At 42.8% G+C, this 115,343-nt stretch carries 93 protein-coding genes and 9 pseudogenes (2 of these 102 running past the window's edge); 74 read left to right on the forward strand and 28 right to left on the reverse strand.

The window, feature by feature from the left end:
- From CDO33_RS03635 to CDO33_RS03700, 14 genes are all read left to right on the forward strand, one after another.
- Positions 1-1,155, forward strand: the 3' portion of a protein-coding gene (locus tag CDO33_RS03635; RefSeq protein WP_103080823.1) for an acyltransferase domain-containing protein. The gene continues 54 nt to the left of window position 1, outside the view; 1,155 of the gene's 1,209 nt are visible here — the last part of the coding sequence; its start codon lies beyond the left edge, outside the window; it ends in the stop codon at positions 1,153-1,155.
- 86 nt (positions 1,156-1,241) lie between these two features.
- Positions 1,242-2,633, forward strand: coding sequence for an MFS transporter (locus CDO33_RS03640; protein WP_103080824.1), 1,392 nt, complete (start codon positions 1,242-1,244; stop codon positions 2,631-2,633).
- A 35-nt stretch (positions 2,634-2,668) separates the two neighbouring features.
- Positions 2,669-3,343 (forward strand): beta/alpha barrel domain-containing protein, encoded by a 675-nt coding sequence (locus CDO33_RS03645; protein WP_103080825.1) that lies wholly within the window; start codon positions 2,669-2,671, stop codon positions 3,341-3,343.
- A gap of 313 nt (positions 3,344-3,656) precedes the next feature.
- Positions 3,657-4,574, forward strand: a complete 918-nt coding sequence (locus CDO33_RS03650) for an AraC family transcriptional regulator (RefSeq protein ID WP_103080826.1) — start codon at positions 3,657-3,659, stop codon at positions 4,572-4,574.
- Between the two features lie 437 nt (positions 4,575-5,011).
- Entirely contained in the window at positions 5,012-6,826 is a 1,815-nt protein-coding gene (locus CDO33_RS03655) for a glycoside hydrolase family 66 protein (RefSeq protein ID WP_161496683.1), read from the forward strand.
- A 70-nt stretch (positions 6,827-6,896) separates the two neighbouring features.
- Positions 6,897-8,408: an ABC transporter substrate-binding protein gene (locus tag CDO33_RS03660; RefSeq protein ID WP_161496457.1), complete on the forward strand. Its 1,512-nt coding sequence runs from the start codon at positions 6,897-6,899 to the stop codon at positions 8,406-8,408.
- A gap of 145 nt (positions 8,409-8,553) precedes the next feature.
- Positions 8,554-11,478: an extracellular solute-binding protein gene (locus tag CDO33_RS03665; RefSeq protein ID WP_103080829.1), complete on the forward strand. Its 2,925-nt coding sequence runs from the start codon at positions 8,554-8,556 to the stop codon at positions 11,476-11,478.
- On the forward strand, positions 11,471-12,367 hold the full coding sequence (locus tag CDO33_RS03670; RefSeq protein WP_242973529.1) for a carbohydrate ABC transporter permease: 897 nt from the start codon (positions 11,471-11,473) through the stop codon (positions 12,365-12,367). Before CDO33_RS03665 ends, CDO33_RS03670 begins: the two co-directional genes overlap by 8 nt.
- A gap of 20 nt (positions 12,368-12,387) precedes the next feature.
- The gene (locus CDO33_RS03675; RefSeq protein ID WP_103080831.1) at positions 12,388-13,290 is read left to right on the forward strand and encodes a carbohydrate ABC transporter permease; all 903 of its coding nucleotides are present in this window, start codon (positions 12,388-12,390) and stop codon (positions 13,288-13,290) included.
- Between the two features lie 13 nt (positions 13,291-13,303).
- Positions 13,304-15,364: a YIP1 family protein gene (locus CDO33_RS03680; RefSeq protein WP_103080832.1), complete on the forward strand. Its 2,061-nt coding sequence runs from the start codon at positions 13,304-13,306 to the stop codon at positions 15,362-15,364.
- The gene (locus CDO33_RS03685) at positions 15,351-17,615 is read left to right on the forward strand and encodes a DUF5696 domain-containing protein (RefSeq protein ID WP_103080833.1); all 2,265 of its coding nucleotides are present in this window, start codon (positions 15,351-15,353) and stop codon (positions 17,613-17,615) included. Before CDO33_RS03680 ends, CDO33_RS03685 begins: the two co-directional genes overlap by 14 nt.
- A 3-nt stretch (positions 17,616-17,618) precedes the next feature.
- The gene (locus CDO33_RS03690; protein WP_103080834.1) at positions 17,619-18,500 is read left to right on the forward strand and encodes a carbohydrate ABC transporter permease; all 882 of its coding nucleotides are present in this window, start codon (positions 17,619-17,621) and stop codon (positions 18,498-18,500) included.
- Positions 18,497-19,441, forward strand: coding sequence for a carbohydrate ABC transporter permease (locus tag CDO33_RS03695; RefSeq protein WP_242973530.1), 945 nt, complete (start codon positions 18,497-18,499; stop codon positions 19,439-19,441). Before CDO33_RS03690 ends, CDO33_RS03695 begins: the two co-directional genes overlap by 4 nt.
- An 84-nt stretch (positions 19,442-19,525) precedes the next feature.
- Entirely contained in the window at positions 19,526-21,211 is a 1,686-nt protein-coding gene (locus CDO33_RS03700) for a glycoside hydrolase family 13 protein (RefSeq protein WP_103080835.1), read from the forward strand.
- A gap of 327 nt (positions 21,212-21,538) precedes the next feature.
- On the opposite strand, the gene CDO33_RS03705 is transcribed toward CDO33_RS03700, so the two are convergent.
- Positions 21,539-22,558: a hypothetical protein gene (locus CDO33_RS03705; RefSeq protein ID WP_103080836.1), complete on the reverse strand. Its 1,020-nt coding sequence runs from the start codon at positions 22,556-22,558 to the stop codon at positions 21,539-21,541.
- Between the two features lie 380 nt (positions 22,559-22,938).
- Here CDO33_RS03705 and CDO33_RS03710 point away from each other — a divergent pair, with 380 nt between their 5' ends.
- The 5 genes from CDO33_RS03710 to CDO33_RS03730 all read left to right on the forward strand — a co-directional run bounded on the left by CDO33_RS03710 (position 22,939) and on the right by CDO33_RS03730 (position 29,678).
- Positions 22,939-23,808 carry a radical SAM/SPASM domain-containing protein gene (locus CDO33_RS03710; protein WP_103080837.1) on the forward strand — a complete coding sequence of 290 codons (870 nt, stop codon included), beginning with the start codon at positions 22,939-22,941 and terminating at the stop codon, positions 23,806-23,808.
- A gap of 165 nt (positions 23,809-23,973) precedes the next feature.
- Complete coding sequence (locus CDO33_RS03715) at positions 23,974-24,693, forward strand: SIMPL domain-containing protein (RefSeq protein WP_103080838.1); 720 nt, start codon at positions 23,974-23,976, stop codon at positions 24,691-24,693.
- 296 nt (positions 24,694-24,989) lie between these two features.
- Entirely contained in the window at positions 24,990-26,840 is a 1,851-nt protein-coding gene (locus CDO33_RS03720) for a hypothetical protein (RefSeq protein WP_103080839.1), read from the forward strand.
- 238 nt (positions 26,841-27,078) lie between these two features.
- Positions 27,079-27,423 carry a hypothetical protein gene (locus tag CDO33_RS03725; RefSeq protein ID WP_192875000.1) on the forward strand — a complete coding sequence of 115 codons (345 nt, stop codon included), beginning with the start codon at positions 27,079-27,081 and terminating at the stop codon, positions 27,421-27,423.
- Between the two features lie 113 nt (positions 27,424-27,536).
- Positions 27,537-29,678, forward strand: a complete 2,142-nt coding sequence (locus CDO33_RS03730) for a family 78 glycoside hydrolase catalytic domain (RefSeq protein WP_103080840.1) — start codon at positions 27,537-27,539, stop codon at positions 29,676-29,678.
- A gap of 149 nt (positions 29,679-29,827) precedes the next feature.
- Here the strand turns inward: CDO33_RS03730 and CDO33_RS03735 are convergent, their stop codons facing one another.
- Both CDO33_RS03735 and CDO33_RS03740 read right to left on the reverse strand, forming a co-directional pair.
- On the reverse strand, positions 29,828-31,393 hold the full coding sequence (locus tag CDO33_RS03735) for a class I adenylate-forming enzyme family protein (protein ID WP_103080841.1): 1,566 nt from the start codon (positions 31,391-31,393) through the stop codon (positions 29,828-29,830).
- Between the two features lie 263 nt (positions 31,394-31,656).
- A pseudogene (locus CDO33_RS03740) lies at positions 31,657-32,367 on the reverse strand (DEAD/DEAH box helicase); the annotation flags it as partial.
- Positions 32,368-32,369: 2 nt separating this feature from the next.
- On the opposite strand from CDO33_RS03740, the gene CDO33_RS21735 reads away from it, so the two are divergent.
- The gene (locus tag CDO33_RS21735; protein WP_103080842.1) at positions 32,370-32,756 is read left to right on the forward strand and encodes a hypothetical protein; all 387 of its coding nucleotides are present in this window, start codon (positions 32,370-32,372) and stop codon (positions 32,754-32,756) included.
- Between the two features lie 896 nt (positions 32,757-33,652).
- Here the strand turns inward: CDO33_RS21735 and CDO33_RS03750 are convergent.
- Positions 33,653-34,903: pseudogene (locus tag CDO33_RS03750) on the reverse strand (IS110 family transposase).
- 391 nt (positions 34,904-35,294) lie between these two features.
- Between CDO33_RS03750 and CDO33_RS20740 the strand changes: the two are divergent.
- Complete coding sequence (locus tag CDO33_RS20740; RefSeq protein WP_161496458.1) at positions 35,295-35,471, forward strand: hypothetical protein; 177 nt, start codon at positions 35,295-35,297, stop codon at positions 35,469-35,471.
- Between the two features lie 202 nt (positions 35,472-35,673).
- On the opposite strand, the pseudogene CDO33_RS03755 reads toward CDO33_RS20740, so the two are convergent.
- Positions 35,674-35,787: pseudogene (locus CDO33_RS03755) on the reverse strand (IS3 family transposase); the annotation flags it as partial.
- A 113-nt stretch (positions 35,788-35,900) separates the two neighbouring features.
- Between CDO33_RS03755 and istA (CDO33_RS03760) the strand changes: the two are divergent.
- Positions 35,901-36,798 (forward strand): annotated as a pseudogene (istA, locus tag CDO33_RS03760) (IS21 family transposase); the annotation flags it as partial.
- A pseudogene (locus tag CDO33_RS03765) lies at positions 36,795-37,045 on the forward strand (ATP-binding protein); the annotation flags it as partial. The pseudogenes istA (CDO33_RS03760) and CDO33_RS03765, both read left to right, overlap by 4 nt.
- A gap of 125 nt (positions 37,046-37,170) precedes the next feature.
- Here CDO33_RS03765 and CDO33_RS03770 read toward each other — a convergent pair.
- Both CDO33_RS03770 and CDO33_RS21195 read right to left on the reverse strand, forming a co-directional pair.
- Positions 37,171-37,500 (reverse strand): annotated as a pseudogene (locus tag CDO33_RS03770) (transposase); the annotation flags it as partial.
- Positions 37,458-37,604: a helix-turn-helix domain-containing protein gene (locus CDO33_RS21195; RefSeq protein ID WP_242973862.1), complete on the reverse strand. Its 147-nt coding sequence runs from the start codon at positions 37,602-37,604 to the stop codon at positions 37,458-37,460. The gene CDO33_RS21195 and the pseudogene CDO33_RS03770, both read right to left, overlap by 43 nt.
- 405 nt (positions 37,605-38,009) lie before the next feature.
- Here CDO33_RS21195 and CDO33_RS03780 point away from each other — a divergent pair.
- Positions 38,010-39,204 (forward strand): annotated as a pseudogene (locus CDO33_RS03780) (IS256 family transposase).
- Between the two features lie 342 nt (positions 39,205-39,546).
- Here the strand turns inward: CDO33_RS03780 and istB are convergent.
- The 4 genes from istB to CDO33_RS03800 all read right to left on the reverse strand — a co-directional run bounded on the left by istB (position 39,547) and on the right by CDO33_RS03800 (position 44,415).
- Entirely contained in the window at positions 39,547-40,272 is a 726-nt protein-coding gene (istB, locus tag CDO33_RS03785) for an IS21-like element helper ATPase IstB (protein WP_103083303.1), read from the reverse strand.
- Positions 40,265-41,770 carry an IS21 family transposase gene (istA, locus tag CDO33_RS03790; protein ID WP_103083304.1) on the reverse strand — a complete coding sequence of 502 codons (1,506 nt, stop codon included), beginning with the start codon at positions 41,768-41,770 and terminating at the stop codon, positions 40,265-40,267. The genes istB and istA (CDO33_RS03790) overlap by 8 nt, the downstream gene beginning before the upstream one ends.
- A 223-nt stretch (positions 41,771-41,993) precedes the next feature.
- A complete protein-coding gene (locus CDO33_RS03795; RefSeq protein ID WP_103082522.1) occupies positions 41,994-42,752 on the reverse strand; it encodes a hypothetical protein in 759 nt (252 codons plus the stop codon).
- A 457-nt stretch (positions 42,753-43,209) separates the two neighbouring features.
- The gene (locus CDO33_RS03800; RefSeq protein WP_103082521.1) at positions 43,210-44,415 is read right to left on the reverse strand and encodes an ISL3 family transposase; all 1,206 of its coding nucleotides are present in this window, start codon (positions 44,413-44,415) and stop codon (positions 43,210-43,212) included.
- A gap of 857 nt (positions 44,416-45,272) precedes the next feature.
- Between CDO33_RS03800 and tnpA the strand changes: the two genes are divergently transcribed.
- The 7 genes and pseudogenes from tnpA (at position 45,273) to CDO33_RS03825 (ending at position 49,958) form a co-directional block, all read left to right on the forward strand.
- The gene (tnpA, locus tag CDO33_RS03805; RefSeq protein ID WP_103082520.1) at positions 45,273-45,626 is read left to right on the forward strand and encodes an IS66 family insertion sequence element accessory protein TnpA; all 354 of its coding nucleotides are present in this window, start codon (positions 45,273-45,275) and stop codon (positions 45,624-45,626) included.
- Entirely contained in the window at positions 45,623-45,976 is a 354-nt protein-coding gene (gene tnpB / locus CDO33_RS03810; RefSeq protein WP_103082519.1) for an IS66 family insertion sequence element accessory protein TnpB, read from the forward strand. The genes tnpA and tnpB overlap by 4 nt, the downstream gene beginning before the upstream one ends.
- Positions 45,977-46,040: 64 nt before the next feature.
- The gene (locus CDO33_RS21200) at positions 46,041-46,655 is read left to right on the forward strand and encodes an IS66 family transposase zinc-finger binding domain-containing protein (RefSeq protein ID WP_242974841.1); all 615 of its coding nucleotides are present in this window, start codon (positions 46,041-46,043) and stop codon (positions 46,653-46,655) included.
- 27 nt (positions 46,656-46,682) lie between these two features.
- Positions 46,683-47,440, forward strand: a pseudogene (gene tnpC / locus CDO33_RS21205) (IS66 family transposase); the annotation flags it as partial.
- Entirely contained in the window at positions 47,426-47,641 is a 216-nt protein-coding gene (locus CDO33_RS21210) for a transposase domain-containing protein (protein ID WP_242973943.1), read from the forward strand. The pseudogene tnpC and the gene CDO33_RS21210, both read left to right, overlap by 15 nt.
- Entirely contained in the window at positions 47,641-47,925 is a 285-nt protein-coding gene (locus CDO33_RS03820) for a hypothetical protein (protein WP_103082518.1), read from the forward strand. The genes CDO33_RS21210 and CDO33_RS03820 overlap by 1 nt, the downstream gene beginning before the upstream one ends.
- Positions 47,926-48,595: 670 nt before the next feature.
- Positions 48,596-49,958, forward strand: a pseudogene (locus CDO33_RS03825) (IS1182 family transposase).
- A 56-nt stretch (positions 49,959-50,014) separates the two neighbouring features.
- Here the strand turns inward: CDO33_RS03825 and CDO33_RS03830 are convergent.
- Positions 50,015-51,655, reverse strand: coding sequence for a DEAD/DEAH box helicase (locus tag CDO33_RS03830; protein ID WP_103082517.1), 1,641 nt, complete (start codon positions 51,653-51,655; stop codon positions 50,015-50,017).
- Between the two features lie 349 nt (positions 51,656-52,004).
- Between CDO33_RS03830 and CDO33_RS03835 the strand changes: the two genes are divergently transcribed.
- The 7 genes from CDO33_RS03835 (at position 52,005) to CDO33_RS03865 (ending at position 61,275) form a co-directional block, all read left to right on the forward strand.
- Positions 52,005-53,123 (forward strand): sensor histidine kinase, encoded by a 1,119-nt coding sequence (locus CDO33_RS03835; RefSeq protein WP_161496577.1) that lies wholly within the window; start codon positions 52,005-52,007, stop codon positions 53,121-53,123.
- Positions 53,113-53,748, forward strand: coding sequence for a response regulator (locus tag CDO33_RS03840; protein WP_103082515.1), 636 nt, complete (start codon positions 53,113-53,115; stop codon positions 53,746-53,748). Before CDO33_RS03835 ends, CDO33_RS03840 begins: the two co-directional genes overlap by 11 nt.
- 305 nt (positions 53,749-54,053) lie before the next feature.
- Positions 54,054-54,992 carry an ABC transporter ATP-binding protein gene (locus tag CDO33_RS03845; protein ID WP_103082514.1) on the forward strand — a complete coding sequence of 313 codons (939 nt, stop codon included), beginning with the start codon at positions 54,054-54,056 and terminating at the stop codon, positions 54,990-54,992.
- A 67-nt stretch (positions 54,993-55,059) separates the two neighbouring features.
- On the forward strand, positions 55,060-56,190 hold the full coding sequence (locus tag CDO33_RS03850; protein ID WP_242973399.1) for an ABC transporter permease: 1,131 nt from the start codon (positions 55,060-55,062) through the stop codon (positions 56,188-56,190).
- Position 56,191: 1 nt separating this feature from the next.
- A complete protein-coding gene (locus tag CDO33_RS03855; protein WP_103082513.1) occupies positions 56,192-57,337 on the forward strand; it encodes an ABC transporter permease in 1,146 nt (381 codons plus the stop codon).
- A gap of 368 nt (positions 57,338-57,705) precedes the next feature.
- Positions 57,706-59,538 (forward strand): AMP-dependent synthetase/ligase, encoded by a 1,833-nt coding sequence (locus tag CDO33_RS03860; protein ID WP_103082512.1) that lies wholly within the window; start codon positions 57,706-57,708, stop codon positions 59,536-59,538.
- 99 nt (positions 59,539-59,637) lie between these two features.
- A complete protein-coding gene (locus CDO33_RS03865) occupies positions 59,638-61,275 on the forward strand; it encodes a putative polysaccharide biosynthesis protein (RefSeq protein WP_103082511.1) in 1,638 nt (545 codons plus the stop codon).
- A gap of 17 nt (positions 61,276-61,292) precedes the next feature.
- Here CDO33_RS03865 and CDO33_RS03870 read toward each other — a convergent pair whose 3' ends face one another.
- Both CDO33_RS03870 and CDO33_RS03875 read right to left on the reverse strand, forming a co-directional pair.
- On the reverse strand, positions 61,293-61,835 hold the full coding sequence (locus tag CDO33_RS03870) for a hypothetical protein (protein ID WP_103082510.1): 543 nt from the start codon (positions 61,833-61,835) through the stop codon (positions 61,293-61,295).
- Positions 61,836-61,939: 104 nt separating this feature from the next.
- Positions 61,940-62,701 carry an SDR family NAD(P)-dependent oxidoreductase gene (locus CDO33_RS03875; protein ID WP_103082509.1) on the reverse strand — a complete coding sequence of 254 codons (762 nt, stop codon included), beginning with the start codon at positions 62,699-62,701 and terminating at the stop codon, positions 61,940-61,942.
- A gap of 282 nt (positions 62,702-62,983) precedes the next feature.
- Between CDO33_RS03875 and CDO33_RS03880 the strand changes: the two genes are divergently transcribed.
- On the forward strand, positions 62,984-63,970 hold the full coding sequence (locus CDO33_RS03880) for a Gfo/Idh/MocA family protein (RefSeq protein ID WP_103082508.1): 987 nt from the start codon (positions 62,984-62,986) through the stop codon (positions 63,968-63,970).
- A gap of 57 nt (positions 63,971-64,027) precedes the next feature.
- Here CDO33_RS03880 and queG read toward each other — a convergent pair whose 3' ends face one another.
- Positions 64,028-64,984, reverse strand: coding sequence for a tRNA epoxyqueuosine(34) reductase QueG (gene queG, locus CDO33_RS03885; protein ID WP_103082507.1), 957 nt, complete (start codon positions 64,982-64,984; stop codon positions 64,028-64,030).
- Positions 64,985-65,142: 158 nt separating this feature from the next.
- Here queG and CDO33_RS03890 point away from each other — a divergent pair, with 158 nt between their 5' ends.
- The 3 genes from CDO33_RS03890 (at position 65,143) to CDO33_RS03900 (ending at position 69,698) form a co-directional block, all read left to right on the forward strand.
- Positions 65,143-66,282, forward strand: a complete 1,140-nt coding sequence (locus CDO33_RS03890; protein ID WP_103082506.1) for an SPFH domain-containing protein — start codon at positions 65,143-65,145, stop codon at positions 66,280-66,282.
- Between the two features lie 12 nt (positions 66,283-66,294).
- Positions 66,295-67,413, forward strand: a complete 1,119-nt coding sequence (locus tag CDO33_RS03895; protein ID WP_103082505.1) for a TFIIB-type zinc ribbon-containing protein — start codon at positions 66,295-66,297, stop codon at positions 67,411-67,413.
- A gap of 113 nt (positions 67,414-67,526) precedes the next feature.
- On the forward strand, positions 67,527-69,698 hold the full coding sequence (locus tag CDO33_RS03900; protein ID WP_103082504.1) for a DNA topoisomerase III: 2,172 nt from the start codon (positions 67,527-67,529) through the stop codon (positions 69,696-69,698).
- Positions 69,699-69,780: 82 nt separating this feature from the next.
- On the opposite strand, the gene CDO33_RS03905 is transcribed toward CDO33_RS03900, so the two are convergent.
- A complete protein-coding gene (locus CDO33_RS03905) occupies positions 69,781-70,377 on the reverse strand; it encodes a DNA-3-methyladenine glycosylase (protein ID WP_202849526.1) in 597 nt (198 codons plus the stop codon).
- Between the two features lie 612 nt (positions 70,378-70,989).
- Between CDO33_RS03905 and CDO33_RS03910 the strand changes: the two genes are divergently transcribed.
- From CDO33_RS03910 to CDO33_RS03925, 4 genes are all read left to right on the forward strand, one after another.
- Complete coding sequence (locus tag CDO33_RS03910) at positions 70,990-72,027, forward strand: energy-coupling factor ABC transporter permease (RefSeq protein ID WP_103082502.1); 1,038 nt, start codon at positions 70,990-70,992, stop codon at positions 72,025-72,027.
- Positions 72,028-72,092: 65 nt separating this feature from the next.
- Positions 72,093-72,902: a cobalt ECF transporter T component CbiQ gene (cbiQ, locus tag CDO33_RS03915; protein ID WP_103082501.1), complete on the forward strand. Its 810-nt coding sequence runs from the start codon at positions 72,093-72,095 to the stop codon at positions 72,900-72,902.
- A 24-nt stretch (positions 72,903-72,926) separates the two neighbouring features.
- Positions 72,927-73,691 (forward strand): energy-coupling factor ABC transporter ATP-binding protein, encoded by a 765-nt coding sequence (locus CDO33_RS03920; RefSeq protein ID WP_103082500.1) that lies wholly within the window; start codon positions 72,927-72,929, stop codon positions 73,689-73,691.
- Between the two features lie 150 nt (positions 73,692-73,841).
- Complete coding sequence (locus tag CDO33_RS03925; RefSeq protein ID WP_161496576.1) at positions 73,842-74,714, forward strand: aldose 1-epimerase family protein; 873 nt, start codon at positions 73,842-73,844, stop codon at positions 74,712-74,714.
- Between the two features lie 305 nt (positions 74,715-75,019).
- Here CDO33_RS03925 and CDO33_RS20745 read toward each other — a convergent pair whose 3' ends face one another.
- On the reverse strand, positions 75,020-75,169 hold the full coding sequence (locus CDO33_RS20745) for a hypothetical protein (protein WP_161496677.1): 150 nt from the start codon (positions 75,167-75,169) through the stop codon (positions 75,020-75,022).
- Between the two features lie 15 nt (positions 75,170-75,184).
- Positions 75,185-76,474, reverse strand: coding sequence for an IS110 family RNA-guided transposase (locus CDO33_RS03930; protein ID WP_027621409.1), 1,290 nt, complete (start codon positions 76,472-76,474; stop codon positions 75,185-75,187).
- Between the two features lie 414 nt (positions 76,475-76,888).
- Here CDO33_RS03930 and CDO33_RS03935 point away from each other — a divergent pair, with 414 nt between their 5' ends.
- Positions 76,889-79,300 (forward strand): beta-mannosidase, encoded by a 2,412-nt coding sequence (locus tag CDO33_RS03935; protein ID WP_103080003.1) that lies wholly within the window; start codon positions 76,889-76,891, stop codon positions 79,298-79,300.
- A gap of 378 nt (positions 79,301-79,678) precedes the next feature.
- Here CDO33_RS03935 and coaW read toward each other — a convergent pair whose 3' ends face one another.
- Both coaW and CDO33_RS03945 read right to left on the reverse strand, forming a co-directional pair.
- Positions 79,679-80,527: a type II pantothenate kinase gene (gene coaW / locus CDO33_RS03940; protein ID WP_103080002.1), complete on the reverse strand. Its 849-nt coding sequence runs from the start codon at positions 80,525-80,527 to the stop codon at positions 79,679-79,681.
- Positions 80,528-80,532: 5 nt separating this feature from the next.
- Positions 80,533-80,787 carry a hypothetical protein gene (locus CDO33_RS03945; protein WP_242973810.1) on the reverse strand — a complete coding sequence of 85 codons (255 nt, stop codon included), beginning with the start codon at positions 80,785-80,787 and terminating at the stop codon, positions 80,533-80,535.
- A 311-nt stretch (positions 80,788-81,098) separates the two neighbouring features.
- On the opposite strand from CDO33_RS03945, the gene CDO33_RS03950 reads away from it, so the two are divergent.
- Complete coding sequence (locus CDO33_RS03950) at positions 81,099-82,061, forward strand: 1,4-dihydroxy-2-naphthoate polyprenyltransferase (RefSeq protein ID WP_103080001.1); 963 nt, start codon at positions 81,099-81,101, stop codon at positions 82,059-82,061.
- Between the two features lie 691 nt (positions 82,062-82,752).
- Complete coding sequence (locus CDO33_RS03955) at positions 82,753-83,130, forward strand: PH domain-containing protein (protein WP_103080000.1); 378 nt, start codon at positions 82,753-82,755, stop codon at positions 83,128-83,130.
- Between the two features lie 184 nt (positions 83,131-83,314).
- On the opposite strand, the gene CDO33_RS03960 is transcribed toward CDO33_RS03955, so the two are convergent.
- A complete protein-coding gene (locus CDO33_RS03960) occupies positions 83,315-83,623 on the reverse strand; it encodes a hypothetical protein (protein WP_103079999.1) in 309 nt (102 codons plus the stop codon).
- 176 nt (positions 83,624-83,799) lie between these two features.
- On the opposite strand from CDO33_RS03960, the gene CDO33_RS03965 reads away from it, so the two are divergent.
- Complete coding sequence (locus CDO33_RS03965; protein WP_202849465.1) at positions 83,800-85,077, forward strand: nickel-dependent putative hexonate epimerase; 1,278 nt, start codon at positions 83,800-83,802, stop codon at positions 85,075-85,077.
- An 80-nt stretch (positions 85,078-85,157) separates the two neighbouring features.
- On the opposite strand, the gene CDO33_RS03970 is transcribed toward CDO33_RS03965, so the two are convergent.
- Positions 85,158-86,240, reverse strand: coding sequence for a glycoside hydrolase family 172 protein (locus CDO33_RS03970; protein ID WP_103079998.1), 1,083 nt, complete (start codon positions 86,238-86,240; stop codon positions 85,158-85,160).
- Between the two features lie 255 nt (positions 86,241-86,495).
- Here CDO33_RS03970 and CDO33_RS03975 point away from each other — a divergent pair, with 255 nt between their 5' ends.
- From CDO33_RS03975 to CDO33_RS04010, 8 genes are all read left to right on the forward strand, one after another.
- Entirely contained in the window at positions 86,496-87,389 is an 894-nt protein-coding gene (locus CDO33_RS03975; protein ID WP_202972411.1) for an AraC family transcriptional regulator, read from the forward strand.
- A 214-nt stretch (positions 87,390-87,603) separates the two neighbouring features.
- The gene (locus tag CDO33_RS03980) at positions 87,604-88,239 is read left to right on the forward strand and encodes a hypothetical protein (RefSeq protein WP_103079997.1); all 636 of its coding nucleotides are present in this window, start codon (positions 87,604-87,606) and stop codon (positions 88,237-88,239) included.
- Between the two features lie 293 nt (positions 88,240-88,532).
- Positions 88,533-88,985 carry a methylglyoxal synthase gene (locus tag CDO33_RS03985; RefSeq protein WP_103079996.1) on the forward strand — a complete coding sequence of 151 codons (453 nt, stop codon included), beginning with the start codon at positions 88,533-88,535 and terminating at the stop codon, positions 88,983-88,985.
- Positions 88,986-89,238: 253 nt separating this feature from the next.
- Entirely contained in the window at positions 89,239-90,063 is an 825-nt protein-coding gene (locus CDO33_RS03990) for a sugar phosphate isomerase/epimerase family protein (protein WP_103079995.1), read from the forward strand.
- Between the two features lie 191 nt (positions 90,064-90,254).
- Entirely contained in the window at positions 90,255-91,175 is a 921-nt protein-coding gene (locus tag CDO33_RS03995) for an ROK family protein (protein WP_161496421.1), read from the forward strand.
- Positions 91,176-91,355: 180 nt separating this feature from the next.
- Entirely contained in the window at positions 91,356-92,072 is a 717-nt protein-coding gene (locus CDO33_RS04000) for an N-acetylmannosamine-6-phosphate 2-epimerase (protein WP_103079993.1), read from the forward strand.
- Positions 92,073-92,409: 337 nt separating this feature from the next.
- Positions 92,410-93,207, forward strand: a complete 798-nt coding sequence (locus CDO33_RS04005) for an amidohydrolase family protein (RefSeq protein WP_103079992.1) — start codon at positions 92,410-92,412, stop codon at positions 93,205-93,207.
- A gap of 192 nt (positions 93,208-93,399) precedes the next feature.
- Positions 93,400-93,921 carry a glycosyl-4,4'-diaponeurosporenoate acyltransferase CrtO family protein gene (locus CDO33_RS04010; RefSeq protein ID WP_103079991.1) on the forward strand — a complete coding sequence of 174 codons (522 nt, stop codon included), beginning with the start codon at positions 93,400-93,402 and terminating at the stop codon, positions 93,919-93,921.
- A gap of 106 nt (positions 93,922-94,027) precedes the next feature.
- On the opposite strand, the gene CDO33_RS04015 is transcribed toward CDO33_RS04010, so the two are convergent.
- Complete coding sequence (locus CDO33_RS04015) at positions 94,028-94,849, reverse strand: hypothetical protein (RefSeq protein WP_103079990.1); 822 nt, start codon at positions 94,847-94,849, stop codon at positions 94,028-94,030.
- Positions 94,850-95,196: 347 nt separating this feature from the next.
- On the opposite strand from CDO33_RS04015, the gene CDO33_RS04020 reads away from it, so the two are divergent.
- Complete coding sequence (locus CDO33_RS04020) at positions 95,197-96,171, forward strand: diaminopimelate dehydrogenase (protein ID WP_103079989.1); 975 nt, start codon at positions 95,197-95,199, stop codon at positions 96,169-96,171.
- Positions 96,172-96,270: 99 nt separating this feature from the next.
- On the opposite strand, the gene spoVB is transcribed toward CDO33_RS04020, so the two are convergent.
- Positions 96,271-97,782, reverse strand: a complete 1,512-nt coding sequence (gene spoVB, locus CDO33_RS04025; RefSeq protein ID WP_103079988.1) for a stage V sporulation protein B — start codon at positions 97,780-97,782, stop codon at positions 96,271-96,273.
- Between the two features lie 257 nt (positions 97,783-98,039).
- Between spoVB and CDO33_RS04030 the strand changes: the two genes are divergently transcribed.
- The 12 genes from CDO33_RS04030 to CDO33_RS04085 all read left to right on the forward strand — a co-directional run bounded on the left by CDO33_RS04030 (position 98,040) and on the right by CDO33_RS04085 (position 109,065).
- Positions 98,040-98,606: a C40 family peptidase gene (locus CDO33_RS04030; RefSeq protein ID WP_161496420.1), complete on the forward strand. Its 567-nt coding sequence runs from the start codon at positions 98,040-98,042 to the stop codon at positions 98,604-98,606.
- Between the two features lie 191 nt (positions 98,607-98,797).
- Entirely contained in the window at positions 98,798-99,124 is a 327-nt protein-coding gene (locus CDO33_RS20570) for a hypothetical protein (protein WP_103079986.1), read from the forward strand.
- Positions 99,111-101,078, forward strand: a complete 1,968-nt coding sequence (locus tag CDO33_RS04035) for a V-type ATP synthase subunit I (RefSeq protein WP_103079985.1) — start codon at positions 99,111-99,113, stop codon at positions 101,076-101,078. Before CDO33_RS20570 ends, CDO33_RS04035 begins: the two co-directional genes overlap by 14 nt.
- A gap of 4 nt (positions 101,079-101,082) precedes the next feature.
- Entirely contained in the window at positions 101,083-101,550 is a 468-nt protein-coding gene (locus CDO33_RS04040; protein WP_103079984.1) for a V-type ATP synthase subunit K, read from the forward strand.
- A 25-nt stretch (positions 101,551-101,575) separates the two neighbouring features.
- Positions 101,576-102,178, forward strand: a complete 603-nt coding sequence (locus CDO33_RS04045) for a V-type ATP synthase subunit E (RefSeq protein ID WP_103079983.1) — start codon at positions 101,576-101,578, stop codon at positions 102,176-102,178.
- A 45-nt stretch (positions 102,179-102,223) separates the two neighbouring features.
- The gene (locus tag CDO33_RS04050; RefSeq protein ID WP_103079982.1) at positions 102,224-103,234 is read left to right on the forward strand and encodes a V-type ATP synthase subunit C; all 1,011 of its coding nucleotides are present in this window, start codon (positions 102,224-102,226) and stop codon (positions 103,232-103,234) included.
- The gene (locus CDO33_RS04055; protein ID WP_103079981.1) at positions 103,227-103,547 is read left to right on the forward strand and encodes a V-type ATP synthase subunit F; all 321 of its coding nucleotides are present in this window, start codon (positions 103,227-103,229) and stop codon (positions 103,545-103,547) included. The genes CDO33_RS04050 and CDO33_RS04055 overlap by 8 nt, the downstream gene beginning before the upstream one ends.
- 31 nt (positions 103,548-103,578) lie before the next feature.
- Positions 103,579-105,351: a V-type ATP synthase subunit A gene (locus tag CDO33_RS04060; RefSeq protein ID WP_103079980.1), complete on the forward strand. Its 1,773-nt coding sequence runs from the start codon at positions 103,579-103,581 to the stop codon at positions 105,349-105,351.
- Position 105,352: 1 nt separating this feature from the next.
- Positions 105,353-106,732 (forward strand): V-type ATP synthase subunit B, encoded by a 1,380-nt coding sequence (locus tag CDO33_RS04065; protein ID WP_103079979.1) that lies wholly within the window; start codon positions 105,353-105,355, stop codon positions 106,730-106,732.
- 27 nt (positions 106,733-106,759) lie between these two features.
- Positions 106,760-107,428: a V-type ATP synthase subunit D gene (locus CDO33_RS04070; RefSeq protein WP_103079978.1), complete on the forward strand. Its 669-nt coding sequence runs from the start codon at positions 106,760-106,762 to the stop codon at positions 107,426-107,428.
- A gap of 868 nt (positions 107,429-108,296) precedes the next feature.
- Positions 108,297-108,410 (forward strand): S-layer homology domain-containing protein, encoded by a 114-nt coding sequence (locus CDO33_RS04080; RefSeq protein WP_103079977.1) that lies wholly within the window; start codon positions 108,297-108,299, stop codon positions 108,408-108,410.
- Between the two features lie 184 nt (positions 108,411-108,594).
- Positions 108,595-109,065 carry a hypothetical protein gene (locus tag CDO33_RS04085; RefSeq protein ID WP_103079976.1) on the forward strand — a complete coding sequence of 157 codons (471 nt, stop codon included), beginning with the start codon at positions 108,595-108,597 and terminating at the stop codon, positions 109,063-109,065.
- A gap of 36 nt (positions 109,066-109,101) precedes the next feature.
- Here the strand turns inward: CDO33_RS04085 and CDO33_RS04090 are convergent, their stop codons facing one another.
- The 4 genes from CDO33_RS04090 to CDO33_RS04105 all read right to left on the reverse strand — a co-directional run bounded on the left by CDO33_RS04090 (position 109,102) and on the right by CDO33_RS04105 (position 111,175).
- On the reverse strand, positions 109,102-110,175 hold the full coding sequence (locus tag CDO33_RS04090; RefSeq protein ID WP_103079975.1) for an FAD-dependent oxidoreductase: 1,074 nt from the start codon (positions 110,173-110,175) through the stop codon (positions 109,102-109,104).
- Between the two features lie 97 nt (positions 110,176-110,272).
- Positions 110,273-110,716: a hypothetical protein gene (locus CDO33_RS04095; RefSeq protein WP_103079974.1), complete on the reverse strand. Its 444-nt coding sequence runs from the start codon at positions 110,714-110,716 to the stop codon at positions 110,273-110,275.
- 8 nt (positions 110,717-110,724) lie between these two features.
- Positions 110,725-110,952, reverse strand: a complete 228-nt coding sequence (locus CDO33_RS04100) for a ferritin-like domain-containing protein (RefSeq protein ID WP_103079973.1) — start codon at positions 110,950-110,952, stop codon at positions 110,725-110,727.
- A 7-nt stretch (positions 110,953-110,959) separates the two neighbouring features.
- On the reverse strand, positions 110,960-111,175 hold the full coding sequence (locus CDO33_RS04105; protein WP_103079972.1) for a hypothetical protein: 216 nt from the start codon (positions 111,173-111,175) through the stop codon (positions 110,960-110,962).
- A gap of 242 nt (positions 111,176-111,417) precedes the next feature.
- Between CDO33_RS04105 and CDO33_RS04110 the strand changes: the two genes are divergently transcribed.
- From CDO33_RS04110 to CDO33_RS04120, 3 genes are all read left to right on the forward strand, one after another.
- Positions 111,418-112,491: an NAD(P)/FAD-dependent oxidoreductase gene (locus tag CDO33_RS04110; RefSeq protein WP_103079971.1), complete on the forward strand. Its 1,074-nt coding sequence runs from the start codon at positions 111,418-111,420 to the stop codon at positions 112,489-112,491.
- A gap of 299 nt (positions 112,492-112,790) precedes the next feature.
- Complete coding sequence (locus CDO33_RS04115) at positions 112,791-113,741, forward strand: L-lactate dehydrogenase (RefSeq protein ID WP_103079970.1); 951 nt, start codon at positions 112,791-112,793, stop codon at positions 113,739-113,741.
- Between the two features lie 251 nt (positions 113,742-113,992).
- Positions 113,993-115,343, forward strand: partial view of a polysaccharide biosynthesis tyrosine autokinase gene (locus CDO33_RS04120; RefSeq protein ID WP_161496419.1) — the 5' portion only. Its footprint extends 500 nt past the window's final position; only the first 1,351 of its 1,851 coding nucleotides appear in the window; the start codon lies at positions 113,993-113,995; the stop codon falls past the right edge of the window.

The raw sequence follows: 115,343 nt of genomic DNA on the forward strand, positions 1-115,343 counted from the left end.
CTTATGCCTGAAGGCGCTACTGAAATATTGGTGGAAATTGCCCGGAAAATAAACGGCGATGAGAAGCTCTTTGAGATATACAAAGATTTTTATTCGAGCTACATAGACAGCGGATACTGGACGACAGTGTGGGAAAATTTAGCGATTCATCCTTATGTGGAAACAGTTTTTGGGAATCATGCATCGCTTTTCTATCTGCATGCCGCCCTTGAAAAATTACCCTTTACGGAGAAGCGGTATGCCGAGCTGGGCATAGGTGACGACATTTTTGTTGATACTTTGAGGGACATCGGAGTATGGGTTCAGAACGCATATAACCTGGTGGGACATTATTGCATCAGAAATTTCAGTTGGATATGGAGACATCTGGAAGCGAAGCTGTTCAGGCTGGGTAGGTTGCAGTATATGGCCGTGCCCTTTAAAGGAGAAGTGAAAGCCTTTTACAATCAAGAGAAAAACATGATTCTCCTTTTGTGCAACAGCGGCATGGAACTCAGGGCAAATGGAGACATGCAAGGTGTTTGCGGTAAGGAAAAGACGGACGACGGATTCGTTACGGAATACCGGGAAACGGAGGAGTCTTATGAGGGAACTCCGGTAACTCCCTACGGAAAGGGTTTACGCCAGCCGGTCAGGCTTAAAAAAAGCGAGTGGAAAAAGGTGCTGGATGAGGGCGACATCATGCTGGAAATCCATATACCGAGGGACAAAAGCTTCAGGCCGGAGGATACAAGGGAATCTTACCTGATGGCAAAGGAATTTTATAAGAAGCATTTTCCGGAGGTAAACTATAAAGGCATGTGCTGTCATACATGGCTGTTTACACCCCAGCTTCAGGAGATTCTGCCGAAAGATAGCAATATTGTGGCTTTCCAGCGTCAATTCTATCTTTATCCTACAGCAGGTTCGGTGAGATTTCTATGGAATTTTGTGTTTAACGACCTTACGGAAAGAAAAGACGCAAAGCCCGATACTTATTTGAGGAAAAAGGTGCTGGACTATTTGGATGAAGACCGGGAGATATTTGATATGAGAGGAATCTTTCTGGATGTTGGAGGAAGCTTTGGCAGTTCATCCTATATGGATAAATACGATGCAGGGGAATACTCCTTTTTGCGCGATATCCTTCCACCTTCTTACGGTTCCCATACCTGAAGATGTGTGCTGATGTCTTTGACGAAATGTTATATATGAATGGACAATAATAAACGGCTTAATGCTATTAATATTTGAGGTCACATATGATAAAAACCTTGAGAGATACCATTGCAGTTTTGTATAGAAGATTTAGAAATAGCCTTACTACCGATGATGAAGTAACAATAAGCAGAAGATATGTAGCTGCTTCCAACTATGCTGCAGGAACCGTAAACAATCTCATTGGAGCTAACTTCCTGACAGGCTTTCTGCTTCTGCTCAATGCGGATGACAGCTTCATGGGCCTCGTCACCATGGCAGGGTTCGTGGGCAACCTGCTGCAGATATTATCACCCCTTCTGCTGGAACGTTTTCAAAGCCGCAAAAGGATGCTGATATTCAGCAGGGCTATAATACATTTTTTCAATATTGTGGTAATCAGTCTGATCCCGGTATTGCCTTGTGCCAATCCGGTAAAGCTCATGCTGATACTTGTAATCATCCTGTTGGTCAACCTGATTAACGCAGTTACTGCTCCAGGCTTTACAGTATGGCATATAAAGAGCATACCCGATAATGTGAGAGCCAAGTATTTCTCCACTTTCAATGTGATGAACGGGGTCATAATATATACCGTAGTGCTGGCGGCAAGCAAAATTGCCGATGATTTTAAAGCCTCCGGCAATGAGATGCGGGGGTTGCTGGTGCTCAGGGCATTGGCATTGATTTTAAGCATCGTGGATATCTACTTCTTGTTTAAAATAAAGGAGTTTCCGAACCAAAGCTCCGGCACAAAGGTAAATTTAGCCAATATCCTGTTGAATCCATTCAAGGAGAAAAAATACCTGATTACCGTGACTATAGCATGCCTGTGGTCTTATTCGGCGAACATACCGGGACCGTATTTCAATATGTACATGCTCAAGGATATGGATGTCAGCTACTCTTTCCTGAATATCATAAACATGTTCAACATACCGGCTTTAATTTTTTTGGCGCCTTTGTGGAGGAAAAGGGTCAACTCGACTTCATGGTTTAAAGTCCTGTACCAGTCGATGGGTTTGTATTTGCTGCACTATATAGGGCTGTCTTTTGTAACCAAGGGGAGTCTGTTTTTATATCCCGTTTCGGTAATATATGCTTTTATGATTGCACCCGGAATAAACCTGGTTTTTGGAAACATACCGTTCATTAACATACCTGAAAAGGATCAGACCATTTATATAGGCTTTTATTCTTCCATGAACAACCTGGCGGCTCTGCTGGGGGTTCTTACCGGCAAGGAGTTTATTAGGGCAACGGAAGGAAAAACCATGGCCCTGGCTGGAATAACTATGTATAACAAGCAGTATGTTTTGCTTTTGACAGCAACAGCCATGCTGATTTCTGTAATACTTATTTATTATTTGCAAAAAATATCTCAGGAAAACGTAAAGGCAAGCGCTGCAGAGCAAAATAAACCGTTAAGCCAAGTATTGGATTGTGAAGGCAATTAAATTTTTAAAGCAGCGGAAAAGAGGTGAAATGCTGTATGAGTAAATTCATTCCTGAAATAGACGGCAATTTGAGACGGCATATGGTCAGGGTGCCGGATGTGATCAATGAAGCCAGCGGCATAAGGATTTTTGGAAAGCTCATAAAATCGCTCATTTTTTCGACGGATGTTGCGATAATAAAGAACTGCAATGCTCATGCCGTCATCGCAGTATATCCTTTTACGCCCCAGCCTCTTATAACCCATTCGATAATAACCGCTTCCGATATCCCTGTTTTCTGCGGCGTAGGAGGGGGCACCACCACAGGTAAAAGAGTTGTAAACCTTGCTCAGGACGCTGAGTTTCAGGGAGCGATAGGTGTTGTTGTTAATGCTCCTACTCCCAATGATATTGTGCGGAAGCTGAGGGATAAGGTGGATATACCTGTCGTGGTGACTGTGGTTTCGGATAAGACTGACTTTAAGGCCAGGATAGAGTCCGGCGCCACCATACTCAATGTGTCCGGCGCTGCCAATACCGCTAACATTGTAAAGAAAATAAGGGATCAGTTTCCTGAAGTTCCGATAATCGCAACGGGAGGGCCATCGGAGGAAAGCATATTGAAGACCATCGAGGCCGGAGCCAATGCCATAACCTATACTCCTCCCACCTGTGCGGAAATTTTTAAAAGCCTGATGAACAAGTACAGGATTGAATCGGATATTATATAGCCTATCCTGATATGTTGGAATTTTTAGGTATAAGCCTCGGCTTAAAAGCAGAAAAAAGCTTATGGGATGTATTTGAGAAAAAGAAGCGAAAAAGTAATGGGAAGCCGGATTGAATATCCTGTGAGAATCCTTAATGCGAATTTATAAGTTAGGCATATAAGCTTACGAAGGAATTATTGGGCGAAGAGCCCAATTTTTTATATTAAATACACAGCATCCTTTGCATTAAAATTGACTTATTATCCTGATTCTGTACAATAAAATTAAACAACACAACATACTCCGAATGAAGTTGTGATGCGAGGAGATAAAAATGCTTTTATGTATTGATACCGATCATCTTCCGGATATATTGAACTTTGGCCATGTCAATTATAAAGAGCCTTGGGTTCACTTTCAGAGAATAACTGATGAGCATATATTGTACATAGTTATAAGCGGGAATCTATATGTAAAAGAAGGTACGGAGGAATATTCCCTGTCAAAAGGCGATATGCTCATACTTGAGCCGAATATCCTTCACAAAGGTTATAAAGCTTCCTGCTGTCATTATTTTTACATACACTTCAGGCATCCCCGCATCTGGAGGGTAACGGACAGGCCGGACGAAGAAGTGCATAAGGAGATGCTCCAAAAGCGCATTTTATCTTTTACCAGTGATATTGCGTCGGAGGATGCGGGCACTGATTCCATATGCCATATACCCAAGCATTACAACCTTGAGAAATTTGAATATTACATGCAGTTTTTATATGATACGGATAATGACTATTTCGGCAAATATGAGCATTATAAAAGACTGGTGTCATATAAGCTGATGGAGCTGTTTATAAGGATAGGGATCGACTACCTCAACGAAAAAACCTCGCTCATGACTTCCGCTTTGCCGAAGGCTTATTTAAAGGCAAGGGATATCATGGGATTTATTTTGTCCGAATACAGGAGAAAAATTTCCAGCAAAGAGATTGAAGATAAGTTTGAAATAAGCTATGACTACATCAATAAGATATTTCAGAAATCCACCGGGCATACTATCGCCAACTATATAAATATTATTAGGATAAGAAAGGCAAAGGAACTGATTGAAACCACATCGCTTAAATATGCGGATATAGCGTATTTTGTTGGAATAAACGATCCGTACTATTTCAGCAAGCTGTTCAAAAAATACACCGGCATGACTCCATCCCAATATTCATTATTCTATAGCAAAATTCGCAGAGATGAATAAAATGATTATTATTTGTATTCTAAATATAAATGCCCGGGGTAAATCCCAGGTATTTTGTCATATATGATTGATTTGATTTCAGCTGATTGCACTGGATGGTTGTTGGTTCTAAGGGATTTAAAACCTATATGGTATTCTTTGATTTTTTTCGTCCAGATAGAAATATTACAAAGAATCTCGCCATTATACATTTATCTGTGCTTATTTAAATGCTAATATTAAATCGACCCTGCGATGAAGAACGGAGCATGATTATAAGCTCAATTTGCAGGGGATTTACTGTCGTACTGATTTTTTCACATATCGCGTTAATTCAAATTTTTCGTGATTTCAGCAAAGGAAGAAAGGTGAAAATAATAATGGAAGCCTATGGTATCAAATTATTGTTGCTCATGGTAACGGGCACATTTCTGTTATCTGCATGCAATTCCGGATCTATGAAGAAAGGTGCTGCCGAGCTTGACAATGTGGCATCAAAGCAGCTCTTTACCCCTGAGCCTGCACATACAGTAAAAAAACCGGAAGACATTGAGAACCAGGGACGATATATAAAGGACATTTATACCGATAAGGGCTCTTACAAGCCTTCGAGGAAGGTCGTAATCACTTTGGTATTGCATAATCCCGATACAAATCCTCTAGAGGGAAGTATAAATCTAAAGATAAAAAGGTTGGATGAAACAGTTTATGAAACAAATAAAGATTTTTCCCTTGAGGTTGACCGGAATTCCGAGATGGATTTTACATGGAAGGCTCCTGAAGACGATTTTACCGGCTATGCTGTAGAGGTCTGTTTATATTCCGGCGAAAATCTCTTGGATTATGAGATGACGGCTGTAGATGTTTCTTCGGATTGGAATGTGTTTCCCCGCTTTGCTTACCTTACCGACATGGGCAGGCGGTCTTATGAAGAAAGCGAAAGAATCATCCGGAATTTATCAAAATTCCATATTAACGGCCTGTTTTATTACGATGTGATGGATAGGCACGACAAACCTTTGGCCGGTACCGCTGAAAATCCGGAGCCAAAATGGAATACGATAGCAAATGCATTGGTTGATGCCAATACCTTGAAGGACATGATAGACATAGGTCATAACTACAATATGAAATCCTTTTTCTACAACCTTATATTTGGGGGTTACTCCACCTATGAAGAGATAGGAGTAAAAAAAGAATGGGGCTTGTTTAAAGATAAAAATCACAGTGTTCAAGACTGCCATCCGCTGCCTGAATCATGGGAAAGCAGTATTTATTTGTTCAACCCGGCCAATAAAGGCTGGCAGGATCATTTTCTCAAAGCCCATAAAGAATTTCTTTCTGTATATGACTTTGATGGCCTTCAGGTGGATTCCCTCGGTAACAGGGGCCAGCTATACGACTATGACGGAAACCCCATTAAACTGGATGATACTTATGCTTCACTTTTAAAAAGGATACCGAAGGAGTTAAACACCCGCGTCATTTTCAACGCTGTTGACCAGTACGGACAGTACCAGGTGGCCTCCGAAGTGGATTACGACATACTTTATGCCGAAATATGGCCGCATAAGGCCAGGACGTACAATGCCCTTAAAGGAATTGTGGACAGCATGCATAGAATGTCCGAAGGCAAGCGGGGCATAGTTATTGCCGCTTACATGAACTATCAGAAGGCTAAGTCCGGCGGCAAGTTTAACACTCCGGGCGTGAATTTCACTAACGCCACATTATTGGCAGCCGGGGGAAGCCATCTGGAGATAGGCGATCTGGGTATGCTTTCCAGTGAGTATTATCCTGCACGGCATCTGGAGATGGACTATGATTTGCAAAAAAGCATCAGGAACTATTATTCCTTCATGACAGCCTATGAAAATGTCTTAAGAGGCAGCGGATTTGAGGAGATAAGCACGGCTACATATGTGGATGGGGAACTTACTTCTTATGACGGAAGGGCTGGGAAAATATGGTCCTTCACAAAGGTTAAAAAGCCTGAAAATTTTGAGATCATACACTTTATAAATCTTAAAAGTGCATCTCACTCGGAATGGGTTGACGATTACGGAACTCAAACAAAGCCGGTTGCTTTAAAAAATATAAAGGTCAGACAGTATACCGCTGCCAACGTAAACAAGGTGTTTATCGCTTCTCCGGACTACTGCGAGGGTTTTCTCAGGCAGGTGGAATTTAAGAAAGGCAGCGATGATAAAGGGGAATACATTGAGTTCAGTCTGCCCTACTTGGAATACTGGACGATGGCGATACTTAAATAAAACATGTCGTGTTAAAAGCAACAGCCCATGCTTGTTGCTTTTATATAAAAGAATAAGGGAGGAAAAGAAAATGAGGAAAAAGTTTTTATTGTTTTTTCTGGCAATTGTTATGATTTTGTCAATCATGACAGGCTGCGGAGGAAGCAATGATGTTGTTCCTGAAGACAGCTCCGGACAGTCGGAAAGCACGACTAAAGACTCAGGAGACACAAAGGTTTCGGAAGATGACAATAAAGAGGATAAAAATGATGCCCGCTATGAAATAAGTGGTACTGTAAAGCTCGCCATAGAAGATGGTAAGTTCCCGATAATTGAACCGGTTGTTGAGAAGTTTAAAGAGCTTTATAAGAATATCAATGTTGAAGTTGATCGTTACACGGTAGGCACGGCAGAATATCTCACGGCAAATGCTTCTACCGGCACCATGCCGGATGTTGTGCTTGATGACGCAGGGCAATTGACCTATTATGCTTCCCAGGGCTGGCTATATCCCCTTGATGAGTTTATTGCAGGGGATCCAGATATTCAATATGTTCCGGAGAACATTCTGAAAAACTATACTTTTGGCGGCAAATTATATGCTCTCCCGTATAGGGCAAATTTTGAGACCATATTTTTGAATCTCGATTTGCTTGACCAGCTAAACCTGGATCATCCCGAATTGGACTGGACTCCCGAAGATTATGCCGAACTGTTGAAAGCGGCAACTACCAATGAATACTCCGGAACTGAAATTCTCTGGGGAATGGATGAGAGTTTTGCAGGCTCTATGAGCAAAAATTATGGCAAATATGCTTATGACTTTGATACCCAAACCTACATGTTAACCGATACATGGGTCAAAGGCGTCAACCTCATGAGGGAAATGCGCGAGTATCCGGGGCTTGAGGCATGGACACTTAGAAACTCAGGAGTCAACGGGGATACCAACGACTATATAAAAAAGTTTGGAGAAGGAAATACCGATGATCTCCACATGGCGTTTAAAATGGGGAAGATCTTGAGCGACCCAAGGGGAACATGGGATGTGGCATGGCTCAGAGACTTGAAGTTTGAATGGGAGTTGTGGCCGTTTCCCCAAGGAGAACAGGGACATTTGCCCATGCATATCGACCATAACTTTATGATTTCCTCATGCAAAGACCCTCAAGCCGCTTTTGAGTTTATAAGGTTCTTCTCCTACAGTCCTGAAGGAAACATAGCAAGGCTTGATCAATATGAAGATGAAAACAGGGATGATGAGATCACTAAAGATCTGTTTTATATACCGGTTACCAATCATCCTGATGTGAGCGAAAAGTTTAAAGCGCTGCCCAATGTTACGGAGGGCATAGCCTATATGTATGACAACATAAAGAATTCCTTCAGGAGCGATTTGTCAAAGATAATACCTAATTACGACCAGGTCAACAATGAGTATTTGAGCCCGAGAGGAAATGAGGTGCGCGACGGTATTGCCGATGCGGCTTCTGTAGCTGCCGAGCTTCAAGATGTGGCTTCAAAGGCTCAGCAGGCATATTGGAAGGAGTTTGAAGATATACTGAAGAAAGTTCAGGAGGAGTTTGACAGCAAGCATAAGTAGTTGAAGCTGTGAAGGTATGGGGGTACTTGCACTCGTCCCCCATACCTTTATAAAGGCCTATGATGAGTTTTTGTCTTTTTTTGATTTCATTACCCATCTGTAATTTTTTTATTGCGTTTTATATTTTTGTGGGGTGTTTGATCCGATGAAAGTTTCAGGAAAGATAACGGCCGTAATTTTAATATGCGCTTTGGCAATAGGCTCTACCAATGTCATCGCCAACTATGAACAGCAATACGAGCCCCAAGAGGTGCAAAGGGATGTAAGCTTTGCGGCTTCGAGGTGGACGGCACCGGATGGATCAGGGCCGATACAGGAAATTGCTCTGCAAAAAGCCAAGATTAACGGTGAAGAGATTAGAATTAGCGATGAAGGGCTTTTTCTTAAAAAGGATGATTTTCTGACCTTTGATATAAACATCGCTAAAAGCGGCGTATACAACCTGGTTTTGGAGTACAAGCCCAAAAATGCCAGGGTTATGGACAGCATGCTTACTGTAAAGATTGACGGTATGGAGTATATAGCATCCATTCCTCTCCTATGGGGTGACGCTCAGTATGAATACAAGAAGGATGCTTATGGAAACGAGCTTTCTCCCGAACAGGTAAGCATAGAAGCGTACATACGGAATCCTATAATAGATCATTCCAGGCCTGGCAAGCCATACCTGGACTTATCCCTTGAAGAAGGTTTCCACACCGTTGAATTAACGAGCACTGTACAGGATCTTGTTATAAAGGATATAAGCCTTGTGGAAAAGCAAAGCAAGAAGTCTTATGATGAGTACATGGCGGATATTGGGGAAAAAGGTGATTCCGGAGAAGGTCTTGTGATCATTGAAGCAGAAAAATATACAGCAAAATCAGATCCCTTTATCCGGGGCAAAGGAATAAAGAATCCGGCATTGTACCCTTATAACACATATAAAAGGCTGATAAACACAATAGACGACAATTCGTGGTCGCAAGCAGGACAGAAAATTATCTGGGAATTTGAAGTGGAAAACGACGGCTTTTACAATATCGCCTTCAGATATTCCCAATATTCGGAAGTTAGCAAAACGAGTTTCAGAACGATAGAAATAGATGGCAGGACTCCTTATACCGACTTGGAAAATGTCTCCTTTGCCAATACGGGCTTATATGAATATAAAAACTATACGTTAACCTCGGAGGATGGAAAACCGCTGACCGTCTATCTTGAAAAAGGAAGGCACACCCTTGCCATGAGGGCGGAAATTGGCCCTCTGGAGGAATGTTACTTTGATTTGATTGAAACAATGGATAAAATAAGCAGCGTGGGCATGGCGCTAAAAAAACTGACTGCCGGCACCAACGATGAGAATCGGACATGGGATATGAGCGTCTATCTTCCGGAGGCTGTGCCGGAGCTTGAGAAATGTGCGGAGAGAATTGATGCCATATATAAGAAGCTCTGGGACATAGGAGGAAGGGAACCGGTGTATGCCAACAACCTGGTATATGCTGCTGAGACGCTGAGAAAGCTCACAAAAGTGCCGAGAACCTTGCCCAATAAGACCAACATGCTGAACGAAGGGGATAATTCCGTAAATCATACGCTGGGTAGTGTTTTGTCCAAGCTTATAAAGCAGCCCTTGAGCCTTGACAGGATTTATATTTATAACACTAAAGAATTGCCTCCTGATAAGGTTTCATTTTTCCGATATGCCTGGGAGTCGGTAAAATCCTTTTTCCATTCCTTTTTACCCAGTGCGGCTGCGGACAATTATGCGGCGACTTACGAAAAGAACAGCAAGGAAGTTCAAGTTTGGATAAACAGGCCGGTCCAATATGTTGAGGTTTTACAGCAGATAGTCGATTCGGACTATAATTCCAAGTATGGCACCAACATACGGCTTTCCATAATGCCCAATGAGCAGAAGCTAATCCTTGCCAATGCGTCCGGGACAAACCCCGATGTGGTTCTTGGCGTGAATTACTGGAATATCTTTGATTTTGCAATAAGAGGTGCAGCCAAAAACCTGCTGGAATTTGATGACTTTTTAGAATTCTACAACGGGCAGTATAATCTGGAAGCTTTAGTGCCGCTGTGCTACAACGATAATGTTTATGGGGCGGTGGAAACTCAGGATTTCTATGTTTTATTCTACCGCAAGGACATCTTGGAAAATCTGGGGCTGGCTGTGCCGGATACCTGGGATGATGTAAAGACCATGATGCCCCAGCTTTTACAGTATTCCATGAATTTCAATATTCCTCTGGCAAATAGCCTTGGATTCAAGCCTTTCAGCACCACTTCCCCCTTTATATACCAAAACAAAGGGGATTACTATTCGGATGACGGGTTTAGCACTGCTATTGATACCGAGAACTCTATAGAAGGTTTTACAGAAATGACGGAGATGTTTAAAATCTATGCTGCCCGACAACATGTGCCGAATTTTTATAACAGCTTCAGGTACGGCGAGGTACCGATAGGAATTGGCAATTTCTCAACATATATACAGCTTCAGGTGGCGGCTCCGGAGCTTACGGGATTGTGGGATATAGCTCCTGTGCCTGGTGAGAGGCAGGATGATGGGAGCATCTTGAGATATCAAACGGCCGACAGCACCGCCTGCATGATATTTGAGGATACTAAAAAGGCGGATGAGGCTTACAGGTTTTTAAAATGGTGGCTGTCCAAGGAAACCCAGCTTAAGTATGCCTATACCCTTCAAAGCACCTTCGGGCCGGAATTCAGATGGAATACGGCCAATTTGGAGGCTTTCCGGGAGCTTCCGTATCCGGAAGAGCACATGAAGGTTATCCTTGAGCAGTGGGAAAACCAGAAGGAATGCCCAAGACATCCGGCAGGATATATGGTGGAAAGGGAAGTCAGCAATGTATGGAATAATGTTGTAGCAAACCATAAAGAACTGATAGAGTCCATCGATAAAGCAGCTTTGAACTCCAACAGGGAAATCATCAGAAAGCTATCGGAGTTCGGATTCTGTGATAAGGACGGTAACATTATCAAAGACTACTCTGTCCAAACAATAGAAAAGCTGCGAAAAAAATTGGGAAATGAGAGGGGATCAAATGATTAAAAGATATCTGGACAAATATTCCACGGCAGTGCTGCTATTTCCTTATATAACCCTTTTCATCATTTTTATTGTCATCCCTGTTGTGGCTGCCGTGGGGCTGTCCTTCACATATTTCAATACGATTGAATGGCCTAAGTTCATAGGCTTGGACAATTACATCAATCTGTTTACAAAAGATGAAGTCTTCATGCAAAAGGTGGTGCCCAACACAATAGTATATTCCATATTTGTGGGCATAGGTGGCTATCTGCTGTCGTTTTTTCTGGCATGGTCTTTGTCACAGATCTCCAAGCTTCCCCGGACCATTCTGGCCATTATAATATATTCGCCATCCATGACGGGCGGAGTGCTGCTGACAACTGTTTGGAGCGTTATCTTTAATGGTGATAAAAGTGGCTATCTGAACTATATACTGCTTAAGTTCAATGTGATAAAAGAGCCTGTGCTTTGGCTCCAGTCCGATAAGTACCTTTTGGTCATCATGATTATAGTCACGTTGTGGAGCAGCATGGGAGTAGGGTTTCTTGCAATACTTGCCGGTATTTTGAACATAAATGAAGAATTATATGAAGCTGCTTACATAGATGGCGTTAAAAACCGTTTCCAGGAAATAATCTACGTCACCATACCTTCTGCCAAACCACAAATGCTTTTCGGAGCGGTTATGGCACTGGTCAACACATTTCAGAGCAGTGGCATCGGGGTTGCTCTTTCCGGCGCGAATCCTACTCCCAATTATGCCGGACAATTAATAGTTACCCATATAGAGGACTACGGATTTATCCGTTATGAGATGGGATATGCGGCTGCCATATCCGTCGTTTTACTGATTATAATAAGGTTTTCTTCCGTAGGGGCACAAAAGCTTTTCGGAAATTCTGATTATTAAAGGAGAGGGATGGGCTTACGATGAATGGTGTTAGAAGAAAAAAACGGACATCTGTCCTCCGGGGGAGCGGAATCAACCCTAAAGGCTTTCACAGAAGCCAATTGAAGTTTTATGCTTACCTTATGCCCATAGCTGCATTTATGATGCTGCCTATAGTCTTTATTACAATTAGTGCCTTTAAACCGATAGAGGAGCTTTTTGCATATCCTCCTAGATTTTATGTAAAGCGGCCTACACTTAACAACTTCATCATGCTTTTGGGGCTTTCGTCCAATACCAATATTCCGGCTTCCCGATACCTTTTCAACAGCATTGCGTCCACGGCGGTGGTGGTACTCCTCAATTTGATTATTACATCCTCGGCGGGATATGTTTTTTCAAAAAAGAAATTTAAGCACAAAGAGCTGCTTTTCAACATCAACACCTTAGCGCTCATGTTTGTTCCTGTGGCAGTAGGCATACCGAGGTACTTTATAATAGTGTATACAGGCCTTTTGAATAGCTTCATGGCTCATATCATACCGGTTCTGGCCATGCCGGTGGGGTTGTTTCTGGTAAAGCAGTTTATCGACCAGATTCCCGACTCCATCATTGAGTCAGCGGCCATAGAAGGAGCCAGCAGTTACCGCATATTGGGAAGCATAGTGATACCAATGATTAAACCGGCGCTTTCCACTGTTGCTATACTGTCTTTCCAGGCATCATGGAATTCAGTTGAGGCTTCAACCATGTATATCAATAATGAAACTTTAAAAAACTTCGCCTTTTATATGTCAACCCTTTCAAATTCCACGGGAAATATCGTGGCAGGCCAGGGTGTAAGCGCTGCTGCTTCTCTTATTATGTTTCTTCCTAATCTGATAATATTCATAGTGCTCCAGTCCAGAGTGATGAATACCATGGCTCATTCGGGGCTTAAATAGGAGGAGGTTGCCAATGGTAAAGAAAATAGTGCTGTTTCTTTTTGCCTTCAGCATTCTATGCTCAAACGTCTATGCCAGTGAAAATACCACTTACACCTACACCATTTCGGTGGACGGAGAATGGATAAGGACGCAGGACGCTTACATGCCGGGATCTATATATTTGAAGGGCAAGGGGTTAAAGAATCCTGAAGACCTGTTTATACGCAACGGGCTTATATATGTTGCCGATACGGGGGGCGGCAGAATTGCCATTTACAACCCTGAAGACGATTCGATAAGATTCGTGGGTGAGGGAGAGCTCAATTCGCCTACGGGGATTTTTGTCACCGATGACGGCACAATGTACATAGCCGATTATGGTGCAGAATGCGTGACAGTCCTCTCGCCCGAAGGCAACGTCCTGATGAGGATTGGTCGCCCTGACAGCCATCTTTTCAGTCAGCGAAGCAGGTATAAGCCCAGGAATGTGGTGCTGACTTCCGGGGGCAACATTTTTGTGGTTGGCGAGGGAGCTTATGAAGGATTGATGCAGTTTAACAGCAAAGGAGAATTCTTGGGTTATTTCGCTGCCAATAAGAGGGAAAAGACTTTATTGGAGATAGTGCAGGATATTATTTTTACTGAGGAACAGAAGGAAAGGATATTTACCCGCATTCCCCGGGCGATACAGAACATTGACATATCGGACAGGGATCTGATTTACAGCGTAACCCAGGATGCAGGAATCTCTTTTGCCTGGAGGGCAGCGGAAGAATCTACCGACAATAATGTCAAAATGCACAATATGGCCGGAATAGATATTCTGAGAAAAGAAGGCACAATGGTGGATGAGTGGAATTTCGTGGATATTGCCGCAGGTCCCTATGGAAACTGCTATGCTCTTACCTTTACAGGACTGATTTATGAGTATGACAGATCGGGCAACCTCATATTCTCCTTTGGAGGACGTGCGGTTTCCAGTGAAAGGACCGGATTGTTCACCGCGGCTTCGGCCATTGATATTGATGATAATGGTTTTATATATGTTTTGGATAAAGAGCGGGCTCTCATACAGATGTTTTATCCTACGGAGTTTTCAATGAGGACCCACAAGGCGATCCATTATCTTGAAAAAGGGAATTACAAGGAAAGCGGAGAGATCTGGAATGAGCTTTTAAGACTAAATGGCATGTCCAGGATTGCTCACCTCGGCTATGGGAAAACCCTCTTTCATCAGCAAAAGTATGATGAAGCATGCAAGCATTTTAAGCTGGCCAATGAAAAGACAGGATATTCCGAGGCTTTCTGGGAAATACGAAATGACTGGATTAACCGCAATATAGGCATTATATTGATGCTGACCATTGTTATGTACGTCTTGTGGAAAGCGCTTAAATATATGGATCGGGAATATGGTTTTTTTGAAGGCATACGAAGCTTCTGCCGCAATATTCGTGCTTCAAAGAGTATTGTCAGCGATGTGCTGTACCTTAAGAACCTGATAAGGCATCCCATTGACAGCTATTATTATCTGCGGCGCGGGGAGAGGGGCTCCTTGGCATCGGCTACAATCATTTATATCATGGCGTTCCTGGTATTTGTATGGGATATGTTGTTCAGAGGCTTCACTTTCAATCATGCTCGGGCGGAAGACACCCCTATACTGCTGGTAGCTGCATTGTTTTTTGTGCCATGTGCCTTATGGGTAACAGGCAACTATATGGTAAGCTCCATAAACGAAGGGGAAGGTTCGTTAAGAAATGTATATATAGGCACTGCTTATGCCCTTGCCCCCTATATTATTTTCGTGCCGTTCATTCTGGCAGCAACCCATGTACTGACTCTTAATGAAGCGTTTATAATTAATTTTTCCTGGCTGTTCTTTGTTTGCTGGTCAGGGGTGATTTTATTCATAGGAATCATGGAGATTCACAATCTCATCATAAGAGAGGCTGTCAAGAATATATTGCTCACGCTGTTTTTTATGATTATTGCGGTGGTTGCCTTTGCAATGCTCTACCTTATATGGGGCCAGGTGGCTAACTTCGTCAATACTGTATTGGGAGAGGTGAAATATCGTGTGCTCTACTAAAAAATCCGCCGTTGTCTTGGTTTTAATTGCTGCTTTTCTCGGAGCAATTATGACCTTTGCCCAAAGGAATGAGAATGATGCTTTTATACTTCCTGATACTTCTTCCATCGAAGTGCAATCAAACCGCCATACAATGCCTGAACCTTCCGGCAGTACGGTTAAAAACAGGCTTTCTACGGAAGGCTATGAGAAAAAGATGGAGAATGAAAGGTTGGAAATCTGGTTTAATGAAAAGATAGCGTCAATACGAGTAAAGGATAAGGCCAGCGGCTACATATGGGGCTCCTTGAAAGAGGAAAAGCCAAAAAATCTCAATAAAACCTGGTCGTCGATGGCTAACTCCTTATGCACGCTGGAATATTTCAACCAAAAGGACTCGGAAAAAAGAATAAGCTTGTATGACAAGGAAGTGAAGGCCACTTATAAATGGGGCAAGGATAACATGAAATGTCTGGTGGACATAGAATCCCTTGGCATTAAAATTGCATTTACAATGCAGCTTAAGGGAAACAGCCTGAAATTCTCGGTGGATGAAGGAAGCTTTGAGGAAACCGGCGATTTCAAGTTGAAGTCCTTGTATTTTGTCCCGTTTTTAGGCTGTACGGAAGCTGATGAAGTGGACGGTTATATTTTTGTACCGGATGGTCCCGGCGCTTTGATCAGGTTTCAAGAAAGCAGCCAGTACGTTTCGAGGTTTGAAAAGAAAATCTATGGCAATGACATGGGAATCGACCTTCTCTCCGAGGCTAATGACCTTATGGCAAGCAGGCCTAATGACTACCTGGTGGAAGTGCCGCAGATAACCATGCCGGTTTTCGGACTGGTTCATGGTGCAAAGCAAAATGCCGTATTTGCAGTAGTGGAAAAGGGAATTGAATATGCGACCATAGTAGCCAATGTCGCCGGTATGGTAACAGACTACAATTGGGTAACAGCAAGGTTTGATTACAGGCAGATGTATATGCATCCCACAACAAAAGAAGGAAACGGGGTATACAAGCCCCAGGATGAAGCCAACAGGATAAATCCTGAGATAAGCTTTTATTTCCTGAGTGGTGATGAGGCCGACTATTCAGGAATGGCCGTATTGTACAGGAATATGTTGAAAGAGAAGGGTGTTTTGGAAAGGGAGAGGGTGGACCGGAACATACCTCTTAAGATTGATGTTGTAGGTGCGGATGTTAAAAAAGGGTTTTTGTTTAACACCCTGTCGGTGTTCACTAAAACCGACGAAGCTGTCGGGTTTGTGGACGAATTGGTTGAGGACGGGATAAATAATCTAACTATGGTATACCAGGGATGGCAAAAGGGAGGATTGAACGGTTCAAAATACGGTGACTTAAGATTTGAGAAAAAAGTCGGCAGCCTATCGGATTTTGAGAAATTAAGGGATAAGGTAAAAGCTGGCGGGGGAAGGTTTTACTTAGGGATCAATCCTATTACGGCAAACAAGGATCAGATCAATGCCACCAGCCACTCAGCCACATCCCTTTCCAGGACCTTGGTGAAATTTGTGAGGCCGAATACCGATGTAATGTATTATGAGAATTATGTAATAAAGCCCAAACTCGCTGCCAATTTAGTCCAGGAAAGCTATAAGAAACTGGAGGGTTTTGATCTGGCCTTTGATCAAATCGGTTATAGGTTATATGCGGATTATACAAGAAATAAATATGTTTATAGGGAACAGACAATGGATCTGTTCAAGCAGGCTCTTTCAGCTTCCGGTAGCGAAAAAGCGGCATTGAACGCCCCTAACGAGTACCTTCTTGGGCAGACAGGCGAATATTTCGATATGCCCACCGTATGCAGCCAGTATTTGTTTGAGACCGATACCGTGCCTTTCCTTCCGATGGTCTTGAAAGGAAGCATTGATTATTATGCACCCTATAGCAATATGGGATTTTACTCAAATCACAGCATTCTTAAAATGATTGAGTATGGGACATATCCTTCCTTTATAGTGTCGGGATCGGAGAGCTACGAGCTGGAGGATACGCCTTTGGAGGATCTCTTTTCTATAAACTTCCATGATTGGAAGCCCATAATAAAAAGCGTTTACGATAAGGTTGATTCAGCACTTTCCAGTGTTGAGGGCAAAGCGATTGTCGAACACGAAGCGCTGGCCCAGGGTGTTGCAAAAGTTACCTACGAAGGCGGAACGGCGATATATGTGAATTACAATGATAAAGATTATGTAGCAGGCGGTATTATAATTCCTGCCTTAGGATATTTGGTGGAAAGGGGATAGAATATGAAAGCTGCAAAAAATAAGAAGAAAGGATTTACTGTAAAACAGCGCAATGCTCTAGCCGGGTACATCTTCTTTTCACCATGGATCATAGGCTTTTTTGCATTTACTTTTTATCCTGTAATTTATTCTCTGATACTCAGTGTGAACGCAGTGCAGATCAAGACTGGTGGAATTGCCATGACCTGGAAGGGGTTGACTTTTTACCATGAGGCTGTAAATATAGATACCAGCTTTAAAATCGCCCTTGGGGATACCGTAATGTTCATTGCATGCGCTACTCCGTTAGTTTTAGTATTTTCTCTTATTGTTGCCCTTTTGCTGAACGGAAAATATCCCTTGAGGACTTTTTTAAGAGCTGTCTTCTTCCTCCCGGTTATAATAATGAGCGGGCCTGTAATAAGTGAGCTTCTAAATAAGTATACCGCTGATTTTACCAATTCAGATCCTAAAATTCTGCTTTTTCTTTACGGCCTGCCGTCGTTTATCCAAAAGCCTGTACTGTATGCCCTAAGCAATTTGGTTTTGATACTATGGTTTTCAGGTACACAGATACTCATTTTTCTCGCGGGCCTTCAAAAAATCGGAAGAGACATCTATGAGGCAGCGGAGATTGACGGAGCAAATTCATGGGAAAAATTTTGGAAGATTACTTTACCGTTTATAAAGCCAATGGCCATGATAAACGCCATATACACCATTGTGGAAATCGCCAACTTTGCCAATAATGAAGTCAATAAAAAGATCTCCGGTCACTTGTTTGAAGTGAATAGGCCTTACAGTTTCTCTGCCGCCATGTCATGGATATATTTTATAACTATCCTGCTTATTCTACTGGTGGTATATGTTATTTTTAGCTACTTGGAGAGGAGGGAGCGAGCTTGAAAAAAAGGTTGACGGCTGAAAGAATAAAGGTGAGCTTTAAAAAGGTCGTGCTGGGCAGAAATGATCACATGGGTTTGGCAAAATTAGCAGCCACCTATTTCATACTTTTGGGCATAGGCTTTATCTACCTGTATCCTGTGATTTACATGATAATAACCAGCTTCATGTCTCCTGATGACCTGGTTGACCCTGCTGTTACCTGGATACCCACCCAGATCTATTTTGGAAATTTCATAAAAGCTTATAATGTCCTGGATTTTTTCAGGAGCTTTATAAATTCTCTGTATCTGTCGCTTGGACCTGCCGTATTGCAGACCTTATCGGCAGCCATTATCGGATATGCTTTGGCAAGGTTTGACTTCCCTTTAAAGAAAATATGGCTTATACTGATTATAGCTACATTCATCATACCCTCACAAGTTACCCTTGTACCCAGGTATATGATGTTCCACAGCTACAAGTTTATTAACACGCCTTTGCCGTCTTTTATACCTGCGATTTTTGGACAGGGGATAAAAAGCACTATATTCATACTTATATTTTACCAGTTTTTCAGAGGCTATCCGAAGTCGTTTGACGAGGCGGCCGAATTGGATGGAGCCGGAAAGTTCAGAATTTTCTGCAAAATAGCGTTGCCAATGGCATTGCCGGCTCTTGTGGTTTCCATCTTATTTTCATTTGTATGGTACTGGAATGAAACAGCTCAATCCGGTTTGTATTTTGGCAGCGCTATACGTACATTGCCAATGAAGCTTGGCAGTTTTGCCGACCAGTACAAAAGAATCTATGTTAAAACGGATGCTCACACGCTGAACTCGTTAAATGAAGCCATAAGCATGGCAGGGACATTCCTTTCCATTATCCCGCTCCTCATTATGTATATTGCACTGCAAAGACAGTTTGTTGAAGGAGTGGAACGGTCGGGAATAACGGGGGAATAAACTGTTGGAGGCTGTAAGCCCTCATCGGATCCCAGTCAAAGCAATTTTCTAATTAATTAATTTACAGGAAGGAAGGATGAATAAATGGAAAAGAAATGGTGGAAAGAAGGAGTGGTATATCAAATATACCCGAGGAGCTTTAAAGACTCAAATGGAGACGGAATAGGCGATTTGAGGGGTATAATAGAAAAGCTGGATTATATTAAGGAACTGGGGGCTGATATAATATGGCTTTGCCCGATATACCAATCTCCCAATTGCGATAATGGCTATGATATAAGCGACTACAGAAAAATTATGAAGGAATTTGGTACCGAAGAGGACTTTGAAGAGCTTCTCCACGAAATGCACAAAAGAGGCCTAAAGCTGATTATGGATCTGGTGGTAAATCATACTTCCGATGAGCATGAGTGGTTTGTTGCCAGCAAAAGCTCCAGGGAAAACCCTTATAGGGACTACTATATCTGGAGGGACGGAAAGGATGGCAACCCTCCAAACAACTGGGGCTCATTTTTCAGCGGTTCGGCATGGAAATATGATGAGGCCACAAATCAATATTATCTGCATTTGTTTGCGGAAAAGCAGCCGGATTTAAACTGGGAAAACAAAAAGGTCCGGGAAGAAATATATGATATGATGAGGTTTTGGCTTGATAAAGGAATCGATGGTTTCAGGATGGATGTAATCAATCTGATATCAAAGGTTCCGGGGCTTCCTGACGGAGAGAAAGGGGAGGGAGCCCTCTATGGCAACGGATTTCCTTACACTGCCAATGGACCCAGGGTGCATGAATACTTGCAGGAAATGAACAGGGAGGTTTTGAGTAAATATGATATCATGACCGTCGGTGAGACTCCGGGTGTGGATACGGAATCGGCAAAGCTCTATGTAAATAGCGACAGAAACGAGCTGAACATGCTATTTCAGTTTGAATTGATGGATATAGACTCGGGGTGGGGAGGCAAATGGGATGTAAAGCCATGGAAGCTGAGCACCTTCAAGAAAATCATGTATAAATGGTATGAAGGTTTAAAGGAAAAGGGGTGGAATTCCCTTTACCTGAACAACCATGATCAGCCCAGAATGGTATCCCGGTTTGGAAACGATAAGGAATACAGGCAAGAGTCAGCCAAAATGCTTGCCACCCTTCTTCATACATGGCAGGGGACACCATACATATACCAGGGTGAAGAAATCGGCATGACCAATGTGCGGTTTGAGGATATATCCGAATACAGAGACATAGAGACCTTGAACATGTATAACGAAAAAATCCGGCAGGGTGTACCGGTGGAAACCATAATGAAATCCATATATGCCAAGGGCAGGGATAACGCCAGAACGCCAATGCAGTGGGATGCTTCGGATAATGCAGGCTTTACTGAAGGTACACCGTGGATTAGGGTAAATCCTAATTATAAGGAAATAAACGTTGAAAACGCATTAAAGGACAGAAACTCGGTATTTTACTATTACCAGAAGCTCATAAAGCTGAGAAAAGAGCACGAAATAATCGTCTATGGCGATGTGAACCTGCTTATGGAGGATGACGAGAATATTTTTGCCTACACCAGAAGCTATAATGATGAAAAATTGCTGGTTATACTCAATTTCTTTGAGAAGGAAGCGGAATTTAAGCTTGATGAAGGCATGAAATTTGATGGAGCTGAGCTGTTAATAAGCAATTATGAGGTTGATAATCCCGAGCTTAAAAACATGATTTTAAGACCTTATGAAGCGAGGGTGTATAAAATCCATCATGGCTTGTGATATTGTTAAAACATAATGGCGGTTATAATTAGGATAAAGGCCGATGCTGCGGAATATGCGGCGTCGACCTATTGTTGTGCAGCTAATAATTCCATGCTGCGAGTCTGATTCCGGAGTTTGACTTGCTTCTGCTAGGTTTTCACCAGTCAGTTTTCGCTGTTCAGCTTTCACCGGCAAAGTGTCCGGTAGGTCTGTTGCTGAAGTAGAACCATAGAATCAGAAGCCCAGTTAGTACAGATTGCTATGGTGTTCTGACCGGCGGGGGAATTGCAGCCCCCGCCTAATCTGCGGACGAAGCGAGCTGGATGCGTCATTTCAGGCATGTTCTCAAAGACTGTGGGCTTCGTCCAGTATGGTCTTTTTCAATTCCAAATATCGGTCTTTCAAGGAGGGCTCCATCTGATTCCTCATGCCGGCGTTGACGGCGATCAGCGCATCCTTGTAAGCCCCTGCCTTTTCCAATGCTTCGGCAAGGTTGTACCATAGATGAACGTCCCCGGGTGCTTGCTTTACCTTTCGGAAATAGTAGGGGGCAACCCGGTTATAATAATAAGAGGCAGGGTTTTTCACAGGCACCAGCTCAGAGCCGTTCCACCGCAGGATTTCAATATCATAGGAGTTTTCATCCCTTTTATTCCATATTGCCAGCCGCACCTTATCATATGTATTTCTCGTTTTTTGCGCCGGTAGAACTTCAAGTCTGTCATAGCTTCGGGCAAATAGCTCGGTAAACACACCATCACTCAGCGAATACGAGTACAGGGTTGGCATCTCGTTTCCGGAAGAGACACCGAGCAATAGCTGTTTTTTGCCTTCACCGGTCAAATCGGCAGTGCCTCTGAAATCCAAGGTATCGAATCCGTAGCTGCTGACCTCAGCTTCCTCATACCACTCTTCACCCTTCTTTTTCAAGTATAGGGTTCTGATTTCATTTTCCAGTTTGAAGGATGCTATCAGCCCATTTTGCGAGCTGCCGTCAAGGTCTGCAAAATGAAAACCTGCGGAACCTGATGGGCGCCTTGGAATTAAAAGCTCCGCATTATCAGGCATAAAGCTTTTGACTACAGCGTTGTAATCCTCTGTTCCTTTTGACATCTGGGACGTTATCTGAGACGTTATTTGGGACACTGCTCCGGTCAGCCCGTTGTACAATGCTCGTATAGCGGCTGAAGCGTCAGGTATCGGCACTCTTGATGGAACTGCCCGCTGAGGAAGTATGCTTTTTGTATTTCTTTTACCCAAAAAGGGGGAAAGGTTATTTTTCACGCTCGGCGAAGAGAAACTACGGCTTTTCGGAACCAGAGCCCGTCCGACCAGAACAAGCCCGGCCAGTTGTATTGGAAGCATTATTATCTCCCCTTTAAAATTACTCTGTTGATATTATATGCCGCAGCTATAAAAAGGTTATATCCTTTGACCAATCTCTTTGATATGTTATAATGTTACTGCCACAGGAGTTATGTGAGTTTTGTGTTTAAAGCTTTCATCCGGGAGCATAAAATACGGAAAGCAGGGATTGTTGCTTAAATACATAAGAAACAATATTCATTGATGCAAAATATTGGCAAAACGAGAATTAAATCTTCCCGGAAGGCAAGAAAATCATACTTACAGCATATTTGACTGATTTGCAGTTAAGCTATATTATTGTGTTTGATTCATAAATAAATCATATTATATCAATGTTAATCGATGAAAATATACGGAGCAAAAGGACAAATTATCGGATGAAGAGAAAGTTTAAAAAAATCTATATTGAGATTACCAATATATGCAACCTGTCCTGTGAATTTTGCCCGAAAACAGCACGCAAAGCTCAATTTATGGACAAAAGCATGTTTGAGGCAATTCTTACAAAAATCAAAGGGTATAGTGAACACCTTTATTTCCATGTCATGGGTGAGCCGCTGTTGCATCCAGAAATAGGGGATTTCCTGGAACTGTGCGGCATACATGGATTTAAGGTGAATGTAACCACCAACGGCACCCTGGTGGAAAAGGCTTCTGACAGCATTATTTCAAAGCCTGCGTTGAGACAGGTGAATTTTTCCCTCCACAGCTTTGAAGCCAATGCCAGGGACTACACTTTGGACAGTTACCTGGATGGTATTTTCAAGTTTATAAACAGAGCCTGTAAGGAGAGGCAGCTTCTGGTCAGCTTAAGGCTTTGGAACCTCTCGGAGGGAGGAAAAAACAGGGAAAATAAATATATACTGGAAAGGATTAGAAAGGAGTTCGGACTGGATTATGAGCTTGAGGATAAACTGGCTTCCGGTAGGGGCATAAAGCTTGCGGAGAATATCTTCTTAAACCAGGCTCCCAGATTTGACTGGCCGGATATAAACCGGGAGCACATATCGGATAGAGGTTTTTGCTATGGACTTAGGGACCAGGTGGCTATACTGGTGGACGGCACTGTGGTGCCCTGCTGTCTTGACGGAGAAGGCAGGATAAGCTTAGGCAACATCCTTGAACGGGATTTTGACGACATATTAAACAGCAAACGGGCGCGGGATATCTATGAAGGCTTTTCCGGAAGGAAAGCCGTGGAGGAATTGTGCAGAAAGTGCGGATACAGGACGCGTTTCGGTGGATAAACTTGTCAAAGGGTACACTTTCTTTTGTGGCACATATAATATATTAAGTTATAAGGCCATAGGGAATAGAAATTAAGTTAAGTCAATCATGGGTGTATCAACTGCTTAGAAAGGATGCTGCTATTTGAAGCTTATTAAATTTTTTACGCGAAAGGGTGACAGGCAGTGCCATATATACCGCAGCCGTTTTTTACAAGCTCTTATCCAGTGCAGCAGACCTATGTTCCAGCCGGTAAGGAATGCATAGATTACCACGCATGCAAGATGAAAGTTGAGGGTACCGGGATAGTCCGTGTCCAGCCGGATATAGCCACCGCTTCATTGGGGGTGGTTACGGAGAATGTGCAACTGAGACAGGCACAGGCGGAAAACTCAAGGATTATCACCGCCGTAATTAGTGCTCTAAAGGAGTTGGGTGTTGAATCAGGGGATATTCAGACGCAATCCTACACTATAGAACCGCAATATGATTTTGTCGATGGAAAGCAGGTTTTCCGGGGATACAGGGTTCGACACATCCTGAAGGTCACTATCAGGGATATCCGCAGAACAGGGGAGATAATCGATGCCTCTGTAGCCAGTGGTGCAAACATCGTAAATAATATCAGTTTTTCGGTCTCTCAGCCGTCAAACTATTATCAGCAGGCATTGAAGGCAGCAATTGATGATGCTTTTGTGAAAGCTGCGACCATAGGGAACAGGCTGCAGGTAAGAGTAAATCCGGTGCCTGAAAGAATTGTTGAAGAAAGATATGAGGCTCCTCCCATGCCTTTCCTAATGCAGGCGGCGGATGCATCCACACCGATACAGCCGGGACAGATAGAAATAACAGCGAGAATTGAAGCTGTATTTAGATACGTTTGCTATAGGCAGCAGGAGAATTAATGTTAAATAGCTCAATTTGTTAGACTTGCGGAAAAGGCAGGTCTTTTTTGCTGTTTACTAAAGAATGAATCAGCAAGCAATTGAAGGATTTTGTAAAAACATACCGAATATTTGCTTTAAAGGATAAAATTAGTGCAATGGCAAAACATCATGGCAAATCGGAAATAAAATCGCTGTAAGCCTGAATATAAGGCAGATAATGCATTATATGGCCATACTCAAATGGACGTGAATCAAACCAATGATTAAAGTATATCAAAAAATACATAAGCAAAATTGTTTTCGGAGGGTTTAGTGTGAAAAAGATACTGATTTTAGCACTCTCAATGCTATTGCTTTTAGCGGCCTGCAGCAAGAAGGAGGTTATCAGCAACCATCAGCCTGATGATGCTGATTTTGACGGAGCCGTAATTGAAGAAAGCGCAGGTAATGTCATTGAGGCTGATACCGTGCGCATTTCAAAGATTCGGATAGAGTACTTGTATGACGGCAGCAATGCGGAACATACGGACAGCGCATTGATTAAGGAATTTTGCGCTCTGCTTGCAGGACAGACCTATTCTCCCACCGACACCGGCTGGGATGAGGACTATGGTTATCGGGTGGAGCTTTTCGACGCCGACGGGAATAAGATTACTACATTGGTTACTTATGGATCGTTTGTGTCCTTTGACAGCGATGTAACAGTTGACGGAAAAATGGTAAAAAAGGGTGGCTATGATGCCGGCCAATGGATATCCGAATATGTGAGAGAATATTTGGAAGGAGTGGTGGTGGACCCTGTTTATCTGCAATACCCTGCCTCCATAAGCATTCCTGACAACATATCCTATCATGAAATAGAGGATCATGGAAGCAGCAAAATCAACACCTATGAAACCATTGAGAAAACCTATGGGTTTTTGAACAACTCCGTTGCCAACAATGAGTTTAAAATTCTGGAGGGCAGGAGGTTGTTTGACTATAGGGAAATAGAGGCCGAGGTGGAAAGGTTAAAAGCCGAGGGAAGGTGCATACAGATTGAATTTAACTACAGCGAAACTTTATTCCCAATAAAATTTCCCGTTGAGGGAGAGCAATACGCCAAAGCCCATATTGCCGCACTTGCCTCCGTGCCTGGCAAGCCAGGGGTATATAAGCTTATAACAAATTCAATGATATTTGAGATAGAAGGCGGCAGGGATTTCGATGCGGAGTTTGATGCCATTTTCGAAGGCAATAAGGGCATATCAAAGGATTTAACGCCGGATGACATCAAAAAGCTGTACGAAGAGAATGATCCTTACAATGAAGGAAATAAACCTTACTATATGGAGTATATTTGCAAAAATCTAGGGACTGACATGTGGTATGGACACCCGCCTCAAAGGATTGAAATAACAGAGAAGAAGCTTAGAAAGGATGAAGACAAGTATACGGTAGTAGCCTTAAGCAATTATGATTATATCCGGCTGCATGTATTTAAGCGTGTAGACGGACAATCATGGAAATTTGCCGATTATATAGACTTTGGCGGGAGAAATGCAGGCACCGAATACCGGATGGAATCGGATGGTAACCATATCTGGATGGCGGGAAACAGCTGCCGGGGTCATGGAACCGGGGAGTCAAGGTACTATCAGGACTGGTATGAGCTTACGGATGAAGGAAAAAAGCTTGTGCTGAGCTTCCCCTATGATGAATATTCCGAATATCATATGGGTGGATATAACATTGAAGCCAACGCTGTTAATGTGGAAACTGACGAAAAGGCGAAGGTTTTGGTGGATTATACAATCACAAAGATATATCCTCTCCCGCTGGATATTGCGGATGAATATGGCAGGGTCAGCGTACAGGCAAAGAAGCGCGTGGAGTTTACATGGGATGAGTCTGTTGGTAAATTTGTATCGGAGCATGGTGTTGATGATTCCGGGCTTACAATAATTAGGCCGGAAAGTCCTGAAATAACCGAAAAGTGCGACAAAATACTGGAGAAGTATTATGATGAGCTTATGAACAGCCTGACTGAAGCAGAGGCTGGAGAAGAAGAAAATAGCTTTAAGAGAGACGCGAGGGTTGGGGCATTGAAAAGGTTTTTGGATGACTGCAGCGATGGGGATAGGAAGATGAAGCTGATGAAGGCAGTAGAGGGCATGGAAGAATAGAAAATGTAAATCCCATTCCATGCCGGAAGGGTATAAGGTTTATTGCTAGCAGCAAAATTTCCTATTGTAGTTAATGACAGAAGGTCAGTGTTGTTTCAGCATCTTTGCGGAATACTTGACTTATATTCTTGCATAATATACCATGAAATTGCTTTTATAAGTTGTGTGCTCGCATGGCCTTGAATTTCTGCATGATATTATTATGCTAAGGGTTCTTAACGAGTACCGGGGAGGTCTTATGGTGAAAAAGAGAGTATTTCTTCTTGGCGGTATGACAGCTTTAATGCTGATGGCATTATCAGGATGTGTACCGGGGGACGGTACAAATACAGCTAATGATCCGGCAGGTTTTTTCTGGGGCATATGGCACGGGTGGATTGCTCCCATTTCCCTTATTTTAGGCTTGTTCGATAAAAATATCAGACTCTATGAAACGGCAAATTCAGGCTGGTGGTATGACTTCGGCTTCTATATTGCTGTTATCAGCGGATTTGGCGGATTGTCCCTGTTCCGCAAAAAGAATTCAGGTAAAATGGCAAGTAGTCATATATGCCGCGAGCTTGTTTGCGGTATATTGACTTGATTAAAAGTTTTTCATTCTTTGCTGAAATTCATGTCATTTATCAAATTTTGTGCTGCAATGTGAAGCCGGATATCCGGATAAAAAGCAAACCGTGAAATGGCAGGGTGGTCGAAATGGAATTTTTGGATTTTAAGGCATTGGGTGCCGATTGGATATGGAATGAAGGCACAGGTTCGTTAAACAGTTACGCTAAGTTTATCCATGAGTTTGAGGTGGAGGAAATTAAGGAAATCCGGCTTATGATATCGGCAGACACCGATTATGTGGTCTATGTGAACGGCCGGATGGCAGGCTATGGTCAGTATGATGATTATCCCTTTTATAAGGTTTATGATGAAATTGAAATCGGCTCGTTAGTGAAAAAAGGCAGAAACAGGCTGTGCATCCGTGGATATTACCAGGGGGTGGACAGCTTTCAATACTATAAAGCGGATGCCGGGATTATTTTTGCAGTCCTTTGCGGCCATCAGGTGCTGGCATCCAGCGGGGAAAATACATGGAGCAGCCCATGTCCGGCTTATGAAAGCGGCCCTATGGAGAATATATCCCCTCAGCTGTCCTTTACCTTCAAATATGATGCCTCAAGGGAGGATGACTGGCTGGATGAAAATTATAAGACAGGCAACTGGAGAAAAAGCGTAGTGGTTAACAAGAACAGCAAGCTCCATCCAAGGCCGGTAAAAAGGCTCATTACCGGGGAAAGGATACCTTCCAGGCTGTGCGCCCAGGGATTGTTTATGAGGGATAAAGAGGATGGGGATATCGGCCTTCTGATGCTGAGGGACTACCTCTCTGCCAGAAGAATAATGGAGATGTCCGACGGGAAGAAAGATGATATAGTGCTTTCCGGCTCAGAACCTCTATGCATAAAGCAGGACTTGACGGAAGGAAAAGGGGTATACCTGGTCTTTGACCTGGGAAGGGAAGAGGCAGGCCTGCTTGACATGGAGGTGGAGGCTCTTGAGGGCACTGTTTTCGAGATAGGGTATGGTGAGCATCTTGATGATCTCAGAGTGAGAAGCTATGTCGGTGCAAGAAATTTTGCCTGCCGGTATGTGAGCAAAGAAGGCAGGCAGAGCTTTACCCATTACTTCAAGAGACTGGGCTGCAGGTATGTGCAGCTAAATATCAGCAATATCAAAGGCGACATAAAGATATATTATGCAGGTGTTTTGCCGGTGAGATATCCCTTGACCTGTCAGCCTGTCAATATAAAGGACAAGCTGCATAAGAAGATATATGAGGTGGCTGTAAGGACTCTGGAGCTTTGCATGCACGAGCACTATGAGGATTGTCCCTGGCGGGAGCAGGCATTGTATGCCATGGATTCACGCAATCAGGCCTTATGTGGGTATTACTGCTTCAAGGAGCTGGACTTTCCTGAAAGCTGTATAAGATTGCTGGCTTTGGGCCTGCAGGAGGATGGACTGCTGGAATTGTGCGCCCCTGCCAGAGCTCCGATAACCATACCGTCTTTTACCTTCCTATGGGTCATGGAACTGTATGAGTTCTGGAAGCATAGCCATAGAACGGAATTTGTCAAGGAAATGTTCGAAACGGTGGAAAAGATATGCAGCTCTGCTTTGAAACGCATGGAGGGCGGGTTGATTCCATGCTACCGCGAGACCAGATACTGGAACTTTTATGAGTGGGCGGAAGGCATGGATGGTACGCCTATTCAAAGGACGGAAGCTCTGGAAAAAAGATTTGACGCTCCCCTCAACATGCTTCTGGTCATTTCCTTAGACAGCGCTGCACAACTGGCCGGAGCAATAGGTCAGCAACAGCTTTTCAGATACTGGTCGGAATGTGCGGATAAATTGAGAAAAGCTATCAGAAAGCATTTTTATGACCACCGGTCCGGCTTGTACTACACATATATAAAGGATGAGAAAGGCTACCATCTTTCTGAGTTGACCCAAGCCCTGGCTGTTTGCAGCGGATGTGCCCAAGGCGTGGAAGCCGATAGCTTGAGAAAGGTGCTGGCCGGTGAAAATAACGGTCTGGTTCGGATTACCCTAAGCTACAGGGCGTTTAAATATGATGCGCTGCTCATGGATATAGAAAGATACAGACAATGGGTTGTGGATGATATCGCTGAGATTTGGGGCAGCATGCTGTTCCGGGGAGCGACAAGCTTCTGGGAGACGGAAAAGGGAGCCGCAGATTTTGATAATGCCGGGAGCCTGTGCCACGGATGGTCTGCAATACCTGTATACTATTATCATAAGCTGGGCATTGCTGATGGGAAATGACGGACATTTTTCCTGGTGCTGCTTAAGCGGCGTAAGCGTTGAGCTTAAGCAGAAATAAAGGCATGGATATTTTAAAGAAAAGCTTAGAGCTCTATGTTAAAAATGATAATAATAGGCATGGAAAAAGCCGCCGTTTGGCGGCTTTAAAATTATACAAACAAACTGGAACCGGTTCCGCACCATTTCTCACGGAGTTTTGGTTTTTCAATCTTTCCGGTAGGATTGCGTGGAACCTTGTCAATGATGAACTTCCATGGCCTTTTATACTTGGGCAGAGCCTGGCAGAATTTTACAAGCGCCGATTCCGTCACTTCTTTTCCCGGCTTTGGCTCAACGATGGCCAAAGGCACTTCAATCAGGCGGTCATGGGGCATCCCTATAACAGCAGCATCCTTTACTCCGTCACAAGTCTGCAGAAAATCCTCGATTTCCACAGGGAAAATGTTCTCGCCGCCGGAAATGATCACATCCTTTTTGCGGTCAACCAGATATATAAATCCGTCTTCGTCCATGCGGGCCATATCTCCGGTGAAAAGCCATCCGTCTTTTAAAACCTTTTCGGTGGCTTCAGGATTTTTGTAATATCCTTTCATGACACCGGGGCCTTTCACACAAAGCTCACCCACCTCATTGCAGGCAACGGGGTTTCCTTCCGAATCCACTATCTTGACTTCCCAGTTGTATCCGGGGACTCCGATGGCTCCGACCTTGTGTATATTTTCAATTCCAAGATGCACACATCCGGGGCCGGTGGATTCGCTGAGACCATAATTTGTATCATACATCTGGTCGGGAAAATATTCCTTCCATCGTTTTATCAGGCTCGGAGGCACAGGTTGCGCTCCTATATGCATCAATCTCCACTGCTTGAGATTATAATCTTCCAGATTTACATCCTTGTTCTCTATTGCGCAAAGTATATCCTGGGCCCATGGGACCAAAAGCCATACTATGGTTGCCCTTTCCTCCGAAACTGCCTCAAGGATCCATTCCGGCTTTATGCCGCGCAGGATAACAGCCTTAGAACCGGTATAGAGGCTTCCAAACCAGTGCATTTTAGCTCCGGTATGGTATAGGGGCGGAATGCAAAGAAAATTGTCATCATGGGTTTGCTTATGATGCTGGCTTTCGGTAATGCAGGCCGAAACAAGGTTGGCGTGGGTCAGCATTATGGGCTTTGGAACACCTGTGGTGCCGGATGTAAAGTACAATGCCGCATCATCGTCATCGGAAATTGCTATATCCGGGGCATGGTCAGGGAAGCTGCTTATCATGCTGTAAAAGCTTTCTGCTTCCTTGGAAGGACAATCGCCTACAAATACCAGATCCCGGGTATATTCCAGACTGTCGGCGATCATATCTATTTTTTCCTGAAATTCCGGGCCATAGATAAGGAGTTTGGATTCGGAGGTATCCAGGCATTTTTTTATTTCATCGGCGGTGAACCTGAAATTCAAGGGAACAGCCAGCGCTCCGGTTTTCAATATGCCGAAATAAACCGGAAGCCATTCCAGGCAATTCATCATAAGCAGTGCCACCTTGTCACCCCTGCCGATACCTTTTGACAAAAGTGCATGAGCAAGCTTGTTGGACATGCTTTCAAATTCCAGCCACGTGATCTCCCTGCGGCTGCCGGACTCAGGTATGCGCTCTATCAAGCTTATCTCATCCGGGTACAAATGCGCGTTTCGTGAAAGCATTTGTGTAATGGGCATGAAAAAAGACCTCCATTCTACCATTCTGCATATATTTAATTGACATTTATATTTGAAACAATGCATTAAAACTTGTATCTACCATGCCATCCATACTGCTTGGATATAACTTTACACATAATCCATATTTGCCGGATTATTCCCTAAAGATATATTATTATATGTTCAATTGATGTGTCAACTATGAAATGGGTTTGCCGGGCTATCTCGGCATGTCCGCATAAGGCGAAAAAAAGAAGGCTTAAGCCTTCTTTCTTCCCGTCATAATATTCTTCATCATTGGGTAAATCATAATTGAATACCGCATCCACATCATCCACGTCTATACCCCGTGCTGCGACATCGGTTGCCACCAGGATATCTATTTTGCCTTTCCTGAACTTGTTCATAACCCTGTCCCGCTGCTCCTGTCTCATATCTCCATGAAGGGCTTCGGCGGAATATCCCCGGGTCTGAAGGCTTGAGGCCACTTCGTCTACGCGCTTTTTTGTATTGCAAAAAACCAGAGCCAAATTAATGTTATTCGCATCTATAAGCCGGGACAGCACTTCCAGCTTGGACGCTTCGCTTACTTCCAGGTAATACTGCTCAATGCTTGGCACCGTCAGCTCCTTATGGGTTGCTTTAACATACACAGGTTCCTTTTGGTACTTTTTGGTAAGCTCCAGTATCTCTTTTGGCATCGTGGCGGAGAAGAGCACGATCTGCTTCTCTTCCGGCACTTTTTCCAGGATGGTGTCTATATCTTCACGAAAGCCCATGTTCAACATTTCATCCGCCTCGTCAAGGATTACCATCTTTAATCCCGCAAGCTTGAGCGTTTTTCTTCGCAGGTGATCCATGATGCGCCCTGGGGTGCCTATTATGATCTGGGGCCTTTTCTTCAGGGCGTATATCTGGCGGTCGATGGGCTGACCTCCGTAAATAGCCAGTATGCCAATATTGCTTTTATATTTGGATACATGCTTTAATTCAAATGCTAAAACAAGTTATGGCAGCCGGCATTAAGGTGAAATATGTTCTGTTTGACAGTTGGTTCTCCTTTCTGGCTGCTATTATCAAGATTTGCAAAACGAACCTTAAAGTAATAGCTATGCTGAGGGGTACACCAAAGATTAACTATACATTCAATGATGAAAAGAAATCATTACGCGAGATATACCGAACTATCAGAAAACGTAGAGGAAGAGCAAAATGCCTGACGTCTGTCATGTTAGAACTGCACGATAAAGAAGGAAACCTTGTTCCAGCAAGAATTGTCTTTGCCTGTGACCGAAGAAATAGGAGCAAATGGCTTGCTCTAATTTTAACGGATATGGCTTTTACCGAGATAGAGATAATCAGGTTATATGATAAACACTAGGACATCAAGGTATTCTTTAAAATGTGCAAGTCATATCTAAAGCTTGCGAAGGAATTCTAAGGCCGTTTGTACGATATGATGGTTGCTCATACTACTATTGTTTTTCAAGGTACATTATATTAGTGGTCGAAAAACACAATAACACTAATTTGCGCACCATTGGTGCTTTGCTCTATTACTGCTTTGATGAGCTTGAGGATATCAAATTCCTTGAGGTACTGTAGCTCATAATAGAAGCTTTAAAATTGATTTACAGGAAAACTGTTCCTGACAAAGGGGACAATTAATGAGTTTCTAGACTACTTTGTATCTTCTTTGCCTGATTATATCAAGGCAAAGCTATCAGTTGCTTCCTGTTAAAGTTGATTAATATACTTATGATTTTAATTCATGGTGGTAATTAGTGAATAGTCTATCTAAATCATTTAGTATATTTCGGGTGAATGATGTGTACAGAAAGTTGTAGTGCTGCTCATACATTGCTTCATGCTTCTAAGGATAATGCTTCTATCTGCTGTCTTTAGCGCATTTGTTATCCAATGTATGAATTTTCAATAACTAGCAAACATATTCCTTTCTTTCTGTAAAATATATTCTGTCATTGATAGATTAAATAGGTCATGATGATTGTTTTCCAAAGGTTATAGGATACTATATCCTTTAGGTTCATATTATCATTTACTTTGTGTGTAAAAAAGTGTAAAATAGTTATAAAACAGTGTTGATAAAGGCCAGCTAACTAAAGTCAAGAGTTTAATAAATATTTTAAAAATTGTTGAAAACTCCTGACAGAGAAAAAAGCATTGCAACATGACACCCTGGTAAAGCAAACATAAAATAGATAGTCTAATAAAGAAATTTGATCTTTGAAAACTAAACATTAAGTATAGTATTTATTAAACGATTGTGTACTTCGCAACAAGCATTTGCGTATGTTCTTGTGGAGCACGTAGCTCATAGGGCTTTTTGTCCCTAAGTACAACAAAGATAATACAAACAAGCTTACATATAATAGCTCCCTAAGCTACTTTTTTATGCTTACTCTAGCATTTTTGCGATAGACTCCAGTAGCACAGGGTTTGAAAGCTGTATTATTCCGAATGGTTCGATTATTAGCAGAGCTACTGTGAAAAGTACCTTGCGAAGAAGCCTTGAGACTATCCTGGACATTTTATTAGGTGTCCCTGTAAGCTCTCTGGACTGTATTACATATGGATCAATACCGAAACAAGCAACCAGCTTACCTGGCTTTAAAAACGCAGAAAAGTGCCAACCTTAGCCAGAATGGTAGTAACAGAGAGAAGTCTAATACTTGGAATGCTTTGTAAGAGTTCAAGCATCAATGCCATCATAGGTAAATCCTTTGCAATATTTTCATAAACTAATACACGAATGTCCTTTAGAACTCTCTCAAGGTTTTAAGCATAGAAGTATACACACCAAGTATGGTAATATTTGATTAATACTAAATGCTTAGAGAAGTGATCTCTTTAGCCTTGGTGATTGGAAGTTCATACTTACTAATTGCCTATTATGGGACTTTTCATGAATCAGTGTAATCAGCCTGTTCCTGTTAGCCTTAAGATATGAACAGGTGTAGGGCGTTCTTCAAAGATAGCTATAGCTACCTTTGAGAATATATTAGAGAATTTATCTTTCTTAAAGTTGAGAATGAATTGGTCAACTATGCCTGTAAATCTTTTTTGTATGCAGTAAGCTCATCATTAAGCTTATAGTAGTGGAGGCATGGGCAAATATCCTAATCGAGGATTTTTGTAGATTTAAGCTCCTGAAATCTGTATAGCATGGCAATTCTCCGGGCATCAACTTTGTCAATTTTCACTTTCCTTATTCCAATATTTTTGATAAAATCAGCTTAGATGGGGTTTATGAAAGAGACCCCAAATCAAAACTTACAGAGTAAATGGAAAAGGATTTTGTGATAGTGCTCGGTGGATTCCATAACCATGAAATACTTTGAAGCAAAGTCTTTTTTCGTTTTTTTAGTAATTCAACGATACTTTCAACACCAGTATTGGATCATTATGGATCTTTATGCGGGCAATCACTTCATTGGATGGAGAAAGAATTACCATCTTCCTGGCGATTTTACTTACATCGATTCCTGCAATAGGTCTGAAATTCATTAAGGGCCTCCTTTACAAGATTAATGGACTTAAAAGCCTTCATTCTCCCTATGTAAGCAAACAGCCTTGCAAGTGACACGAAGAACCAGCAAATCATGTAGATTTACTGGAATGAATAAATATTCTTTCACATGGGGTAATTGGCCAGATAAAGTTCGTCCCAGGAGATGATACACACACCATTAAAGTACGGATGATATTATACATGATTGTCAAGGTTCAAGCTAACTGATGCTAGCATAATGGCTAAGGTGTAAAGCTGGATAATGTGCTTAATGTTTATATATGGTATTAAATATGAATTGTTATGTTAATTATAATTTTTATGGGTCGAACAGTGACTTAGGTTACTGATATAATACAATATTAATTATACAAGGAGGTGAATAAGTTGTATGAATTGGTTGGTTTAGCAGCGCCTTGGTGGGTAAGTGCTTGGCCTCTCTTAAACTTAATTCTACTAATTATTTTTTTATTAATAATAACAGGTTGTTCAATTGTATTTATAAAATTTGCACGACTAGGAATAAGAGTATTTAATGATTATTTGGAAAAAAATAAAAGGTGAATATTTTTCAACAACAAAGATTATTGGGGCTGCTTCAAAATAAGGTAATTTTTTTGGGCGGCTCTCTTTTTTACTTAAGATTGAAATATTTCATCCGAATTATACTTTTAAATAAAAACTATAAGACTAAAAGCTGTCTTGATAAATTTGAGTATGACAATAGACCGATTGAGGCGGGGGTGTGAACGATATTTTAGACAGCTCAAACTGCTAATCCAAGACTTCGTCGGTACTCCAATGGACTCATATTTCCAAGTGATATTTTAATTCTAGTTTCATTATACCATACAAGATACTCATTAAGGATTCCTATAAATTGTGTTAATGCTACTCTAAAATTGTACCACATGCCGGCAAAAAATAGGCCACCTTAATCAAATTTCCTGTATGATTTTGTTGAGCAGGCACTATCGTATAGGAGGAAAGGATATGATTAAGATGACACAATTAGAGGATATCAGAAAAATGTACTTTATGGAAGACCTAAGTATCAGGGAAATAAGCCGAAGGACAGGAATACACAGGGACACAATATCAAAATATATTTCGCTGGAAGAATCAAAACCGCCTAATACAGGTTGACAAAGGAGAGAAATCATCCGGTATTGGAGCCATATATACCACTGATTAAGCATATAATAGAAGACAATAAAACCAGGCACCGTAAGCAAACGCCATACAGGAACCAAAATATTTGAAATACTCAAAAAAGAGGGTTTCACAGGCGGATACAATACTGTAATGGACTACCTGAGAAAGGAATACAAAAAACCAAGAGAGGCTTTTCTACCGCTGGAATTTGAATTGGGAGCCTATGCAGAAGTAGACTGGACAGAAGCATATTTCTATCTTAAGGGCAAGGAGACCAAAGCACATGCATTCGTAATGAAGTTAAGAGGCTCAGGTGTTTTCTATGTAAGAGCATATCCTTTTGGGAAACAGGAGGCTTTCTTTGATGGGCATATCAAATGCTTTGAGTTTATGAACAGAGTACCGTACAAGATAGCATACGATAATCTGAAGACAGCAGTAAAGAAAATACTCGTAGGAAGCAACAGAGAAGAACAAGAGCAATTCATCGCCTTACGTACGCATTACCTTTTTGAACCACTTTTTGTCGTCCGGCAAAAGGGAATAATAAAGGTGGTGTAGAGAATGCAGGTAAAGAGGCTGTCCGAAAATTTTTTGTTCCCTACCCTGATGTTGATTCTTTTGAAGAACTGAATGTATATCTGCATAACGAATGTGTAAAGCTTCTTGAAGCAATCCGAAATGGGAAGCAGAAAAGGCTGTATTGAGGCCATTACCGGCAGTAAAGTTTGATGGCTGGCACCCCAATTAGTAATTCTTGATGAATTAAGCTATGTACCTTTTAGCAAAATAGGAGCTGAACTGCTCTTCCAGTTTGTTCCTCCCGATATGGGAGAGGCAGCCTGATCATATCAACAAATCTGGAATTTCCAAAATGGACGGAGGTGTTAGGAGATGAACAAATGACAGCCGTTTTGCTTGACCGATTAACCCATAATGCACACATACTGAACATAAACGGGGAAAGTTACAGGTTTAAGTAAGTTTTTTCTAGACAGGCATAGGTAGATTAATTTTTCTAATGTCTTCGTGGCCTAATTTTGAACAGTAACTGGCCCAAATTTTGATTGACATTAACAAAATTGTTCTATAATTACACCTGACCTGCCCAATTACGATTGTAAAACATTTCATTTTTCAATCTTCCAAAAAATCTTTCACAAGCTGAATTATCTGGTGAACATCCTTTCTTTGACATGGATCTGCGTAGGCCTGCATTTTCCATTCTAGATATCCAGCCCGGCCATCGATAATGGCAATCTTGATCTGTATGGATGATTGGATGTTCATTATTATTAAGGGTACTTATTGCATCATCCAACATACTGTTGACTAGTAGAGCATCCGGTGTTGTGCTTATTCTCCATGCAGGAAGCATTCCGTTAAAACAATCTACTATAGGTGACAGATATACCTTTCCGGCTGGAATCTGGTATTCATAAGTCCAGCAGCTCCTTTCAGGATATACTTTTTCCGCCACGTATAGATACTGGCTCTGCTATATCCAATTTCTTCTGATACTAATTGTACATTCACGCCCATTTCAAAGCAACGCTTAATTGCTTCAAGCTTAAGTTCAAGAGGTGGATGTCTAGGATGTTCAGAGTATTGTTATATTTTTTTCTGGGAGCTTTTCTGCTTGGAAGGGAATTACGCTCGGCAATCCAATCTTACAGTCTTTTTCGAGTTGGATATCCCAATTTCTGAATAACCTTACTTACAGATTTACATTGGTCATAAAGTTGCAAAGCCTTTTTTCGCTGATTTTTGAATATACGTATTGTTACTCCTTCCCGAATCTCAATAGTGTCCAACTTTATGTCTGCATCCCCTAAAGTATAATATTTTTCGCAAACTCATAAAAGTCCAATAAAAAAAGACATGGACGTAACCGTTTGGTAGAATTAAGTTGCTACACAAAAAACCAACCAAAGGAGGTTACGAACCATGTCAGATAAAATTATACAACTAAATGAAGGTGTAATAAAGCAGGAATTAAAAGATTTAGTTCGCAGTAGTGTTGAGGAAACTCTTAATCAGTTATTGGAGCAAGAGGCGGCAGAACTAACTAAAGCAGAACGCTATGAGCGCACTTCGGAAAGGCAGGGCTATAGATCCGGTCACTATGAAAGAAATCTGACCACAACCTCGGGAAATGCAAGGCTAAAGATGCCTAAATTAAAAGGGATAGCCTTTGAAACAGCAATAATTGAACGATACCGTCGGAGTGAAAGTTCAGTGGAAGAAGCTCTAATAGAAATGTACTTGGCGGGTGTATCGGTACGGCGAGTCGAGGATATTACCGAAGCCCTTTGGGGGACAAGAGTCTCTCCTGGCACTATCAGTGAACTAAACAAGAAAGTATATGTACATATTGATGCATGGCGTAATAGACCACTGAAAAATAGATATCCGTATGTCTACCTGGATGGAATCTATTTAAAACGCAACTGGGGTGGCGAATATGAGAATGTATCCATTCTCATAGCAATGGCGGTAAACGAAGAAGGCTACAGAGAAGTCATTGGTGCCGCTGAAGGAATGAAAGAAGATAAAGCAAGCTGGCTAGCCTTTTTGCAGAGTTTAAAGGAGCGAGGACTAACTGGAGTCCAGCTATTCATAGGAGATAAGTGTATAGGACTTCCAGAGGCAATTAATGAGGTTTATCCCGATGCAAAGTATCAGCGCTGCACAGTACACTTCTATCGAAATGTTTTTACAGTTACACCGCGGTCCAAAGTGAAAGACGTAGCAGCAATGCTGAAGGCAATACATGCTCAAGAGAATAAAGAAGCAGCAAGGCAAAAAGCCCAGATGGTAGTTTCAGAAGCTAAGGGAAATGAAACTAAAAAAAGCAGCAGACAAAATAGAAAAAGTCATTGAGGAAACGCTGACCTACATGGAATTCCTCTATGCCCATTGGCCTAAAATAAGAAGTAATAATGTAATCGAACGGCTTAACCGTGAGATCAAGCGCAAGACAAAGGTAGTTGGTACTTTTCCTGATGGGAATTCAGCCTTAATGTTGGTCTGTGCACGGTTACGACATGTTGCAAGTAAGGATTGGAGAACCAAGCGTTACATGAGCATGAAACTCCTTGAGGAAATAGATCCTGAGAATTCTCAATTAACTGTCGGCTAACAAATATCTACCAAGAGGAAAATGATTTTGCGAAAAAATCTAGATGGTACCAATTTTTGGTATGTCTCATTGTAGCAGTACTGATTTTACAAACGTATTCTACCTTACTTGGAGGGTACTTTATGTTTTTACATAAAAAAGGAGCTATCTAAAAGTATATTTTGAAATAGCTCCGATTAACTTTTTTATTTACAAATTGCCTCTAGAGAGAAAATAGGTTCAAAATATAGCATTATTAATTCATGGCACTGGTGTGTGTTTTGTCAACTAGAAATGCATCAAAATGACAAGAAAAATGCAGCACCCAAGCAATCCAATTTTGTTAATATAAGGTATGAATTTTTATCGTACTTTCATCAAGGAGTTCTCTAAACGATTACTTGAACCTTCAAATACAATTAAGTGGCTGTGATGAATAATTCTATCAATGATTGCGCTTGTTAGCTTTTCATCGTAGAAAATACTGTTCCATTTACTGAATTCTAAATTAGTAGTAATAATTAGACTTTTGCGTTCGTAACAGTCTGATATAACCTGAAATAAAAGTTGCGCTCCCTCTTTTTCAAATGGAATGAAACCCCATTCATCGCAAATAATCAAATCTGCCTTATTCAATTGCTTCATAAAACGTTTAAGGCTTCCTTCAGCTTTGGCATCCAATAGTTGATTAACAAGTGAAGATGTGCGGAAAAACCTTACCCTTTTCCCACGGTTACAGGCTTCCACACCCATTGCCGTAGCCAGGTGAGTTTTCCCAAGCCCAACAGATCCATAGAGAATCAGGTTTTCCTTTTTGTCAACGAAAGAAGCTGTTTTAATAGCTTCTACATCGATAGTATTGGGTATACTCATCTTTTCAAACCGAAAGTCTCCAAAGGTTTTCAAGACATCAAATTGCGCTTGCTTCAGCAGGGCATTTTTACGATTGAGTTCTCTGGCCTCTATTTCCATAGCCAAAAGCTTAGCAAGAAATTCCTCATGGGTCTCGGCCTCAATCTGCGAATAATTCTTGGCAATTCTTGAGCCAAGTTTTAGAGTGTTACAGTAGGCAGCAATTAGTTCATGCATGAGGAAGCCCCCTCTCAAGCAGGTCGTCGTAGATTGAGTTATTCACCTCATATGACAGACAAGGGATTTCATCTTTCACAACAATATCAGGTATGGGAGCATTTGCGAAGACCATACTGTAATAACGGGCCCATATACTATCCAAGTCTTGTATACCTTTTTGAACACAGTAGTTAAAAGCATCCACTGCTGTTTCAAGCTCACTGTTAGCAACCATCTTCTTCAGCATTCTTAGGGTAGCTTTCTTTTGCTCGTAATCACAGCCAGAAAGGTACTCCTGCAATGTTTGGGGCAACTGCTGAAAAAAGCCGGTATATTTTATGGCATTTGGTCTGTTACTCATCAGTACCAGATAGGGTTCCCATTTCATAGATTCTTTTTGTTTTCCATATAATCGGTTATGCCATTGAACAACCTGATACTGATCATCAAGAATCCAGACATTGAAAGCATTGGCTTTCACAAAAAGCTCCCTTTGAGCATGCTCAGGACTGGCAGAGTATTTTCTGTTTTCAAAGTTCACTTTCCCGTATTTATCGGACTTCACTTTCTCAAGACGGTAGATCTCATACTCAGCTTTTGGCAAAGGTTTCATTGCTTTCTTATCCTGTTCAAACAGAGTTTTAATGAGGATATCTTTTAAGTAGTGCTTACGATGCATATCTTCATCACATTCGATCAGCAGGTTCTTATTAAATTCTTGAAGGTCTTTGAATTCCGGCACCGGAACCAGCATATTTCTTCTTGAATAGCCTACCTTGTTTTCCACATGCCCTTTTTCATGCCCACTGTCGGGATTGCAGAAATTACTCTCAAAACCATAATGCAGTCGAAATCTGTTGAATGCGTCTGTAACTTCCCTCTCACCGTTAGTCAATATCTTCTTTACAACAGCCTTATCGTTATCAAACCATATACAGGTGGGAACTCGTCCCATGTGATTGAATATATTTTGCATACCCTGGAGCAGGCATTCAATGTTGGTTCCCTTATAGGCCTGTATGTAACCGCCATTGCTGTATGGGAAAGACATGGCCACATAGCAGCCTTCATATCGAATCCCGTTTTCCACAAATTCTGCCATTCCAAAGTCTAACTGCGCCTCCCCGGCAGGATGATAAAGCGGGATATAGCTTTCATTGCTTCCATATAGTTTTCGTTTCTTTTCTGCTACATATCTGGCAACAGTTCGATATGATACAGTAAATTCATCTTTGTATAACTTACTAAGCCGATTATATATTCTTTTGGCTGTATGTCTCTGTTTCCTTGGTGCCTTTAAATCGGCTTCCAGCCATTCATCAATAGTTTTTGCAAATGAGTCAAGTACACTTTTGCTGTTCTTTTTTCTGGTTAATGGTTTTGACCAATCATCCTTATCCACATATTTCTGGACAGTTCTGAAGTTAAAACCGGTTATTCTTGAAATTTCTCGTAAGGATAAGCCTTTCTTATCCGATAAATCTTTGATATACTTAATATCAGCCATTGTTAGCATCCTTTCCGTACCCCCTTAGCATTGACAACTAAAGGGTACTATTTTTAATTGGGTGCTGGCAATGTTTTTTTCTTCTATCAAAATCATGAATAGCTAAATATGCCTGCCGTTGACGATAGAAATCAACCGCAGTGAAAGTTGTATTAATATTTACTGTAAAATATTCTCAAATTTGTTTGGCAAGCTGCTGCACTTTTACGTGGCAACTTGCTGTACTTTTATTTTACAATACACACACTGGTGTGAAATATGCATCCCAATACCAAGAGTCTGGAGTTGAACTTATTAAGACTACACCTATACCAGGAACTACTATATAAGTATCCCAAGTTCCTGTACATTCAGCATGTATGCCTTTACCACCGCCTAAAACATATCCCGATGCCGAAGTTTGAGTCCAGCCAACAAGTGGGTGTATACCAGATAAGTAAGAAGATGCACCAGTAACGCTTAAGAAGTAGTTATTTTGCGGATAATCAGGATAATGTTTGAAAGTATAATATGCAGTTAAGTTTAGATAATAATCAAATCCAATATATGCACTATTAGTATATGATCCATTCACAGTAACTGGATTGGCAGCTAATGGAGTTATGATGTCACTTTCATTAGAAATAATTGAAGATTCTGAAGTAATTTCATTTAATGAAAAATTATTTTTAATAGCAGTACTAATCGAAGTAGCTATTTGCTTTCCTTCTAAAATCAGTTTTTCTATATCTGCAGTTGTATTAGCTGTTACTGTTTCGACATTATCAGGTAAGTCACTTATATCGATCATTTTCAAATCATATTTTTGAATTAAAGCTCTTATCTGATCTTTTTCATTTTGATCTAAATCACTATTATCAATAACTTGATTCAATCCATCTAGAGAATAGTAATTTTTTTCTATGATTTCTGATGCGAAACTAGTAATGTTGATTGAAAAAATGAATATGCAAGACAGTATAACTGAAACTATCTTCTTAGATTTAGACATATAACATTCATTCCTTTCATCTTTTTTATTTTTATAATGATATTTTACTGATACTTATATTTTACACATTCCAGTATTGCCTTTGAGTAGTGTTTGATGTATGATAATTACATAGGGTTCTTGATATCCTTTTATATATTTCTAACGGACCAAGATATTAGGATATTGAGAGCCTTTTCTTTTAACAGGTGCTCTTATATATTGCATGCTTGTCCACTCCTTTCATTATTTTTTATTATAAATAAAGATTCAACATTAAATGTTGTGGATGATGGTAGCATCACCCAGTCAACATAATGCATGTTTGTAATAAATTGATATATTTACCACGGAGTTGGAAACACAAGTTTTCCTGTGATTCCGAAGAACTCCTATGTAACACAGGTTATCAAATTAGGGATAAATCAGGTAATCCAACAGATTACACTATCCCCACTGCACCTTGACATCTAAATATTTAGGAACATTCAAACTCGAGTTTGACCCTTAGATTGAAGTTGCTGTCATTCCGGTATCCATAGCCTCTTCGTTTTATGTTCTTCACCTTATGGTTGTTACCCTCGGTGAGACCGTTGGATATCCGGTAATCGTAGTAGTTAAGGATGTATGGCAACCAGTTGTCCAAAGTCTTGCAGAAAGTTTCAAGTTCCGGAATACCATACTCTGCAGCAAGGTCCTTGAAATATGCAATAAATGCAATTGTCTCTTGTTTAGTTTCAAGATTAAAAAACTCCCTGAACTCTTCTTTGAGGTAATGCAACTGCTCAATTACAGGATACTTATTACAAGCCAGAATCAACAGCAGGGCCTCTTCTCTCTTTAGGTCTTCTACATGTTTTAGAAGAGCCCAGCGGATCTTGAATACCTCATCCTTGTTGCCATGTTTCCGGATATGATTTTGAATGTGTTTCCTTGCATCATCCACGCACTTATGAAAGTTTTGTGCCAGGTGGAAGCGGTCAACTACAGGTTTGGCATTGGGGAAACAGTCAAGGATAGATTGGCAGTAACTGCGACTCATATCCATGGATACTGCTTCAATCTTAGCCCTTACCTCTTCAGGCCATCCCTTGAGATAAGTGACGACATCTTCCTTCTTTCTACCGGTGAATAAAGCAACAATATTGCCTGTTTCCTGGTTATATACTACAGTATTGTAGTTGTGGCCTTTCTTTCGGGCGATGTCATCAATGCCCAAAAGTCTTAAGGATTCAGGTTCTCTGGCTTCCAGCAACGAGTCGGCATGGTGGTTATATATCCTTTGGCACTTGCACTCACTGATATCAGCGATCTCTGAAGCATTCTTTATTGTGTTTTTATGAGAGAGCGTGAAAACATACTTCTCAAAGGGTATGGTCTGCCGCTGATACTTGCGTAGAAAGTCAAACTGCTCATCGAAGGGATGCTCCATGTCACAGGAACATATGAATCTTCTTTTCTGTAGTACGATTTCCGTGGGCATTCCCCAGATAGGCAAGTGTTTTATAGTCTGCCAGCGACTGTCATGAATCTCTTGAGTTAGTCTCTTACACCTGGGACATATGGCAAAGCTATATGAGGATGTTGCAAACACCTGAAATATGCCATTATTTACATTGGTAGAGATTATCTCTATCCCTTGCAAACCAATCATGTTTTTTATAAAATCATAGTTGGTTTTCAAAATCCGATCACCACCTTGTTTTGATTTGTAGCATATTTCAGAATAAACGGTGCATCGGATTTTTTGTACCCTTTTTACCAGCACTTTGCCAAGGTACTTTATGGAATTGTCAATGTGCTACAAAATTCAGCGTTGAATCTAAATAAATAATCAAATTCCAATTGCTACAATTTGCTTATTGTCCAATTAACAGATTTTAGCTATACAAGATTTGGTAATAATAAAATCCAGTAATTGATTATAATATATATCAATATTTGGTTCGAATATTTGTTCTTATAGCTATTGTACATTAATTTGTATTATATGTCAATTCGTTCCATGTTAAACTTATCGCACATTCTTTACAGTGTTTAACAAATAGAAACATTGCTGTCATATATATCTAATTTAACAATCTCATTGACAACTTCCATATAGGAAGGAATATCCATATAGGTAAGAAGAGTTAGGTAAGAAGAGTGTCGCATCCTATTGCTATTCATATTGTATCGGAAACTCAACGAAATATATAAAGATTCCATCAGGTAATGCTGCTTATAAATTATGTTCAGAAAGAATATATAAGTCAGATGGACAACTTCATGAAGATCTGAATTTTTTGTATGCTATAGGTATAATAGTTTTTGGTGGTAAATCTCGCTTAGCAATCCAGTCATACAACCTTGTTCGAGTTGGATAACCTAAATACTGAATTATCATACTTACAAATTTATATTAGTTATAAAGCTGTAATGTAAGCGTCAAAGAAAAACTCACATAGTGTAACAGTTGCGAATGCAGTACAATCACTATGAATACGGTTGAAAAAGTTGAAAAAGTAAGCAAACTTTTTCAACCAGAAACGGAGTGATTGTATGGATACACAAAAAGTAACATCAGAGTACCGATTGTCTCAATGGGCGCAAGTGATACAAGCCCGGCTTGACAGTGGGCAAAGTGTCAAAGACTTTTGCCTGGCGAATGGGATAAGCAGAAATTCATATTTTTACTGGCAGAAGAAGTTGCGGGAGGCGGCTTGTAAAGAGCTTTCAAAGACGGAAGAACCCAGGAATATTGTGCCGAGCGGATGGATGCAGCTTACACCGAAACAGGCGCAACACACGAAAGAATCGTTAAACATTGAAATCAACGGCTGTCATATCACTGTGAATGATGATACGGATCCTGAACTGCTGAAAAAAGTCTGCCGGGTGCTGAGAACGCTATGATAAGATGGAATGACAAACCTGTATATCTTTGCTGCGGATTCACGGATATGAGGAAATCCATAAATGGTCTGATGACGCTTGTGCAGGAGAGTTTCTCCCTTGACCCGTTTGCGGACGCATTGTTTGTGTTCTGTAACCGAAACCGGAACAGGCTTAAAATCCTCGAATGGGACGGAGACGGGTTCTGGCTGTACTTTAAGCGTCTGGAGCGTGGGCGTTTTCGCTGGCCATCAGATGGGAACTCCACCACAATGATTCTGGATGTGGATGAATTAACCTGTCTGATTGACGGTGCCAGGCTGGAAAAAAAGCTTGGACGGAAGGAAGTCTTCGAACGGCAAATTTCATAAAAAACAATATAAAAATACTATTCTAAATGTGCCGAAATGCTGGATTTTATGGTAATATTATCATATGAGTACACAAGAAATTTCCGCAGAAAAACTGCTTAGCATAATTGAAGAAAAGGACCGCAGGATTGCTGAACTAGAGCAACAAGTTCAATGGTTCATGGCGCAAATCCGTCTTGCGAAGCATAATCAATTTGGCGCATCAAGCGAGCAAACCAACGCCCTCCAAATGAGCCTTTTTAACGAAGCGGAAGCGACCGCTGATTTGACAGCATCTGAGCCATTATTGACAAAGGTGAAGACGCATTACCGAAAGAGGACCCGCCTGACGACAGACAAGTTGCCGGAGGATCTGCCTGTCGAAGTAATTGAGCACGAGTTGCCGGAAACTGAGCGTGTTTGTCCGGACTGTGGCGGCGAGTTGCATACAATGGGCAGGGAAACCCGTGAGGAACTAAAGATTATTCCTGCAAAAGCGGTGATTGTACGGCATGTACGGCATGTTTATTCGTGCCGGAATTGCGAGGAGACTTCCGAACACACACCCATTGTGAAGGCGGACATGCCTGAACCTGTCATAAAAGGCGGATTTGCTTCTCCGGAAACGATTGCCCATATTGCGTCACAGAAGTTTATGATGGCATCGCCATTATACCGGCAGGAGCAAGAATGGAAGTAAAATGGCATCCTACTTTCACGGCAGACCATGTCAAACTGGCTCATTAAAGCCTGTGAGAACTGGCTGGAACCGATATACGAGGAAATGAAGCGGCGACTGTGCGAGCATGAGGTGCTGCATGCGGACGAGACAGTTTTGCAGGTGCTGAAAGAACCGGGAAAGACAGCACAGTCAAAGAGTTATATGTGGCTGTTCCGTACAAGCGGGGAGGCAAAGCACAGATTATACTTTATGACTATCAACCCGACAGGAAGCATACACGCCCGGAGGAATTTCTGAAAGGTTTTTCGGGGTATCTCCACACCGACGGTTATGAGGGGTATCACAAGCTGCCTGAAAACATCACTGTTGTCGGTTGCTGGGCGCACCTGCGGCGGAAACTTTTTGATGCATTGAAAACTCTTCCAAAGGACAAGCAAGCGAATTCCAATGCGGCAAAGGGAGTCGCATATTGCGATAAACTGTTCCATTTTGAGAAACAGTTCGCTTTGTTGACCCCTGAAAACCGGATTAAAAAACGTGAACGGCAGTCCAGGATTCTGATAGATGAATTTTACGACTGGATTGAACACTTGAATGCGCTGCCCAATACCCTTCTTGGCAAAGCGGCGTATTACGCAAAGTCCCAGCGCAAATATCTTGAACGGTATCTGCTGGATGGACGTTTGGAAATATCGAACAACCGTGCGGAGCGCAGTATTAAGCCTTTTGTGATTGGGCGTAAGAACTGGCTTTTTTCCAACACGCCAAGCGGGGCGAGGGCCAGCGCGGTGTATTACAGTCTTGTTGAAACTGCAAGAGAAAACGGTTTGAACCCGTTTGAATATTTGACATGGATATTTACTCACGCCCCCAACCTTGGAAAACCGGGCTATGTATCGGTGATCGAAGATTTTTTGCCAGGCAGTGAGAAAATGCCACAGAAGGTGTTTATACCGAGGTCAAAAGGAACAGAGCCTGAAAAATATGCATGGGAGGAAGACTGATGAAAGTTGGAAAACATACGGCGTTTATGATTGATTTTATCTCGGATTTCGTAAATGGTGAAATAGAGCGTTATTTTTTTGATTTGGATTACTCTGCCTACGTGATAGAGCACTTTCCCCATATGGAGCTTGAGAACGCCAGATTAGCGGACAAGTTTGCTTATACCATAGACCGGGCATATGAGCGCGGAACTGATCTTGGTCTGTCAGATGAAGAGTTTAGGGCTGAAATCTCCAATGCTTTTGATGAGTGGTTGGGAAGAAAGAAGCCTGACATAATTTAAAAGTACATGTCTAACAGTGTTTGACGCTTACGCTGTAATGCTATTTTTGATGTTCTTTTGAATACACTTTTTTGCTACTTTCAGAGTCATTATTCTCTAACTTTAAGTCAGTACCCCGCTACTGTTCATTCTATGGGTTGTTATGATTAAATTTGCTTATGTTGATTTTACTCTAAGTATAGATTTAAATCTCAGGTAGGAGCAGTTAGTAGTGTTACTGCTGACATTGTTAGTCGCTTTACCAATAATTCCTAAGTTGGGACGTAAATGTTATGGTTGCATATCTTTTACTTTAGAAGGGATTGGAAATTTTTCCGATACTACTGCAGCTTGTTGGATAGTATTTTTTTGAACTGCTCCAATGCAAAAGTGTTATTATTGATGACTGTATGAGAGTAACTAGTAAGCTGTTTTGTATACTTGTTTGACGGGCTATCCACGGCATGTCCATATAAGGCAAAAAAAGAAGGCTTAAGCCTTCTTTCAGGCTGCTGACATACATAAAATGACAGCAGCCTGTTTCATGTAATTACCAAAGAAAAATTAAATAACATATAGTACAATAAATCCTCGAAAGGGGATTTTTTAATGCTTAATATTAGAGATAAAAATGTTGTATGAGTTTGTTAGTATAGATAGCTTAGTTCCACAAGACCATATTTTAAGAAAAATAGGTAAATATATAGATTTTTCATTCATAGATGATTTGGTAAAAGACCTTTACTGCCATGATAATAGTAGACCGGCTGTTGATCCGAAAATAACTGTAAAGATGCTTCTTCTGGGATACCTGTTTGGAATAAGGTCCGAAAAACAAATTGTAAGAGAAGTACAAGTAAACTTAGCATATAGATGGTTCTTAGGCTATGGTTTTACAGATAAAATCATTGATGCTTCTACTATTATTAGTCAAAATAGGAGACGTAGATTTAATGGGACAGATATTTTCCAGCAAATATTTGATAATATAGTTCTTCAAGCTATGGAGCACAAACTTATCAGTGGAAAAGTTCTGTACACTGATTCTACTCATTTAAAGGCAAATGCAAATAAAAGAAAATTCATTGAGCAACAAGTAGAGAGATCAGTAAAAGAATATGTAGAAGAACTTGATAAGGCTGTAGATGAGGATCGTGAAAAACATGAGAAAAGACCAACAAAAAAAGACCATCAACCTGAACTAGTAAAAACTAAAATCAGCACAACAGATTCTGAAAGTGGTTATATGGTCAGGGACGGAAAACCCAAGGGGTTTTTTTATCTTGATCATAGAACAGTAGATATAAAATACAATATCATTACCGGTGTTTTTGTTACTCCTGGGAATGTTAATGATGTTGACCCTTATCTTGACAGGCTTGACAGGCAAATTGAGAAATTTCATTTTGATGTAAAGTATACTGGAGCAGATGTAGGCTATTTCACAAATGTTATATGTAAAGGATTTGCAGATAGAAAAATACAAGGGGTCATCGGTTCACGACTTGGCCCCCATACGAAAGGTAAATATCATAAATATAATTTTCAATATGTTAAGGAACTAGATATATGTGTATGTCCTAATTTAAGAGCACTAGAATATAAAACTACTACAAGAGCCGGAAATAGAGAGTATGTAAGTAATCCTGAGCATTGTCAAAACTGCGATAAAAAAGATAGATGTCTTATAGGGAAAAATGATCGAAGAATAGTATATCGCCATATTTGGGAAGAGTATAAAGATCAGGTATATGCCTTTACCAAGACGGAAAAGGGAAAAAGAATATATAAAAAAAGAAACCATTGAGCGAAGTTTTGCAGATTCAAAAGAACTGCATGGACTTCGCTATTGTCGTTTGCGTGGATTATCTAAAGTAAGTGAACAATGCCTACTAACGGCAGTTGCTCAGAATATAAAGAAGATAGCAATGGTATCAGATAGGAGGTTTTCTTATAAAGTAAATATGTTTGCATTCCTTAATTATCCATATTTTTCAAAATTGCTGTTTAACGAGAATAGTTATTACATATCACACCAATATATATGTAAATAAAAGTAAAAACCTCCATGTTGGTAACTTGGAGGTTAGTCAATAATCTGAAAGAAGGCTTAAGCCTTCTTTCTTCCCGTCACCCTTTTCCTGCTGGATCTCTCGATGTTTATCCTCTTTCCCCTGACGGTGTTATTCTTCATGGATTCCAGGACTTCTGCGGCATATTCCGCCGGAACCTCCACAAAAGTATACCTGTCATAAATGTCGATAGCGCCTATAAGCTTACCCGGGAGGCTTGTGCTGGAAGCAATGCTCTCAACTATGTGCCGGGGCTGAATTTTGTTTTCTCTGCCGATGTTTATAAACAGTCTTACCATGCCCTTCTCGGCACCGGCATCTACATCATCTATTTCGGGGGAAAGATCGGACGAAGTGCTGTTTTGTGCTGAAAGCATTTTGAGAAGCGCCGCTGCTATCTCCATAGAGGTAATATAACTGGTATCGCTCCCATCATGGGAATTGGCTTCCTCCAACACATTATTTATATAAGCTGCATATCTGGAAAGATCCCCTTCATGGAGGGTTTCCTTCACTTTATCCAGAATAGCGGCAGTTTTTTTCTCCTCAACATCCATCAGGGTGGGGGGTTTCATAAAAACTATATTGGACTTCGTGTATCTTTTGATGTCTTTAAGCTTGTATATTTCCCGGCCTACGACAAAGGAGAAGGCCTTGCCTGTTTTTCCGGCCCTGCCTGTCCTTCCGATCCGGTGTACATAATATTCTTCATCATTGGGTATGTCATAGTTAAATACCGCTTCCACATCATCAACATCTATACCCCGGGCAGCGACATCCGTTGCAATCAGGATATCTATTTTGCCTTTCCTGAATTTATTCATAACCCTGTCCCGCTGCTCCTGCCTCATATCTCCATGAAGGGCTTCGGCGGAATATCCCCTGGTCTGAAGGCTTGACGCTACTTCATCTACGCGCTTTTTTGTATTGCAAAAAACCAGGGCTAAATTGATGTCATTCGTATCTATAAGCCGGGACAGCACTTCCAGCTTGGAGGCTTCGCTTACTTCCAGGTAATACTGCTCAATGCTTGGCACCGTCAGCTCCTTATGGGTTGCTTTAACATACACAGGTTCCTTTTGGTACTTTTTGGTGAGCTCCAGTATCTCTTTCGGCATCGTGGCGGAAAAGAGCACGATCTGCTTTTCTTCCGGCACTTTTTCCAGGATGGTGTCAATATCTTCACGAAAGCCCATGTTCAACATTTCATCCGCTTCGTCAAGGATTACCATCTTTAAGCCTGCAAGCTTGAGTGTTTTTCTTCGCAGGTGATCCATGATGCGACCGGGGGTGCCGATTATTATCTGGGGTTTTTTCTTCAGGGCGTATATCTGGCGGTCGATGGGCTGACCTCCGTAAATAGGCAGTATGCCAATATTGCTTTTATATTTGGATACATGCTTTAGTTCTTCAGATATCTGTATGGCCAGTTCGCGCGTCGGACAAATGATCAAAACCTGGACTTCCTCGCTCCCGGCATCTACCATTTCTATGGCCGGTATGCCAAAGGCGCATGTCTTTCCCGTGCCGGTCTGAGCCTGGCCCAGGACATCTTTTCCTTCAAGTATGTGGGGTATGGCCAGCGACTGGATGGGGGTAAGCTCCTCAAATCCCATGTCGGTGACTGCCTTTAATATTTCTTCAGATATGTTTAAGTCTTTAAAAATTGTATCCTCCATGTTAATATCCTCTTCTTACTTCAAATTTTATGCTGATAATATTTATTATTCCACCGATGAAACCATTTAGTAATGGTTTCACCGTGAAAATCCGATATTGATGCCTAGAAACGAAATTTGCTTTTATGCGTGATTTTTTAAAATCCACCACTATAGCTGCAGCAAATTAGAAGCCCAATGGCATGAGGCCATTTTTACGGCATAACAACAGGATGTATTATTGCCGCGGGAGAATACTGGGGACGAAAATTGCCAAATGTACATAGTTGATCTGAAGACGGAAGTTGACATTGAATTATCCCTGGTATAAAATTCCCCTAGGATGGCAGGTCACGGGAGAAGCAAACCGATGGAAAACTGGATTATTATAAGCAAGTTCGGCATACTTTTATATTGCTGCATAAAATACGTGGAAAGCGGGATGGGAAACAAGGCCGGTGTTATATTCTTCATCCTCGTCCACATTATATTAAATATGCTCTATTATGTGCTGAAGCCTGCCGTGCTTAAGCTCTTGATGGCCTTTGCATCAACGGCTTTGCTGGTTTACTGTTTTTTTAATATCAATATGCTTTTTGTCCTTTTTATCCCCATGGGCATTTTCGACATTATTCATATAACCTTGAATGACATGCGTCTTGCTGCCGTCGCCCTATTACCCTATTTGGCGATGCCGTCCAATATCATGGCAGAGTATACGTTGATTTTGCTGTTGGGTTTTGCACTGGATATTGTTGCCTATAAGGCTTCCGACAGGATAAGGCAGTTGTCACTTCAAAATGACGGGCTAAGGGAGAAAATTGATGATCTGTACAGGGAGATAGACAAGACGGAAGAATTTCAGAAGCAGGTAAAATACCTTTCCCAATTGGAAGAAAGAAACAGCATTGCCCAGGAGATACATGACAAGGTGGGGCACGCTATTTCCGGGAGCCTCATACAGCTGGAGGCTGCTATGCTGCTTGTGGATAAGGATAAGGAGAGGTCAAAGGGCATAATGCGCAATGTCATTAATATATTGAGAGAGGGAATGGAAAATATCCGGGCCACCTTGCACAACATCAAGCCTCCGGCGGAGCAGCTGGGCATTAACCGGTTGAAATCCCTCCTGGATGAGTTCACTTTTAATAACGGGATTAGAACAAGCCTTACTTATTCAGGAAACTTGGGCTGTATAACCCATATGCAATGGAAGGCCATTACCGACAATACGGTCGAGGCCCTGACCAATGCTGTCAAACACTCGAAATGTACAGCCGTATCCGTAAGGGTTGATGTGTTGAACAAGATCATCAAAGCGGAAGTGAGGGACAATGGAAGGGGAGCATTAAACATAAAAAAAGGACTGGGACTGAAAGGAATTGAGGAAAGAAGCGGCAGCATAGGGGGAAAAGTTATAATTGACGGTTCCAAAGGTTTTTCCATAATTACCATTTTACCGATAGAGGGAGGTTCAAATGGGAATTAAAATATTGATCGCTGATGACGATGCTTTGGTAAGGGAAGGCTTGAAAATTATACTTGAAATGGACGAAAGATTTGATGTGGCAGGCTGTGTGGAAAACGGCCTCCAGGCTGTGGAATTCTGCCTCAAGGAGCCGGTGGACATTGCGCTTCTGGATGTGAGAATGCCTGTGATGAACGGGCTGCAAGCAGCCAAGGAAATAGTGGAACGCACATCGGCCAGGCCTGTGATTCTGACCACTTTTGATGATGATGAATTCATAGTGAATGGTATTAAGAACGGCATAAGGGGATATCTTTTAAAAAATACTCCGCCGGAGAGGATGAAGGATGCGTTAAAGCTGGTGCACGAAGGTGGAACGGTAATGCAGGATGTGGTGCTGGACAAGATCAGGGACGGACTTGGCCGGAGCGATAAAGGGAAAATCGATGCCGGATGCTTTTCGGAGCGGGAGATGGAGATTATGCAGCTCATATCGAAGGGGCTGTCAAACCGGGAGATAGCTTCCCAGCTTCATATATCCGAAGGCACCGTAAAAAATCACATCACCTCCCTGTTGAACAAGACAGGACTGGAGCATAGAACGCAGATAGCCATTTATTATCTTAACGGTGGGAAAATATCATAAATTCAACATGACTTTTGTCATATCATTAAGGTGACCTTTTGTACTTACGGAGAGGTCGCTTTTTTTATATATTGTTTTGTAAAAGGTTTTCTGTGCCGAAGTAAAATGGCGCTGCCAAGAGCCGGAAGGGAGCTTACAGCCTGGTTATCGGCCGGAATATCGAAACCGGCATTGAAGATTTAAGTGTTAAATGTATTAATATCTAAATGCATAATGTCATGCCCTTACGTTTTATCAAGGGCAACCAACGGCTAGAATTGATATTTTGTGTTACCAACTAAAATAAACGTTAGGAAGGGATGTTCATGAAAGTAGTTAAAATTAGCGAGCTTACCAAAAAATACGGCGATATCATCGCTGTGGACAATATCAGCCTGGAAATCGAAGAAGGTGAGATATTCGGATTGCTGGGTCCCAACGGGGCTGGAAAGAGCACAACCATAAACATGATAACCGGCCTGGTGTCCATGGATAAGGGTAAAATCCTGGTTATGGACAAGGATGTTAAAAAGAATTCCAATGAGACAAAGAAAAATATTGGGATAGTACCTCAGGATATCGCCATATATGAGGACCTGACCTGCATGGAAAACGTAATGTTTTTTGCAGGCCTTTATGGCTTAAAGGGAAGTGAGCTGAAAAGGCAGGCGGAGGAAGCGCTGGAATTCACAGGGCTTAAGGATAAAGCCAAAAGTTTTCCTAAGGGATTTTCAGGAGGCATGAAAAGAAGGCTCAATATCGCATGTGCCATAGCCCACAAACCGAAGCTTATAATTATGGATGAGCCTACGGTGGGGATTGATCCCCAGTCCAGGAACCACATACTCCAGTCGGTTAAAATGCTGAACAGCATGGGCTCCACCATCATTTATACCAGTCATTACATGGAGGAAGTGGAAGAAATCTGCACCCGGATTGCCATAATGGATCATGGGAAGGTTATAGCCGAGGGCACCAATGAGGAACTCAAATCCATCATTACCGATAAAAACTCCGTATGGATTACAGTTTCCGGTCCTGTGGAAAAAGTTGACAAAGAACAGCTTAAGGAGATATATGGAGTTTCAAGCGTTGATATTGAGGAAAATACCGTGAAAATCAGCAGCTCAAGGGATGTGAGCAATCTGGATAAAATAATCCTCTACTTTACCAAAAACAACATACCCATTAGAAACATAGAAAGCAAGACCCCCGATCTGGAAACCGTGTTCCTTACCCTTACGGGAAGGAAGCTCAGAGATTGACGAGACAACGTTAATTTCGTGATAAAGCAGTGGGGAAATAGTTGGATTTATATATGAGGTGTGAAAAATGAACATCAACAATATGTTAAAAATATTCAAAAAAGAATTGCTGCAAAATTTGCGGGAGACCAAAGGGAATGCCATGATGGTGCTTTTTCCTATAGTCCTGATCGTAATCCTGGGGACGGCCCTGTCCACGATGTTTGGTAAAGACACGGAGCTTGACGTGGCAAAGGTATTGTATACAAATCAGGCGGGAAAAGAGCTTGCCGCCGGGTTCGAAAGCTTCATGGAGCATGCCGGGGAACTGGGAATAGAGTTTGAGGAGACGGATGATATAGAAGCGGGAATCGGCAGTGTAAAACATGCGGGATATTCGTGCTATGTGCTCCTTAAAGATGATCCCCAGGAAATCATATTGTATAAAAACGACCGGTATTATTTTGAGGCAAACCTGGTGGAAATAATACTTCATTCTTTTGTGGGAAAATATAACGCAATATCTGTGGTGGCCGCAGAAAACCCAGCTATGCTGGAAACAGTGATGGAAGATCCGGAAATTGATTTGTTGGAATTGAAATCGCTGGATAGGGAGCGGCAACCCAGCTCAATGGACTACTATTCGGTCACCATGCTTACAATGATACTGTTCTATTCTGCCATGACCGGCTATTGGAGCGTTAAGAATGAACAGAATCTCAAGACCGGCAACAGGATATTGTGCAGTCCGGTGCATAAAAGCGAAATTCTTACGGCCAAGGTCATGGGAAGCATTATAGTTACCATAATACAGGGTTTCCTAGTGCTGGTGTTCAGCAGGTTTGTTTTAAATGCCTATTGGGGTGCCAATATCTGGCCGATAATTGCGGTTATAATTTCCGAGGCGATAATGGCAGTCAGCGTCGGAGTCGGTATCGCCTTTACCGTCAGGAATGAAGCGGCATCTTCGTCAATACTGAATACCGTAATTCCCATATTTGTTTTCTTCGGAGGGGGATATGTACCTTTTGAAGTGTTGGGAGAATTCTTGCAAAAGATATCGGTAATTTCACCGATAAGGTGGATGAACATGGCTATTTTCAATGTCGTGTACAGCAATGATTTTTCCCATGTACCGGTGGCAATTGCAATAAACCTTGTTATTGCGGTCATATTCATAACGGTTTCATCCCTGGCATACAGAAAGGAGGCGGTATAAGATGAGAAAAATCCTTCTGCTCACTGTCAATACTCTAAAGGTTACTTTCAGAAAAAAAGGCAATTTTGTGATATATCTGATTTTACCCATCATTGGAATATTTGCATCCATTGGTCTTTATGCCAACACGGGAACCAGTACGGTGCATATAGGAATAGCCAATAAAGACAGAGGCGTTTTGTCTGCCGACATGATAGAATCCTTCAGAAGGATCGAAAATTTCAAGCTGAAGGATGTGGATGTGGAAGAAGCCGACAAGCTCCTATTGGATGGTTCGATAAGCTGCCTGGTGGTTTTCCCGGAAGGCTTTTCCGACAGCTTTGCAGCCGGATTGCCAAAAAAAGTTGAGATTGTTTCTCTCAAAGGAAAGGATACTACGGCATGGATAGAAACTTCTGTAAAACTGTATGCCGAAAACCTCTACAACCTTGCAAGAGCAGCCGGAGGAAAAAAGGATGTCTTTGACAAATTATATGAAGGCTTCAGCAATAAAGGCCTGAAATTGAGGGTTGACAAGGTTGATGACCAGGCCAACAACAGGCTTATGACCATACAGACCTTAGGCTTTCTCATTATGTTTGTCATGCTGGGAACGGGTATGACCTCGGAGCTGATACTGCGAGAAAAACGAAACAGGACTTACTTTAGGATATGCTCATCCCCGGTAAGCTCAAAAACGTATATATTCGCCAATGTCATTGCCAGCATTTTGATAGTGATGGTGCAGATATTCATAACCCTGATGGTGATGAGATGGGGGCTCCGCGTCAATACCTATGTTCCGGACTGGCAGATGTTTATCATACTGGGCTGCTTCGGTCTGGTGGCCATAGGAATTGGCACCATGATAGTGGCCTTCAGCACATCTTCATATCAGGTCAGTACCCTGTCCACCCTGGTCATCACTCCCATGTGCATGCTGAGCGGCTGCTACTGGCCAGTGGAATACATGCCGGATATTATGCAGAAGATATCCTGGTTTATGCCTCCGAGATGGGCTTTGGATATGGTGGACAAACTTCAAAAAGGCACAGCCTTTGGGGAAGTGATGATGAACCTTGTGGTAATGCTGGCCTTTGCTGCGGCATTCTTTGCAATTTCAGCATATAAGTTCGGCACCAGCGACGATATAAGAAAGTTTGTGTAAAACCAGATTGGTTTGAAATGAGCTAATTGAAATGGATGATTGTTGTTCCGGAAGAATTTTAAGCATATAACAATCAATGTATCCATTATTAGCAGAATTCATTCTTAAATCATATAAAAAGTTACGCCATATCAAGGGGCGTTCCTCAACGCAGCAGGTAACATATCGGCTTACCTGCTGCTTTTTATATGGAATGAATATTAATCCTCGTGGAGGAGCAGGAATAAATATGAATCCACAAGAACACTTTTTTAAATAAAAAGTTATCCCCATGGTTGTATTTTTAAAAGAGTTGGAATATAATTAATACCAGGTAATAATATTAGGTAATATTTAATTGGAGATTTTATAAACGAGAGGCTGATGGTATGAATAAAGGAATTGAAATGTCGGTGGATAAGGGCAGAAGAGTGGTTAAAGGGTTGGGATACTATGAAACCCGGGAGATAAAAGACCTCAGAGAGCTGGTTAAGGAAAGCGCAAGGATATATGGCTCTGCCATAGGTTTCAAGTTTAAAGACGGAAACGGGAAAATAATCGGAAAGACTTATGAGGAACTGAACGGGGAAATTGACTGCCTCGGTACGGCCCTTGCCTCATTAGGATTAAAGAACGCGCGGATCGCCATACTCAGTGAAAACAGATATGAATGGGGACTTTGCTATTTTTCCATTGTGAACGGTACAGGGGTGGCTGTACCTTTGGATAAATACCTGCCCAAGATAGAGGTGGAGAACCTGGTGGAAAGGGGAAAGGTGGAAGCGATATTCTACAGCCCTGCTTTTCACGATATAATGAAGGAGCTTTCAAAAACAAACTCCCGGCTGAAATATTTCATATGCATGGAGAAAATGCCGGAAGAAGAAGGTGGAAAGTTTTTAAATCTTCCGGATATGATAAGAAAGGGAAGGAAGCTGCTGGATTCCGGCGACAGATCCTTCGTCGATGCCCCCATAGACAGGGAAGGCATGTCGGTGCTGCTTTTTACTTCCGGGACTACGAGCATGTCAAAGGGCGTAATGCTGTCCCACACCAATATAGTTTCCAACATAATGGCCGTTGCATCAGCCATAAAAGCAATGCCTGGCGATGTTCATCTTTCACTGCTGCCGCTCCATCATACCTTTGAAAACACCATAGGGCTTTTGTTCATGGTATACAGCGGTGTGTGCATAGCATACAGCGAAGGTATAAGGCATGTTGCGCAAAACTTGAAGGAGTACAGGGTAACGCTGTTGGTGGCTGTGCCCGCCATCCTGGAGATGATGTACAAAAAGCTGCAGGAAGGCATAGAAAAGTCAGGAAAAGCCAGACAGTTTGCATTCCTGGTGAAAATATCCGAATTCCTGAGGGCTATAGGCATAGATATCAGAAGAAAATTGTTTTCCAGCGTGCTGGAAAAGATTGGACCTGGACTCAGATTGGCCGTTTCCGGAGCAGCTCCGCTGGACCCGGAGGTGATAAAGGGTTTTGACAGGATCGGGCTGAAGCTGATTCAGGGATACGGACTTACCGAGACATCGCCGGTGGTATCGGCCAATAACGATTTTGTCAACAAACCGGGCACAATAGGATATCCTCTGAGGGGAATTGAAGTGGCAATAGATTCTCCGGATGAAAACGGAATGGGAGAAATACTGGTGCGCGGTAAAAACGTGATGCTGGGGTATTATGAGGATCCGGAAGCTACAAAGGAAGCCATAGATCCAGAGGGATGGTTCAGAACCGGCGATCTGGGAAGCATAGACGAAGAAGGCTTCATAAGAATAACAGGCCGGGCAAAGTCGATGATAGTGCTGAACAACGGCAAAAAGGCATTTCCGGAGGAGTATGAGGTGCTGCTGAACAACATACCGGGCGTGAAGGATTCGTTTGTATGGGGCAACAAAGCTCCTGACGGAGATATTCAGGTATGCGCAAAGCTGGTGATCGACGATGAAAAGCTGATGAAAGAAAAAGGAACGGTACCATCGGAGAAGGAGCTGGCGGATATCCTGGAAAAAGCCATCAGGGATATCAATAAAAACATCCCCAAGTATAAGATCATACGCTATTTTGTGATGACCAGGGAGGATCTTGTAAAAACCACCACCTTAAAGATAAAAAGGCCGATGGAGCTGGAGAAAACTGTGAGTATTCTGAATAAGGCCGGCATGGATATGAGGAAAGCTTCCGGAAGATACCTCGAAACACTGGTATGAAGATAAAACAAGGCATCTGACTGTTGATATAATTTATATTTTGTCATATTATTATTTCATAGGCGAGCAAAGAGAAATTTTGGATATATGAGGATGGGTATGAGAGAACAGTCGGTGCAGAAAGAGCATACAGAAGAGCAGTCAGTGGCAAAAGGTTTTGCAGTGTTGTCGGCGGCGGGAATTATAGTAAAGCTGCTGTCTTTACTATATATTCCTTTTTTGCTCTCTATTATAGGAGAGGAGGGCAACGGCATATATGCCGCGGCATATCAGGTATATGTCCTGATATACGCCATATCCAACTCCGGAATGCCTGTAGCATTGTCAAAACTGGTTTCCGAGCTTATTGCCGTCGGAAATTACAAGGATGCTGTGAGAAGCTTTAAAATAGCCAGATTTCTGCTGCTGGTCATAGGTGTGGTCATGGCTGCAGTCATGTTTTTTACGGCCTATCCCATATCCAGAATGATGCATTATGAAAAATCCCATATGGCGATACTGGCATTGTCTCCCACATTGCTCTTTACATCCGTAGCCTCGGCATACAGGGGATACTTCCAGGGCAGGGGCAATATGACGCCTACCGCTGTATCCCAGATTATTGAGCAGGTGGTGAATACCATATTCACGCTGGTGTTTGCGGCGGCCTTTTTAAGGTTTGGGGTAGAAGCCGCATGTGCCGGTGGTACCGTGGGAACTTCGCTGGGGGCTTTGGCTGCTGCCGTTTTTCTCGTCTGGTACCACAACAACAGGGGAAAAATGCGCATACCTTCGGAGTATAGGTTCAAAAAAACGGAAAGATACTCCTATTCCCAACTGGTAAAAAGGATCATCGCCTATAGTGTGCCCATCGCTCTTTCCATCGGGCTTCAATATACAGGCAACCTGATTGATGTGTCGGTAACCAAAGCCAGGCTTTTAGCCGCAGGCTTTGCCGACGAGACGGCCAGTGAGATGTACAGTTTTCTATATAAATACCAGCAGCTTTTGAATGCGCCCATAGCCGTAGTGGCGTCCCTTGGTTCCACCATCCTGCCGGCTGTATCCGCAGCTGTAGCATTGAGGAATAAAAGGTTGGTAAAGAGCAGGGTGGATTTTGCTTTCAGGCTGTGTTTCATGGTTACCATACCTTCCGCAGTGGGTTTTTCAGTTCTGAGCGGCCCCATCTACAGGCTGCTTAGGTATGGTCAGGGATCATATCTTATGATGTACGGCTCTGCTGCCGTCATACTTATGGCCATTGTTCAGATACAGACTTCCATCCTTCAGGGATCAGGAAAGTTTTATCCGGTGACCTTCAACCTGGTTTTGGGCATAATAGGCAAGATCGTAACCAATTATATTCTCATTGGGATACCGGAGATAAATATAAACGGTGCAATAATAGGCAGTGTTGTGAGCTACTGCATTCCTATTGCACTAAACGGCATGCTGATAAGAAAAAGGCTAAAGATAAGGACAAGGCTTCCCGGGCTTGCGTTAAAGCCTGCAGCGGCAGCCGGAGTGATGGGCGCAGGGGTATATGCCCTATACCGGATATTTGCTGGTGCTCTTTTCTTCCTGAAAAACGCGTATCTGGCAAATGCTTTGGCAACATTGGTGTCAATTGCAACCGGAGCATTAATATATGCCGCTGTTTTGCTGGCGCTGAAAGGGCTGTCCCGGGAAGAGCTTGACATGCTTCCCGGAAGGATTGCCGCACGTTTGCCGGAGAGCGTGCTCAAATACATTCAGTAGAGGAGTAAGGTGCTTGCCTATGGTTCCTCTGTAATCGTAAAGGACTCAAGGAATTCCTTTATTATATCGCTGTCGATTTTGTCCTTTTTATCCTCTGCGATTACATAATACACTCTCTTTTCCGTAACATAAATCCTAAATATAAGCCTTCCAGCGTCTCCTTGGGTGGACATAATATATTCCATACCGTCGGTTCCGTTGGTGTTGATTTTGTTTTGAGAAATTATCTCTATATTTTTGTTCTTCATAAACATATTCGTTATTTCTTCGGCAATATCCTCAACACTCTTTTCGGAGCCAAAAAATGAAGGTCTGTCTCCATATGAAACGCTGAGATATCGGGTATAGCCTTCGGATTCATAGACTTCCATGGAATAGCCAGCCTCATCCAGATAACTGGTCTCAGTTCTGTGGGAGGGTTTTTCCGGGAAAGTTACTTTAAAGGCATTGTCCGGGGATGTAAATTTAACTGTTCTGTCCAAGGTATTTCCGGTGCTGCCGCAACCCGTCAATATAGCGGTTACCAGAAAAACTGCCGTTAAAAGTTTCAGCTTTCTCACTTGCTATTCTCCTTCTCATCAACAACTAATCCTATCGTATATAGGGCTGTAAACCTTATCCCTAAGCCATGCCGCAGAGGTATAAAGCTATGATTGCATCCTCATCAGATGGCAGGCATAACATTTCCGCCGCAAACCGGAATATACGCTCCGGTGATGTAGCTTGCCAGGTCCGATGCCAGAAAAGCTACCACATTGGCTATTTCCTGGTCGGTGCCCCTGCGTTTTAGCGGAACTTTCGCATCATATTCGGCGCTGCGCTCTGTCCCTGCTTCTCTGTCCCTATCGCTTATTGTCCAACCGGGAGCCACCTGATTCACTGTAATCTGATGCTCGCCCACTTCCTTGGCCAGGATTCTGAATATTCCGTCCATACCCCTCTTGCCTGCAACATAGGCGGATTGGGTGGGGAAATTCTGCATGGAGCATTCAGTGTTGATGCCTATAAACCTGCCGTATTTTTTCTCTATCATATAAGGTATAAAGGCTTTGGCCATTATTACATTCTGCATGACACATGAACGGAACTGGCTTTCATAATCCTCCAGAGGCTGCTTAAGTACAGTCGTCCAGTTGTATTGGATCACAGCATTGTCAACCACGATATCCGGTGCCCCCAGGCTGTTTACAACGATATCCTTCATCTGCATAACGGAATTATAGTCCGTAATATCAGCCTGGACGATCAATGCCTTCCTTCCCAGGGACATTACTTCCCGGCACAGCGCCTCCGCCATTTCCTTGTTTTTCAGATAGTGGATGACTACATCCGCACCGCATTCGGCCAGAGTGCGGACCATAACCCTGCCTAATTGACCGGTTGCACCCGTAACCAGCGCAATTTTTCCTGTTAAATCTATCTTCATAAAGAAATACCTCCTATAAAGCTTCTGCTAATATCATACCATTATCCGGATATATTACTCAACTTTCAGTTTATAATCCTTTGCCAAGGGTTATGCTTAAATAGGTATGAAACCCTTAAGTATGAAATCATTATAGGATAAATAGGACAAACAACCCATAGATTCGGCACACATTGGAACAAGGCTTTGCTGTGTGTTATAATTGTCCTAAATCAAATAAAAAATAAGCCAGAACTTATACCGAAATAAAAAACATCGCCAAAGAGGAAAGGAAGATAATTCATGGTCAATATGGGCATTATAGGCACCAACTGGATAACTGACAGCTTCATAAAAAGCGCAAGCATGGTGGAAGGCTTTAAGCTGAACGCCGTTTACTCCAGAACGGAGGAGAGGGCAAAGCTTTTTGCAGGAAAATACAATGTTCAACATATATATACCGACATTAAGGAAATGGCCAGGAGCAAAGTCATAGACGCAGTTTACATAGCAAGCCCCAATTCCTGCCATGCCGAGCAGGCTATCGAGTTTCTGAATAATGGGAAGCATGTGCTGTGTGAAAAGCCTATCACTTCAAACATAAGGGAACTGAGAGCTTTGGTCGAGGCAGCAAGGCAAATTAACGTTCTTCTTATGGAAGCCATGAAATCCACCTTTTTACCCAACTTCAAGGTTATTGAGGACAACCTTCACAGGCTGGGCAAAATCCGGAGGTTTTTTGCCAACTACTGCCAGTATTCTTCCCGCTATGACCTGGTTAAGGATGGTGCTAAAATCAACATATTCAGTCCGGAATTCTCCGGAGGCTCGGCAATGGATATCGGCATATATTGCATTTATCCAATAATAAAGCTTTTCGGCATGCCGAAGGAAATCAAGGCATCGGCCTTAAAGCTCGCATCAGGGGTGGACGGGCTGGGAAGTCTTATTCTTTCATACGATGAGATGGAAGGGGTTATCATACACTCAAAAATAACCCAGACCTACATCCCATCGGAAATTCAGGGTGAGGACGGCTCGATGGTAATAGACAGGATAGATGGGCCAAGAAAGGTGCAGATATACTTCCGGGACGGCAGGATAGAAGATATCTCGGTGCCTCAGAAGGAAGACCAGATGTATTATGAAGCTAAGGAATTTATAAGCTTGATTGATGCCGGAAAAACGGAATCATCAGTCAATACCTGGGAGATTTCCTGCAATGTCATGAAAGTATTGGATGAGGCAAGAGCGCAAAATGGCATTGTATTTAAAGCAGATTCCGTCTGATAGGGACGGCTGCTGACGAGCATTGCAGGGTCATAAGCTTCTGTTTTTTGCTTGCTTTTAGGATAGCAGCCTCTGCATGTTTTCCTGACAACCATCAGGATTTTGCGGGGCTGCATCCTTTTTGGCATTCCGGATCAGCTCAAAATTCCTGAGCAGCAGTTTTTTGCCCCTCCAGCTGAAAGCTCTGTCCCTGTATCTTCGCATAAACTCCCTGTTGGAGATTTCCCGAAGCTCATCATAATCGATGCTGTATTTAAGGTTATCCTTGAATTCCTCGATGCCGGTGTGCTGGACCTTCCTGTTGTGGGGACAGACATCCTGGCATATATCGCATCCATATATAAGATGGTGCTTTGTCAGGATATCTTTTTCCAGTTCGGTCAGTTCATCTTTTTTCTGCGTGATGTAAGAACGGCATCTTAAGGGATTTATATCGAAGTTTCCCAGGATAGCGCATCCGGGGCAGCTTTTCACGCAAAGCCCGCATTTTATGCATGTTCTATCCATAGGCTGGTCTTGGGAGAATGGGTGATTATTTATTATATAGCCTATGAACACGTAGGAGCCGAATTTATCGTTTATGATGTGCCCGTTTATTCCATAATAACCCAACCCTGCCAGGTAGGCCATATACCTGTCCACCAGGGGTCCGTTATCCACAAAAGCCTTGTATTTGAACCCATCGATGCGGCTGCTTAAAAACTCACCGATTTGTTCCAGCTTCTTTTTTATGATGATGTGATAATCGATGGAAAACGCGGACTTGGACAAATTTGCATGGGCACTTAGTCCTGTGAAATACGGAAAAAGGCAGACTATCACGGATTGGGCATCTTCCAGTGTAAGGCGAGGATCTATTCTTTTTGAGATGTCCATTTCTTCGAAGCCTGTATAATGACCTTCTGCCAGCCTCTTACTCCATATTTTCTCCAGCTCATGATAAGGTCCGGGATGTGCAATCCCTGCATACTCAATGCCCAAAGAGCGGCAAAAATCCATTAATTCATCCTTCAATCCGGTTCCATCCTTTCTGTGATATTACTTATTATACCGCAAAGGAAAAATGAAAAACAAATATGGCAATATATTTTCTTGTTATATGTCTCCAAATTTGATAATATAGGTTAAGAAGCATTATATGCAATATGCATGTTTTAAGGAGAGTGCTTGTTATGGGTCTTTTCAACTTTCTGAAAAAACAGTTGATTGAAGTGATAGAATGGCTGGACAATACTTCTAATTCCATAGTATACAGGTTTCCTGCGGGAGATAACGAAATCAAGATGGGTGCCCAGCTGATAGTTAGGGAATCGCAGGTGGCGGTATTTGTTAATGAAGGACAGATTGCCGATATATACCCTCCAGGAAGATATGAGTTGTATACTCAGAATATGCCTGTCCTCACAAAACTGAAATCGTGGAAGTATGGCTTTAACTCGCCCTTTAAAGCAGAGGTATACTTTGTAAATACGAAGCAATTCACTGATCAGAAATGGGGCACTTCCAATCCGATAATGATGAGGGACCCTGAGTTTGGAATGCTGAGGCTGAGAGCTTACGGCATATTCTCCTTCCAGGTGTCGGATGCTGAAAAATTCCTGAAGGAGATTTTTGGTACGAAACGGTATGTGGACACAGATGAAATAGCTGGATATCTTAAGCGCTCTCTGGTTTCAGGAATAGCCGACACGATTGCTGAAGAAAAAATACCTGCGTTGGATCTGGCAATGCATTATGATGAGCTGAGCGAGAAGGCTAAAACGAAGCTGCAGGCGAAATTTGAAAGTCTGGGACTTAAACTCAATTCCCTTGTGATAGAGAATATTTCTCTTCCGGAAGAAGTGGAGAAAGCTCTGGATAAAAGGACATCCATGGGTGTCCTGGGCAATATGCAGCAATATATACAATATCGTGCAGCTGAGGCTATGGGAGATGCAGCTAAGAATCCTGGAAGCGGCCTGGCCAGTGCAGGAATTGGATTAGGTGCTGGAGCTGCTTTAGGCCAGGCTTTGAGCAATGCGATAACCAATCCAGTTCAGCCTACACCACAGCCAAAGGCGTTTAAAGCTGTAACCTGCCCGCATTGCATGGCGCAGGTGCCGGAAGGAAGCAAATTCTGCGGCAATTGTGGCAAGCCTGTTGCACCTCCAAAGGATAAGTGCATAAAGTGCGGCCATGAGCTGGATAAAGGAGTTAAATTCTGTCCCGAGTGCGGAACCCAGCAGATCAAAACCATAGAATGCGGAAAATGTGGCAAACAGGTGAATGCAGGAGTGAAATTCTGCCCTGAGTGTGGAAATAAATTAAATTAGTGGGGTGCCGTTGTGAAACAGGATTCCGGTGAAATGGTAAAAAGAGAGGATACCCAGCGCTTCCCGTGCAGGAACTGCGGAGCAAACATGGTGTTTGAGCCTGATACCCAGTCGCTTTTCTGTCCATATTGCGAGAGCAGGATAGATATAACAAAGGAGAATGACGGCATACAGGAATATGACTTTTTCTCTGCCCAGGATTCAATGCCTGGGGACTGGGGAAGGGAAAAGAGAATTATCCACTGCGAAAGCTGTGGGGCAGATACTGTATTGGACAGTACCAGCATGGCGGAGTTTTGTGCTTTTTGCGGTTCCTCCCATATTGTCAGGAATGAAGGACAGGTAGGCATACCACCGGAATCGCTGGTTCCTTTCAAAATTTCTGCCAAGAAAGCCAAGGAATGTTTTTCTACATGGATAAACAAGAGATTTTTCGCACCCCGTGCCCTTAAGACGTCGCATTATATGAACAGGCTTTCGGGAGTTTATATACCTTGCTGGACTTACGATGCGAATACCTACTCAACCTATACGGCAGAAGCCGGAACTTACTATTATGAAACTGTAAGAGAGTGGGTTGTGGAAAACGGGAAAAGGAAACAGGTAACCAAGCAGGTGAGAAAGATCCGATGGAGGCATACGAGCGGAATTTACTCGGATGAATTTGATGATGTGCTGGTAAATGCCTCGAGTAAAATAGATGAGGGGCTTATGCGCAAGCTGGAGCCTTTTGATCTCAGTGCCCTGGTGCGATACAAGCCGGAATTTTTATCAGGCTTTCTGGCGGAAAAATACAGCATAGGATTGAAAGAAGGCTGGGAGAAGGCGAAATGTCATATAGACGACTGTATAAGGCGGGGAGTAATCGACAAGATAAATGCTGATGAGGTGCGAAACCTGCATATTCGTACCAAGTACGACAAAATAAAGTTCAAGCATATACTTCTGCCGGTCTGGATTTCAAGCTACACCTACAAAAACAAGGTTTATCGTTTCCTTGTAAATGGGCAGACCGGGGAAGTGCAGGGAAAATCACCGGTAAGCCCGTGGAAGGTTGCTGCGGTAATACTGCTGGTTCTGGCAGTTGGTGCAGCGGTATATTTTGGATATACATATTATAAAGGAATTTAAGCTTTCGAATGTCGGCGGGGGTTGTGCGCCGACAGCTTTTGTTTTTGCATGTTATACTTGTAATCATAATTAAAGCAAATTAGAGCAGCACTAAGACAGAAAGGATAGTACTAATGGGAAAAATACTGGTTTTGGCAGAAAAGCCTTCAGTAGGGAGAGATATTGCAAGAGTGTTGAACTGCAGCCGTAATGGAAACGGCTGCCTTATGGGGGATAAATATATTGTGACCTGGGCGCTTGGGCATCTGGTCACCTTGGCAGAACCCGAAGCCTATGGAGAAAAATATAAAACATGGAATCTGGCAGATCTCCCCATGCTTCCGGATAAAATGCAGCTGGTGGTGATAAGGGAGACTGCCAAGCAATTCAATGCGGTTAAAAGCCTGATGATGAGGGATGATGTGGACGAGCTGGTGATAGCTACCGACTCAGGACGGGAGGGAGAACTGGTAGCAAGGTGGATCATGATAAAAGCAGGCTGGAGAAAACCTGTAAAAAGGCTGTGGATATCCTCCCAAACCGACAGGGCTATCATGGAGGGATTTAAAAACCTGAAGCCTGCCCAAGAATACGACAACCTTTTCAGGTCTGCACAATGCAGGGCGGAAGCCGACTGGCTCGTTGGCCTTAATGTTACCAGGGCATTAACCTGCAAGTATAATGCCCAGCTTTCGGCCGGAAGGGTGCAGACTCCTACCCTGGCAATGATTGTGGAAAGGGAGAATGAGATTCGGCGGTTTGTGCCTAAGGATTATTGGACAATACAGGCAAAGGTAAAAGGGTTTACCGTGCATTGGAAGGACAAAAGGTCGGAACAGACCAGGATATTTGACAAAGCTTATGCCGACAGCATTATTACCAAGGTAAGCGGGCAGGCGGGCACCGTGGTGGGCGTTAAAAGAGATGCAAAAACCGAGCTGCCGCCCCTGGCATATGACCTTACGGAGCTGCAGAGGGATGCCAACCGTAGGTTTGGATACTCAGCTAAAAAGACCCTGTCCATAATGCAGAGGCTTTATGAAACGCATAAGCTGGTGACATATCCAAGAACCGACTCCAGATATATCAGCGACGATATAGTGCCGACGCTGCCGGAGAGGCTGAAAAGCATAGCGGTAGGACCTTATGCCGAAGCGGCGCGCAGCCTTTTGAGAAGCAAAATTAAAGTGACCAGGAGGTTGGTGGATAACAGCAAAGTCACCGACCATCATGCGATAATACCGACGGAGCAGTATGTGAACCTGGCATCGCTGAATCCGGAGGAGCGGAACATATATGACCTTATCATAAAGAGGTTTCTGGCGGTTCTAAGCCAACCCTTCGAGTATGAGCAGACCACTGTTTTAATCGATGCAGCAGGAGAATATTTTTACGCCAAGGGAAAGATAGTGAAATCCAAAGGTTGGAAGGCTGTTTATGATGGAGAAGAAATGGAGTATGAAGAGGATGATGATGAAAGGGAGCAGTCCCTTCCGGAGATAAGAGAAGGCGAAACGGTAAAGATGGCCTCTGTGGCTTTGATTAACGGAAAAACAAAACCGCCGGCAAGATACACCGAAGCCACGCTGCTGTCAGCAATGGAGCATCCGGGCAAATTTGTGGAGGACAGGAATTTGAGAGAAACGCTGGAGAGCACCAGCGGTCTGGGAACTCCGGCAACGAGGGCTGATATCATCGAGAAGCTCTTTGATTCCTTCTATGTTGAAAGGAGAGGCCGGGAAATCGTTCCCACCTCTAAGGGAATCCAGCTTATAGGCCTTGTTCCGGAAGACCTGAGGTCCCCTGAGCTTACTGCAAAGTGGGAGCAGCAGCTTCAGCTCATCAGCAGGGGAAAGGCGGATGCAGGCAAATTCATAGCTGAAATGAAGAAATTCGCTTCAAAGCTGGTAGCCGATGTTGTTGCCGCCAATGAAACTTACAGGCATGACAATCTTACGAAGGAGAAATGTCCCCAGTGCGGAAAATATCTTCTGGACGTCAACGGCAGGAAAGGAAAAATGCTGGTTTGTCCGGACAGGGAATGCGGATATAGAAAAAGCATATCTATATTATCCAATGCCCGGTGCCCTGAATGTCATAAAAAAATGGAAATCAGGGGCGAGGGAGAGAAAAAAGCCTTTTACTGTGTCTGTGGCTTCAAGGAAAGTATGGATGCGTTTAAAAAGCGAAAAAGTGAGCAGGTAAACAGAAAAGAAATAGTAAAGTTTTTAAAGCAGCAGGACACAAAAGAAAGCATAAATTCTGCTCTGGCAGATGCCCTGGCAGAGTTGAAGAGGAAGCTTTGATGCAGCCGGTGTTCAGTAAAGCTCCAGGAGCTTTACCTGAACACCGGCTTCTTTTTAGCATGGACAGCTTATTTGGACAGCATTATTTTGGTGCTTTTACCGACACAAACTTATTGTCCTTTATGACGAATCTCCAGGGATAATTCTTTGCCTCACCGGCATAGTCTATATTTATCCTGGGGGTTGTCGCTATATTTTCATCCGGAACCGGGTCGCCATCAGTAAGATACAGACTGTCCCCGCATAAGTCCACTCCGTTGTCTTTCTTGGTGATATCCATGGCAACGCAGAGCTTGCCGGGTCCACTGCAAAGGTTTTTAATTTTGTCCGTTTTCCTGCGCTTCATCATCAATTCCAGGCCATCCACAGGCTCCAGAGCGCGAATGAGCACCACTTCAGGTTTTTCGGCAACGTTTGTGACAATGTTGAAGCAGTGATACATGCCATAAATCAAGTATACATATGCGAAGCCGCCGGGACCGAAGGCGACCTCCGTTCTTTTGCTCCTCAGAGACCTGAAGGTGTGGGCGGCAGCGTCATCAGGGCCTATGTACGCCTCGGTTTCAACTATTTTTCCTATGGTCATACCCTCCGGGGTGTTGCGTACAAGGTGTTTGCCGAGCAGCTCCCTGGCCACCAGGAGAGTATCCCTCTCATAAAATTCTCTTGAAAGCTTCATAATACCTATCCTTCTGATTTTCTAAACCCGGCGTCAGAGAATGCCGGATGCCTTTCTCCCACCAGATTTCAAATCTTTACATTTTTCAATTATAATGGGAGCAGCATGAAAGTTCAACGGCATAATCTATAGTATAAGCATAAGCAAATTTATTATTTGCTTGTGCCATTATTGCTAAAAGTGCTGCTGTCTATAAGTGATTGGTTTCTATGCTTCATAAGGGCGATTTCTTCTGAACTGGAAAATCGTCTCCCTGATGTAAAAGTACTTCTTCAAAGTGAAATCACCAAGTTAACTCACCGCGCACTGATAACCCAATATAATTGTGGTAAAAATTACCATTTAAACCTCTCGTGCTTGCATAACGCAGCCAATAATGAAAATAGCATTGCTATTTTCGTTTTAACAAGTTAATTTAAGCATCCGTCAGATTTCCAATATTTTTTTCATATCACCTGCTTCTGAACTTTTACAGGGTTCGAACCAGTGAAATGAAAAAATGCAGGCTATAATCATTGACAACAAGGAACATATTGATTATAGTGAGAACAGTTATAAAAGGAAGCAATGCTAAGTTAACATATAGTAAAATTTTTAAGAGAGGTGATTTTCATGCATATGGCAGATGCTTTGATTTCGCCTGCGGTAGGCGGGGTCATGTGGGCTGCAGCTGCAGGAACTGCAGCATATTCAATTAAAAAGGTTCAAAAGGACCTGGATGAAAAGAAAATACCGTTGATGGGAGTTATGGGGGCTTTTGTGTTTGCCGCGCAAATGATTAATTTTTCCATACCCGGTACCGGCTCCAGCGGACACTTGGGCGGAGGACTGCTGCTTTCTGCGCTGCTTGGACCCTATGCCGGATTTATTACCATGGCATCCATACTGATTATTCAGGCATTATTTTTTGCAGACGGAGGACTTCTTGCCCTTGGCTGCAATATATTCAATCTGGGCTTTTTTACATGCTTCGTCGCTTATCCGTTTATTTATAAGCGCATATTAAAAAAGGCGCCTTCCCCGCTGAGGATTCTTGGGGCGTCTGTGCTGTCCGCAGTTGTCGGACTACAGCTGGGGGCTTTTGGTGTCGTTATGGAGACAATGCTTTCCGGAAAGACGGAATTATCCTTTGGCACCTTTACTTTATTGATGCAGTCGATCCATCTGGCTATAGGTGTTGTGGAAGGTCTTATTACGGCAGCGGTTTTATCCTTTGTATGGAAGGCACGGCCTGAAATACTGGAGAAAGTTGAAGCAGGGGTGCCCCTGGGCAATGTTTCGGTCAAAAGGGTAATCTCTGTAATCGCCGTAGTGGCTGTTTTGACCGGGGGAGTATTTTCCTGGTTTGCATCTTCACATCCGGATGGCCTGGAATGGTCCATAGCCAAGGTTACCGGGCAGGAGGAACTGGAAAGCGGAGATGGGATTTATAAGTCACTGGAGGATATCCAAAGCAAAACGGCATTCCTGCCGGATTATGGATTTAGAGGGGAAAAGGAAGAGGAAGCAAGCTTGATGGATTCCAACAAGGAAACCAGCGTATCGGGAATTGTCGGTGGTGCCATGACGCTGGCAGTGGTCGCCGTCATCGGTATAGGAATCCATGCGATAAAGAAAGGAAATAGACTTAAGTCTCAGGAAGCAAAATAAAAAGACGTTTATGTTAATAAGCAGTTTACAACCGCAGCCTATAAAACATATGAGGTTAATATGATATGCCGAAAGTAACACAATCATTATACGAAATGAGATTTCTGGAGGAGCTGTCCGAAGGCAATACGGCCATACATAGAATTCATCCGGCGGCAAAGCTGCTGGTGACGCTTTTGTTTCTGACGGCAGTTGTATCTTTTGGAAAGTATGAAATTGCCGGATTGCTGCCATTAGCGCTTTACCCAGCTTTGATTTTCAGCCTGGGCGAGATTCCTGTGAAGCCACTATTAAAGAGGTGCCTGCTGGCAGCTCCTTTTGCTGTCGGCATAGGGATTCTGAACCCTGTATTTGACAGCACACCGATGGAGTTTGCGGGAATCAGCATTGCCGGAGGTTGGATTACTTTTGCTTCGATACTCATCAAAAGCGGCTTGACGGTTGTTGCTGCCCTGCTGCTTATTGCCACCACCGGCATGACTAAAACAGGGCTGGCCCTTAGAATGATCAAGGTTCCCCGGTTGATGGTGCTGCAGCTTTTGCTCACCTACCGGTATATATCGGTGCTTATGGAGGAGGTGGCCCGCATACTGCGGGCATATTCCATGAGAGCGCCGGAGCAAAAGGGGATAGACAGGAGCATATGGGGTTCTCTGCTGGGGCAACTGATGCTGAGGTCCTTCGACAGGGCTGAAAGGGTTTATCAGGCGATGCATTTGAGAGGCTTTGACGGCAATTATTATGACGGGAGTACGCCAAAAGCCAGGCTGGTGGATTTTCTTTATGTGATATTATGGGGTTCTTTTTTTGCGACAGCGAGGTTTGTGAATATCCCCGAGCTGGTAGGTTCGGTGATCATGTCATGGACAGCCTGAAGGGTTTTATAATTGGAGGTTGAGATGAGTCATCATATTATTGAAGGAAGAAATTTGCATTACAGATATCCTGATGGACGTGAAGCCGTGAACGGTATATCATTCCTGATCCATCACGGGGAGTCCGTGGCTGTCGTCGGGGAAAACGGCGCAGGAAAGTCAACATTGCTCTTGCTGCTTACAGGAGTGCTGTTCCCGGATGAAGGCGAAGTGCGCATAGGAGATGTTAAACTTACAAAGAAGACGATGCCCTCCATCCGCCGGCGAGTTGGTATGGTTTTTCAGGACCCTGACGACCAGCTGTTTATGACGACGGTATATGATGATGTGGCTTTTGGGCCCCGGAATTTAAAGCTTGATGAAGAAGAGGTGGAAAAGCAGGTTGTTCAGGCTCTGGAGGCGGTAGGAATACTGCACCTGAAAGACCGCCCACCATATAAGCTATCCGGGGGTGAAAAGCGTTCCGCTGCCATCGCATCGGTCCTGTCCATGAACCCTGATATCCTCCTCCTGGATGAGCCTACGTCATCCCTTGACCCTAAATCCAGGAGGCGGCTCATCAATATCTTGAAAGGATTCATGCACACCAAAATCATAGCCACCCATGACCTTGACATGGCCTATGAGGTGTGTGAGAGAGTGATAGTGTTGAAAAACGGCAGGATAGAAGCCGACGGACCGGCTGCCGGTATACTTGCAGACGCGGCGCTGATGGACTCCTGTGGCCTGGAAATACCCTTTGGCCTTCAAAACTGTCCTGCATGCGGATCGCCAAAAACATTAAAATGATCTGGCATATGCGTCCAGTCTTATTTTGAGGAGGATGCATGGGTAAAAATAGCCTTTTGCAAAAGAGCAAAGCTGAGGATTTGGATGGATAAGGAGCTGCAGCTTTAATAGCAGCATGGAAATATAAAAAATATGAGGGAGGAATCATGTGTGCTGACAAAGCTTGAAAACGAAAGGATGGAAGTATACATAAAAAACCAAGGGGCAGAGCTTACGGGGATGAAACTGAAATCCAACGGAATCCAATATCTCTGGCAGGCTGATCCCAAAGCGTGGGGAAGGCATGCACCGGTATTGTTTCCCGTAGTGGGCGGGCTAAAAAACGACAGCTACAGGTTTGAGGGTAAGACATTCAATCTTGCAAAGCACGGGTTTGCAAGGGACATGGATTTTGAGACGGTAAGCGTATCGGACAGAAGGGTCGAATATTCTCTGAAAAGCAATGAGGAGACTTTGAAAGTTTATCCTTTTGAATTCGAGCTGATCATAGCCTATACGCTAGACGGAGTTTCTCTGACAGTGGATTATAAGGTTGTCAATACCGGGGACAGGGATATGCTGTTTTCAATAGGAGCCCATCCTGCTTTTAACTGCCCTCTTGAGCCTGGAGAGACTATGGAGGATTATATCCTGGAGTTCGAGACGGAGGAAAATGCCGATACTTATGTAATTGACGGAAACCTGATAAGCGATGAAAAGCTGAGCTTTCTTAAGGACAGCAAAATCGTAAGGCTATCACCGGATATGTTCAGAAATGATGCCATAGTGCTGGAAAACTTAAAATCCAAGTGTGTCATCATGAAAAGCAGCAAGACAGGAAAATTTGTACGAGTGGACTTTGAAGGTTTTCCCTATCTGGGAATATGGTCAAAAGCTGAAGGAGCGCCTTTTTTATGTATTGAACCCTGGTACGGAATAGGCGACTTTGTAGATGCCACCGGAAATCTGGAGGAAAAGAAGGGTATCATGAAACTTGCAAAAGGCCAAATCTTCAGCTGCAGCCATAAAATAACCATAGGCTGATTCTACTTTGCCATCGCAGCATTAAAGGGTAAATCAATAGCCGGAACAGAAGGCTTGCTTCACCCGAAAGGCTGTAATTTGGCTCATAATTATTCCTGCGCCATGTACTCGCGGCTTTAGCAGATGGGTTTGAGCATCAGCAGGGAAATTGGAAAGAGCCTTAAAGCCTTTGATTTTCGCGGAATTTCCTTGCCAGGACGATAGACCTTGGGAATAGCAGCAAGCCTGTATGAATAAATATAGCATGCGGTGTTGACATCTGTGTTTTTGGCACTAATACACGTTTATTATTATAAAAAGACCAGCTAATTAAAGTCAAGAGCTTTTTTTGAAAAATAAAAGAATTTTTCAAAAAACACATGAGCTAAAAAAGGCATGACAACAAGACCACCCAGGTGAAGTAGACATAAAATAGCTGGTCCAAAATAGTAAGTTGCTCTTTGAAAACTAAACATCAAGTAACAGTACTATTAAGCTGCTGTATGCTTTGCTGCAAGATTCTTCGCATGTTCCTGAGGGCTACGTAGCTGATAAGGCTTTCTATCCCTAAGAACAGCAAAAATATAATTAACAAGCTTACGCATAACAGCTCCTAAGGCCACTTTTTTAGGCTTGTTCTGGCATTTGTTTTTGTAATATTCCATCAGTACAGGGTTGCAAGCTGTTTTGTCACGCTTAGTGCGGATATTAGCAAGAGCAATTGTGAAAAGTACCCTGCGAAGCAGCCTTGACCCCCTTTTTGACATCTTGTTTTGTGTGCCGGTAAACTCTCCGGACTGCATTACAGAGGGGTCAATGCCGAAATAAGCAACTAGCTTGCCTGGCTTTGAAAAAGCTGAAAAGTCGCCAATTTCAGCCAGAATGGTAACAGCAGAGATAAGTCCTATACCTGGAATGCTTTGTAGAAGCTCGAGAGTCAGTGCCAGCATGGGTATGTCCTTTGCCATATCTTCAGCAATCAATGAACGAATGGCTTTGAGGACTTTCTCAAGGTTTTCCTCCAAGGTTTTAATCATAGAGATATACACCCCAAGCATGGCAATATTTGAAGAGTTATTAATGCTCAAAGGTGCAAATTCTCTGGCCTTGGAGACCAAAAGCTCATACTTTGCAGTTGACCACTTAAGGCTTCTGCGGGAATTCTTTTGTATCAGTGCAATCAACTTGTTTCTGTTGGCTTTAAGAATATGCACAGGCGTAGGATATTTTTCTAATACTGCGAGAGCAGCCTTTGAAAAGATGTTAGGGAATACATCCTTGAAGTTTAGCATGAGTTGGTCAACAATACCTGTAAGCCTGTTTTTGTAGGCAGTAAGTTCGTCAGAGAGCTTGTAGTACTGTCGGCAAAGGCTTCGCAGACATTCAATATCTTCATCTGGGATATTAGTAGTTTTAAGCTCCTGAAATCTGTATAGCAGGGCAATTTTCCGGGCATCAACTTTATCATTTTTCACTTTCCTGATTCCAATATTTTTGATAGAATCAGTTTGGATGGGGTTTATGATGGAAACCTCAAATCCAGCTTTACAAAGTGAATGGAAAAGGATTTTGTGATAGTGCCCGGTGGATTCCATGACGACGAAAGGCCTAGAATCAAAGTCCTTTTCCGTTTTTTTCAGTAATTTAACGGCTCTTTCAACGTCAGAACTGGAATCATGGCGGATCTTCATGCGGGCAATTACTTCATTGGATGGAGAAAGAATTGCCATCTCACTAAAGAATTTACCTACATCGATTCCTGCCATAGGTCTGAAATTCATAAAAAATGCCTCCTTTACAAGATGAATGGACTTAAAAGTCTCCATTCCTTCCCATGTAAGCAAACAACCTTGCATGTGACACGAGGAACCAGCTTTAAGCTGGCCTCAACCAGCCAAATCATGTAGACTTACCGGAATGGATAAATACTCTTTTTTACGGGTAATCGGCCCGCTAAGGTCCGTCCCAGGAGGTGAAACACACACCTTCCAAGTCCGGAAAATATTATACATGATTGTCAAAGTTCAGGCCAACAGATGCTGGCATAATGGCTAAGATGTGAAGCCGGATGATGTGCTTGATGTTTGGAAAAGTATGAAGCTTAAAATGTTATGTTAACTATAAAAATTGATGGGTCAAACAGTGGCTTTGGTCACTGATTTAATACAATATTAATTGTACAAGGGAGTGAGAGAATGCAAAAGTACCTTTTGAACGGCATATGGAAAATGAGCGATGCTGGCGGAAAAGTGAGGGAAGGAACCATACCGGGTTCCGTATATTCCTTTCTCTTGAACAGTGGAGAGATGGAAGATCCCTATTACAGGGATAATGAGTTGAAAGCCCTGAAGCTGATGGATGATGATTACACGTTCTACAGAAGCTTTTATGCTCCACGGGAAATATTGCAATGCCCGCAGGTTCTGCTGCACTGCGATGGCCTCGATACCATATGTGAAATTTTCTTAAACGGAAGCTTTATTGGAAACGCATTCAATATGCATCGCATATGGGAATTTGATATAACATCCTTCCTGAAGGAGGGAGAGAATGAAATCCGGATCGTATTTCGTTCACCGGTGAAGTATATCAAAGAGATGCAGGCAAAGGACTACATAGGAGGAACCCTTGATGCCATGGATGGATTCCCTCATATACGCAAAGCCCACTGCATGTTTGGCTGGGACTGGGGCCCAAGATTGCCTGATGCAGGAATATGGAGGGATATTTATCTTGTAGGTGTTGATTCATCAAGGATTGAGGATGTGCATATAAGGCAGCACCATGAGGACGGCCATGTGGCGTTTACTGTGGATGTAAAGCAGTCCCGGGCAGCAGAAGTACGCATTGCTGTCATCGGTCCCGATGGGTCTGTGACCATGCTGCAAAATGGAGTTAAAACGGAGATAGAAAATCCAAAGCTATGGTGGCCGCATGGATACGGAGGGCAGCCTCTTTACACGGTAAAGGTGGAGCTTTTGGAAAACGGAATTGTGGTAGATGAGGAAACTAAGCGGATAGGACTGCGCACTCTGACTATATCCAGAAAGAAGGATCAATGGGGTGAGAGCTTTGCCCACTGTGTAAACGGAATTGAGATTTTTGCCATGGGAGCTGATTATATCCCGGAGGATAATATATTATCTAGGATAACTCCGGAGAGGACCCGCCGGTTGCTGGAGCAGTGCATTGCCGCCAATTTTAACTGCATCCGGGTATGGGGAGGCGGTTATTATCCCGATGACTTCTTCTTTGATATTTGTGACGAGCTTGGATTGATAGTCTGGCAGGATTTCATGTTCGCTTGTGCCAATTATCATCTGACTCTGGATTTCGAGAAAAATATCCGGGCGGAGTTTATCGATAATGTTCGCAGGATACGGCATCATGCGTCTTTAGGCTTATGGTGCGGAAACAATGAGATGGAAATGTTCCAGGCCATAGGCGTGTATAACGGAACGCATAAAACCCGTGCGGATTATATCCGCATGTTTGAGCACATAATTCCGGAAGTGCTGCGGGAGTATGATCCGGATACCTTCTACTGGCCTGCGTCCCCCAGCTCTGGCGGAAGCTTTGACAATCCCAACGATCCTGACCGCGGAGATGTGCATTATTGGGATGTCTGGCATGGGAACAAACCTTTTGACGAATACCGCAAATATTATTTCCGCTATGTTTCGGAGTTTGGTTTTCAGTCCTTCCCGTCCCTTAAGACGGTGGAAAGCTTTACCCTACCCGAGGACAGAAATATTTTCTCCCGGGTGATGGAAATGCATCAGAGGAATGCAGGAGCCAACGGAAAGATTATGAACTATCTGTCCCAGACCTTCCTCTATCCCAATGATTTTGACACACTGCTGTATGCTTCCCAGTTGCTCCAGGCAGAAGCCATTCGCTATGGTGTGGAACACTGGCGCCGCAACCGTGGGCGTTGTATGGGAGCCATCTACTGGCAGCTGAATGATATCTGGCCTGTGGCATCCTGGTCATCCATTGATTATTATGGCAGGTGGAAGGCGCTGCATTATTACGCAAAACGCTTTTTTGCCCCCGTCATGATATCCTGCTGCGAAGTGGGAGAGACCACCGACCGTGCGGCGGTATGCATGCAGCCATCGCCGATTGAGACTTCTGCTCATCTCTGTGTTGTCAATGAAACCATGAGCGATGTATCCGGTACCGTGCGGTGGTACCTGAGGGATTCCCGTGCCGCCATACTGGAATCCGGCGAGTTCGATATTACGGTGCCTGCCCTTTCCAGCCGGTGGTGTGAAAAGAAGGATTTTAACTGTACGGACTTCCTGAACAATTATATAAGCTTTGAATTTATTTCGAATGGAGTTTGCCTTTCCTCAGGAACAGCTCTTTTCACGGCGCCTAAGCATTACCGCTTTGTGGATCCTCACTTGACTTATGAGATTCATGACGGAAAGATAACTGTCCATGCCGATGCCTATGCAAAAAGTGTGGAGATTTCTTCCCCTGACTGTGATTTGTTGCTCAGTGACAACTATTTTGATATGAATGGGGGAAGCGTCACCGTAGATATCCTTGAGGGCAATCCTAAGACGCTGAAGCTCCGTTCCGTATATGATATAAGATAATTATCCTGAAGGCCAGGGGGGACGATATCCCCCCTGTGGCGAGTAATGCTTTTATATGGAGTTGGCTTTATTTCAGCTGACTGGAAAAATTGCTGCAAAAGGATTTAGAGGCATATAGCAGTTAATGAGCCTGTTATTAGCTGAATTCATTCCTAAGTTATATAGGCTGTATTACTGCCTAAGGAAGAGGCAAAGCTTTTATATTATCAGAAAATCAATGTTCACTAGGCATAAAAAGGTTTACAAATGTAAAAATTTAGTACATATAAAAAGTTGATAAATGCAAGAAATTGATAAACACGAGAAGTTGACAAATTCAAAAAGACAAGGAGTTGTAAGCATCATTGCAGCTCCTTGTCTCATTATTGAAAAACTATTTTACTGCTTTTGTATTTCAACAAACTGCCTTCCCTCAATAAAGCTCACTGCAGCGCCGGTAGCAGTCGCATATTCGGCATGCTCAGGAATATGGAAGTTTACATCATACAGCTGGGACAGTTGGCTGAAAATCTTCCGGCATTGGTGAACGTTTGTAAGGTTTCCCGTCAGCACGACATCCTTTATCTGGTCTATTCTCGTGGCGAATACGGCCATCATGCCTATGGTCTGGAATACGAGATTGATGATGCCATAAGCTATGTCCGCTTTTGTAGCCAGGTCGCTGATCTTCCCGAAATTGGATGCGGTGGTTTCCGGAGGCAGGCCTTTCAGCACGTCACGGGTGATATCTCCAATTGAGAGATCTACATTGGCCAGATTGCCGCCTTGGGAAGTTTCAATGATATCATCAAAATGCCGGATATTCAGCATCCTGTTGGACAAGCCGAGGAGTGTTCCTCCTCCGACACCCGTGCCTCCCATATGTTTTTCGCTTTTTCCGTCGGCTCTTATAAAGGCGGTTCCTGTGCCCATGCTAACTATTATAGCCTTTTGAAGCTTGCTGAGGTGTAAACCGCCCATTCCTGTAGCGACAAACTCATCCACCTTTCCGGTGGGAATTCCAAACAGGTTCTCCTTTAAAAATGAAGAACCGACCCCCGTTACCATGATTCTTTCAATATTGTCAAGGGATAGGCCATTGACGCTCACAAACTTGCCAAAGGCTCCGTACACCGAAGCCAGAGGGTCGTTTGCCTTCACCAGCATGGGACTGAACATGCTTCGGTCATTGAACCCTGCTATTTTTGTTGTGCTTCCGCCTATATCTATACCTACTATTATCGGCATTAATTTCACTCCCTTGCTCCTGAAGACATGGCTGCCTGAATAATGTTGATTTCGTTCAGAGTTGTTTTTACAAGGACCTTAAGAAGTGCCATAGATAGCACGTATACGAATATTGTTGGCCAAGGCAGGGCGCTCATGCTGAGCGCTACATACATGGAACACGCTGTGATAATGCACGAGCCGAGCATTCCTATAAGGATTGCTCTTAATGAAAGCTGACCTACGCCAAAGAAACTGCGTTCTTTTTCACCTGTTTTCATTTTACACCCTCCGTTCTTATTCCTCTCAAGGATATAAGTCGAATAACTAAAATAATAACAATATAATATAATGTCCGGTTTCAATAATGAATACCGGCTTTTATTGATTATATTACCACATTAATATGTAGGCAGCAAATAATAAGTTCATCAGATTCAATATGGTGCTTGGGGCAGCGAATGCCTTTATGTGCGGTATCACCCGACATGTTAGTCCATAATTTTAGGACAAAGATTGATAATATCTTACTGGGGTGGCCTGGAAAATGGTATAATATCTAATGTCAAACATTAGCATGGAGGTAGATAATTTGAGAGTAAAAAGTTTTTTGAAACTGGTTGAGATTCAGACAAAACTGGCCAGCGTGATACCGTTTCTATTGGGTACGGTTTATGCTTTATACCGTTTTCATAAGTTCAATGCCTTGAATTTTATTTTGATGATGATTTCACTTTTGTGTTTTGATATGTTTACAACAGCTTTGAACAACTTTTTGGATTTTAAGAAAGCCAGAAAAAAACATGGCTACAACTATGAGAGGCACAATGCCATAGTGAGAGACGGACTTACCGAATCTTCAGTATTGAGCGTCATGGTGGCATTGTTTTCATTAGCTGTGCTGTTTGGGATACTGCTTTTCATAAGGACGGATATACTGGTGCTTTTAATAGGAGTTGTTTCTTTCCTGGCAGGCATAAGCTATTCCTACGGTCCCATACCAATATCCAGGACTCCCTTCGGCGAGGTTTTATCGGGTCTTTTTATGGGCTTTATCATCACATTTTTGTCAATTTACATCCACATATACGATAGTGGTATTGTTCAAATAGCCCTCGACAATCGCATGCTTTCCATCAATATCGACTGGTATGAGATTATGGCAATCTTCCTGCTGTCTGTCCCCACGATGTTCGGAATAGCCAACATAATGCTGGCCAATAATATCTGTGATATTGAGGACGATATAGAGAACAGGCGCTATACACTCCCTGTGCATATAGGCAGGGAAAAGGCATTGATGGTTTATAGCTATCTGTATTATGCCATATATATTGACATATTGCTTATGGTATTCTGCAAGCTGACTCCTGTGGCCTCGCTTCTGGTTTTGCTTACCTTTGTGCCGGTCAGAAAGAACATTAAGGAGTTTTTCAAGCTGCAGACTAAAAAAGATACTTTTGGGCTGACCGTCAATAATTTCGTGCTCATCTGTGCATCAATGACAGTGGTAGTAGGTGTGTTTGCGGCCATTGGGTCTATTGCCTGGAGATAGGCTGCTGCAACCGTCAAATTCCTGTTTGCTCCAGCAGTGCAGCAAAATTTCGGCACATTTACTTCTATCACCAGGAGCAGAGATAGGACAGGCTATGATGGCGGTGTCGTTCGATGTAAAGTGAAGTGCTTCGCAAAATTCCTGTGAAAGGCTGCCTTGCCCCAATGCGGCATGACACGATTAAATTTAGGAGCATCAAGCAAATTTCACCGTTATGATTTCAGCATAAATACATAATATAAGTATAAGATAGTGTAAAGCGACGCATTAAAAAATGGTATGGCACAATTGATGAGAAAAAGATGGTGCAAAGCAACGCATGAAAAACGTGGTATTACAGTATTGATGAAAAAATGATGATGCAAAACAGCGCATGAAAATTGCAATGCGGCAGTATTAATGAGAAAATATAGCATAAAGTAGCACATAAAAGCGTGAATGAGGTACTATTAATGAGAAATGATGGTGTAAGCAGCCCATGAAAAGCGTGGTATGGTGCAATTAGTGAGAGAAGCGACGGTTCAAAGCAACTCATGAAAAACGTGGTATTACAGTATTGATGAAAAAAATGATGATATAGGACAGCGCATGAAAAATGTGGTGCGGAAATTTTAATGAGAAAATGACAATATAAAGCAGCATATTAAAAATGCGGCTTGGCATTATCGAAAAAAATCAAGGAGGTAAATTTATGGGTTTTTTAGATGGTTTAATGGGCAATGCTTCCGAAATCAGTGTCGGCGCTGCTGAAGAGGAGTTTTCCAATCTGCTGGCGGAGGGGGAGCATATAGAAAAAGCATATCAGCTTATCAGAGATATGTTTTTATTTACCAATAAGAGACTGATTTTGGTGGACAAACAAGGAGTAACCGGTAGAAAGGTGGAATACCATTCCATACCTTACAATAAGATCACCCACTTCAGCATAGAAACAGCAGGACATTTCGATCTGGATGCGGAACTTAAAATATGGATTTCCGGCACTCAAATGCCGATTCAGAAGCAGTTTAACAGAAACCTGAACATCTATGAGCTGCAGAAGGTGCTGGCAGCACACATACTGAAGTAAATAGGGCTTTTGGATTACTTATGTGATTTTTGTTTAATGCCGGGAGATGAAAGCCTATTTGACTTGTTTCAATAGTAAACGGGCTGTATATCCCTATAAAGCCGGTTTCTTTTCGGCTGCCGCAATTTTTGATGCGGCGTGTTTAACCATTTTTGTTGGTTTATAGAGGATAGCAGCCCTTTTTCTATCCCAGGAATTCAGGCTTTTCAACATAGTCCGAGCGGAAGGCTTTCTGTAAAATTGTAAAATCAATCCCTTTATTGCCATGGCTGAATTGGCATGGAAATCTGGCACCGCAGGTGTCGCACTCCACATATTGCCTGGCTTCCTTTTGCTCCCGGTTGTCAAATAAAAACGGCAGGAACTCTTCTCTGTTTCTGAGCCCCGGCGCATCGGAATCTATGACGTAGGAATATACATAGGTGGCTTCGTATTTGGCTTTGAAGCTTTTTCCCTTGCAGACAGGGCAGATTATATGTTCCGATAAATCCATTTTATTTTACCTCCCTCTGTTCTTTGGTGTGCAAATCATCTGCTATCTATAGTGTTTTCTTTTTGAATTTAGTATAATATTAGTAATGTTTGGCAATCACGAAGGTCTGGCAGTTCTTTTTATCCGTACGGTTTGTAGCTGATGACCGGACAAAAGGTTTTATGGAGGGTTAATCTGTGAAAATATCAATTAAAGCATCATCCCGGGATGGGATAACAGATTCTGAAATAAAAAGCGCCCTGGAGCAAACTCTGAAAGACAGAGGGGAATTGAAAAGGGTTCTGCTCATACCTCCCGACTATACAAGGCTGAATTCCTATGCGGGAGTGATAACCGGCATTTATTATGATATGCTCAGTGAAAAGTGCAGGGTGGATATAATGCCGGCTTTAGGCACTCATATGCCTATGTCGGACGATGAGAGGATTGAAATGTTTGGCAGCCGGATACCGAAAGAGTGCTTTATAAACCATAACTGGCGTACGGATGTGGTGAAGATCGGAGAGGTACCGGCCAGCTTTGTCGAGGATGTATCCGATGGCCTTATGAATGAGCCGATAGATGTGGAGGTAAACAGGATTTTGCTGGACAAATCCTATGACTTGATAATCTCCATAGGGCAGGTGGTGCCCCATGAGGTGGTAGGCATGGCCAACTACAGCAAAAACATATTTGTGGGCTGCGGAGGCAGAAGCATGATAAACCAGACCCACATGCTGGGAGCTTTTTATGGCCTGGAGAGAATAATGGGAAGGGATTTTTCCCCTGTGCGCAAAGTATTCGACTATGCTGAGGAAAACTTCATCAGGGATATACCCTTGATATATGTGCTCACGGTCACCAGCCAGCACAACGGAAAAACGGTGGTCGACGGTCTTTTTGCAGGTAGGGAAAGGTCGTTGTTTGAAGAGGCTGTCAGGTTAAGCCAGGAAAAGAACCTTAATTTCGTTGAGGAGCCGTTAAAGAAAGTCGTGGTTTACCTTGACGAAAAGGAGTTCAAATCCACCTGGTTGGGAAACAAGGCTGTTTACAGGACAAGGCTTGCTATAGAGGACGGAGGAGAGCTTTTGGTTTTAGCCCCCGGGGTCAGGAAGTTCGGAGAAGACGACGGAAATGATTTGCTGATAAGAAAATATGGTTATGTCGGGCGGGAGAAGATACTGGAATTATTTGGAAAGAATCGGGATTTGAGGGATAATCAATCTGTTGCCGCCCACCTGATACATGGGTCTTCCGACGGAAGGTTCACTATAACCTATGCGGTGGATAAGCTTACCAAGGAGGAAGTTGAAGGGGTCAATTACAATTATGCTCCCATCTCTTCCGTTTATAAGAAATATGATCCGTCGAAGCTGAGAGAAGGATTCAATGTGTTGGATGACGGAGAGAAAATCTATTATATAGCCAATCCTGCCCTGGGACTTTGGGCGGACAGAAAGCGGTTCCAAATGTAAATAAAAGTGAAAATGTAAATAAAAATGAAAAAACGGCCTCCGCAGAGGTTTCAACTTTGCGGAAGCCGTTTTTTTAAGTTTTATATAATTTCCAAGTAGTCCCTGTCCGGAAGCTCGGGCAGCTTTACCGAAGGCAGAGTCTGATACCAATAAGCGACAGAGGAAATATCATCCTGGAGGGGCAGGTATCTTCCGCCGCTGCGCCATCCGAGAGCTTGTATGGTGACCTTCAAATCCTTTTCAAATCTTATCGGATCGGTGATATGCCACCTGTACATGCCAAACCGCATCTGGGACTTGTAAACACCATCCGGTTTTATCACCTGATGCAAGCCGGAATACGGAGTGCTGAAAGTTTGATATTGATGGGTTTCCTGGTTCTCAAAATTATATGACCCGCAGAAATAGTCTTCCGTACCAGTGCCGCAAATGGTGGGAAAGTCTTTGTCCCCATCTATATAGAATTTTATTTCGCCTTCTCCCCACCATCCGGTGTTGTTTACGCCCCAGGCCAGATAGGTTCCGACATATTGACCCTGGCCCTGGACGTTATCCAGGATGGTATATACTTCCTTATAGGGCAGAGGATTGACTCTTCTGAAACTAGCGTGAAAATATGCGCAGTCATCGGGGACATCGGTCAGAGTGTAATTTATCTGGTAGTAAAGGACCATGTCTTCATCCGCAATATTTGTCATTGTGATAATGCATTTCTTTCTGAAAGGCATTTCCCAATAACAGTTGAAAGCGCTTCCCGGATTGACGCATACGGCAAGGGAGGAAAGCTGTGCGTATTTTCCCCAACCGCAGGCAAAAAAGTCACCTACGGGACACTCTACCGAAGGATGCTCCTGTCCGTCCCAGTATATCCTTAAGATACTGAACCTCCAATTGCCGGTAGGGGTCATCCATATTTGCTGGATTGCTCCCGGGCCGTCAATATCAGCCAGCGTGAATGTCTCACCGGCCTTTATTACTACCGAAGGGGAAATTTTCCACCCCTGGCCCAAGTCCCTGGCACAGCGGGCGCCTGTTCCTTCTGTAGCCATACCACCTTTGCCTTTTTCCCCGGTAAAGTTCTCCGGGCTGATGGAGCGAGTTTTGGCTGAAGACAGGCGGGAGAGATTCCCAAGATTCATTCCTAAACCATTAAATGCTGACATATGAAAAACCTCCTGAGTTTATTATGATGGTATGCTTTTATTATCATATAGCTTTCGTAAGTAGCTTCTGCTTCATACCATACCGATGAACCTCATGATTTTGAACCATGAAAATTCTTATACCTGACTATCATGCATATTACAAGTTTAATTTATCCGCGGGAGCATGTCTTTATCATATATTTACATTTATTTAACATTTATTGCTCTTTTATAACAGCCCATATAAAATGTAAATGGAGAGGGCAAAACAGATTGGGTAAAGAGGTGCTTGCAAATATGGATATAAATTATCTGTCGCCTTATATTCGGGTAGCGATGGACAGCAGGATAGAGCCTCCATGGCATCTGCAGGAAAGAGTCATTTTTGACTATGAATTGCTTTATGTCAAAGAGGGCAGGATACTGGTTACAGTCGAGGATCGCGAGTATTTCGGGAATCCGGGGGATATATTCCTTTTCAAGCCAAAGCAAAGGCATTCCATACGTGTACTTGGCGAAAATTGCTTTAGACAGCCCCATATCCATTTTGACCTCTTTTATCAGCAGGATAGCCCGGAAGTGAAGGTTTCCTTTAAGCCTCTGGAAAGCATGACAGATCATGAAATGAGATGGTTTCGTGAGGATGTTACCAAAAATCCCGCCATGCAGCTGCCAAATAAAATCTGCTTGCGCAATACAAGATATTTCGAGGATATGCTTTTTGATATCATCAATGAATTTACGATGAAAATGCCCTTCTATGAAATTAACATTAAAGGGCTTTTTACAAAACTATGGACATATCTGATGCGGGAAAACTACATGGAAAACAACCCGGCGGTTCTGGGAAATATCGATGAGCTCATACGCATCAAGGATTACTTGGCCAGCAATATTGACAGGGAAATCACCCTGGATATGCTGACGAAGGAGTTCAAAATCAGTAAGTTTCATCTGGTCAGACTGTTTAAAAAGGCTTTCGGAATTACACCAATGCATTATAACCGGCTGGCCAGGATCAATAAGGCAAAGGAAATGATACAGTTCACCAGCAAAAGCTTTACGGAAATCTCGGAAATGCTGGGGTTTAACAGTGTTAACGCTTTCAGCCGGAATTTCAGGAATGTGGAAGGGGTTCCTCCGTCCTTTTACAGGAGAAAAGGCTGATGCCAAAGAGTTGTTGCTAACGTCTGAATAGAAACCGGTAAAGAGAAGCCGGCAGGAAAAGCACAGTAAATATTTAATAAATTATTAATAATTAGTGCATTGTAAATTAATATTATTTATATTAGAATTAAAATTGTTAATGGCAAAATTAACTATTACATGTTTTTTGTGTGTGGAGTTTTATCGCAGGATGATTTCGAAAGGAGATTCTATAATGGAGTTAATTCCCCGCAATGCGTCTGATTTGACACCAAAATCGGAGGTTTCCGGCGAAAAACGAGCTTCCTCTTTAAAAATCAGTGAGATTTATCTTGACGGAAAAGTAAAAAAGGCAGAACTCATAGATGAAGATGAAAAAAGCTATGGAATATTCATGCATTCTTTGATTTTAAGCAATTATGCGGAAGTTATCAAAGTCAGCAACGGTGAAGCAAATATAATCGGTGACGATATCGAGAAGGCAGTATTTTCGTATACATCATCAAAAGGCTTCAACAAGAGTCTTATAGACAGCATTGCCCCAAAAGTCGCCGACATTTCCCTGTCCGAAGATGACAGCCTTAAAGCTTCAGCCCATGCAATAAACGAAAAGGTCAGAATAGTTTCCAAAGGAAGACCTGATGAGATTTTGGCTAGATGTTCATATATTCTTAGGGATTCCAGATTTGTGAAGGTTACAAGGAGAATTTGCCGTGAGGTGAATTATATGCTTCTGGGTATGCTGAGCAGATGCCAGGAAGTGTATGCCCTTGCTATAAAGGACATTTCAGAGCTTTCTGAGATGTTGGCTCCGGATGCATATGTAAAGGATATGGCCCTCGTTGCGTTGATCGGCATGGGATATGCCTGATCAATCCGATAAAAGATGAATTGCAACAGGTATGCTTCCTGCCGGATTTATTTTGAATCTGGGCAGAGTGTTTCCCGTATGGAATAAAAGAGTTGAAAAGATTGGTCCCGGATAGTATCATTAGTATGTAAACAATATATAGGCAAACAGGAAATATAAAAGTTTTACAGATCTATTTAAAGCTAAGAAGCCAAACTTATTCCGGCATGAAAGCGGTTTTATGCCGGAGAAAGAGAGCGGCTTCCGATGGGATAAGCTAATACGCCGGAATCAATATTGTAAAGGGGAGTCTTATGAATACCTTGAAAATGGGAAAACAGAAGCATATCGCGCTGATAGCGCATGACAACAGGAAACAGGACCTTATTAAATGGGTGGAGAAAAACAGCAGTATTTTGAGCAGGCATTTTCTTTGCGGAACAGGTACTACCGCAAAGCTGATTTCTGAGCAAACCGGACTACCTGTAACAGCCTATAAAAGCGGACCTTTGGGCGGTGATCAGCAAATAGGCGCGAGGATAAGCGATGGGAAAATCGACTTTATGATATTTTTCTGGGACCCTCTGACCTCACAGCCTCATGACCCGGATGTAAAAGCACTTTTAAGAATTGCCGTATTATATGATATACCAGTCGCTATGAACCAGTCCACGGCTGACTTTTTGCTTTCTTCCAGACTCATGGAGGAGGAGTATGACAGAAATGTGCTGGACTATTACAGCAGGATAAGAAAGGATAATTTTTAGATAGCTTATCACTTTCCGGAAATTTTGATATTGAAAAAGTATAAGTCAATTTTGAAAAGCTCAAGGGGAGTTTCCTCTTGAGCTTTTTTATGCGCAGCTTGCTTTATACCCAATTTTGCAGCTATCCAGGCATAGGAAGCAAAAAAGCAAATAAGGAATAGCAGAAGAGCAAATTATGATAAATACAATAAAAGGGTTTGTGCTATATTAAACATATGTAGCATGAGGAATTATTTAGCAGGGAGGAAGAAAGATGAAGCTATCGGTAAGCGCATGGTGTCTTGAAAAATTGCTGTTTGGCAATAAAATGGATATACCGGATTTTATCAGGCTATGCGATCAAAATGGTGTGGAATATGTTGAACTTCTGGATTGCTTTTTAAAAAAAGATGAGGATATCCAAAAGGCGAAGGAGCTTTTAGGTGAGCTGGGCATGAAGGTATCAGCCTATTCCATAGGCAACGATTTTGTTCAGCCGGATGAAGAAGCGAGAAGGAAAGAAATAGAGGCAGTGAAAAAAGGTGTGGATGTCGCATGCAGTCTCAACACAAAGCTTCTCAGGGTTTTCAGCGGCAGCCCCAAGGAAGGCATAGCCTTTGAAGACGCCAGTGGATGGATCATCGACAGCTTAAAAGAATGCGCCCGTTATGCGGAAGAAAAGGGGATTACCATGGTGTTGGAAAACCATGGGCTGTTTGCCGGCAAAGGCAGCCAGGTAAAGGAGATAATCGTAAAAGTTGGTTCTGAAAATCTTAAAGCGAACACCGACCTTGGAAATTTCCTGCTTGTCAACGAGGACCCCTTTATGGCTGTCCGGGAATTGAAAGATTATGTAGGCTTTGTACATTTTAAGGATTTCAAGGAAGTTGGAGAAAATGAGCCTGGCTATAAGGGAATAGACGGAAGAAAATATCAGGGAACCATTATTGGTCAAGGCCAGGTGCCTATGAAAGAAGTTGTGGATTTCCTCCATGAAAACGGGTATGATGGATTTTTATCCATCGAGTATGAGGGAATAGGCGATCCTGTGACGGAGACCATAGAGAGCATAAAGTACACGAAATCTATTATAAAATAGCAGCATATGAAGGGGTCAACATAGTACCCTGTTAGGGAAGGTTCCGGAAATTTTGCAGGTCCGGAGCCTTTCTAAGTTTGCCTGAAGGTCGTATATATAAGGTTGGAATTTGGTCGATGGAAGCGTAAAGGATAGTGGCAATAGGCTTTCAAAGCTTTTGACACAGCCTTTGACGTTGCAGGGAGGATATTGTGAAAAAATTTGCATGCTTTGACGTGGGTGGAACATTTATTAAATACGGCGTTGTGAATGAAGCCGGGGAATTGCTTTGCGACTCCAAATTTCCCACACCGGAAGATGATTGCGGAGAGCTTATTCCAAAGCTTATCGCAGAGAAAACCGGTGAATTGAAGGCAGGCTATGCCCTTTCAGGCGTAGGGATAAGCACAGCCGGACAGGTGGATCATGACAAGGGGGTAATAATTTTTGCCACCGATAACCTTCCCAAGTATACGGGAACCAAACTGGCAGAGCTCGTAAGGAATATGACGGGTCTTGAGTGCCGTGTGGAAAACGATGTCAATGCCGCAGCCTTGGGTGAAATGTGGAAGGGAGCTGCAAAGGGCGTAAAAACCTTTGTGTGCATGACCCTGGGTACAGGCATAGGAGGTGCGATTATAATCGACGGCAAGCTGCTTAGGGGTGTTGGTGGGAGTGCAGGTGAACTGGGGCACATGATAACCAATTTTGAGGGAGAACCCTGCACCTGCGGTATGAAGGGATGCTTCGAAAGATATTCTTCCACTTTGGCTCTGGTAAGGAGCTATGTCAGCAGGAAAAGAGCAGCGGGAGAGGACATCTCCGGCATCAGCGGCGAGGAAGTAATGGAAAGGGTGCGTGCCGGCGAATATATTGCCAATGAAGTATACGACCGATTCCTCGATCAGGTGGTCGCAGGTATTGCAAGCCTGACCCATATCCTTGACCCGGGGCTGTTTATTATCGGTGGAGGATTATCCAATGAAGGTAAGCCTTTCTTCGATGAAATAAACAGAAGGCTTCAAAACGCAATAATGCCAAGTTTTGCAAAGCATACCAGGGTGGTGCAGGCAGAGCTTAAAAACAAGGCTGGTTTGCTGGGCGCCTGTTATAGTATAATGAATGGAATATAGATGGATTTAGCAGCAGGATTATTTATTTAATTAAAATTTTAATATAATTATAAAGCAGCTGTTTACTATAAATTTGAGCCTGTTATCGATTTTATCTCATGAATTCGAAGCCATGCATAAAAAAATGTTAGCACAATGGGTATAACTTGGAAACTGAATAATGAAATAGGAGAGATTTGAATGGTGTCTTCATTTGAAGCAAAAAAGCTGCTGGACAGCATAAAGGGGAAACTGATAGTTTCATGCCAGGCGCTGGAAAATGAACCTCTTTTCGGTTCGGACACAATGGCCAAGATGGCTGATGCAGCCTGTCGTGGCGGTGCTGCAGGCATACGGGCCAATACCGTTGCGGACATTTTAGCGATAAAAGAAAAGGTTAATTTGCCGGTGATAGGCATAATCAAACGGGAGTATAAGGGCAGCGAGTGCTATATAACCCCTACCATGAAAGAAGTGGATGAGCTTTTTGAGATGGCAAGACCTGAAGTGATAGCAGTTGATGCCACCTGCCGCAAACACCCCGACGGAGAGGACGGAGTGGAGTTCATCAAAAAAATAAAGAGCAAATATCCAAACCAACTGCTGATGGCGGATGTTTCCACCCTGGATGAAGGAATCAGGGCTTGGAAAGCGGGAGCGGATCTGGTTTCCACTACGCTCTCGGGATATACATCCTACAGTCCGGCCATTGATGGACCCGATTTTGAGCTTATGAGGGAGTTAAGCAGCAGGGTTGACATTCCGGTCATAGGCGAGGGTAGGATTTGGAGTCCCGAGGATGCCGTGAAAGCATTTGAACAAGGAGTCCATGCGATTGTGGTAGGAGGCGCGATAACACGGCCAATGGAAATAACTAAGCGCTTTGTAAAAGGTATAAGAGGTAGAAAGCAATTTTAAGATGTAAGAGGTGGAAAGTATTTTTTGATGAAATATGAAAAGAAATACTGCACCTGGATATAAGGTGCTGCTTTGAAATTCACTATATTCCCTGGGGGAAGGCATTGCACATCCGATTCCGTAAATTCATGCTTGAACGAGGCGCAGCCTTGCGATACACTGGAAGTTATAGAAAGCTATTACATACCTGATTAAGAAAGCAATTGGCTGCAGATTGCAAGGTGTCAGGAGGAAAAGGTCATGGGCAATGGGCAAAGGCTCTCATTGCAGTTGCAGGCTACACCCATGGCTGGGAGAAATGCGCTCTCCAATATATTAATTGCAATGGTGAAGGATTATGACGGAACATAGAAAAATTATTGATGTGCATGCCCATGTGTTTCCTGATAAGATAGCCGATAAGGCGGTGGGCTCGATAGGTGAATATTACGGCGTACCTATGCACGGCAAAGGTACGGCATCCGACCTGATGGAAAGCGGAAGCAGGATCAATGTTTCATATTATGTCGTGCACTCTACCGCCACCAAGGTGGAGCAGGTGAAAACCATAAACGATTTTATTGCTGAACAACAAAGAAAAAACAGTTGTTTTATCGGGTTTGGGACATTGCATCCGGATATGGAGGATGTGGATGAAGAAGTTGACAGGATTATATCCCTTGGATTAAAAGGCATAAAATTGCACCCTGATTTTCAGGATTTCTGCATTGACGATGAAAGAATGATGGGTATATACGAGGCTGTTGAGAAAAGGCTGCCGGTACTCTTGCATATGGGGGACGAGAATAAGACTTCTTCCAGCCCGAAACGCCTGGAAAAGGTGCTGGACAGGTTTCCCAAACTGGTGGTGGTAGCTGCGCATTTGGGCGGATACCGCATGTGGAAGGAGTCTATGGATTGTCTGGTGGGCAGAAATGTCTTTTTCGACACATCCAGTTCCTTGTTCTGGCTCGATAGTTCTACGGCAGTTTCCATGATCAGAAAGCATGGTGTAAACAAGGTTCTTTTTGGTTCCGATTACCCCATGTGGAGCCATGAAGAGGAGTTGGAGAGGTTCTTAAATCTCGGTCTTACCAAAGAGGAGAGGGAATTCATATTGTGGAGGAACGCGGCAAGATTGCTGAATCTTGGATGAGTAAAGCGAAAGAAGGCTATTACAAATAGTTTTACATCCACCGGTTTTTTTGATATAATATATACTATCAAAAATTAATAGGCGAAATGTTTATCTTCATTTGTAATAATTGCCTGAAGGAATGGATCGGAAGGTTTTAGCACGGAGCTGGTCCAAACCGGCAATAGGGAATATGTTATAGGGGGGATAGAAATGAGGTTGTTAAAATTTCTTAAATCAAAAACATTTACTGCTAATGCAGTGATTTTTTTTATATTTTCGGCACTCATTTCATTCCTGGCTGGCAGAATGCCGGAAAGCACCTATTTTTACAAAAGGTGGCTTTATAAGGAAAGGAGCTGGGAAGAAGGAGGAAGACTGTATGACAGGCTATTTGGCGTAAGACGCTGGAAGGCTAAGCTTCCTGAAATGAGCGACTTTCTTAAGTTTACTTTTGCCAAGAAGCATTTAAAGAGCACGGATGATAATTATCTGGCACGGTTTGTGATGGAGTCCTGCAGATCTGAATGGACTCATTGGAGCATCATATTTTCATCCTTGTTGTTTTTGCTTTGGAATGAATTTATACCGGCATTTAAGATTATCTTGATGGCAATAACCCTAAATTTGCCATATATAATTATTCAAAGGTATAACAGGCCGAGAATAGTACGCTTATTAGAAAAAAGAGGCTATGAGGAGGTTCCATGTGTTCAGAAGCCCTATCCGGGATGAGAACGCGGCTCTGGTATAAAAGTGTATCTCTGGTATAAAAATGCATATATAAAACTTTGAACGCAAAGCAGGAGTCATGAAGTAAACACTCATAACTCCTGCTTTTTTATTTTTCAACATCGTTTTCGTTTACCAATATTTCTAATTTTTCTGGTCTTTTAGCGGCTTTCAATGGTATTTTGAATTTTATGCTAATGCTTATATTTTCCTGCGAGTTGTCTTCCTGAGGCTTGCCTGCATCTGGGCTGCCGTTTTCCGTTGCTGTGTTTTCGTTGCCGTCGGGTGTGACATCCGGGGCAAAAACAGGATTATCTTGATGTATGTGATCTTCACAATTATTGGACGGATTATCCGTTGAGCCATCGTCTGTTGCATTGGGCATGTTATTGTCGTTTAACCCGGCATCCCGCTGTAAGTTATCATCTCCTGCCGCTTCCTGATTAGTTTTGCCTTCTGCCTCATCAAAATCCGGTAAGGCGACAGTTTCTTTGTTAAGTGGATCACCTTCCGGCACCGGAGCATAATGCGTCTCTTTTTCTTGCGCATGCAGCTTCTCCTTATCTTGCGTATGGTATGTCTCTTCTTCCCCATGCCTGTTATGATATTTTTTGCCATAGTCCAGTAAAAGGAACTTTTTAAGTATGGAAGGACTCCATTTTACACGGTTTGCTTTTATCCTAATTCTCTTTTTCATGCCACTGCCCTGCTCATTATAATATTCTTGATGTGCATTTGAAAATTCAGCTGTACCCTGGCTTGTTTCAAAGGCGATATACATATCCTGATAAGTTTTTTTCACTTCCATTTCCTGTCTGTTTAGTTTGGTTTTCTCCATAGATTTGCTGCTGTATATATTTTGAAAGCTATTCTGTGGTATAAGGAACTTTTTTAGCATGGATGGACGCCATTTTATACGATTTGTTTTCATAACCGACCTCCTTTCGGCTTTATCGTTTCAAAATACCAAGAAAGCTTATTCCAGGCTTAATCCCTATAACATTAAAGCACTGGGCATTTTTAACTGTCCTGCCTTCAGCACCCTTTCTCCGGCAAGGGATATGTAGAATTTACTAATACATCTTATGTGAAGACAATAAAAATAGTTCTTATGTCAACACTTTTAATAATTTTTGCTTGACTGTGGGTATATTAATAAAGCAAGGACTTCAGGTGAATACTTGAGTACATCCGGCAGCATATAGAAATTCATTTTCAAGACAAGCATTTTGTGCTATTATATCAATAATGCATTTAGTAAAAAATGGGGGATGTTCATTGAATAATAAAATCAGAGTTGGAATAGTAGGATACGGAAATCTTGGCAGGGGCGTTGAAAAAGCACTGACAAGAAATCCTGATTTTGAACTGAAGGCTATATTTACAAGACGGCAGCCTGATAAGTTTGATAATAAAGGCATAGTACATATTTCAAAGCTCAAGGAATACCAAGGACAGCTGGATGTAGTGATTTTGTGCGGAGGTTCCGCAACCGATCTGCCCGAGCAGGGGCCTATGATAGCTTCAATGTTCAATACCGTGGATAGCTTTGACACCCATGCGAAGATACCCGAGTACTTTTCCAAAGTGGATGATGCGGCCAGGAAGGCAGGTACTCTGAGTATAATATCCGTGGGATGGGACCCGGGGCTTTTTTCTCTGAATCGCCTGATGGCCGAAGCTGTCCTGCCTGAAGGAAAAACTTATACCTTCTGGGGAAGCGGGGTAAGCCAAGGTCATTCCGATGCCATAAGGAGAGTCAGCGGGGTAAAGAATGCAATACAGTATACCGTTCCTGTGGAGGATGCCATTGAAAGGGTAAGGACAGGTGAGAATCCTGAGCTTTCCACCAGAGAGAAGCATATACGTGTTTGCTATGTAGTTCCGGAGGAAGGGGCTGATTTAAGCAGGATAGAGAGTGAAATTAAAAACATGCCCAATTATTTCGCCGATTATGATACCACTGTGAATTTCATAACTGAGGAGGAGCTTAAGGCAAAACATTCCGGAATGCCTCACGGTGGTTTCGTAATACGGACCGGTGCTACGGATGCCGGCACGAAGCAGAAGATAGAATTCAACCTTGCCTTAGACAGCAATCCTGAGTTTACAGGAAGCGTTCTTGTGGCTTATGCAAGAGCAATATTCAGGATGGCAAAGGAGGGTCAGACAGGAGCCCGCACAGTGTTTGACATACCTCCTGCCTACCTTTCGCCCAAATCTGCGGAAGAGCTGAGGCTTGAACTTTTGTAATATTCATTTGCCGTTTAGATGCGGAAGGAATAACTTCTCCGTCGGAGCGTCGGTTATCCCGTCTTCCGACGGAGGAGTGCAATACTTGTTGTTTTAACCCTATGCTTGCCGGAAAGGCCTTTCCCCTGAATATTTTGAAAGGGTAAATACGGTAAAGAAAGCTACCGGAACAATAACCAAGGCCTTTAACACAGGCAGAGTTTCAGGCATCATATCATCTATAAATCTGATAATCATAAAGGCTAAAATTCCTATCAGAGCATATATCACTATGCCGGATATCGACACTTTGATGTCACAGTTTTTCCTGATTTCGTGGAAATTGAGTATCAGTAGCGTCAACGACGAAATTATCAAGGTTATGCCGTACCCATATATGTTTATGGACGGGATACCTGTCAGTATGTAAATGAGCACAACGTCCTGTATAGAGGTTATGAGGGAGTTCCTGAGCAGGACATTCTGCTTACCCAGGCCATTTAGTATTCCCAGGGTGGGTAAGGACAAATAGCTTATGAAAGAAGGTATTGCGGCAAATCTGATAAAGCCCGCCAAATCTTTTCTGTTATAGAATATTTTGCCCAGTGTATCGGGAATGCACATATCTACTACAAGGCTTGAAATACCCACAACAGATGCAATTTTAAGCACCTGTACTATTCTTCTCTCCAAAGCCCAGTAATCCTTTCGGCTGGCGCTTACAGTGAGATCGGGCACCGTGACGGTCATAACGGAGCTTATTATGATGAGCGGAAAGGTGGTTATCGTAAGGGACATGCCGCTGAATTTACCAATCAGAGACAATGCCGTCGAATAGGGTAACCCGCTGCTTACAAGCCTTCTGGGCAGAATAAGGGAAGAGGCTGTGGACAGGATGGAAGAAAGCACACCCTCGATGCACAGAGGAATGGATATTACCAGCACGTTGGCCAGGAGCTGCAGTCGGTTCTGAGCTCTGAAGCTGCTTTTTGGAAACTTTTTTTTATGTATTTTGTAAGCCGAATACAATATGATAAAGCTTAACAATTCTCCCATCGCCAGGGCAGAGCATGCAGCGGCCACAGTACTGCCGATGGTGCTGTGAGGCAGCAGGGCCATGATGCTCAAAAGCACCACTATCCTTATGCTTTTTTCTGCAATGTCTATGAAGGCAGGAATCCTGAATTTTCCTATGCCGTAGAAAAAGCCTTTCATTATGGCCGAAAGGGGCACAAATATGAGGGCGGGGGTCAGCGCTTTAAGGGCTGGGGAGCTTCTGATATCTTTGATCAAATGGCGCCCTATAAAGGATGAGCCTGTAAAAAAGACTAATCCGACAAATGCAGCCCACATCAGGATTATATAAAAAACTGTGCTGACAGTCCTCACAAGGTTTTTGAAGTCTTTTTTGCTGTGAAAAACGGCGGTATTTCTTGATAACGCCGTCACCAGGCCATCACTGACCAGACAGAGAACGAGCGAATATACCGGCATAACAAGCCCGTAAAGCCCCAATCCTTCGGTTCCCAGTTCTCTGGAAAGGACTATGGAAAATGCAAAAGCTATAACTCCTGTAAATACGTTGGACAGTATCAGGATAAGGGAATTTCTATAAAATCTGTCAATTTTCATTATTATCCGCTCCACATCATGCTGTTTATAAAATATTCACGGAGCTGTAAATATATGCCTCACCATCAGGATGCCTGCAGCTTGGATAAGCTGTTAAAGGCCTTTGGGAGTTTTAATGGAACCAGTAGAGCATAAACAAAGGCTGCCGGGCATATAAAACCTGTAGATTGATTTGGCAATACTAGTAAAAACAAGAAATGAAGTTGGCGGGAAAGTATAAAATTAAAAGGATAAATAACCGATATAGAATAGTATATGTGAGAGATTGCAAAGCATTGCTGGCTTTTGCCGCATTGCTGGTGCTTCTTTTTGCCCTGATCGGAAGCACGAGATTAAGCGGATTCAACAAAACGATGGATGCGGAGATCATAAAGCAGGGAGCCAGTGAGCAGTTAGAGGAAGGCGGGGAAACCGGTAAGGCCGTAAAAGGTGGAAGTGAGGAAGACGATGAAGGCAGCAGGATAAGCCGGTTAAGGGATGTCCTGATTGAGCAGCTGGGCAAGCCTTACGCTTACGCCATGGAAGGCCCGGATTCTTTTGATTGCTCCGGACTGGTAAGATTTGTATACAGACAGATAGGCATAGAACTTCCCCGAGTTGCGAAAGACCAGGCCGAAGCAGGAAAGGCTGTAGACCAAAGCAGCCTTCGGTTCGGTGATATACTGTTTTTCAGCGAAGACAACGGGGACATAACCCATGCAGGAATATATGCAGGCCACGGGTATATGGTACATGCTCCGAAGCCCGGAGATGTAGTTAAGTTGGAAAGAATAGACACAGAGTATTTCCAAAATACCTTTGTCAAAGCAATACGGATAATTTAACAAATCAATATTATTGATTTGCATGATGCCAAAACGAGTAAGTTAAGGTATAATAGTATACATGATGTCCTTTTGTTCCCGGAGGAGGCCGTGCCGGAATTGATAAAGGAACCCATTATAATCGACGAAAATGAGCTTTATTGAAAAGCTCATGATGTGGACAAGTGTACATAGGAAAAGGAGGTGCCCGGGTGTCGCTTAAGATTATTCAATCTGTCAGAAAAGCCGAGGAACAGGCGGAGGAAATCAAAAGGCAGTCAGTGGAAGAAGGCCGCAGAATTGTGTCTGAGGCCCATAAAAAGGCTGATCTGCTGGAAAAGGATATTATAGAAGCTGCAGAAAAAGAAGCAAAAAGGATTATTGCTGCTGCTGAAAATTCGGCAAAATCTGAAATAGACAAGCTTAATGAAAAAGTGGCAGATGAATGCAATGCTTTGAAGAAAGAAGCCAAAAAGAATCTGGACAGAGCAGTAGACAAAATAATAGAAAGGGTAGTGAAGTTCCATGGCGGTAGTTGAAATGAATAAGCTTACCCTGATAGGCCTCAACTCCGACAAGGAGAAAATACTGGAGAGGCTGATGGAGCAAGGTGTAACTGAAATAGTTGATAAAGACAGGCTTTCTTCGGAAGAATGGTCATCCCTTATGGAAAAGGACGGTGACTCCGAATCCGTACAGCAGCTGGGTAACCGAATAGAAAAAGTGGCTTCGGCTTTAGGCAAGCTGTCGGGATATGAGGTGCAAAAAAAGTCATTGTTCGAGAGCAAAAGAAGCGTAAGCAAGGATGAATTTGATAAAATAGGAAGGGATGAGGACAGGATATGGGCAGTAGTCGAGGATATAATGCGGCTGGCTGCCAAACAGGAGGAGCTGAAGTCTGAAAAAAATAAAACCGTGAACTTCATCCATACCCTGGAGCCGTGGAAGTCTTTCGATGTTCCCCTGAACCTCACAGGGACAAAAAGCACGGTGGTTTCCCTGGGAGTGGTTCCCGCATCTGTTGATGTCGTCGTCATGGAAAAAGAATTGGCCGAGCAGGTGCCTGAAAGCTATATGAAATGCATAAACAAGGATAGGTACCAAAGCTATCTGTTTTTAATTTATCACAGCAAACTGGAAGAAGAGACTACCAGGGTAATGAAGAAATATGGCTTTACCAAGGTAACTTTTAATGATCTTAAAGGAACAGCTGCCGAAAATATAAATGCAGCTATGGAGAAAATTTCCCGCATAGATAAGCAAATTCATGAAATCAAGTCAAAAATAAAAGCTTACGCAGTTGAAAAACCTGATATAGAAACTTATTATGATTGCCTGGTAGCCCGGAGGGACAGGAAAAAAGCTCTGGGGAGCATCCTGAAAACTGAAAGCGTGTTCATGTTGGAAGGTTGGCTGCCTCGTGATTTAAGCGAAACCCTGAGAAAGGATTTGACCGGCAGCTATGAATGCATAGTTGATATAGAAGAGCCGGAAAAAGATGAGGATTTTCCTGTTCTGCTTAGCAACGGAAAGGTAGGGCAAGCCGTGGAAAGCATAACAGAAATGTACGGACTGCCCAATTGCCGTGAGATCGATCCCAACACCGTCATGGCTCCGTTCTTTGTGATTTTCTTCGGACTCATGCTGGGCGACGGGGGCTATGGCCTGGTGATTACCATAGCTGGTATACTTGCACTTTGGAAGTTCAAGTTTAACGACGAAATGAAGAAGACAGCCAGATTGATTTTATACTGCGGCATATCCACAATGTTCTGGGGATTGATGTTTGGAAGCTGGTTTGGCATTGCGGCTCTTGCCGAGCGCCCGGTATGGCTGAATCCTGTCGAACAGCCGGAGGAAATGCTCAAGTGGTCTCTACTGTTCGGCGTAATTCACATTTATGTGGGCATAGGCGTGAGGGGAGCCAATCAGATACGGAGGAAGAAATATCTGGATGCAGTACTGGATACACTTCCCTGGTATATATTTTTTACCGGCTTTATCATGTTCGTGCTTCCTTATGTTCCCAACACGAATGCAGAAGCTCTTGGTCCTGTTGTAGACGCAGGTATAAAGCTTTTCATTATTGGAGGCGTAATCCTGGTGCTGACTCAGGGAAGGGATGGCAAAACTATCCTGCAAAAGCTTATAGGAGGAATAGCCAAGCTTTATGATGTTGTGAGCTTCATGAGTGATATCCTTTCCTATTCAAGGCTTATGGCTTTGGGCCTTGCCACTTCGGTAATAGGGTCTATCATTAATGAAATGGGCGCCATGGGAGGCCTGGACAACATACTCAAAATACTGCTGTTTATTTTCATCTTGCTGGTCGGTCATGCAATCAATTTTGCCATCAATGCACTGGGAGCGTATGTGCATTCCAGCCGACTTCAGTACATTGAGTTTTTTGGTAAGTTTTACGAGGGCGGGGGTAAACCCTTTAAACCCCTAAAATATAACACAAAATACATCAATTTAAAAATCAGGAGGTAATTCTATGGGAGCTTTATTTCAAAACGGTAACTTTTGGGCAATACTTGGAGCAGCGATAGCGTTTATTGTAGCAGGAATAGGATCGTCAAAGGGAGTTGGCATTGCCGGACAAGCTGGTGCCGGTGTTTTGAGCGAGGATCCGGATAAATTCGTACCTGTCATGGTATTGGAGGCACTGCCTAGTACACAGGCTATTTACGGTTTTGTTATCGCATTCTTTATAATAGGAAAAATCACTACAGGAGGAACACTTCCTTTCACCTCCGGAATGATTCTTCTTTTGGCTGGAATGCCTATAGGGTTGGTCGGCCTGGTGTCAGGAATTTTCCAGGGTAAGGTTGCAGCTGCAGGTATAAACATGGTGGCAAAGCAGTCAGGTGGAATGGTAAAAGGCGTCATATTAGCCCTCATGGTCGAGATGTTTGCAATACTGGCTCTGATTGTATCCATACTGATGATAGGCAAAGTCTAATATAAACATAAGGGAGTGTCCCCAAATGGCTGAAGTGGAAAAACTGATAAGCAGAATACTGGAGGATGCCCGTGCTCAGGCGAATGCAAACATAGAAAGGGCAAAATCCGAAGCGGATGGTATAATAGACGCCGCAAGACAGAAGGCTGAGCAAAAAAGCAGAGAAATCCTAGAGAAGGCCGAAAAAGAGGCTGTAGAGAAGAAAAAGCGACTAATTGCTGTCGCTGAGCTGGAAGCAAGAAAAGAAAAGCTGAGAGCAAAGCAGGATGTTATTGAGGAGGCATTCAGCATCGCGTTGGATAAACTGCGCTCCATGCCGGATGATAAGTATCAGGCGATACTGGCCGATATGATAGCAAACTCTTCGGAGAGTGGAGATGAGGAGATTGTGCTGTCCGAAAGGGACAAAGGAAGGATATCCCCTTCTTTTGTGGAGGAAGTAAATGACAAGATCAGAAAAAAAGGGTTAAAAGCCGATATCCGGTTGTCAGCGCAATCAGCTGCCATAGGTGCAGGATTTATTCTGAAATCAGGAGATTATGAGCTGAACAACTCCTTTGAGGCCATTGTAAAGATGGCCCGTGATGAACTGGAGATGGAAGTTGCCGGACTGCTTTTTAAGGAATGATGTGCTGTGTTTGGCAAAATCCAAGGAAAATGAGGGATTTACAATATGGACTCCAAAGATTACAAATACACATATGCGGTTTCGAGGATACGGGCAATAGAAGCAAAGCTTTTAGACCGGGCTAAATTCGACCGTATGATTGATGCAAGGACGCCGGAAGAGGCTTTGAAAGTGTTGGCTGAGGCCGGCTACGGCTATACCCGGTCAGAAACGGGTAAAGCTTATGATTATGAGGATATGCTTAAAGAAGAGCAGAAAAAAGTCTATGACCTCTTGAAGAAAATCGCTCCGGAGCCGGAGATTTTCGTCCTGTTTTTGCTAAAAAGCGATTATCATAACGTCAAGGCCATATTGAAGGCGGAATTTTCAGGACAGGAAGCAGCAGACTTTTTGCTGCTCGATTCCGGATCGATACCTCCGGACAAAATGAAGGCTATCGTAAGGGACAGGAAATTCACGGAGCTTCCCGAAATAATGCGCAAGGCGCTGGAGGAATGCATCGATGCTTATAACAAGACGGCCGATCCCCAGGTCATAGATTTGATTCTGGATAAAGCCTGCTATGAGCATATGTGGGAGTTGTCCTGCCGGCACAAGAACAGCTTTTTGAAGGAACTTACGATAATTATGGTCGACCTTGCAAACCTCAAGATGTTCCTGCGCATAAAGATCCTCAGGAAGCCGTGGGAGCTTCTGCAAAAGATATTGATACCCGGCGGAAGTATCGACAGCAAGCTGTACAAGCAGGGCTTGGAAGCGGATATGGAGCATTTTTCGGATGCTGTTTTGCATACAGCCTATGGCTCTTTGGTGAAAGAGAGCATAGAAGCCTATAGATCGACAGGCAGCCTTACCAAGTTTGAAAAGCTGTCTGACAATTACATTATGAATTATATAAAAAAAGCAAAGTATATTTCCTTCGGAATTGAACCGTTGGTGGCCTACCTGCTGGCAAAGGAGACGGAAATAAGAAATGCAAGGATTATTATGGTGGGCAAGATAAATAATATACCCAATGAAGTGATAAGAGAAAGGCTAAGGGAAGCTTATGTATAAAATAGGAGTTATAGGTGACAAAGACAGCGTATTGGGTTTTAAGGCTATCGGCATGTCGGTTTTCTCCGTGACAGATCCCCAGGAAGCCGGAGAGGTCCTTGACCGGATGGCCGAAGGTGATTATGCGGTCATATATATAACGGAGCAGATAGCCAAAGATATTATGGACAAGATAGATAAGTACAAGGACAGAAAACTGCCTGCTATAATTCCAATACCCGGCAACCAGGGTTCTCTTGGAATCGGAATGCTGGGCGTGAAAAAATCTGTGGAGCGGGCAGTAGGCGCTGACATACTTTTCAGGGATGAATAGAGGCAATCTGACACGAAAGAAGGGATGAAACATGAGTCAGGGAACTATCGTTAAAGTCTCAGGACCTCTGGTTATTGCAGAGGGAATGAGGGATGCAAATATGTTTGATGTGGTCCGGGTAAGCGAGCACCGTCTGATAGGTGAAATCATAGAGATGCACGGTGATAAGGCGTCAATCCAGGTCTATGAGGAAACCGCCGGCTTAGGACCCGGGGAACCGGTAGTATCCACCGGAGCGCCTTTGAGCGTTGAGCTGGGTCCCGGATTGATTGAAATGATGTTTGACGGCATTCAAAGACCTCTTGAAGAAATGAGAAAGAGGGTAGGAAGCAATATAACCAGGGGAATAGATGTGCCCGCTCTGGATAGAAACAAGAAATGGAAATTTGAACCGGTTATGCAAAAGGGTGCTAGAGTTGTAGCCGGGGATATTATAGGAAAAGTACAGGAAACAATAATAGTTGAGCATAGAATAATGGTTCCTTATGGGATAGAAGGGACTCTGGAAGAGATATATTCAGGGGAGTTTACCGTAGAGGAAACTGTTGCCAAAATAAGAAAGGACGACGGTCAACTGGTCGATATTCAAATGATGCAGAAATGGCCGGTGCGTAAGGGTAGGCCGTACAAGGAAAAGCTCTCTCCGGATATTCCTCTGGTCACCGGACAAAGAGTTATCGATACACTGTTTCCCATCGCCAAGGGTGGAGTTGCTGCGGTTCCGGGTCCTTTTGGCAGTGGTAAGACTGTGGTTCAGCATCAGCTGGCAAAATGGGCCGATGCGGACATAGTTGTATATATAGGATGCGGTGAGCGCGGCAATGAGATGACCGACGTTCTCATGGAATTTCCGGAGCTGAAGGACCCGAGGACCGGAGAGTCACTTATGAAGAGGACTGTCCTTATCGCCAACACCTCGGATATGCCGGTGGCTGCCCGGGAAGCTTCCATATATACAGGCATCACCATAGCTGAATATTTCAGAGATATGGGCTATAATGTGGCTCTGATGGCCGATTCCACCTCCCGGTGGGCAGAAGCCTTAAGAGAGATGTCCGGACGTCTTGAAGAAATGCCGGGAGAAGAAGGTTATCCTGCGTACCTGTCATCGAGGCTTGCCCAGTTCTATGAAAGGGCAGGTAGGGTTATAAGCATAGGTTCGGAAGGCAGGGAAGGTACCCTTACGGCAATTGGAGCTGTATCCCCTCCAGGAGGGGACATTTCCGAACCGGTATCCCAGGCTACCTTGCGAATTGTAAAGGTATTCTGGGGGCTGGATGCCAGCCTGGCTTACAGAAGGCATTTTCCGGCAATAAACTGGCTGCAGAGCTATTCCCTGTATCTCGACAGGTTGGACAAATGGATGAATGAGAATATAGCGAAAGACTGGAGCACCTTAAGGACGGATACGCTTAGGATTTTGCAGGAGGAAGCGGAACTGGATGAAATTGTAAGGCTTGTGGGCGTGGATGCGCTGTCACCTGCCGACCGGGTGACCCTTGAAGCGGCAAAGTCCATAAGGGAAGACTATCTCCATCAGAATGCCTTCCACGATGTGGATACTTACACATCCCTCAGCAAGCAATACAGGATGCTCAAGCTCATCCTTTCCTTCTACTACAAGGGAAGAAAAGCTGTTGAGTCGGGAGTCGGCATCAGAGAATTGTTTGCAATTCCCGTCAGGGAAAGAATCGGCAGAGCCAAATACGTGCGGGAGGATCAGGTGGAAAATGTGTTCAACAGCATTGAAGCCGAGCTTAACCAGCAGGTGGAGGCACTGATGTCAAAGGAGGTAGAACAGTAAGATGCTGAAGGAATATAAAACAATATCGGAGATAGCTGGTCCTTTGATGCTGATCAAGCATGTCAGTGGTGTAAAATACGGGGAACTGGGTGAAATAGAGCTGCCCGACGGGGATACGAGACGGTGCAAGGTTCTCGAGGTGAATGGCGATAATGCTTTGGTTCAGCTTTTCGAAAGCTCCGCTGGTATAAATGTGGCGGAGAGCAAGGTTAGGTTCCTGGGCAGAGGCATTGAGCTCCCGGTATCTCTTGATATGCTGGGAAGAGTATTCAGCGGAATGGGAAAGCCTATCGACGGAGGCCCCAACATAATACCGGATACCCGGCTGGATATAAACGGAGTTCCTATGAATCCTGCAGCCCGGGATTATCCTTCGGAATTCATTCAGACCGGCATATCCGCCATAGATGGTCTTAACACTCTGGTGCGCGGCCAGAAGCTGCCTATATTTTCCGGCTCGGGATTGCCCCATGCGCAGCTGGCTGCCCAAATAGCGAGACAGGCCAGGGTTATGGATGAGGACAGCAATTTTGCCGTTGTATTTGCTGCAATAGGTATCACTTTTGAGGAAGCAAACTTCTTCATTTCGGATTTCAGGAGAACCGGGGCGATAGACCGTTCGGTATTGTTTGTAAACCTCGCCAACGACCCGGCCATCGAACGCATATCCACACCTCGTATGGCCCTTACGGCAGCAGAGTATCTCGCCTTTGAAAAAGACATGCATGTGCTGGTTATACTTACTGATATTACTAACTATGCCGAAGCCCTGCGGGAAGTTTCCGCGGCAAGGAAGGAAGTCCCGGGAAGAAGAGGTTATCCGGGGTACCTGTATACCGACCTGGCCACCATATACGAAAGGGCCGGTAGAAAAAGGGACAAGAAGGGCAGCATAACCCTGATACCCATCCTTACCATGCCTGAGGATGACAAGACCCATCCGATTCCGGACCTCACCGGATATATAACGGAAGGGCAGATAATATTGAGCAGGGAGTTGAACAGAAAGGGCATAGAGCCTCCCATAGATGTGCTTCCATCCCTTTCCCGTCTTAAGGATAAGGGTATAGGCAAAGGAAAGACCAGGGAAGATCATGCCGATACGATGAACCAGCTTTTTGCCGCTTATGCAAGGGGCAAGGAGGCGAAGGAACTGGCTGTTATCCTGGGTGAGGCTGCTCTTACGGATACGGACAAACTATATGCAAAGTTTGCTGACAGGTTTGAAAAGGATTATGTATCCCAGGGATTTGATGAAAACCGAAGCATCCAGGAAACCCTCGATATAGGCTGGAGCCTTCTTTCAATACTCCCCAGGGCCGAACTTAAGCGTATACGGGATGAATATCTGGATAAGTACCTGCCGGAGAACAAGGGCTAATGCCGCCGGAAAGAGGAGAGAAATGATATGGCAGTTATGAATGTAAATCCGACACGTATGGAAATGACTCGGCTCAAAAAAAGGCTTGCCGTTGCCCGAAGAGGACATAAGCTTCTCAAGGACAAAAGGGATGAGCTGATGAAAAAATTCCTGGATACGGTGCGAAAGAACAAGGAATTGAGGGAGAAGGTGGAGAAGCTGATTTCAGATTCCTACACCAACTTTTTGGTGGCCAGGGCAGTCATGTCCTCTGAAGTTCTGGAAGAAGCCCTAATGTTTCCCAAGAAGAGCATTTCTCTGGATGTCGGAAGCCGCAATATAATGAGCGTGGATGTGCCTGTATTAAATTATAAAGCGGACGGCGGTGATGACGGAGATATATATTCCTATGGCTTTGCATCCACCTCCAGCGAGCTGGACGCCTCAGTAGCCGCCTTGGCATCCGCTCTGCCCTACATGCTGGAGCTGGCGGAAACGGAGAAAACGGCACAGCTCCTGGCAGAGGAAATCGAAAGGACGAGAAGACGCGTGAATGCTTTGGAGTATGTGCTGATACCGCAGCTTACGGAAACCATAACTTACATCGCCATGAAGCTGGAGGAAAATGAGAGAGGAAATATAACCCGGCTCATGAAAGTGAAGGATATGATGCTGGAGCAGGCACACCATTATGAGGAAAGACTGAACGGGGAATAAGAGACAGTTATAAAGAGCAGGCATGAAGCTTGCCTTAATACCAGTTTAATGTTATATAAAAATAGATATACAATACTGACATATAAAGCTGTAAAAGCTTGTTATCCAATCGATATGAAAGATATTAATTTGCAGTATAATGTTTAGTTTGTGTTATATTAATCGTGATGGAGTTAATGCAAATAGAAAAAGAAGTTGCTGTCTGCAGGATGAACTGATCTCTGCCAAGTAGACGGAGTAAAAATAAACTCTGTTTACTTTGGGGGGGGCATATCAGGACGCAGTAAGCAGCTTCTTTTTTTAAAAGAGTCTTTTAAGGAGTTTCTTTGTGCTTTCAGGGATTTATTTTTAATAGCTAGCAGAATAAAGTTACTGCAATCCACGTGTCAAAACGAGCGGTAACCAATCCCGGCTCAGGCTTAAAAGAGCTTTTGTTGAAGGCAAAAATCGTTTGATGCATCATCAAGGATTAATTCCATGAAGATATAATTCCATGAAAGTTTAATCCCATGAAAGTTTAATCCCATGAGCTTTCCCATATAGCAAGCGATATTGATATTCTGCGAAATTGCTCCCTGTTTTATGTGTTTCCGGATAAACTGGCGAGTAAGCATGCGTTCTTTTATATCCACATTGCAGATGTGAAAGCTTAAGGATAAAAAACAGATGACTTTGCGACTCAACCCTAAAAATGGCATATTCTCAAGAGGGGATTCTCAAATTTGGAGTACGGTGCATATACCTTCGGCAACGGTAACATTGTACGAAATTAAGAAAAATTAACATTATTGTAATTAAACTGTAAAGTTTGTAAAATTTCTGCCGAAATATACTTTGCGTTATATTATTTTGAGAGGAGTGTAAGTGGATGAGCGAGAGGCTCATAAGTGTTTTGCTGGCTAATGGGGATCCCAATGGAAATTTCAATCCGAAGGACGATATCACCAGAGCTGAAGTGGTAAAATCCTGGACAACTCGATAAAAGCTATGCTTTTTAGAAACCATCTTTTCACGTCATCGCGTTCTGCCTCTTTCTTATTGGCTTTGCGGGAGCCTTATTTTAAGAGCCTTTTTTGAGGAGGAAATTCTTTTTTGAATAACGTCAATGAAATTCATGGATAATATGAATATATTACTGAATCCATTAAGGAAAGGTAGGCAGTTAAATGGCTTATGCATTCTTCTATATATCAATAGCAGCAGTATGGGTAGCATTAATAGTGATAACCTACGGGTTCCGGCCTGCAGGCTTGAGACATTGGATCATCGCCATTGTAACAGCTGTGATATCCTTAGCCTATGATATTATACTGGGCACGCAAATGAGATTGTACTATTACATAGACCCTGCCATCTCCAATATTTGTATGGTGCTGTCCGGGTTATTCCTGTATCCGCCTTTGAATGTGATATTTAGCCTGTATCTTCCTGAAGCTCGCAGCAAGGTATTTTTATATACTTTAATCTGGATTGGGGCAATGCTGGCTTTTGAATTTGCCGGAGTTTATACCGGTACGTTAGTGTTTACAGGATGGCGGGCTATGCCCTGGTCGGTGGTTACATATGCATTTACCTATGCCTGGGTTATATTGCTATACAGATATCTGGGTAAATTTAAGAATTATCAGTTAACATAAAGACGGAGACGGCAGAAGTCTTGATAAATCAATGCTTCATAATTTCTTGTCAATCGGTAGTTTCTTCAGGATTGCAGAACCTAGCTTCACCACATCCAGCGGAGTGTCGTATATGATCTGCTTGATTCCCGGAAGGCCTATCACCGCCATCAACATATCAAATTCTTTGTTGGTGGCGCCATTGAAAGCTTTCCTGAATTCCAGCAGCTTGTTGTTTCTGTCTCTTATGTCTTTTATAAGGGTACTGTAATCCAACCCTTCCATAATAGAACGAGCAGCCATCACTCCCGTCGTTATGGAGCTCAACTGGCCGAAGCCCAGAAATGGATCCACAATTCCTGCGGCATCCCCGGCAATATAAATATTATCCACACGATAAGGATATACCTGGGCACTTTTATGCTTTAGTTTGAATTCCTGGACTATGGTATACCTTATTTTTTCCGTATACCAAAACAGATCCCAGTAATAGTCAATCTCCTTTTCATTTACATCGGTTACAATAAGGGCTATGGAGGCTCTTTTGGAGTCAAAAGGTGTCAAGTAAGCATATCCGTTTTTACAGTAATCTTTATTTAACCATACATTAAGAGTGTTTATATCAAAATCACCCAGAACGACAGCGCCCCGGACATAGGTGGTCACCCTTTCAAACCAGCAGCCCAGTTCTTCGGTAAAGTTATAATCACCAGTGGCAATCACCACATAATCAAACTTTTTGCTAAGCTCAATATAGTCACCATAGTGATTAAAAACCAGTTCTGAATTTTTTAGACTTGAGAAGAGCTGATTTTTGAGGGAATCCTTATCATTGCCTCTTTTAAAGAAGTATCCGAAATTTCCTTTAATGGTAGCGTTTATGTTGGGAGAGTGATGGCTGATGGTGCGCACCGTATTAAGAGGCTTTATATCTATATCAAACTGTTCTTTAAAATACTTGACGACATCTTTGATAGGACGGTTTATTATTTCAAGGATGGCCGACACATGGCTGATCTGCTCTCCTATATAGGAGTTTTTTTCGTAAATGACAGGCCTTACTCCATATTTCTCCAGTTCGTGGGCACAGGACAATCCCGCAAGGCCGGCACCGATTATGGCAACTTTCATAGAAGCTAACCTCCATACTTCTCCAAAACTTTAAACCAAACTATTACGAGAACTGAACCAATAGCGGTTAATATTGTGAACAAAGCAAGATTCAAATCTATCCCTCTTTTCCTTTATTTAGCACTACCACAGAAAACCATCCGATTACCATCAATGCCAGTATATTGACCGTCAGGCTGTTGTACAAATGCCAGTTCATATATACAACATCGCCTGAAATCACCAGCATGATTTCTATGGCTGAATATATGGCAGTAAGCACAATGATATTTATTATCCTCCAAAAGCGTTTTCGCGGATAAAACTGGGCAAGCAGCGTGCCTATGACAAAAACCGGTCCGAATAAGAAAAAAGGCGTTGTGTTGGCAAACATCAAAGGACCTTCTATCTTATACAGGCCAAGGTCAACAGCCTGCATATCTACGATCAGGGCAAGCAATGCCGCCCACATCCCACACCAAATGTTTGCTTTTAGCTTCTTCCAGTCTATCAGGTATAAAAAAATAATCCAGCTGGCTGCAAAAAAAATTATCCATCTCATATGCCACCTCAATATCTGGGCTTGGATGTAAATATCTTTGCTATGATTTTAGGCTTGGATTCAAGCCTCTCTATTCTCTGCTGGAGGCGCACGATAGAGCGCATTTCATCGTCCCTCAGCTCTGCAAACATCTTTCTTATTTCTGGATTTCTTACCTTTATCATATAATCATTGTACAAAATCTGGCTTGAAATTCTGTAGTTCAGTATGTCTTTCAGCATGTCCACTTCTCTCATTGTGACGTCACCCTAACCCTTGCAGATTCAACTGCATGATTTTATCCTTTATCATGCTAATATGCCCCTGTGCCTCGCTTTTAAACTCATCGATCATTTCTTTCAGTTCTTCTGATTTCATGTTCTTGGAGTAATCTTCATATTTTTTGATCAGCAGTTCCTCCCGATCGATAGCCGATTTAAAGACCATGCTTATTATGAATTCATCGGGAATCCTTTTCATGCGAAACCTCCTTTTATTTAGTGCCGGATCAGGCTTTTCCCATTTTACCTTGCAAAGCTTTCTGTTGGTATGGATGCTCAAACATTTTTTTACATAAGGTGCTTATTAATATTTTTTGTCCCATAGGCAAATATTATTCTCAACGGTGGATTTGAGAAAAAAGTTGTAAAGGAAATTGATATAAAGAAAAATTGATATAAAGAAAAATTGATATAAAGAAAAAGAGGCGGTATTGAAGAAATATGAAAGTTGCTATAGCAGGTGCAGGAATTTCCGGGTTGGCTTGTGCATATGAGCTTGAAAGGTATGGCATAAAGCCTGTGATACTTGAAAAAAGTCATCAAGCAGGAGAGAAGATCGTTGATGCGGCTGCCATGATCAGCGTGTTGGGCAGGCTGCATTGTGATCCTCTAGAATATATAAACAGAAAGTACAAACTGAATATCGCACCTTTGGATACTTTACGGGAGATCACCATCAAGTGCGACAGGCAGGAAATATCTGTAATAGGAGATTTGGGATATATTTTTACAAGGGGAAGAGAGGAGAATTCATTTGAAAATCAAATCGCTGCAATGATTCGCACACCGATAACCTTTAATGAGCAGGTTGAGCTGGATTATATAGAGGACAGATATGATTATGTGGTTGCTGCTACCGGGGAAGAGAGCTTTGCTAAAGAAATGGGAGTCTGGACTTTGTCTTTCAGCTCCTTTGTCAGGGTTGCTGCGGTGCTGGGTAGCTTCAGGACCGACTGTATAAAAATATGGTTGAATACAAAGTATGCCAGAAACGGATATGGTTATCTCATACCTTGCAACAGCGCTAAAGCCAATCTGGTGCTGACGGTAAACGACATCACCTATGATGAGATGGATCATTATTGGATGGCTTTTCTTGAAGAGGAGGACTTGAGGTATATAATAACTGAAACCAGGGATTATGAGTCCAAAATCGGAAAGCTGAAAAATGTAAGCGTCGGCAATGTTTGTTTTGTAGGCAACTCCGGAGGATTTATCGATGATTTTTTTGGCTTCGGCATGATGGGAGCTGTGGAAAGTGGCATACTGGCAGCCAGATCCATTGCAAAAGACATGGATTATAACAGGCTTTCCAGGCCATTATTAAAGCATGCAGCCAGGGTTTCCAAGCTGAGGAATATCCTCAATACTTATGACAATGAGGATTATATAAAGGTATTGTCTGCCATCGGACGCATCCCGGAAAGAGAACTTACATATAAAGCTCCTTTGTTCCGACCGACAGCCCATAGCACGGTAATTTCAAAGTTGCAAGACTTGTTGAAGCGACGATAGCAATTGGTTTTGTCAAATTACTATGATATTTAAGCGGAAGACAATTGCTGAAGGGCTTATTTTACACGTAGTGCAGTAAATTGGACAAAAACCGACCCACCATATTTCTTCATCTTTCTTAAACTCCTTTCCTGAATAATTTTGGCGTAAAAACGGAGAAATGCAGACTGATAACTCAATAGATAATGAAAGATATGCAAAAACCGAATATTTGATAAATAATTAACGTTTTTTGTTTTGCACTTATCATGTATTATGTGTTAATATATTGACAATGCGTTTAAAAGGAGGAAGTAAATATGGTAAAATCCAAATCAAAAGTTGCAATAATCGGCAGTGGATTTGTTGGAGCTTCTACAGCTTTTGCAATGGCTATTAACGGGCTGGTAGCCGAAATGGTTCTCATTGATGTTAATAAGGAAAAAGCCTTTGGTGAGGCTATGGATATAAATCACGGCTTATCGTTCCTGAGTCCCATGTCAATTTATTCGGGTGATTATTCAGACTGCAAGGACTGCGACATAATAATCATAACTGCCGGAGTTAACAGAAAGCCCGGTGAAACCCGTCTGGATCTTGCAAAGAAGAATGTATCCATAATGAAGGGTATTGCCGAAAATGTCATGAAATATTACAACCAAGGGGTTATACTTATGGTAGCCAACCCGGTGGATGTTCTGACTTATATGTTCCACAAATGGGCAGGGCTTCCTGAAGGTAAGGTGATGGGTTCAGGTACGGTTCTCGATAGTTCCAGGTTCAGATACCTGTTGAGCGAGAAGCTTAATGTGGATGTAAGAAACATCCATGGATACATGATTGGAGAGCACGGAGACAGCCAACTGCCTGTTTGGAGCGGTGTCAATATTGCCGGAATGAAGATTGACGATTATTGCAAAGCCCATAATATCAGTTTTACTGAAGAGGACAAGCAGAAAATAGTTCAGGAAGTCAAGATGGCGGGAGCAACCATCATAAAAAATAAGGGAGCGACTTATTATGCCATAGCTTGTTCGGTTAACAGGATTGTAGAAGCTTTGTTGAAGGACCAGAACTCCATAATGACAGTAGGCAGTGTTATAAACAACAAGTACGGAATAAATGATGTCGCATTAAACCTGCCTTGTATAGTGAACAGTAATGGAGTGGACAGAGTTCTGGACATCAGCCTCACGGATGAGGAGCTCAAAGCTCTTAGGTATTCTGCCGATCAGGTAAAGGCTATAATCGATCAGGTGAAAGATATATAAGGACTATATGCATTCGGGGATAATCCCAAGCTTTCCGGTTCAGGGATTGCCTTTCTGGAAGAGAAGGCTTTAACCAAAAGGTTGATATCAAACAATTAAATAAATGCTAAGAATAAATGATAAAACGGTGAATCTCAGGATTCACCGTTTTTCTATTTTAGCAATGTTCTAAAATTGTACAGGCATGAATATATTCTTTTATGAATATGCCGGGATTGAGATTTATTCAATTTTTACTGGAGGGGAGATTATTGAGGAACGAGCCGGTATTTAACATCGAACTGAAGGATGTTCTGGGTGCACTGAGAAGAAAATTCTATATAATTATTTTCCTGACGGTTCTTTCATTGGCTTTATCCATATATTATACAAAAATAAAAACTGTTGTTTATTATGAGACCAGGGCATCACTAATGGTGGGTAGCTATGTAAGGGATGCATCGCCCCAGTTTAACGGCGACAGCATTGCTGGTGTGTTGGAGCTTATGGAAGCTTATAGGGTTATCGCCAATACCTCTGCTGTGGCAGAAAAAATCATAGAAAAACACGGTCTTAATGTCACCGCCGATGAGATAAAAGGTCTTATAGATGCCGTACATCAGCCGGAAACGCCTTACCTGGACCTGACATTCAGCTGGGTAAACAGCGAGGAGGCTGGCCAAATACTGGACACCCTGATAGAAGCATATATCAATGAAGTGAAAAACATTTTTCCCGCCAGCAGCATCAGGGTGATTGATAGGGAAAGAAATCCCAGAGGGGTTGGCGAATCGTTATATAGGATATCAGCCAGGCTGGTAATAGGAATCGACTCTGCCAGCAGCGCTACCAATCCTCCCCAGTACCGGGCCGCCAATATTTCCAGCTACCAGGTACCGGAAGAAGCTTTCTATGCCATTGCAAAAACGAACTCCGTTGCAAAAAAGGTAATAGAAAAAGCAAATCTGAAAACATCCACTGCTTTTTTAAAAGGCCGTGTATCTGTTGACCTTTATAGAAATACACCCTTTTTGGATGTTATAATCCGGTGGCCTGATCATGATGAAGCCATAACTGTACTGAATGGTTTTGTAGAAACCTATATCGATGAGGTAAAGCAATTTTATCCCTCCAGTGAATTGAAAATACTTGAGAAGGATGAAACACCTCAGGAGATAGTTATATCAAGAGACAGACTATATGTAACAGCCGGTTTGGCAGCCGGGCTTGTTCTGTCAGTCCTGCTGATATTTGCCATGGAATTTATGAATGACAATTTAAGGACGGAGACGGATGTGGAATCAAGCCTGCAGCTATCCGTAATCGGGCTCATACCGGAAGAGAGAAGGAAGTTTTTAAAATCCGGCTTCGGACTATCAGAGAAATTGAGTTATGCCGCTTCTGAGGCATGCAAGATTTTAAGAACCAATATCTATTTTACATCAGACAATGCCCGCGTCATCGCAGTAACCAGCGGCATGCCGGGAGAGGGAAAAACCGTAACCGCATCCAGTTTGGCAGTGGCGCTGGCTCAGGATAACAAGAAGACAATACTGGTGGACTGCAACATGAGAAAGCCGGATGTGCATTCGATATTCAAGACATCGGAAATCGGTCTGTCCA

Source organism: Clostridium thermosuccinogenes (assembly GCF_002896855.1).
GTDB lineage: Bacteria > Bacillota > Clostridia > Acetivibrionales > DSM-5807 > Pseudoclostridium > Pseudoclostridium thermosuccinogenes.

Excerpts from the sequence above, each read along its gene's own strand:
- CDO33_RS03960 (WP_103079999.1), bottom strand. The coding sequence starts at position 83,623 with ATGGATTTATCGGAACATATAATCTGCCCTGTCTGCAAGGGAAAAAGC.
- CDO33_RS03650 (WP_103080826.1), top strand. The coding sequence starts at position 3,657 with ATGCTTTTATGTATTGATACCGATCATCTTCCGGATATATTGAACTTT.
- CDO33_RS04100 (WP_103079973.1), bottom strand. The coding sequence starts at position 110,952 with ATGAGAGAAGTGGACATGCTGAAAGACATACTGAACTACAGAATTTCA.
- CDO33_RS03660 (WP_161496457.1), top strand. The coding sequence starts at position 6,897 with ATGAGGAAAAAGTTTTTATTGTTTTTTCTGGCAATTGTTATGATTTTG.
- CDO33_RS21735 (WP_103080842.1), top strand. The coding sequence starts at position 32,370 with ATGCTAAAACAAGTTATGGCAGCCGGCATTAAGGTGAAATATGTTCTG.
- spoVB (WP_103079988.1), bottom strand. The coding sequence starts at position 97,782 with ATGAAAATTGACAGATTTTATAGAAATTCCCTTATCCTGATACTGTCC.
- CDO33_RS04060 (WP_103079980.1), top strand. The coding sequence starts at position 103,579 with ATGAGTCAGGGAACTATCGTTAAAGTCTCAGGACCTCTGGTTATTGCA.
- CDO33_RS04115 (WP_103079970.1), top strand. The coding sequence starts at position 112,791 with ATGGTAAAATCCAAATCAAAAGTTGCAATAATCGGCAGTGGATTTGTT.
- CDO33_RS03670 (WP_242973529.1), top strand. The coding sequence starts at position 11,471 with ATGATTAAAAGATATCTGGACAAATATTCCACGGCAGTGCTGCTATTT.
- CDO33_RS03705 (WP_103080836.1), bottom strand. The coding sequence starts at position 22,558 with ATGCTTCCAATACAACTGGCCGGGCTTGTTCTGGTCGGACGGGCTCTG.
- CDO33_RS03980 (WP_103079997.1), top strand. The coding sequence starts at position 87,604 with ATGGAGTTAATTCCCCGCAATGCGTCTGATTTGACACCAAAATCGGAG.
- istA (WP_103083304.1), bottom strand. The coding sequence starts at position 41,770 with ATGCTAACAATGGCTGATATTAAGTATATCAAAGATTTATCGGATAAG.
- CDO33_RS03920 (WP_103082500.1), top strand. The coding sequence starts at position 72,927 with ATGAGTCATCATATTATTGAAGGAAGAAATTTGCATTACAGATATCCT.
- CDO33_RS04050 (WP_103079982.1), top strand. The coding sequence starts at position 102,224 with ATGGACTCCAAAGATTACAAATACACATATGCGGTTTCGAGGATACGG.
- CDO33_RS04040 (WP_103079984.1), top strand. The coding sequence starts at position 101,083 with ATGGGAGCTTTATTTCAAAACGGTAACTTTTGGGCAATACTTGGAGCA.
- CDO33_RS03835 (WP_161496577.1), top strand. The coding sequence starts at position 52,005 with ATGGAAAACTGGATTATTATAAGCAAGTTCGGCATACTTTTATATTGC.
- CDO33_RS03680 (WP_103080832.1), top strand. The coding sequence starts at position 13,304 with ATGGTAAAGAAAATAGTGCTGTTTCTTTTTGCCTTCAGCATTCTATGC.
- CDO33_RS03665 (WP_103080829.1), top strand. The coding sequence starts at position 8,554 with ATGAAAGTTTCAGGAAAGATAACGGCCGTAATTTTAATATGCGCTTTG.
- CDO33_RS03985 (WP_103079996.1), top strand. The coding sequence starts at position 88,533 with ATGAATACCTTGAAAATGGGAAAACAGAAGCATATCGCGCTGATAGCG.
- CDO33_RS03935 (WP_103080003.1), top strand. The coding sequence starts at position 76,889 with ATGCAAAAGTACCTTTTGAACGGCATATGGAAAATGAGCGATGCTGGC.
- cbiQ (WP_103082501.1), top strand. The coding sequence starts at position 72,093 with ATGCCGAAAGTAACACAATCATTATACGAAATGAGATTTCTGGAGGAG.
- CDO33_RS03840 (WP_103082515.1), top strand. The coding sequence starts at position 53,113 with ATGGGAATTAAAATATTGATCGCTGATGACGATGCTTTGGTAAGGGAA.
- CDO33_RS03905 (WP_202849526.1), bottom strand. The coding sequence starts at position 70,377 with ATGAAGCTTTCAAGAGAATTTTATGAGAGGGATACTCTCCTGGTGGCC.
- CDO33_RS03655 (WP_161496683.1), top strand. The coding sequence starts at position 5,012 with ATGAAGAAAGGTGCTGCCGAGCTTGACAATGTGGCATCAAAGCAGCTC.
- CDO33_RS21200 (WP_242974841.1), top strand. The coding sequence starts at position 46,041 with ATGAGTACACAAGAAATTTCCGCAGAAAAACTGCTTAGCATAATTGAA.
- CDO33_RS03820 (WP_103082518.1), top strand. The coding sequence starts at position 47,641 with ATGAAAGTTGGAAAACATACGGCGTTTATGATTGATTTTATCTCGGAT.
- CDO33_RS03795 (WP_103082522.1), bottom strand. The coding sequence starts at position 42,752 with ATGTCTAAATCTAAGAAGATAGTTTCAGTTATACTGTCTTGCATATTC.
- CDO33_RS04070 (WP_103079978.1), top strand. The coding sequence starts at position 106,760 with ATGGCAGTTATGAATGTAAATCCGACACGTATGGAAATGACTCGGCTC.
- CDO33_RS04090 (WP_103079975.1), bottom strand. The coding sequence starts at position 110,175 with ATGAAAGTTGCCATAATCGGTGCCGGCCTTGCGGGATTGTCCTGTGCC.
- CDO33_RS03945 (WP_242973810.1), bottom strand. The coding sequence starts at position 80,787 with ATGAAAACAGGTGAAAAAGAACGCAGTTTCTTTGGCGTAGGTCAGCTT.
- CDO33_RS04000 (WP_103079993.1), top strand. The coding sequence starts at position 91,356 with ATGGTGTCTTCATTTGAAGCAAAAAAGCTGCTGGACAGCATAAAGGGG.
- CDO33_RS03675 (WP_103080831.1), top strand. The coding sequence starts at position 12,388 with ATGAATGGTGTTAGAAGAAAAAAACGGACATCTGTCCTCCGGGGGAGC.
- CDO33_RS03845 (WP_103082514.1), top strand. The coding sequence starts at position 54,054 with ATGAAAGTAGTTAAAATTAGCGAGCTTACCAAAAAATACGGCGATATC.
- CDO33_RS03900 (WP_103082504.1), top strand. The coding sequence starts at position 67,527 with ATGGGAAAAATACTGGTTTTGGCAGAAAAGCCTTCAGTAGGGAGAGAT.
- CDO33_RS21195 (WP_242973862.1), bottom strand. The coding sequence starts at position 37,604 with ATGGGCGTGAATGTACAATTAGTATCAGAAGAAATTGGATATAGCAGA.
- CDO33_RS03645 (WP_103080825.1), top strand. The coding sequence starts at position 2,669 with ATGAGTAAATTCATTCCTGAAATAGACGGCAATTTGAGACGGCATATG.
- CDO33_RS04080 (WP_103079977.1), top strand. The coding sequence starts at position 108,297 with ATGAGCGAGAGGCTCATAAGTGTTTTGCTGGCTAATGGGGATCCCAAT.
- CDO33_RS03710 (WP_103080837.1), top strand. The coding sequence starts at position 22,939 with ATGAAGAGAAAGTTTAAAAAAATCTATATTGAGATTACCAATATATGC.
- CDO33_RS04035 (WP_103079985.1), top strand. The coding sequence starts at position 99,111 with ATGGCGGTAGTTGAAATGAATAAGCTTACCCTGATAGGCCTCAACTCC.
- CDO33_RS03640 (WP_103080824.1), top strand. The coding sequence starts at position 1,242 with ATGATAAAAACCTTGAGAGATACCATTGCAGTTTTGTATAGAAGATTT.
- CDO33_RS03855 (WP_103082513.1), top strand. The coding sequence starts at position 56,192 with ATGAGAAAAATCCTTCTGCTCACTGTCAATACTCTAAAGGTTACTTTC.
- CDO33_RS03930 (WP_027621409.1), bottom strand. The coding sequence starts at position 76,474 with ATGAATTTCAGACCTATGGCAGGAATCGATGTAGGTAAATTCTTTAGT.
- CDO33_RS03735 (WP_103080841.1), bottom strand. The coding sequence starts at position 31,393 with ATGCCCATTACACAAATGCTTTCACGAAACGCGCATTTGTACCCGGAT.
- CDO33_RS03890 (WP_103082506.1), top strand. The coding sequence starts at position 65,143 with ATGGGTCTTTTCAACTTTCTGAAAAAACAGTTGATTGAAGTGATAGAA.
- CDO33_RS03970 (WP_103079998.1), bottom strand. The coding sequence starts at position 86,240 with ATGTCAGCATTTAATGGTTTAGGAATGAATCTTGGGAATCTCTCCCGC.
- CDO33_RS03910 (WP_103082502.1), top strand. The coding sequence starts at position 70,990 with ATGCATATGGCAGATGCTTTGATTTCGCCTGCGGTAGGCGGGGTCATG.
- CDO33_RS04065 (WP_103079979.1), top strand. The coding sequence starts at position 105,353 with ATGCTGAAGGAATATAAAACAATATCGGAGATAGCTGGTCCTTTGATG.
- CDO33_RS03865 (WP_103082511.1), top strand. The coding sequence starts at position 59,638 with ATGAGAGAACAGTCGGTGCAGAAAGAGCATACAGAAGAGCAGTCAGTG.
- CDO33_RS03690 (WP_103080834.1), top strand. The coding sequence starts at position 17,619 with ATGAAAGCTGCAAAAAATAAGAAGAAAGGATTTACTGTAAAACAGCGC.
- CDO33_RS03990 (WP_103079995.1), top strand. The coding sequence starts at position 89,239 with ATGAAGCTATCGGTAAGCGCATGGTGTCTTGAAAAATTGCTGTTTGGC.
- CDO33_RS03955 (WP_103080000.1), top strand. The coding sequence starts at position 82,753 with ATGGGTTTTTTAGATGGTTTAATGGGCAATGCTTCCGAAATCAGTGTC.
- CDO33_RS04105 (WP_103079972.1), bottom strand. The coding sequence starts at position 111,175 with ATGAAAAGGATTCCCGATGAATTCATAATAAGCATGGTCTTTAAATCG.
- coaW (WP_103080002.1), bottom strand. The coding sequence starts at position 80,527 with ATGCCGATAATAGTAGGTATAGATATAGGCGGAAGCACAACAAAAATA.
- tnpA (WP_103082520.1), top strand. The coding sequence starts at position 45,273 with ATGGATACACAAAAAGTAACATCAGAGTACCGATTGTCTCAATGGGCG.
- CDO33_RS03730 (WP_103080840.1), top strand. The coding sequence starts at position 27,537 with ATGGAATTTTTGGATTTTAAGGCATTGGGTGCCGATTGGATATGGAAT.
- tnpB (WP_103082519.1), top strand. The coding sequence starts at position 45,623 with ATGATAAGATGGAATGACAAACCTGTATATCTTTGCTGCGGATTCACG.
- CDO33_RS04085 (WP_103079976.1), top strand. The coding sequence starts at position 108,595 with ATGGCTTATGCATTCTTCTATATATCAATAGCAGCAGTATGGGTAGCA.
- CDO33_RS03850 (WP_242973399.1), top strand. The coding sequence starts at position 55,060 with ATGAACATCAACAATATGTTAAAAATATTCAAAAAAGAATTGCTGCAA.
- CDO33_RS04055 (WP_103079981.1), top strand. The coding sequence starts at position 103,227 with ATGTATAAAATAGGAGTTATAGGTGACAAAGACAGCGTATTGGGTTTT.
- CDO33_RS04015 (WP_103079990.1), bottom strand. The coding sequence starts at position 94,849 with ATGAAAACAAATCGTATAAAATGGCGTCCATCCATGCTAAAAAAGTTC.
- CDO33_RS20745 (WP_161496677.1), bottom strand. The coding sequence starts at position 75,169 with ATGTTTAGTTTTCAAAGAGCAACTTACTATTTTGGACCAGCTATTTTA.
- CDO33_RS04095 (WP_103079974.1), bottom strand. The coding sequence starts at position 110,716 with ATGAGATGGATAATTTTTTTTGCAGCCAGCTGGATTATTTTTTTATAC.
- CDO33_RS03725 (WP_192875000.1), top strand. The coding sequence starts at position 27,079 with ATGGTGAAAAAGAGAGTATTTCTTCTTGGCGGTATGACAGCTTTAATG.
- CDO33_RS04045 (WP_103079983.1), top strand. The coding sequence starts at position 101,576 with ATGGCTGAAGTGGAAAAACTGATAAGCAGAATACTGGAGGATGCCCGT.
- CDO33_RS03875 (WP_103082509.1), bottom strand. The coding sequence starts at position 62,701 with ATGAAGATAGATTTAACAGGAAAAATTGCGCTGGTTACGGGTGCAACC.
- CDO33_RS03700 (WP_103080835.1), top strand. The coding sequence starts at position 19,526 with ATGGAAAAGAAATGGTGGAAAGAAGGAGTGGTATATCAAATATACCCG.
- CDO33_RS03860 (WP_103082512.1), top strand. The coding sequence starts at position 57,706 with ATGAATAAAGGAATTGAAATGTCGGTGGATAAGGGCAGAAGAGTGGTT.
- CDO33_RS04005 (WP_103079992.1), top strand. The coding sequence starts at position 92,410 with ATGACGGAACATAGAAAAATTATTGATGTGCATGCCCATGTGTTTCCT.
- CDO33_RS03880 (WP_103082508.1), top strand. The coding sequence starts at position 62,984 with ATGGTCAATATGGGCATTATAGGCACCAACTGGATAACTGACAGCTTC.
- istB (WP_103083303.1), bottom strand. The coding sequence starts at position 40,272 with ATGCATGAACTAATTGCTGCCTACTGTAACACTCTAAAACTTGGCTCA.
- CDO33_RS04010 (WP_103079991.1), top strand. The coding sequence starts at position 93,400 with ATGAGGTTGTTAAAATTTCTTAAATCAAAAACATTTACTGCTAATGCA.
- CDO33_RS04110 (WP_103079971.1), top strand. The coding sequence starts at position 111,418 with ATGAAAGTTGCTATAGCAGGTGCAGGAATTTCCGGGTTGGCTTGTGCA.
- CDO33_RS03830 (WP_103082517.1), bottom strand. The coding sequence starts at position 51,655 with ATGGAGGATACAATTTTTAAAGACTTAAACATATCTGAAGAAATATTA.